At 61.4% G+C, this 115,343-nt stretch carries 94 protein-coding genes and 1 pseudogene (2 of these 95 cut by a window edge); 47 read left to right on the top strand and 48 right to left on the bottom strand.

Annotated features, from left to right (window positions below):
* The 10 genes from M2281_RS18440 to M2281_RS18395 all read left to right on the top strand — a co-directional run.
* Nucleotides 1–2,228 carry the 3' portion of a FecR domain-containing protein gene (locus tag M2281_RS18440; protein WP_280822646.1) on the top strand. It extends 358 nt beyond the left edge of the window, so only the last 2,228 of its 2,586 coding nucleotides appear in the window; its start codon lies beyond the left edge, outside the window; it ends in the stop codon at nt 2,226–2,228.
* Between the two features lie 28 nt (nt 2,229–2,256).
* Entirely contained in the window at nt 2,257–4,470 is a 2,214-nt protein-coding gene (locus M2281_RS18435; RefSeq protein WP_280822645.1) for a CHASE2 domain-containing protein, read from the top strand.
* Between the two features lie 18 nt (nt 4,471–4,488).
* A complete protein-coding gene (locus tag M2281_RS18430) occupies nt 4,489–5,751 on the top strand; it encodes an NHLP bacteriocin system secretion protein (RefSeq protein ID WP_280822644.1) in 1,263 nt (420 codons plus the stop codon).
* Nucleotides 5,748–7,922, top strand: a complete 2,175-nt coding sequence (locus tag M2281_RS18425) for an NHLP family bacteriocin export ABC transporter peptidase/permease/ATPase subunit (RefSeq protein ID WP_280822643.1) — start codon at nt 5,748–5,750, stop codon at nt 7,920–7,922. Before M2281_RS18430 ends, M2281_RS18425 begins: the two co-directional genes overlap by 4 nt.
* The gene (locus tag M2281_RS18420) at nt 7,922–10,792 is read left to right on the top strand and encodes an NHLP bacteriocin export ABC transporter permease/ATPase subunit (protein ID WP_280822642.1); all 2,871 of its coding nucleotides are present in this window, start codon (nt 7,922–7,924) and stop codon (nt 10,790–10,792) included. The genes M2281_RS18425 and M2281_RS18420 overlap by 1 nt, the downstream gene beginning before the upstream one ends.
* Complete coding sequence (locus M2281_RS18415) at nt 10,792–11,337, top strand: cyclic nucleotide-binding domain-containing protein (RefSeq protein ID WP_280822641.1); 546 nt, start codon at nt 10,792–10,794, stop codon at nt 11,335–11,337. Before M2281_RS18420 ends, M2281_RS18415 begins: the two co-directional genes overlap by 1 nt.
* Nucleotides 11,337–11,675, top strand: coding sequence for a DUF3307 domain-containing protein (locus tag M2281_RS18410; RefSeq protein ID WP_280822640.1), 339 nt, complete (start codon nt 11,337–11,339; stop codon nt 11,673–11,675). Before M2281_RS18415 ends, M2281_RS18410 begins: the two co-directional genes overlap by 1 nt.
* A 103-nt stretch (nt 11,676–11,778) precedes the next feature.
* On the top strand, nt 11,779–12,813 hold the full coding sequence (locus tag M2281_RS18405; protein WP_280822639.1) for a helix-turn-helix domain-containing protein: 1,035 nt from the start codon (nt 11,779–11,781) through the stop codon (nt 12,811–12,813).
* A 147-nt stretch (nt 12,814–12,960) separates the two neighbouring features.
* A complete protein-coding gene (locus M2281_RS18400) occupies nt 12,961–14,019 on the top strand; it encodes a GNAT family N-acetyltransferase (RefSeq protein WP_280822638.1) in 1,059 nt (352 codons plus the stop codon).
* The gene (locus tag M2281_RS18395) at nt 14,000–14,281 is read left to right on the top strand and encodes a Nif11-like leader peptide family RiPP precursor (RefSeq protein ID WP_280822637.1); all 282 of its coding nucleotides are present in this window, start codon (nt 14,000–14,002) and stop codon (nt 14,279–14,281) included. The genes M2281_RS18400 and M2281_RS18395 overlap by 20 nt, the downstream gene beginning before the upstream one ends.
* A 211-nt stretch (nt 14,282–14,492) precedes the next feature.
* On the opposite strand, the gene M2281_RS18390 is transcribed toward M2281_RS18395, so the two are convergent.
* Complete coding sequence (locus M2281_RS18390; RefSeq protein ID WP_280822636.1) at nt 14,493–14,636, bottom strand: hypothetical protein; 144 nt, start codon at nt 14,634–14,636, stop codon at nt 14,493–14,495.
* A gap of 581 nt (nt 14,637–15,217) precedes the next feature.
* Between M2281_RS18390 and M2281_RS18385 the strand changes: the two genes are divergently transcribed.
* Nucleotides 15,218–15,748 carry an outer membrane protein gene (locus M2281_RS18385; protein ID WP_280822635.1) on the top strand — a complete coding sequence of 177 codons (531 nt, stop codon included), beginning with the start codon at nt 15,218–15,220 and terminating at the stop codon, nt 15,746–15,748.
* Nucleotides 15,749–15,808: 60 nt separating this feature from the next.
* Entirely contained in the window at nt 15,809–17,107 is a 1,299-nt protein-coding gene (locus tag M2281_RS18380; protein ID WP_342394266.1) for an aminotransferase class I/II-fold pyridoxal phosphate-dependent enzyme, read from the top strand.
* 67 nt (nt 17,108–17,174) lie between these two features.
* Here the strand turns inward: M2281_RS18380 and M2281_RS18375 are convergent, their stop codons facing one another.
* The 11 genes from M2281_RS18375 to M2281_RS18325 form a co-directional block, all read right to left on the bottom strand.
* Nucleotides 17,175–18,062: a UTP--glucose-1-phosphate uridylyltransferase gene (locus tag M2281_RS18375; RefSeq protein ID WP_280822634.1), complete on the bottom strand. Its 888-nt coding sequence runs from the start codon at nt 18,060–18,062 to the stop codon at nt 17,175–17,177.
* Nucleotides 18,063–18,079: 17 nt separating this feature from the next.
* Nucleotides 18,080–19,261, bottom strand: coding sequence for a polysaccharide pyruvyl transferase family protein (locus tag M2281_RS18370; protein WP_280822633.1), 1,182 nt, complete (start codon nt 19,259–19,261; stop codon nt 18,080–18,082).
* 7 nt (nt 19,262–19,268) lie between these two features.
* Nucleotides 19,269–20,588 (bottom strand): glycosyltransferase family 4 protein, encoded by a 1,320-nt coding sequence (locus tag M2281_RS18365; RefSeq protein WP_280822632.1) that lies wholly within the window; start codon nt 20,586–20,588, stop codon nt 19,269–19,271.
* Complete coding sequence (locus tag M2281_RS18360) at nt 20,585–22,795, bottom strand: hypothetical protein (RefSeq protein WP_280822631.1); 2,211 nt, start codon at nt 22,793–22,795, stop codon at nt 20,585–20,587. The genes M2281_RS18365 and M2281_RS18360 overlap by 4 nt, the downstream gene beginning before the upstream one ends.
* Before the next feature lie 2 nt (nt 22,796–22,797).
* Nucleotides 22,798–23,532 carry a hypothetical protein gene (locus M2281_RS18355; RefSeq protein ID WP_280822630.1) on the bottom strand — a complete coding sequence of 245 codons (735 nt, stop codon included), beginning with the start codon at nt 23,530–23,532 and terminating at the stop codon, nt 22,798–22,800.
* Nucleotides 23,533–23,543: 11 nt separating this feature from the next.
* Nucleotides 23,544–24,800 carry a glycosyltransferase family 4 protein gene (locus M2281_RS18350; RefSeq protein WP_280822629.1) on the bottom strand — a complete coding sequence of 419 codons (1,257 nt, stop codon included), beginning with the start codon at nt 24,798–24,800 and terminating at the stop codon, nt 23,544–23,546.
* Nucleotides 24,801–24,802: 2 nt separating this feature from the next.
* Complete coding sequence (locus M2281_RS18345) at nt 24,803–25,642, bottom strand: class I SAM-dependent methyltransferase (RefSeq protein WP_280822628.1); 840 nt, start codon at nt 25,640–25,642, stop codon at nt 24,803–24,805.
* Nucleotides 25,639–27,879, bottom strand: coding sequence for a glycosyltransferase family 2 protein (locus M2281_RS18340; protein WP_280822627.1), 2,241 nt, complete (start codon nt 27,877–27,879; stop codon nt 25,639–25,641). The genes M2281_RS18345 and M2281_RS18340 overlap by 4 nt, the downstream gene beginning before the upstream one ends.
* 75 nt (nt 27,880–27,954) lie before the next feature.
* Nucleotides 27,955–28,614: a calcium-binding protein gene (locus tag M2281_RS18335; protein WP_280822626.1), complete on the bottom strand. Its 660-nt coding sequence runs from the start codon at nt 28,612–28,614 to the stop codon at nt 27,955–27,957.
* A 359-nt stretch (nt 28,615–28,973) separates the two neighbouring features.
* Complete coding sequence (locus M2281_RS18330) at nt 28,974–30,386, bottom strand: HlyD family type I secretion periplasmic adaptor subunit (RefSeq protein WP_280822625.1); 1,413 nt, start codon at nt 30,384–30,386, stop codon at nt 28,974–28,976.
* Entirely contained in the window at nt 30,383–32,152 is a 1,770-nt protein-coding gene (locus tag M2281_RS18325) for a type I secretion system permease/ATPase (RefSeq protein WP_280822624.1), read from the bottom strand. Before M2281_RS18325 ends, M2281_RS18330 begins: the two co-directional genes overlap by 4 nt.
* Nucleotides 32,153–32,372: 220 nt before the next feature.
* Here M2281_RS18325 and M2281_RS18320 point away from each other — a divergent pair, with 220 nt between their 5' ends.
* The 12 genes from M2281_RS18320 to rfbD all read left to right on the top strand — a co-directional run bounded on the left by M2281_RS18320 (nt 32,373) and on the right by rfbD (nt 46,664).
* The gene (locus M2281_RS18320; protein WP_280822623.1) at nt 32,373–32,915 is read left to right on the top strand and encodes a MarR family transcriptional regulator; all 543 of its coding nucleotides are present in this window, start codon (nt 32,373–32,375) and stop codon (nt 32,913–32,915) included.
* A gap of 43 nt (nt 32,916–32,958) precedes the next feature.
* Complete coding sequence (locus tag M2281_RS18315) at nt 32,959–34,179, top strand: glycosyltransferase family 4 protein (RefSeq protein ID WP_280822622.1); 1,221 nt, start codon at nt 32,959–32,961, stop codon at nt 34,177–34,179.
* Between the two features lie 210 nt (nt 34,180–34,389).
* Nucleotides 34,390–35,862, top strand: coding sequence for a DUF6212 domain-containing protein (locus M2281_RS18310; protein ID WP_280822621.1), 1,473 nt, complete (start codon nt 34,390–34,392; stop codon nt 35,860–35,862).
* Nucleotides 35,849–38,521 carry a glycosyltransferase gene (locus tag M2281_RS18305; protein WP_280822620.1) on the top strand — a complete coding sequence of 891 codons (2,673 nt, stop codon included), beginning with the start codon at nt 35,849–35,851 and terminating at the stop codon, nt 38,519–38,521. Before M2281_RS18310 ends, M2281_RS18305 begins: the two co-directional genes overlap by 14 nt.
* Before the next feature lie 41 nt (nt 38,522–38,562).
* Nucleotides 38,563–39,741, top strand: a complete 1,179-nt coding sequence (locus M2281_RS18300; RefSeq protein WP_280822619.1) for a polysaccharide pyruvyl transferase family protein — start codon at nt 38,563–38,565, stop codon at nt 39,739–39,741.
* A 41-nt stretch (nt 39,742–39,782) separates the two neighbouring features.
* Entirely contained in the window at nt 39,783–40,955 is a 1,173-nt protein-coding gene (locus tag M2281_RS18295; protein WP_280822618.1) for a polysaccharide pyruvyl transferase family protein, read from the top strand.
* A 43-nt stretch (nt 40,956–40,998) separates the two neighbouring features.
* Nucleotides 40,999–42,099 carry a glycoside hydrolase gene (locus tag M2281_RS18290; protein ID WP_280822617.1) on the top strand — a complete coding sequence of 367 codons (1,101 nt, stop codon included), beginning with the start codon at nt 40,999–41,001 and terminating at the stop codon, nt 42,097–42,099.
* 84 nt (nt 42,100–42,183) lie between these two features.
* Nucleotides 42,184–43,191 (top strand): hypothetical protein, encoded by a 1,008-nt coding sequence (locus M2281_RS18285; protein ID WP_280822616.1) that lies wholly within the window; start codon nt 42,184–42,186, stop codon nt 43,189–43,191.
* A 60-nt stretch (nt 43,192–43,251) separates the two neighbouring features.
* Nucleotides 43,252–44,133, top strand: a complete 882-nt coding sequence (gene rfbA / locus M2281_RS18280; protein ID WP_280822615.1) for a glucose-1-phosphate thymidylyltransferase RfbA — start codon at nt 43,252–43,254, stop codon at nt 44,131–44,133.
* A complete protein-coding gene (gene rfbC, locus M2281_RS18275; protein ID WP_280822614.1) occupies nt 44,126–44,689 on the top strand; it encodes a dTDP-4-dehydrorhamnose 3,5-epimerase in 564 nt (187 codons plus the stop codon). Before rfbA ends, rfbC begins: the two co-directional genes overlap by 8 nt.
* Nucleotides 44,686–45,765 (top strand): dTDP-glucose 4,6-dehydratase, encoded by a 1,080-nt coding sequence (gene rfbB / locus M2281_RS18270; protein WP_280822613.1) that lies wholly within the window; start codon nt 44,686–44,688, stop codon nt 45,763–45,765. Before rfbC ends, rfbB begins: the two co-directional genes overlap by 4 nt.
* The gene (gene rfbD / locus M2281_RS18265; RefSeq protein WP_280822612.1) at nt 45,762–46,664 is read left to right on the top strand and encodes a dTDP-4-dehydrorhamnose reductase; all 903 of its coding nucleotides are present in this window, start codon (nt 45,762–45,764) and stop codon (nt 46,662–46,664) included. The genes rfbB and rfbD overlap by 4 nt, the downstream gene beginning before the upstream one ends.
* A 103-nt stretch (nt 46,665–46,767) precedes the next feature.
* Here the strand turns inward: rfbD and M2281_RS18260 are convergent, their stop codons facing one another.
* A complete protein-coding gene (locus tag M2281_RS18260) occupies nt 46,768–48,477 on the bottom strand; it encodes a GGDEF domain-containing protein (protein ID WP_280822611.1) in 1,710 nt (569 codons plus the stop codon).
* A 799-nt stretch (nt 48,478–49,276) separates the two neighbouring features.
* Between M2281_RS18260 and M2281_RS18255 the strand changes: the two genes are divergently transcribed.
* Nucleotides 49,277–49,918, top strand: a complete 642-nt coding sequence (locus M2281_RS18255) for a TetR/AcrR family transcriptional regulator (RefSeq protein ID WP_280822610.1) — start codon at nt 49,277–49,279, stop codon at nt 49,916–49,918.
* Complete coding sequence (locus tag M2281_RS18250) at nt 49,908–50,360, top strand: cupin domain-containing protein (protein ID WP_280822609.1); 453 nt, start codon at nt 49,908–49,910, stop codon at nt 50,358–50,360. Before M2281_RS18255 ends, M2281_RS18250 begins: the two co-directional genes overlap by 11 nt.
* 328 nt (nt 50,361–50,688) lie before the next feature.
* Here M2281_RS18250 and cyoD read toward each other — a convergent pair whose 3' ends face one another.
* From cyoD to M2281_RS18225, 5 genes are all read right to left on the bottom strand, one after another.
* Nucleotides 50,689–51,102, bottom strand: a complete 414-nt coding sequence (gene cyoD, locus M2281_RS18245; RefSeq protein WP_280822608.1) for a cytochrome o ubiquinol oxidase subunit IV — start codon at nt 51,100–51,102, stop codon at nt 50,689–50,691.
* On the bottom strand, nt 51,099–51,794 hold the full coding sequence (locus M2281_RS18240) for a cytochrome c oxidase subunit 3 (protein ID WP_280822607.1): 696 nt from the start codon (nt 51,792–51,794) through the stop codon (nt 51,099–51,101). Before M2281_RS18240 ends, cyoD begins: the two co-directional genes overlap by 4 nt.
* Nucleotides 51,791–53,803 (bottom strand): cbb3-type cytochrome c oxidase subunit I, encoded by a 2,013-nt coding sequence (locus tag M2281_RS18235; protein WP_280822606.1) that lies wholly within the window; start codon nt 53,801–53,803, stop codon nt 51,791–51,793. The genes M2281_RS18240 and M2281_RS18235 overlap by 4 nt, the downstream gene beginning before the upstream one ends.
* Before the next feature lie 2 nt (nt 53,804–53,805).
* Nucleotides 53,806–54,738 (bottom strand): ubiquinol oxidase subunit II, encoded by a 933-nt coding sequence (gene cyoA / locus M2281_RS18230; protein WP_280822605.1) that lies wholly within the window; start codon nt 54,736–54,738, stop codon nt 53,806–53,808.
* A gap of 563 nt (nt 54,739–55,301) precedes the next feature.
* On the bottom strand, nt 55,302–56,063 hold the full coding sequence (locus tag M2281_RS18225; RefSeq protein ID WP_280822604.1) for a TetR/AcrR family transcriptional regulator: 762 nt from the start codon (nt 56,061–56,063) through the stop codon (nt 55,302–55,304).
* Here M2281_RS18225 and M2281_RS18220 point away from each other — a divergent pair.
* From M2281_RS18220 to M2281_RS18210, 3 genes are all read left to right on the top strand, one after another.
* Nucleotides 56,062–56,886: an NmrA family NAD(P)-binding protein gene (locus M2281_RS18220; RefSeq protein ID WP_280822603.1), complete on the top strand. Its 825-nt coding sequence runs from the start codon at nt 56,062–56,064 to the stop codon at nt 56,884–56,886. The genes M2281_RS18225 and M2281_RS18220 overlap by 2 nt on opposite strands.
* A gap of 3 nt (nt 56,887–56,889) precedes the next feature.
* Complete coding sequence (locus tag M2281_RS18215; protein WP_280822602.1) at nt 56,890–57,375, top strand: DUF1772 domain-containing protein; 486 nt, start codon at nt 56,890–56,892, stop codon at nt 57,373–57,375.
* A 401-nt stretch (nt 57,376–57,776) separates the two neighbouring features.
* Nucleotides 57,777–58,994 carry a patatin-like phospholipase family protein gene (locus M2281_RS18210; RefSeq protein ID WP_280822601.1) on the top strand — a complete coding sequence of 406 codons (1,218 nt, stop codon included), beginning with the start codon at nt 57,777–57,779 and terminating at the stop codon, nt 58,992–58,994.
* A 74-nt stretch (nt 58,995–59,068) separates the two neighbouring features.
* Here M2281_RS18210 and M2281_RS18205 read toward each other — a convergent pair.
* Nucleotides 59,069–59,329, bottom strand: a pseudogene (locus M2281_RS18205) (STAS domain-containing protein); the annotation flags it as partial.
* A 325-nt stretch (nt 59,330–59,654) separates the two neighbouring features.
* On the opposite strand from M2281_RS18205, the gene M2281_RS18200 reads away from it, so the two are divergent.
* A complete protein-coding gene (locus M2281_RS18200) occupies nt 59,655–60,662 on the top strand; it encodes an NAD-dependent epimerase/dehydratase family protein (RefSeq protein ID WP_280822600.1) in 1,008 nt (335 codons plus the stop codon).
* On the opposite strand, the gene M2281_RS18195 is transcribed toward M2281_RS18200, so the two are convergent.
* A complete protein-coding gene (locus M2281_RS18195) occupies nt 60,629–62,104 on the bottom strand; it encodes a DUF6212 domain-containing protein (RefSeq protein WP_280822599.1) in 1,476 nt (491 codons plus the stop codon). The two genes, M2281_RS18200 and M2281_RS18195, sit on opposite strands and share 34 nt — an antisense overlap.
* Nucleotides 62,101–64,179, bottom strand: a complete 2,079-nt coding sequence (locus M2281_RS18190; protein ID WP_280822598.1) for a glycosyltransferase family 2 protein — start codon at nt 64,177–64,179, stop codon at nt 62,101–62,103. Before M2281_RS18190 ends, M2281_RS18195 begins: the two co-directional genes overlap by 4 nt.
* A 1,496-nt stretch (nt 64,180–65,675) precedes the next feature.
* On the opposite strand from M2281_RS18190, the gene M2281_RS18185 reads away from it, so the two are divergent.
* Genes M2281_RS18185 through M2281_RS18160 form a run of 6 tightly spaced genes read left to right on the top strand, consistent with a single transcriptional unit; the run spans nt 65,676 to nt 72,257 of the window.
* A complete protein-coding gene (locus M2281_RS18185; RefSeq protein WP_280822597.1) occupies nt 65,676–66,644 on the top strand; it encodes an ABC transporter permease in 969 nt (322 codons plus the stop codon).
* A 17-nt stretch (nt 66,645–66,661) separates the two neighbouring features.
* The gene (locus tag M2281_RS18180; RefSeq protein WP_280822596.1) at nt 66,662–67,612 is read left to right on the top strand and encodes an ABC transporter permease; all 951 of its coding nucleotides are present in this window, start codon (nt 66,662–66,664) and stop codon (nt 67,610–67,612) included.
* 5 nt (nt 67,613–67,617) lie between these two features.
* Nucleotides 67,618–68,811, top strand: a complete 1,194-nt coding sequence (locus M2281_RS18175; protein WP_280822595.1) for an amidohydrolase family protein — start codon at nt 67,618–67,620, stop codon at nt 68,809–68,811.
* The gene (locus M2281_RS18170) at nt 68,808–70,304 is read left to right on the top strand and encodes an amidohydrolase family protein (protein ID WP_280822594.1); all 1,497 of its coding nucleotides are present in this window, start codon (nt 68,808–68,810) and stop codon (nt 70,302–70,304) included. Before M2281_RS18175 ends, M2281_RS18170 begins: the two co-directional genes overlap by 4 nt.
* Nucleotides 70,297–71,280: an ABC transporter ATP-binding protein gene (locus M2281_RS18165; RefSeq protein WP_280822593.1), complete on the top strand. Its 984-nt coding sequence runs from the start codon at nt 70,297–70,299 to the stop codon at nt 71,278–71,280. Before M2281_RS18170 ends, M2281_RS18165 begins: the two co-directional genes overlap by 8 nt.
* The gene (locus tag M2281_RS18160) at nt 71,277–72,257 is read left to right on the top strand and encodes an ABC transporter ATP-binding protein (protein ID WP_280822592.1); all 981 of its coding nucleotides are present in this window, start codon (nt 71,277–71,279) and stop codon (nt 72,255–72,257) included. Before M2281_RS18165 ends, M2281_RS18160 begins: the two co-directional genes overlap by 4 nt.
* A gap of 14 nt (nt 72,258–72,271) precedes the next feature.
* Here the strand turns inward: M2281_RS18160 and M2281_RS18155 are convergent, their stop codons facing one another.
* Nucleotides 72,272–72,949, bottom strand: coding sequence for a GntR family transcriptional regulator (locus tag M2281_RS18155; protein WP_280822591.1), 678 nt, complete (start codon nt 72,947–72,949; stop codon nt 72,272–72,274).
* Between the two features lie 136 nt (nt 72,950–73,085).
* On the opposite strand from M2281_RS18155, the gene M2281_RS18150 reads away from it, so the two are divergent.
* Both M2281_RS18150 and M2281_RS18145 read left to right on the top strand, forming a co-directional pair.
* Nucleotides 73,086–73,721 (top strand): flavin reductase family protein, encoded by a 636-nt coding sequence (locus M2281_RS18150; protein WP_280822590.1) that lies wholly within the window; start codon nt 73,086–73,088, stop codon nt 73,719–73,721.
* A gap of 11 nt (nt 73,722–73,732) precedes the next feature.
* A complete protein-coding gene (locus M2281_RS18145; protein ID WP_280822589.1) occupies nt 73,733–74,479 on the top strand; it encodes an aspartate/glutamate racemase family protein in 747 nt (248 codons plus the stop codon).
* A 107-nt stretch (nt 74,480–74,586) separates the two neighbouring features.
* Here M2281_RS18145 and M2281_RS18140 read toward each other — a convergent pair whose 3' ends face one another.
* Nucleotides 74,587–76,062 carry an amidohydrolase family protein gene (locus M2281_RS18140; protein WP_280822588.1) on the bottom strand — a complete coding sequence of 492 codons (1,476 nt, stop codon included), beginning with the start codon at nt 76,060–76,062 and terminating at the stop codon, nt 74,587–74,589.
* A gap of 187 nt (nt 76,063–76,249) precedes the next feature.
* Between M2281_RS18140 and M2281_RS18135 the strand changes: the two genes are divergently transcribed.
* Nucleotides 76,250–77,818 (top strand): ABC transporter substrate-binding protein, encoded by a 1,569-nt coding sequence (locus M2281_RS18135; protein ID WP_280822587.1) that lies wholly within the window; start codon nt 76,250–76,252, stop codon nt 77,816–77,818.
* Nucleotides 77,819–77,934: 116 nt separating this feature from the next.
* Nucleotides 77,935–79,413 carry an amidohydrolase family protein gene (locus M2281_RS18130; protein ID WP_280822586.1) on the top strand — a complete coding sequence of 493 codons (1,479 nt, stop codon included), beginning with the start codon at nt 77,935–77,937 and terminating at the stop codon, nt 79,411–79,413.
* Between the two features lie 24 nt (nt 79,414–79,437).
* On the opposite strand, the gene M2281_RS18125 is transcribed toward M2281_RS18130, so the two are convergent.
* The 13 genes from M2281_RS18125 to M2281_RS18065 all read right to left on the bottom strand — a co-directional run bounded on the left by M2281_RS18125 (nt 79,438) and on the right by M2281_RS18065 (nt 93,156).
* On the bottom strand, nt 79,438–80,880 hold the full coding sequence (locus tag M2281_RS18125) for an amidohydrolase family protein (protein ID WP_280822585.1): 1,443 nt from the start codon (nt 80,878–80,880) through the stop codon (nt 79,438–79,440).
* Complete coding sequence (locus tag M2281_RS18120) at nt 80,873–81,946, bottom strand: amino acid ABC transporter permease (RefSeq protein WP_425537754.1); 1,074 nt, start codon at nt 81,944–81,946, stop codon at nt 80,873–80,875. The genes M2281_RS18125 and M2281_RS18120 overlap by 8 nt, the downstream gene beginning before the upstream one ends.
* Before the next feature lie 23 nt (nt 81,947–81,969).
* A complete protein-coding gene (locus M2281_RS18115) occupies nt 81,970–83,127 on the bottom strand; it encodes an amino acid ABC transporter permease (RefSeq protein ID WP_280822583.1) in 1,158 nt (385 codons plus the stop codon).
* 77 nt (nt 83,128–83,204) lie between these two features.
* Entirely contained in the window at nt 83,205–84,227 is a 1,023-nt protein-coding gene (locus M2281_RS18110) for an amino acid ABC transporter substrate-binding protein (RefSeq protein ID WP_280822844.1), read from the bottom strand.
* 1,173 nt (nt 84,228–85,400) lie between these two features.
* Complete coding sequence (locus M2281_RS18105) at nt 85,401–86,909, bottom strand: aldehyde dehydrogenase family protein (RefSeq protein ID WP_280822582.1); 1,509 nt, start codon at nt 86,907–86,909, stop codon at nt 85,401–85,403.
* A 21-nt stretch (nt 86,910–86,930) separates the two neighbouring features.
* Nucleotides 86,931–87,275, bottom strand: a complete 345-nt coding sequence (locus tag M2281_RS18100) for a cupin domain-containing protein (protein ID WP_280822581.1) — start codon at nt 87,273–87,275, stop codon at nt 86,931–86,933.
* Nucleotides 87,276–87,306: 31 nt separating this feature from the next.
* Nucleotides 87,307–87,648: a cupin domain-containing protein gene (locus M2281_RS18095; RefSeq protein WP_280822580.1), complete on the bottom strand. Its 342-nt coding sequence runs from the start codon at nt 87,646–87,648 to the stop codon at nt 87,307–87,309.
* 17 nt (nt 87,649–87,665) lie between these two features.
* Entirely contained in the window at nt 87,666–88,016 is a 351-nt protein-coding gene (locus tag M2281_RS18090) for a cupin domain-containing protein (RefSeq protein ID WP_280822579.1), read from the bottom strand.
* Complete coding sequence (locus M2281_RS18085; RefSeq protein ID WP_280822578.1) at nt 88,013–89,287, bottom strand: glycosyltransferase; 1,275 nt, start codon at nt 89,285–89,287, stop codon at nt 88,013–88,015. The genes M2281_RS18090 and M2281_RS18085 overlap by 4 nt, the downstream gene beginning before the upstream one ends.
* 14 nt (nt 89,288–89,301) lie before the next feature.
* Complete coding sequence (locus M2281_RS18080) at nt 89,302–90,375, bottom strand: ABC transporter ATP-binding protein (RefSeq protein ID WP_280822577.1); 1,074 nt, start codon at nt 90,373–90,375, stop codon at nt 89,302–89,304.
* Nucleotides 90,372–91,166 carry an ABC transporter permease gene (locus tag M2281_RS18075; RefSeq protein ID WP_280822576.1) on the bottom strand — a complete coding sequence of 265 codons (795 nt, stop codon included), beginning with the start codon at nt 91,164–91,166 and terminating at the stop codon, nt 90,372–90,374. Before M2281_RS18075 ends, M2281_RS18080 begins: the two co-directional genes overlap by 4 nt.
* Nucleotides 91,159–92,001 (bottom strand): ABC transporter permease, encoded by an 843-nt coding sequence (locus M2281_RS18070; RefSeq protein WP_280822843.1) that lies wholly within the window; start codon nt 91,999–92,001, stop codon nt 91,159–91,161. Before M2281_RS18070 ends, M2281_RS18075 begins: the two co-directional genes overlap by 8 nt.
* A 90-nt stretch (nt 92,002–92,091) precedes the next feature.
* Complete coding sequence (locus M2281_RS18065) at nt 92,092–93,156, bottom strand: polyamine ABC transporter substrate-binding protein (RefSeq protein WP_280822575.1); 1,065 nt, start codon at nt 93,154–93,156, stop codon at nt 92,092–92,094.
* A gap of 18 nt (nt 93,157–93,174) precedes the next feature.
* Between M2281_RS18065 and M2281_RS18060 the strand changes: the two genes are divergently transcribed.
* The 4 genes from M2281_RS18060 (at nt 93,175) to M2281_RS18045 (ending at nt 97,968) form a co-directional block, all read left to right on the top strand.
* Nucleotides 93,175–94,329 (top strand): GntR family transcriptional regulator, encoded by a 1,155-nt coding sequence (locus M2281_RS18060; protein WP_280822574.1) that lies wholly within the window; start codon nt 93,175–93,177, stop codon nt 94,327–94,329.
* An 8-nt stretch (nt 94,330–94,337) separates the two neighbouring features.
* Nucleotides 94,338–95,618, top strand: a complete 1,281-nt coding sequence (locus tag M2281_RS18055; protein WP_280822573.1) for a glycosyltransferase — start codon at nt 94,338–94,340, stop codon at nt 95,616–95,618.
* A gap of 483 nt (nt 95,619–96,101) precedes the next feature.
* Nucleotides 96,102–97,193 carry an AraC family transcriptional regulator gene (locus tag M2281_RS18050; protein WP_280822572.1) on the top strand — a complete coding sequence of 364 codons (1,092 nt, stop codon included), beginning with the start codon at nt 96,102–96,104 and terminating at the stop codon, nt 97,191–97,193.
* Between the two features lie 400 nt (nt 97,194–97,593).
* A complete protein-coding gene (locus M2281_RS18045; RefSeq protein ID WP_280822571.1) occupies nt 97,594–97,968 on the top strand; it encodes a hypothetical protein in 375 nt (124 codons plus the stop codon).
* A 477-nt stretch (nt 97,969–98,445) separates the two neighbouring features.
* Here the strand turns inward: M2281_RS18045 and M2281_RS18035 are convergent, their stop codons facing one another.
* A complete protein-coding gene (locus tag M2281_RS18035) occupies nt 98,446–98,970 on the bottom strand; it encodes a Cache 3/Cache 2 fusion domain-containing protein (RefSeq protein WP_280822570.1) in 525 nt (174 codons plus the stop codon).
* 206 nt (nt 98,971–99,176) lie between these two features.
* Here M2281_RS18035 and M2281_RS18030 point away from each other — a divergent pair, with 206 nt between their 5' ends.
* Entirely contained in the window at nt 99,177–100,130 is a 954-nt protein-coding gene (locus M2281_RS18030; protein WP_280822569.1) for an ankyrin repeat domain-containing protein, read from the top strand.
* On the opposite strand, the gene M2281_RS18025 is transcribed toward M2281_RS18030, so the two are convergent.
* From M2281_RS18025 to M2281_RS18005, 5 genes are all read right to left on the bottom strand, one after another.
* Nucleotides 100,112–100,687 carry a c-type cytochrome gene (locus M2281_RS18025; RefSeq protein ID WP_280822568.1) on the bottom strand — a complete coding sequence of 192 codons (576 nt, stop codon included), beginning with the start codon at nt 100,685–100,687 and terminating at the stop codon, nt 100,112–100,114. The two genes, M2281_RS18030 and M2281_RS18025, sit on opposite strands and share 19 nt — an antisense overlap.
* Before the next feature lie 98 nt (nt 100,688–100,785).
* Nucleotides 100,786–102,483: a pyrroloquinoline quinone-dependent dehydrogenase gene (locus tag M2281_RS18020; RefSeq protein ID WP_280822567.1), complete on the bottom strand. Its 1,698-nt coding sequence runs from the start codon at nt 102,481–102,483 to the stop codon at nt 100,786–100,788.
* Nucleotides 102,484–102,849: 366 nt separating this feature from the next.
* The gene (locus M2281_RS18015) at nt 102,850–103,215 is read right to left on the bottom strand and encodes a DoxX family protein (protein ID WP_280822566.1); all 366 of its coding nucleotides are present in this window, start codon (nt 103,213–103,215) and stop codon (nt 102,850–102,852) included.
* An 80-nt stretch (nt 103,216–103,295) separates the two neighbouring features.
* Complete coding sequence (locus M2281_RS18010; protein ID WP_280822565.1) at nt 103,296–104,087, bottom strand: SDR family NAD(P)-dependent oxidoreductase; 792 nt, start codon at nt 104,085–104,087, stop codon at nt 103,296–103,298.
* A 10-nt stretch (nt 104,088–104,097) separates the two neighbouring features.
* A complete protein-coding gene (locus tag M2281_RS18005; RefSeq protein WP_280822564.1) occupies nt 104,098–105,294 on the bottom strand; it encodes a serine hydrolase domain-containing protein in 1,197 nt (398 codons plus the stop codon).
* A 168-nt stretch (nt 105,295–105,462) separates the two neighbouring features.
* Between M2281_RS18005 and M2281_RS18000 the strand changes: the two genes are divergently transcribed.
* Together M2281_RS18000 and M2281_RS17995 are read left to right on the top strand one after the other, a co-directional pair.
* Nucleotides 105,463–106,353, top strand: a complete 891-nt coding sequence (locus M2281_RS18000; protein ID WP_280822563.1) for a LysR family transcriptional regulator — start codon at nt 105,463–105,465, stop codon at nt 106,351–106,353.
* 548 nt (nt 106,354–106,901) lie between these two features.
* Nucleotides 106,902–107,456, top strand: coding sequence for a hypothetical protein (locus M2281_RS17995; RefSeq protein WP_280822562.1), 555 nt, complete (start codon nt 106,902–106,904; stop codon nt 107,454–107,456).
* Between the two features lie 618 nt (nt 107,457–108,074).
* Here M2281_RS17995 and M2281_RS17990 read toward each other — a convergent pair.
* The 6 genes from M2281_RS17990 to M2281_RS17965 all read right to left on the bottom strand — a co-directional run.
* On the bottom strand, nt 108,075–108,938 hold the full coding sequence (locus M2281_RS17990) for an ABC transporter permease (protein WP_280822561.1): 864 nt from the start codon (nt 108,936–108,938) through the stop codon (nt 108,075–108,077).
* A complete protein-coding gene (locus tag M2281_RS17985; protein WP_280822560.1) occupies nt 108,935–109,816 on the bottom strand; it encodes an ABC transporter permease in 882 nt (293 codons plus the stop codon). The genes M2281_RS17990 and M2281_RS17985 overlap by 4 nt, the downstream gene beginning before the upstream one ends.
* Nucleotides 109,809–110,879 carry an ABC transporter ATP-binding protein gene (locus M2281_RS17980; protein ID WP_280822559.1) on the bottom strand — a complete coding sequence of 357 codons (1,071 nt, stop codon included), beginning with the start codon at nt 110,877–110,879 and terminating at the stop codon, nt 109,809–109,811. Before M2281_RS17980 ends, M2281_RS17985 begins: the two co-directional genes overlap by 8 nt.
* 84 nt (nt 110,880–110,963) lie before the next feature.
* Nucleotides 110,964–112,091 (bottom strand): extracellular solute-binding protein, encoded by a 1,128-nt coding sequence (locus tag M2281_RS17975; RefSeq protein ID WP_280822558.1) that lies wholly within the window; start codon nt 112,089–112,091, stop codon nt 110,964–110,966.
* A gap of 373 nt (nt 112,092–112,464) precedes the next feature.
* A complete protein-coding gene (locus tag M2281_RS17970; RefSeq protein WP_280822557.1) occupies nt 112,465–114,423 on the bottom strand; it encodes an autotransporter outer membrane beta-barrel domain-containing protein in 1,959 nt (652 codons plus the stop codon).
* A gap of 570 nt (nt 114,424–114,993) precedes the next feature.
* A protein-coding gene (locus M2281_RS17965; RefSeq protein ID WP_280822556.1) for an aminopeptidase P family protein crosses the window boundary here: on the bottom strand, nt 114,994–115,343 show its 3' end. 1,453 nt of this gene lie beyond the right edge of the window; the window shows 350 of its 1,803 coding nt (coding positions 1,454–1,803); its start codon lies off the right edge, out of view; the stop codon is at nt 114,994–114,996.

Here is a 115,343-nt window from a genome sequence, read left to right as displayed (position 1 = left end):
GCGGCAAGACATCGAAGACGGCGGGCGGTGCAACCATCAATACGCCTGTCGGTACGGCGGGCATCCGCGGCGCGGTGGTTGATATCGATCTGGGCGCGATCGGCCAGCGCCTGGGCAAGGCGCGCTCGCGCAAGGACAAGAAGGGCGGCCATGGCGGCAATCCACCCCACGTGTCCCTGATCTTCGGCAAGGAAGTCACGCTGACGGGGAATGGCGCGTCACACCGGCTTTTCCAGGCCGGTTATTCGGTCATCGTCGATGGCGACCGGCGGTCTGTGACAAGAACGCCGCCCGCCTTCCAGGCGGCCATGCAGAGCCAACTCGCCGGCCGAGACGGTGCCCACGGGGGTGTCTCCCGTCAGCCGCAGGACGGTCAGGTTCGTGGAAGTGGCGTGACGCAGCACAATTCGGACGCTGGTTTACCGGCAAACATCCCTGTTCCGGAAGCGCGCCCGGGCGCGTTGGCGCAGCAGACGGTTGCTGCCGATACAAGGGCGGCTATCGTCGAAGAGACAATCCGCAAAGGCGGTGGCGAAGGGGGTGGCCCCAGCCTCACCTCAAAGGTACGCGTTCTCCTACCCCTGCCGGTCGACGATGGCGGCGGCAACGGCATTGTTGGTGGCTCGCCTGAAATGGATCGCACTGGCACGCTGATCGGTCGCGTCGGGCAGGACGGAACGTTGGCGCTCGGCGGCGGCGGTAGTCTGTCACTGCCGGTCTATGCCGACAGCGCCTTCAAGGCTCATACTGTTTCCGGCTACGCCTTCGGTGGCTCGACCTATTCCGGCAAAGCTTATGTCGGCCTCGATGGTTTCCGCGCCTATATGCTGACGAACGGCACGAACCCGCTCTATGCCATCGCCGGTCGACCGACGGCTGACGTCCCCGGCGCCTTCGCTACCTCAGGAACGCGTCACTACGCGCTCAGCGCCGATGCCACCAATCCCTTGGTAGGCAGCCTTGGTGGTGTCATTCCCTTCACGTATGCGCCGCGCCTTGCCGGCGTCGATCTTTCAGGCGCCGTTTCGAGCGATTTCCTCGTGGCCGGAACACCGGGCGGGAGCGATCCCAATGTCGCGGCGAGGGGATTGCAGGCCTGGATCGTTATCGATGGCACTGGCCCGGAACAAAAGAGTGCGCTTGGAGTCATGACCGGCGCTATTTCGCTGCTGGGGGATGGTAAATCCTACGGTTTCAAAGGCGACCGGGGCGGCAGCGACCGGCTTGATCCATCTGATGGTTCTACGGCCCACAAGGGCACCGTGGTCAGCGTTGCCGGCGGCGACGGCGGATCGTCGATCTTCGGTCCTGGCGGCCAGTATGTGGTGCTGACCAACGATCCTGAAAATCCCTATTCCTCCTTCCGGGATGAGGCGAACTATCCCGGCTTCGATGAAGTCGGGTTTTCGACGGGGCATGTGGGCAATCTCGCGTCGACCGACACGAGCGTGACGCGGAACTATGGCGGGCGGACGCTAAACGGCTTTTCGTCCATCGCGCTGTCCGTAGACGGAACGACGTCGGCGCGGGCCGGCACGGTGAAAATGCAGTTCGACGCGGCCAATGCGACGTTCAACGCGCTGTTCGAACAGTTCGCTCAGTTCAGTGGCCCGCCGCTCCCGCATAACGAGATCGGCTTCACGGATAGCTATGGCGGCGCTGTCTATCTGGACGACGACAATTTCGCGGCTTCCGGTAAGAACCACCGCTCCTATGTGGTGAATTCGAAGGTTGCGCCCGTCAAGATCTTCAATGGCGGCACGTCCTCGGAACTCTGCAGCTGCTCCTATCTGAGCTGGGGCTGGTGGGGCAGTGCGGATGGCGGCGATGGCTATTGGGCATCCGGTCACATGGGCAATTGGGTGATCGGCGACATCACCGCGAATGTGGACATGCCGAAGAACGGTACGGCGACCTATGACGGCAATGCCGTGGGGACCGTGGTGAACGGCAACGCGCAGTACATCGCCGCGGGCACCATGAACGCGACGATGAATTTCGGCACCCGCACCGGCAACGTCTCAATCAGCAACTTCGACGGGCACAATTTCGGCAGTGACGTTTCCTTTGCCGGCTCTTCCACCTTCACCGGCACCAATGGCGCAACCGACATAACCGGCTCTTTCGCCAACAACGGCGCGGACAAGGCGAAGGGCATTCTCGGGGCGTTCTCGACGACCGATGGCGCCTGGTCGGCATCCGGCATCTTCGGCGGTAACCGCAATTGATTGCCGGCAGCGGAATGACTCGTGGCAGATGAAGCGCGCGCCAAAAAGTTCCGGTGAGCGCAGGTTCCCACGTCCGTCAGCGACGACCCTGGCGGGTGTGCTGGTGCTGTTCCTGTGCCTCGGGCTCTGGCGCGCATTTCCGGCTTCGACGGACATCCTGACCAATCCCCTGTTTGACGCCTATCAACGCATTCAGCCACGCCCCACCACCGAACCGCCGGTGGCTGTCGTCGATATTGACGAGAAGTCCATTGCGGAATTGGGCCAGTGGCCCTGGTCGCGGGATGTCATTGCGCAGATGGTCGACCGTCTGACACAGAGCGGCGTCGCCGCCATAGGCTTTGACATCGTGTTCTCGGAGCCTGACCGGCTATCGCTTGGCAAGGCTGTGGACGAGCTTCGCAAGCGGGGCGCGAGCATCGGCCTGTCGGCGGATGCTGCCCAGCTCGACAGCGACCAGGTTTTGGCCGGCTCGCTGTCGCACGCCAATGCCGCCGTTGGTCTCGCGCTGACCGATGAACGAGACGAGACCCCACCTGAGGCCAAGGCTGGTTTCGCCTTCGGCGGTGGTGATCCGCGCGCCTATCTGCCGCAATTTGCCGGTGCCGTCCGCAATCTCGATATCTTCCATAAGGCGGCGCCGGGGGCAGGCTTCTTTTCCTTTGCCACGAGCCGCGACCATGTCATTCGCACCATGCCGCTTGCCGCCATTGCTGCCGATAGACTCTACCCGGCGCTCAGCGTCGAGGCCTTGCGTCTGGCACAAGGCGCATCAGGATTCGTGATCCGCAGCAACGACGCCAGCAGCGAAGGCGGCGGCGGCCGGCCGGGAATGAGTGCCATGCGGGTGGGGGAGCTGACGGTTCCCACGGGCTCGGACGGGCGCTTTCGCGTCTACTATTCAGGCCTTTCCAAAATGCCGGTCATAAGCGCCGCCGATCTCATCAGGGGCAGGGCCGACCTGACGGAGCTCGAAGGCCTCATTGTGCTGGTAGGCACAAGCGCGGTCGGTTTGCGCGATATCGTGGCGACGCCCATCTCAGCGGCAATGCCCGGCGTAAACGTTCATGCCGAAATCATAGATCAAATCGTTGCCGGGGTTTTCCTGCAAGAGCCCGACTGGGCACAGGGTGCGACGCTGCTGGTGACATTTGTCGCGGGAGTGATCCTGATCCTCGTCGCAAGCCATCGTTCCGCGTTGGCCAGCACGCTCGTCTTTACAGTGCTCGCCAGCCTTTCGCTCGCGGCCTCATGGTTCGCCTTCTCTCGCGCGCAATACCTGATCGATCCCGTCGGAGCCGTGGTTACGCTGCTGGCAGTCTTCCTGGTGCTCATCCCACTCCGGTTGGCGCTGGAGAACCGTGAGAAGCAGTTCGTCAAGAAAGCCTTCGGCCGTTATCTGGCACCGGCGCTGGTGGAGCGGCTCGCCGAGGAGCCAAAGGCGCTGGAGCTTGGTGGCGAGACCCGGCACCTGACCGTGCTCTTTTCCGATATCCGCGGTTTCACCACGCTTTCGGAGGGCATGGACCCGCAGGCGCTTACCAGCCTCATCAACGATGTGCTGACGCCGCTGACCGATGTGCTGCTCACTCGGGAGGCGACGATCGACAAATATATCGGTGATGCGATCATGGCCTTTTGGAACGCGCCGCTCGATATCGAGCATCACGAGGAAAAGGCCTGCCGCGCCGCGCTCGACATGGCGCGCGCCGTCGAGCGGCTGAACGAACGTCGCCTGGTGCCGATCCGCATCGGCATCGGCATCAATAGTGGCGAGGCCTGCGTCGGCAATCTCGGCTCGGCCCAGCGCTTCAGCTATTCGGCGCTTGGCGATAGCGTCAACCTCGCCTCGCGCATCGAGAGCCTGACGAAGCTCTACGGCGTGACGATCGCCGTCAGCGAGTTCACGCGCCAGGCCGTAAAGGGGTTGGCCTTCCTCGAGGCGGATTTTGTTCGGGTGAAAGGGCGTTCGACGCCTGTCCGGCTTTATGCGCTGCTCGGCGATGAGGCTGTTGCCGAAGGCAAGGCGTTTCGCGGTCTCGCTCAGCGGCATCAGGCGTTCCTCGACCTCTACCGCACGGGCGATTTCCGCTCTGCACACGATGCGCTTGCTGCGCTACGCCTCCACGAAACGGCCGAGCTTGCGGGTCTCTACGACCTTTATGCCGAACGCCTGGCTACCCTGACCATCGACCCACCGGAGGGTGAATGGGACGGCGTCTATGTCGCACGCTCGAAATAGCTGGGGAATGGCGAGCTGATGAACAACCAGAAATCCAACCTCTATCGCCAGGAAGCGCTGGACCGGCTGTCATCGCCGGAGCAACTCGACGAGGCCATCGTCATCACCGGCTCCGGCAGTTGGGCCGCGCTTCTCGGCCTGCTGATCCTGCTCGCCACTGCAACCGCATGGGCATTCACCGCCAGCATTCCGACGCGTATCGAGGGGCAGGGCATCCTCTTTTCCGGTGGCGGCCAGATGGTGGACGCGATCTCCACTGCATCCGGCAAGCTGCTCCCCGTTGGCCAGCTCATTGGCGGCAGTGTGCGCAAAGGGGATGTTCTGGCCGAGATCGACCAGCCTGACGCTTCCGCGAAGCTCGCGTTGGCGAAGGCTCAGGCCGAAGCGGCGAAGGAGGCGCTTCAAGCTTTGCGCCGCGAGCAGAAGGCGGTCGCCGATGCCAGGCTGGCGAATGCCGAAGCGCGCAAGGCCTCACTAGAAGTTCAGATGCGTGCCGCAGAGCAGCGCCGCACCGTCTACGAGCAGTTTGTCGGCAATCAGGAAAAGCTGGCGGCTGGCGGCGTCACCACGGCTCTGGCGGTGCAGCAGACGCGCGAACAGTTGGCCAGCGCGACGCTCGACATCGCGACAGCGCGCACCGGACTGCTTGCGGTTGCGGCCGAACAGTTCGCCGCGGAGTCGGAGGACCAGCGCCGCTTCTTCGAGCAGAACCAAAAGGTTCTCGCTGCAGATGCCGAGGTCAAGCAACTCGACCTTCAACTGTCGCTCTTTGGCAAGGTCACGAGCCCGGCCGATGGCACCCTCGTCGAGTGGAAGGCACCCTTCGGCGCCTTCACGCCCTCTGGCACCCGCGTCGCCAGCGTGGCGGCCGGTGAGGGCAGCCTGCAGTTCATGCTCTACGTGCCGCCGGCACAAGGCAAACGCATCAAGGCGGGCATGCCCGTCAATGTCGAGCTCGGCGGCCTCGAAAAGGAAAATTGGGGAACGCTCGTCGGCCGTATTCTGTCTGTGTCTGAATTTCCCTCGACGCCGGAGGGGATGCAGGCCGTGTTGCAGAACGACGTGCTTGTCACCCGCTTTGCCAAGGAAGGTGCGCCCTTTGCGGCGGTGGTTGAACTTGAGCGCGACGAAACCACCGCGAGCGGCTATCGCTGGTCGGGAGGCACCGGTGCGTCGGCGGAGCTCAGCGCAGGCACGACGGGCACAGCCAAAGTGACCGTCGACAGCCGCACGCCGGTCTCCTTCCTGCTGCCGCTCCTGCGCAAGGCGCTCGGCGCGTGACCGGCCTTGCACAAAGCGCACGATCAGGCTTCCTCCGCACGTGGTCCGGGCGGTGTGCGACGCCGCAGATCCTGCAGATCGAGGCTGTTGAATGCGGGGCTGCTAGCCTTGCCATCATCCTTGCGCACCACGGCCGCTGGGTGACGCTGGAGGAAATGCGGTTTGCCTGTGGTGTCTCGCGCGACGGGACCAAGGCGACCAACCTCTTGAAGGCCGCTCGCCACTATGGCCTCACCGCCAAGGGCTTCCGCAAGGAGGCCGACAAGCTTGCCGATGTGCCCTGGCCGGCGATCCTTCACTGGAACTTCAATCACTTCGTTGTGCTGGAGTCTATCCGGGGCAATCGCGTGTTCATCAACGATCCGGCTGTCGGCCGGCGGACGATCACGAAACGGGAGCTGTCCGAAGCCTTCACCGGCGTCGTGCTTGCCTTCGAGCCGTCCGAGACGTTCGAGCGCACTGGCGCGCCGCCGCTCGCCTGGCCGATGATGCTCGAGCGGCTGCAGGGCTCTCGCAAGGGCCTCGTCTTTGTCCTTCTCGCCTCGCTGGCATTGGTAGTGCCGGGGGTCGCTGTGCCGGTCTTCACCCGTGTCTTTGTCGACAACATCCTCATCGGCCGGCAGCATGACTGGTTCTTCGCGTTTGCCGTTGCGATGCTCGCCGTGCTCCTGCTGCGCCTTGCGGCGACGGCCCTGCAGCAGGCGGGGCTGCGGCGGTTGGAGATGAAGCAGGTTGTGGTGCCGGCCAGCAAGCTGCTCTGGCACCTCCTCCGGCTGCCGGCGGAGTTCTACACCCAGCGGCATCCGGGCGAAATGGCAAGCCGCCTGCACGCCAACGAGCGCATCGCCGATCTCCTCTCTGGCCGGCTCGCCTCCACTGTCTTCAACTTGGCGAGCCTCGTCGCTTACGCGGCTATCCTTTGGCTGATTAGCCCCTTGTTGGCCGCCTGCATTCTGGCGACGCAGTTGCTGTACGTTTTCGTGGTTTACCAGGGCGGCAAGTTACAGCGCACTCAGAGCACCAAGCTCTCGCTCGACCTCGGCAATCTCCTTGCCGCCACGCTCGGTCCGATCCGTGCCATCGAGACGCTGAAGGCGTCGAACATGGAAGGCCAGGCCTATCGGCGATGGGCGAGCCAGCACAGCCGCGTTCTGGGCACGCGCGCGGAGGTGACGCTGACCCAGACCCTGGTCAACGCGGTACCCGCGACGATCCAGGCCCTGACCGCAGTGCTCGTTCTCGTTCTGGGGGCGATCAGCGTCATGCAAGGCCATCTCTCGATTGGCGCGCTTGTCGCCTTCCAGGGGCTTGCGCAGAGTTTTAACGCCCCTGTAGTCGATCTCATCGGTCTCGCCGGCCAGATCCAGTCGATCCGGGCGGATCTCGTAAGGATTGCAGACATCACCCGCGCCAGGCCCGTTGCCGCCGGCGATGCGGCGGCGGTGCCGGCTTCGAGCCATGTCGAGCTCGACCGGGTCAGTTTCGGCTATTCGCCGCTCGATCCGCCCCTGATCGAGGATTTCACGCTCAATCTGAAGCCCGGCGCGCGCGTCGCGCTCGTGGGTGGCTCGGGGAGCGGAAAATCGACGATCGGGCGATTGATTGCCGGCCTCCAGACGCCCTGGTCTGGAGGGATTCGCATTGGTGGCGTGAATGGACTGACGCTCCCGCAGGCACGCCGCTCCAATGTCATCGGATATGTCGACCAGGAGATATTTCTGTTCGAGGGCTCGGTTCGCGACAACCTGACGCTCTGGGACGAGTCCATTCCGGAAGCGTCCCTAATCTCCGCGCTCTCCGACGCTGCCATCCTCGACGATGTCCTGACGCGCGCCGGCCAGCTCGACGCCCATGTGACCGAGGGCGGTCTGAACTTTTCCGGCGGCCAGCGCCAACGGCTGGAACTGGCGCGGGTGCTGAGCGCCAGTCCCGCACTGATCGTTCTCGACGAGGCGACGGCAGCACTCGACCCGGTTACCGAAAAACGGATCGACGATAATCTGCGGCGCCGGGGCTGCGGCTGCCTGATCATTGCACATCGCCTGAGCACGATCCGCGACTGTGAGGAGATCATCGTGCTCAACCGCGGGCGCATCGTCGAGCGCGGCGATCACGACACCCTGATGGCAATGGAGGGTGAATATGCCTCCCTCGTCCGAGGGGGCCTCTGATGCAACAGCACGCCTTCAGCCATGGCTCGCCGACCGGTGGCCTCATCGATGGTGGTAGCAACCGTCCCCTGCCGCTGAATGTGGGTCTAGGCGCCTATAGGCTCGTCCAGGGCTATGCCGATATCTTCGTGCTCGACCAGCAAAGCGATGCACGCCGCCACCTCTTTAGAGCGGAGCAGGGGGCGGTGATCATTTCCACCAAACCGGTCGCGGCGGGGCTGCTCGTGGCCGTCGGCGGGCTCGGGTCGCGCTTCCAGCGCATTGGCATCGAGGATGCCTGCGGGATGTCCGACGAGTGGATCCGTGGCCTGAATACCGCCGTCGCCGGGTCTCAGCAATGGCCGAACCATCTGGTGGAAGGGGAGCGACTTTTGCTTTCGGAAGGCGAGACCTGCTCCTCGGCCGCCCGTGAAATTTCTTATGTGGAAGCCGAGATGCCGGGCTTGGCTTGGAGCGGTGTTCCCCTTTCGGAAGGCGTGCTCTTTCCTCTCGCTGCTCCAGGCGTGCTGACGGCGACGTCCCAGACCGTGCTTCGCCCCGTCCCAGTGCCTTCGACCACGGAGATTTGCGAGGCGCTGGAGCAGCTTGCCCTTGCAACAATCGAATGGGCCGTCCGCTCCTTCACGGCAGGGCGCCTGGCCGACGAACGCCGCGAACAGGGCCGGGACCAGGCATCGGAACGGCGATTCTCAGATGCGCTGGGCGCACTCGCCACAATACGCCACCACCGCCGCGCCTCGCAAAATCCGTGGCTGCATGCGGTCGAAAGCGTGCTTGAAGCTTTTGGCCAGCAGCCCGACAGCCTGCCGGATGCTGCGCGTAGGCGGGCTACTAAGGCGAAGTCTTTCGAGCCGATCCTGAGCGACCTCCTGCTTGATTATCGCGCCATCGCGCTGGCCGAGGGCTGGTGGAAACGCGACGGCTTGCCGATGCTGGCACAAATGGTGGGAGGCGAGCCTATTGCGCTGCTTCCTACCGGCGGCGGCCGGTTCCGCGCTGTAGGCGCATCGATCGACAGCAAGGTCGATGCGGTGTTGGCTGCCTCGATAAGGCCCGGCGCCCTCCAGATTTATCCCATGCTGGAAGACCGCAGCCTCGGCATGGGCGATCTCATGCGTTTTGCGGCCCGCGGCCTTGGGCAGGATGCGCGGCGCATCGCGCTGACAGCGATGCTTGCGGCTGCGGCTACGGCCTCGCTGCCAGTCGCAACCGGGATCCTTTTCGATTCGGTGGTTCCAATGAACGACCGTGCCGGCCTGGTGCAGGTGGCGCTACTCCTGATCGCGGCGGCGCTCGGCCAGTCGCTATTCGAGTTGACGCGCGCCATGAGCGTTGCCCGCATGGAAGCGGTCCTGGATGCCAAGCTGCAGGCGGCCATCATGCTGCGGCTCCTGCGGCTGCCGGTTCGCTTCTTCCAGAGCTTCTCCGTGGGCGATCTCGGTCAGCGTGCCCTTGGCCTGCAGGAGGTGCGGCAGATCCTGACGGCCTCGACACTCAGCGGGCTTTTCGGCCTCGTTGGGGCTGTGACTGGCATGGCGACAATGCTGTTCATCAACTGGCGGCTTGCCCTCCTTGCTGTCATTCCCTTCACGGTCATGATGCTCGTTTCCGGCTGGATATCCCGCAAGCAGCTGCGCCACGAGCGTGAACGGATCCGGCTCAATGGCCAGCTCGAGGGGTTTTTGCTTCAGGTCCTTGTCGGTCTGCCGAAGCTGCGCGCTGCAGCAGCGGAAATGCGCGCTTTCGCCGAATGGGTCTGGCGCTCCATGCCGGAACGCCGCGCCTTCGAGCGCGCGCGTTTCTACGGCGGCTGGCAGACGGTCACTGTCGCGGTGCTACCGTCGCTGTCGCTGCTCTTCATCTTCGGTTGCCTGCTCCTCGTGTTCAAATACGAGACGACCTTGGCAGCCATCGCGGCGCTGGTGACTGGAACTGGCGCGCCCGACGCCGCGGGATCCATGTCGGCCGGCATGTTCGTCGCGTTCGCTGCGGCCTTCGGCCAGTCGTCCTCGGCCTTCGTCGCGGCCGTGACGGCAAGTTCCGAGCTCCTGAGCATCGGCCCGCTGGTGGCGCGTACCCTGCCGCTTCTCGAGGCCGAGCCGGAAGCCAGCAGCAAGCGCGAGGTGCCGGGGCGGCTCAGCGGTGGGATTGCCTTCAACCGCGTGAATTTCCGCTATGCCAAGGATGGGCCGCTTGTACTCCGGGACGTGAGCTTCGCGATCCAGCCCGGCGAATATGTCGCCATCGTCGGCGAATCCGGCAGCGGCAAGTCGACCATCATGCGGCTTCTGCTCGGCTTCGACACGCCCGAGGAAGGCGCCGTCTTCTTCGACGGCAAACCCGCAGACCGGCTGGATGCGGCGGCGCTGCGCTCGGAAATTGGCGTGGTGCTGCAGAATGGGCGCATCAGCCCGGGCTCGGTCTATCAAAATATCGCCGGCGCCTCGGGACACGGGCTTGAGGCCGCCTGGGCGGCGGCGCGCCTCGTCTCGCTTGCACCCGATATCGAGGCCATGCCCATGGGCATGCACACTGTCCTCAACGATGGCGGCAGTGCGCTTTCGGGTGGGCAGCGACAACGCATCCTGTTAGCGCGTGCTCTCGTGGGCGAACCCAATATCCTCTTGCTCGACGAGGCGACGAGCGCGCTCGACAATCGCACACAGCGCGTCGTGACGGAGACGCTGGCGCGGCTTTCCGTCACCCGCATCGTGATCGCCCACCGTCTCAGCACCATCATGAACGTCGACCGCATCTTCGTGATGGACAAAGGCCGGCTGGTAGAAAGCGGCACCTACCATCAGTTGATGGAGGCACGGGGGCCATTCCACGCGCTTGCCCGGCGCCAATTACTTGAGGAAGAGGGTTGATGCGCAAGGTACTCTACATTCTGGGCCAACTGGACGACGAGGACATCGAGTGGATGGCCCGCAAGGGGCGCCGGTTCCAGGCCGAGGCGGGGACCGTGCTCATCCGCGAGGGCATGCCGGTCGGCGACCTGTTTTTCGTACTGTCGGGCGAGGTCGCCGTGGTCGCCTCCGGCATTGGCGAAGTCGCGCGGCTCGGGCGCGGCGAGGTGGTGGGTGAAATGTCGCTCGTCGATTCCGCTCCGCCTTCGGCGACCGTTGAGGCGACGGAAGGGGCGCTGATCCTTGCTGTCGACAAGCGCGACCTCCAGGCTCGACTTGCTGAGAATCCTGGCTTCTGTGGGCGCTTCTACAAGGCGCTCGCGATCTTCCTGGCCGATCGCCTGCGCAGCACGACGCAGCGCATGAACGCGCGCGGCGGCCTCAAGGCGGAAGCAGTGATGGAGGATGAGCTGGACGAGGGCATCCTGGACACGATTTCTCTTGCCGGCGCACGCTTCGAGCATCTCCTGACACGACTTTCAGGTGGTAGGGACGGCAGTGCATGATGGCCGGGGAATTCGTCACCCTGTTCGCCCTTTTGGTCTTTGGCCATGCGCTCGGCGACTATCCGCTTCAGAATGACTTTATGGCCCGTGGCAAGAACTGGAACACGCCGGTTCCCGGCGTACCCTGGTATCACCTTCTGGCCGCCCATTCGGTGATCCATGGTGGCCTCGCAGGGCTGGTAACCGGCTCCGTCGTCATTGGAATGCTTGAGACTACTATGCATTTCGCCGTCGATAGCCTGAAAAATCGTGGAATCACTTCGATCCATTCGGATCAGGCGCTGCACATCGCCTGCAAATTTATCTGGGCGCTCCTGATCGTCAAAAACCTGGTCTAAAGCCGCGACACGACAGGACCTTTTTAAATCCTGCCCTAACGGAATACCAAAATTGAACGTATGCGGATATCGATCGTCCGGACGTTGATTTGGGGGACGTGGTTTGACCACAGAGAATGTCGAGCAGCAGATAATCCGGTCTTCGCAATTGAGTCGCGAGGAGAACTACGAATACTGGCGCATGGGCGTCGCCAGCTTGTTTGATGCGATCCCGTCAGGCGATGGCCTGGACGCTTTCCGAGCGGACCTCGCCAGCTACAATCTCGGCCATTTCCTGATCGGCAAATCCTCGGCGAGTGCACAGCGTTTCGTCCGCTCCAAGGAGCGCGTGGCGGCAACCGGAGTCGATCATCTGCTGGTCCAGCTCTACGTAAAGGGCGAGTGCGCCTACAATGCAGATGGCGGGGTGGCGAAGGGCGGAGCAGGCGACATTGTCTGCTTTGATCTCAGCCGCCCTATGCAGAGTCAGGCGACCGACATGGACATTGTGAGCCTGATCCTGCCGCGTTCCATGATCCGGCTCCCACCCCGCGTGATTGATGGCCTGCACGGAGCGCGGGTCGATGGTTCCTCAGCACTTGGCGTTCTGCTCGGCGAGCATATGCTGACCATGGCAAAGATCGCGCCCAAACTTGCCGGCCCCGAAGGTAAGCTGGCTGGGGAGGTGGCGTCCGCCATCGTGTCGAGCGGGCTTTCGGCGGCGGTTGCCGCCGAGCGTGAGGCGCTCATGGACATCAACCTTCAGACCATCCAGATCTTCATTGAACGCAATCTTACCAATCCGTTGCTCTCGGCCAATATGATCACGCGCCACTTTGCGCTTTCCCGCTCGGCGCTCTACCGCCTGTTCGAGCCGGTCGGCGGCATTGCCAACTATATTCGCGAGCGCCGGCTTCAGTTCGCGCATCTGAAGCTGACATCGGTTGGCTCCTCGCGAGGGTCGGTGGCAAAGCTGGCCTACGCCACCGGCTTTGCCAGCGAGAATGCATTCTCCCGCGCCTTCCAGCAGCATTTCGGCATCCGGCCGAGCGAAGCGATCCGCAATGCGGAGGCGGGTATCCGGCTGAAAACCGATCTCGAAACGAATGACTTCAACTTGATGCAGGGCTGGCTCGACAAGCTGCGCGCCACGTCCTGATGCCTCAGGTCAGGTTGCATCCCAATCTTCTCGGATATCGTCCCAATCTCCGGCGGTCGTCTTTTCTTTCGCGAGAGCTGTGGCCAAACACAATCCATGTCTGCGCATGCGGCGGTCGTCCGGCCGGCCCAGGGAAAGAACGGGATTGTGAGCAACGCGCTCGAAGCGGCGTCACGTAAGTCTGGGGAGGCGGGTTGTGCTGGCGACACGCTGGTTCCCGACGTTTCCCTGTCCGTGCTGAACAGGGACGCCCGGCTGTTTTCCGGCCTGACATTCGACCGTTTCCGGTCGGCACTCGCGCCCCTCGGGCCATCAATGGTGGCCATCGGCGCGATCGCGGGTGGTCGACCAGTCGGTCTCGCGATCGGCCCCTGTGAAGGTGGGGAAGCAGAACTCCTGTCGGTTGCCGTCTCGCCAGCGGAGCGCAATCGCGGCATCGGCCTGGGGCTTCTGCAAGCTTGGCAGGGCGAGGCCGCTAGTCGCGGCGCCGCAACCATGGTCGCGCGCTACAATGAGACTATACCGGGCCGACCGGCCTTCGAGGCGCTCGCGGCTGAGGCTTCCTGGAGCGCGCCGGTAGAGGATGGCCTGATCGTTCTCGGGCGGGCTGGGGCGATGGCCGAGGCGGCTGGTGCCTGGCGCACCATCGACCTCCGCCTTTCAAGCCCCAATCTCTATGATTATGCTCCGGTGGAACTGTCGGGCGCCGACGCATCAGCGGTCGAGGCCTATCTCGCTCAGCCGGCCGCGGCCGGAATGTTGGGCCCTGTCGCCTTGGCGCAGACTATGGCGCCTGCCTTCAGCACCCTGATCCGCCGCCAGGGTGTGCTTGTAGGCTGGGTCCTTGCTGCTGAAGTAGAACGCTCCGGCGCCATCGAACTGGCAATTGGTGGTGAGCGGGCAATCCGTTATCTCGAGGCATTCCTCGATCCGGCCTATTGGCACAGCGGCATCACCATCGGCGCCTATCATCACTGTTATGCCCGCCAGGCCGCGCTGCTGGGGCCGAAGTCCGTCGCAGTCTATTACACGAACCCAAGCAAGCCGCGCATGGTCGCGATCACGCGACGGCGCTTTGCGTCGATCGCCGACAGGATCGAGACCATTCTCGCCGTCCGGCGCGGTGGTGTGCCGCTGTCACCGCCACGACAAATCCCATCTTCGCTCACCATGAAAGGAAGCATCCATGAGCATCGAAGCACTTGAGCAGTTCTATGAAAAGGTCCGCGCAGACGCCGGTCTCGAAGCGGAAGCCGGCGCCGCACTCAACGAAGGGGGCGCTGCCGTCGTCGCGCTTGGCGCGCGCGAAGGGTTTGAGTTCTCCGAGGACGAACTTTCGATCGCGCTCGCTCAGCACGCAACGGCCACAGGCGAACTGTCCGATGCCGACCTGGACATGGTGGCCGGTGGCATCATTATCCCCCCCAGCTTGAGCAAACCCACGAGGGGTAGCGAGTTCGGGCGCTGATCGCTCGTCCCGTTCGCGACGGCCTCCCGTCTGCCTCATCAACCCGGGATAGCCTCGGGGCTTAGGTTTTGGCGCGGACTTGCCTGAGTGTGCACTGTCGGCATAGCGAAGTCCGCCATGCCGACTCTCGCCGCCTGTGCGCTCAGCTCCAGCGGCCCCTTGTAGCACGTCACCATGACGTTTGGGTGTCGTAAAGCAGCGTTCGCATCGACTACCTGCGCGCCGCCGCTGCCGCTTGGATGAGGTTGTCCTTGGTGATGAAAGGTCCTACGTCGAGGACATGCTGCAGGAGCGCGGCATCGTTGCCTCTTATGAAATAATCCGCCTGTAGAACAAAAAGTTCGGTTCTGATCATTCTGGTCGTCGTGGGAAGCCGTGACCGGAATTCTCGCCTGAAATAGAGGCGCCGTGATTCATCCCGTCACGTCTCCAACAACACGACATCCGTCAAAAATGGAATGATGGATCATGACAGATACGCTTGCCTGACAACCAAGCCACAGTCAGCAAGCGGCCGGTCGCCTGGAAGGTGCCAAGTCCAGCTTACTTTGCCTGCGCGATCATGCGCCTAGAAGGATCTATCCGAGTGCGGTTGATTGCAGACGGATACGAATGAACAAGTCTCGATTTGATGCGTAGATGCTAGCTATTTTTTAGCGCGCTAAAATCCAGGCGCGCGATACTGTGTTCAAAACATCATTTATAGTTGACTATATTATGGTTCGAAGGAAAGTATTAGAATGTTTTCATTTCAGTAACATTATGTAACGTATTGTAACTGTGGGTGGTCATTCTGATGAAATACTTAAAGGAAAATTAATTACTCTTTTTTGAGCCGCTTGAAGGCGGTATGAAAAGCTGCATATTGCGACCTCATCTGTATGGATTCGATAAAGGACACTGATGAGCGCGCGGATTCTCGGCGTTTTTATTTTCTTGTTATCAAGTAGCGCTGGCGAGGCGGCTGACTTCGCCGGTGGAGCGGCCGTCGACTGGAGCGCTCCTTATCTTGGCGTTTCGGGTGGTCATGGCTGGCTTCGCGATGCCGACCGCTCGTTTGCTCCGCCGCTCCGTTCATCGGGCGATGACGTCGTTTTCGGCGCGCACGCCGGCTATCTCCACCAATTCGGTGCCTTCGTTCTCGGCGGCGAAGCCGAATACATGCGGCTTGATATCAATTTTGAAGGCTTTCCGATCGACGTCGAAAACGCCGCCTCGGCAAAGGCCCGCGCCGGCTTCGCCTTCGACCGCATGCTGTTTACCGGTCATGCCGGAGCCTCCTATATCACCACCAACATCGGGCTGAAGGATTGGGGCTGGGTGGCAGGCGCCGGTGCCGACTACCGCCTGACCGAAAATCTCGCTGCCGGCGTGAGCTGGGATCACATGCAGTTCAATCGGTTCGACAGGACGCTGATTGATGGCAAGATCGATCTCGTCAAGGCGCGGCTGGATTTCAGATTTTAGGGATTCGGCCAAGGGGCTCGGTCCGCGAGCCCCACACCGAACGAGAGAGACGCTCTGCCCATGAAAGCAATACCCAAGGCTGCACTGTCCGGCAGTCTGAAGGACTATCGCGCCTCGAAGAATAGCGGCCTCATGTCGCGCACCGACAGCTTCTTCAGCTGGCAGGATCTTCGCCGCCAGCATGGCTTGTGGCCCTATGCCCGCTCGACGTCTTCGGCACCCCGGCCGCGATCGGAGATCAGGTCCGACGTCGGAGAAGACAGCTTTGGCGTCAATTTTGCCTCGCAGGACTATCTGAGCCTGGCCTCTCACCCGAGGATCAAGGCTGCAGCAATGGCGGCGATCGACAAATATGGCGTTCATAGCGCGGGTTCTGCCGCTCTTCTCGGCAACACCGCCTATTCGCTGCAGTTGTCGGAGACTTTTTCGGAATTCCTCGGGGGCCGTGAGGTCGTGCTTTATCCGACCGGCTGGGCCGCCGGATATGGTGCCATCCAGGGCTTTGTCCGTTCGGATGATCATGTGGTGATGGATCTGCTGGCGCATTCCTGCCTCCAGGCGGGAGCAGCGGCCGCAACTCAAAAGGTGCATTACTTCCGGCATCTTGACACTGAAGCGGTGGCCCGCAGGTTGGCGAACATTCGCGCGGCGGACACGAAGAACAACATTCTCGTCGTGACGGAGAGCCTTTTTTCAATGCACTCGGACACCCCTGATCTCAGGGCGCTTCGAAGTGTCTGCGACGCCCACGGGGCCAGTCTGCTGGTCGACTGCGCTCATGACTTCGGCTGCATGGGCGAGGACGGTCTTGGCCACATCGGCCAGCAGGGAATGCTCGACGAGATCGACATCATCATCGGGAGCTTCTCAAAAACCTTCGCCTCCAACGGCGGCTTTGTGGCCGTCAAGACGCGGGCCGCCGCCGAATATCTGAGATATTACAGCGCGCCGCACACATTCTCGAATGCTCTGTCGCCAGCCCAGGCCGCAACGGTTCTGGAGGCACTTTCGATCATCCGGGCGGACGAAGGCAAAGAGTTGCGGCACAGGCTGCGCGATAACGTCAATCATTTGCGCGAGTCCATGGCGCGCACCGGCCGCGAAGTGCTGGGAGAGCCTTCGCCTATCGTTCCGGTTCGCGTCGGCGGTGAAGCCCTGGGACGGCTGGCCTCGAAATATCTCTCGATATTCGGGGGAATTGCCAACCTGGTGGAATTTCCGGCCGTCCCATTGGGACAATCCCGGTTCCGCTTCCAGGTCATGGCCGGCCATTCAGCCGAGGACGTCGATACCATGGTTGCCGCGTTCAATAGAGCGATGGACAGCGCCTCGGCGGAGTTGGCGGAAATCGGGGAGTAAGAGGGTAGGGCAGCAGGCAAGCTGATCGCAGACCTACTGCCATATCGCCTACTCCCCAACTGCGCTATCAAGCCACTGCACGCCGCGCCGACGAAAGGGCTTCCATCTCGATCCCGATGTAAGGCGCAAGGTCGGCGCGCGCGGTCGCCATATGCAGGTTGGCAGCCACGAAGCCGGCTGGCGAACCGCAATCGAAGGTGCGACCGCAGAACTCGAAGGGTCGGATCTCCTGATTTTCAATCAACGTGATCATGGCGTCGGTGAGCTGGATTTCGCCGCCGGCTCCCGGCGCCTGCCTCTCAAGTATGTCGAAGATTTCGGGCTGCAGGATGTAGCGCCCGGAAATGAAGAGATTGCTGGGGGCAGTGCCGGGGGCAGGTTTCTCGACAAGGCCGGTCACCACCTGGTCATCGGCCGTCGGCTTGAGCGAGACGATGCCGAATTTGTGGGTGTCCTCGGGCGCGCATCGCTCTACTGCGATCACGTTGCCGCCGTGGCAACTATAGAGATTGACCATGGACTTCAGGCATGGCCTCTCGGAGATCATGAGCATGTCGGGCAGAAGCACTGCGAAGGGCTCGTCTCCGATGATGTGCCGGGCCGTCCATACCGCGTGGCCGAGACCCCGTGCCTGCTGCTGGCGCACGAAGGAAATCGCTCCGGCCCCCGGAGTGTTCTGTGCTATGCGATCGGCCAAAGGCTGCTTGCCGGCACTGCGCAGGCTGACATCGAGTTCGAAGGCGTGGTCGAAATGGTCTTCGATGGCGCCCTTCATGCGCCCGGTGACGATGATCACATGTTCAATCCCCGAGGCGAAGGCCTCGGCGACGATGTAGTCCAGCACGGGCCGGTCGACGATCGTTAGAAGTTCCTTCGGGATGCTCTTGGTCGCCGGAAGCATGCGCGTCCCGAATCCGGCGGCAGGAATGATGGCCTTGCGAATCTTCTGGTGCATTGGGGTAGCCCTCCGGTTCATGCGACTTTTGAAATGCTCTGGGGTTCGCCGGTGTTGATCATCTGATGAGCAACGCCGTTTTCAGTCAGGAAATTGTACATTTCGACATAGATGCGCTGCCAGGCGCGGTTATATTTGTCGAAAAGTGACTGATCCAAGTATTCGTCAGGAACAAACGTCCTTCCGCTGAAGACGTCGAAGCTGGGGATCTGGAATGTCTCCGCAAACTCGACCGTCCTGCTGTCATAAGTGAAATAGATCGACGGAATCCCGTTGGCGAGCGCCATGAGGTTGCCGTGCAGGCGATAGCCCAGGACCAGGTCCAGCGAGCGCACGAGCTCTTCATAGTCTGCAACGACATCCGAATAGAACAGCCGTTCGCAATAGAGCCGCACCATCTCCTCGTCGAGATACCAGGCGGCAGTCCATGGGTGCGCCCTCAAGGCATCCATTGCATCGTCCCGCTGCGTCTCCGTTCCAAGTACAAGCTTCTTTTCCTCGACTTCCCCTTGTGTCATCAGCACCGCATCAAAGCGGCGAGCCATGGTTTTCACCAAGTCGCGGTGGAAGGTCAGGTATTGCCCTATGTCCTTGGCGTAGTCTGGAGAGACTTCGCGACGGATGGTGATGCCGACCTTCCGGATGCTGTCCAGCGGAGGGAGCTTGATGCGCAATTCGGGGTCGTTGCGGCGAAAGGCCGTTGGGCAACCGATGATGCGGGTGTTGTGAATACCGATGTCCCCTAGCACCTCAGCCGTGTAGGCGCCGCGCACCCCGATGGACGTGGTTGAGTCAGCCATGAGATGGAGCAGTTCCTGCGTTTGGTCCGAGAGCTGGATCTTGCCCTTCGCCGGTGCCTGGGCGCCGATACCGAAGCCGATGATGGGCAGGCCAAGCCGCCTCAGGGTCGGAACGGCCTGCTCCCAGTTCATCGAGTTGTGGATGTAGTTGGACCCACGCAGGAAAACATAGTCATACTCGTCGCGTAGCCGATCAACGAGGTCCGGTTTGAATTCCGAGATCTCGAGAACGCCGAGCTTGTCGTAGCTCAGAAGCTTCAGCGAAGAATCGAAGACAAATGCATCTCCGATATTGTGATAGCTGTTGATGCTTCTTTGAATGTCGGAGTGCCGGTACCAGCGGACATTGTCGCGCCCGTATACCTCGCCCGAGGGTATCATCACGAGTATGCGTGCCATGGACTGTCTAACTCGCTATTGGAAGGAGGGCGGTGCGGTGGGCGGCGGCGTCGCCATGATCCTGGCGCAGCAGCCGACGGTAGAGCTCGACGTGTTCGCGGGCGCAATCGATGTGGCTCGTTGGCTGCCTCATTGAGGCCCGCAGCCGGTCCCAGCCCTGGGAATCGCTCAGCACCTCCGCCAGGCGATCGGCGAGATCCTGCGCGCTGCCTGCGCGGAAATGCAGTCCGTCATTGCCGTCCCGCACCTTTTCGGCCATGCCACCAATATCGGAGCAGATGATGGGCCTGCGGTGGTGCAGCGCTTCCTGGATCACCAGCGGCGAGTTTTCCCACCAGGTGGACGGCATCACGACCCAATCCACAGAGCGGATCAGACGCGGCATGTCGGCATTCTGGTAGGCGCCGTAGAAGCGCACGCGGCGCCCAGCATCGTCGATGAGCTTCTTCAGGCGCTCCTGGAAATCGGGCGGCTGGCGCTCGAGATTGCCGCCGAAGATCATCAGGCAGGCGTCGTCGCCCCAGATGTCCTGCGGCACCCGCGAGACCGCGTCGATCAGCACGTCGACACCCTTGAACGGCGTCAATTGTCCGAAATAGGCGAAGCGGTTCCGACGGGGGTTATGGGGCGGCAGCTCGCGCGCGGGCGCGGCTTCCCCCATTGCGATCCCGTTCTCGATGACCGACAGCTTGTCCGCCTCGATCCCCCATTGCGCGTAACGTTCGGCCAGAAACATACTCGGGGAAACGAAGGCGTCGGCCAGTTCGAGCATTCCGCGCGCAAACCGCTCGCGCTTCAGGAATTGCGAGACGGGTATTTCGGGAAAGCACCCGTGGCAGGCGATGGGGGATGCCTCCCTGCAGAGCAGTCCGGTTGGCCGCTTAACCATCTGGCCATGGTTGTGGCAAATCGACAGGTATTCGTGGAACGTCAACAGAACGACCGACTGCGGCAGGGCCTCGCGCACCGCATAAAGCGCTTCCATCCCCAGGCCCAGCACATGATGGAAGTGAACGACATGGGGCCGGGCGTCGCGAACGAAGCGCACGAGGTCGTGTTGGAGAGCCTCGGTATCGCGGTTGGAGAGGAAGAAGTGGTTGTAGTCGTCGGCGTGGAACAGCAGTTCGTCCTCGGTCGAACCGAGGTTCATGAGGGCCGAAGCCGCGTGCCGCGGAGAGGGTTGGCCGACGCGGGCCAGATAGACCGATTCCACATTGGGCAGTGAATTCAGGCCCTGGTGCAGGCTGTGGGACGCGATTTCGGCACCACCCAGCGCGAGCGCGGGATGTCCGTGCGAGACGACGAGGACCCGAAGTTGCTCGGTCATGTGCGAGGCCCCTCCGATGGGTTTCCTTTGCCGGCTAGCTCAGCCATGCCACGGGCATCGAGAATCTTGCGATCGATGCTCTCGACGAGAGCGCCCATCGCCGACGTGGCTGTGCTCGACGTCTGGTCAGAACCAAGCATCTGCACGGATGGCAGCCAGTAGGAGGCAACGCCGTCGCGGCTGAGGCGCAGGCCGAGGTCCAAGCCCTTTTCCCGAGAGCCGAGATATCCCCCTGCGAAGCCGCCGGCCTCGACGAGGGCCTCGCGTGGCAGCACGCAGCATTCGAGCGATGCGGCTGTAACAGACGTCAGCTTGAGCCCGGTCACCGCGCTGATTGGGTAGCCTTCGTAGCGACGCGCGGGCCAGGTCCCCGCCCAACGGACAGAATAGTCCTCATAAGCGAGGGTAGGGGAGACGATGCTGTTTTCGAGCGATGCCTGGGTGGCGACAAGCTTGCGATACCAGCCGGCCTTGTGCGGCACCAACGATGCTGAAAGCAGGACTACTGTGTCCGACGATAGTGCCCGCGCCCCGGCCTCGAGAAGGTCATAGGCGTCGCCCGCCTCTCCGGCCGAGACCAGCCTGAGCGAGAGGCCGTAGAACGCGGCGAGCTTCCCTATCCGGGCTACCTGCCGATGAAAGCGCTCCGAGGGCACTACAAGGGCTATCGGAGCGCGCTTCGTTTCGGGGTCGATCGCCAGCAAGGCAAGAAGCGGAGCGATGCCGTCCTCGTCGTTTTCCCCGACGCTGATGACAATGGGCGGGCCGTCAGCCGCCTCGAACGGACCCGGATCGACGACGGTGTCCACCGTTGGTGACACCCTTTCCGAGGTGCAGAGAAGCGGGACAATCTGGCGATCTATGAGCTCCGGCAGTGCCCAATCGGATGGGTCGATGGCGTGCATCTGGCGCACCGCCGCGAGGCGCGCTGTAGCTCGCAAGGGCGAGAGCGGCATGAAGGCGCGACGGGTGTCGCGCAATGTGAGTTCCAGGTAGAGGGCCGAAGACGGATCGCCATCCGGTAACCGCGCATGGGCGACGAAGCCATGCCTGTGGCTGCCGTGGCCGAATGCGCGCGGGAAGGCGGGGTGGTCTGCGAAGGCATCGGTCACATCGGTCCGGTCGAGCCGGCTCCAGCCGCCGTCGAGCCGTTCTTCGCCGTTGTGACGGCGCAACTTCACGCTTTGGACATGACTGTCCGGGTCAAGCAGCCAGCCGGAGACTAGAAAGCCTGTGCTGTCGACCTGGAATACGTTGTCTACGCCCATGCGGACCGGAAGGGGCAGGCTCGACACCGTCTCAGTGCCGTCGAAGCTGTTGGCCGCCGTGCGCAGACGCAGCAGAGTTTGGGGCGTGCTGTTTGCCCGCAGCAGCACCGAGCGGACGTGGCCGGGTGTTTCCAGCGGTCCAGCAATCAGCTTGCGCTCGTGGACGGCCACGTGGCGCCAGCCACGGCGGCCGCGCCAGACGAGGCCATCGATGCTGCCAGGACTGAACGGCCCGTCCAAATCGAGAAGTCCGGCAAAGGCCGAGGCTCCCTGGGGAACGTCCTGCCGTGCGTAAACGGCAATTGCGCTATCCGCGACCGAAGGCCTGTCGCCGTCGACCACTGCTTGGGCCATGCCAGGCATGACGTCATGGGCCCAACCTTGCAGGAAGATCTCCCCGTCCTGGCCTTCGCCAAGCAACTCGATGAAGCCGTTGCTCCCATGCGCCGCCTTCACCAGGGCGACCATGGCCGACAGCCTGTCAGGGTCGGACGGCGCCGCGATGAGCAAATCCGCCAAACCGTCGATGGTAGCGGCCAGTTGGTTGCCGCAAAGCTCGGCCAGCAGCACGGCAGCTTCGTTCACCGAGACCGTTCGAGGCGTGAAGACGTAGCGCTTTGGCGCGCCTTCCTGTTCGAACTGCGCGGTCGCGAATGCGCTAACCGCGCTGTTCGTGGGCAGAAGGGCCGCGAAGCCGTGCGTGGCGGTCGGCAACGGTGTCCCCAATCGCCAGCTGATGATGGTGGCAGAGGAGATCTCGGCGGGATCGTCATTCAGTGTTGTCCGTGCCGCGTTTGGCAGCGGGCCGCCCGTGCCGATCACGAGCAGAGTGGAACTGCCGATCGGGCAACCGGTAACCCTTCCGGCTCTGGGGATCCTGCCGGTACGCCGGGGCGCGGCGATCAGGGATGGGGGAGGTCCATTTTCCACGGCCAGCATGGTCAGATCCTGGCAAGGAGGGTCATGGCGGCACCCGCCGCAAAACCCACCAGGACGAAAAGCAACAGCAGCAACGGCTTTAACTCCCCGTTGGAGCGCTTCTGCAGTCCGCTAAGTGTCTTTTCCATTCCCGCCACCACACCGTCGAGCCGCATCAGATGGACGTCGAGATCGCTCAGCCGCTGCGTGATCTCGGTGCGGAGGCTGGCAACGGCGGTGCTGATGTCGATGAGCCCGACTGTCTCGGCCTCGCCGGTGTCGTCGATCTGCTGTGTGCGGATGAAGGAGCGCTGGGAGATCTGCAGCTGCCGCTGCGCCGCCATCAGCACGTCCAGCCTGTCGAGGACCTTGGCGAGCGGCGCGGCGATCAGGGCTTCAGCGGCCTGCTCGTTAGGGCGGGGGAAGCGCAGCGCCTGCTCGTTGTCCGGCCCGCTCACCGCTACCACGACGAGATCGGAAGCGCGCGAGACTGCTGGCTCCGGCAGTGCGATCTCAAAGGCGTGCTTGCCATCGCCGATGCCGTTGCGCCGCAGATCGGGACGATCGCGGTCGGCAGCCGCTTCGGCGATCGTCTTGCCGTCCAGGATTACGCGGATCGCCACTCGCTTGTGCGGCTCGGCGGGGTCGAAAGCCCAGCCGAAGAGGCGACCCTGGTCGATGGCGTCAACGCGGCCATTCACCGGCTTGGTGTTGTTCTGCTCGGCCATAGCGCTTGGTTTCTCGGCACCAACAGGCATTCAGCTGTTCCTCATGCTGCTTGGACACGTGCGGGCTCGATCGCCTCGATCAATTCGAGGTAGCGCCGAGCGGTCGTGTCGATGTCGTCAGGCCGGCGTGCGTTCATGGAAAGCCGACGGCGCAGTTCCGGCTCTTCAGCGATGCGGCGCATCGCTGAGGCGAGCGCGCGCGGATCGTTGGGCGAAACCCCCAGGCCATTGACCCCGTCTTCGACCAGTTCGGCCATGCCGCCGATGTTGCTGGCGATGACGGGCCGCCCTTGTGCCTGGGCCTCCTGGATGACGAGCGGTGCATTCTCCCACCAGATCGACGGAACAACCGTGCAGTCGACGTCAGCTACGAGCTCGGCGACGTCCTCGCGCCGATAGGCCCCGCGCCTCTGCACCGTCGGCGCGGTCTCGCTGAAAAGGCGGTCGATCTCCGCGACAAAGGCTTCGCTTTGGAACGGTGTGCCGCCGTGGACGCGCAGTTCGAACTCGAGCCCTTCGGCGATGAGCTGCCGGGCGGCCTCGAGCAGTATCGTCGCCCCCTTCCACGGATTGAGATTGCCGAAATATCCGAACACGGTCGGACGTCCGGCGTCGCCTGGCGCGGCCGCGGGCGTGGGCCGAAGCGGAAGGCCATTTGGGATCACGCTTATGACATCCTCGGCAAGCTCCCACTCGACGAAGCGTTGCCGCAAGAACCGGCTTGGCGCGACGAAGTGGTCGACCGTGCTCAGCAAGGCCTTCAGGTGGCGCTCGCGCAGCGCAAAACGGTCGAGGGGGATATCCTTGAAGCAGGCGTGGCAGCGGTCTGGGCTTGCGACGTGGCAGAGCTCCTTGCCGCCGGTGCGGACCATCAGGCCGTCATGGTGGCAGATCGGATAGTAATCATGGAGCGTCATGACGATGCGGCAGTCTGGCAGCGTTCGCCGGACGATGTGCGGGAACTCCGCGCCGATTAGGAGCAGGTGATGGATATGCACCACGTCCGGCCGGAAGTCCGACAACAGCTCCACCAGGTCCGGAACGACCCCATAGAGATCGACCTGGCTCATGTAGAAACGGTCGAAGTGGCCGGACCACAGCAGCACTTCGTCTGCCGCATCGCCAAGCCCCTGGAAGCTCGTGCCTGGTCGGACTTCGCGATGGACCTGGTTCGTCGCACCAAGGAAGAGCGCCTCGTGGCCGGCGCGCTGGTAGGCGCGGAAAAGGTCGTGCGCGAAGATCTCGGTACCGCCAGGATGCAGGGCCGGATGGTTGTGTGCCGCCACAAGGATGCGCATGCTTACCGCTGTGCTCCCTGGCATTCGGCAACATAGATATCCTGGTAGTGATCCGCGTCCTGGCCGCGCCAATGGCCCAGCGACTTGATCGCGATCGCAAGCCCGGCCTTCTCCAGGGCATGGTCGAGGAAATCGTCGTCGAACCCGACGGCCGCGAGCGGTGGCATGTCGGGAACAAACCAGCAGGGCCCGTTGCCGTCGCGCACGAAGCCAAGTCTGGGATCGCGCCTGCCGGATGCGTTGGCAGCAGCGATGCCGTCGACCACAAAGGCTGTCATGAACAAGCGCCCGCCCGGTTTGAGCAGCCTGGCGACCTCGCGCAGGTAAACGAGAACCTCGTCGGGCGGCAGGTGCGTGACGACCGACGTCATGATCACGAAATCGAACAGCTGCTCCGCGTAGGGAAGTTTTAGCGCTTCCCCGCTGATCTTGCCTTGGGGGTTGTAGAGCTTGTGCGCAATGTCGAGCCGCTGGAACGTAAAGTTGGGATAGACCGGGGTGATGAAGCGCCGGCACCAAGCGATGCCGCCCTCGACCGGGTCGAGGCCGCTGTAGCGTCCCTTCTCCACATCCAGATACTGGGTGAGCGGAACGGCCATGCGGCCAATGCCGCAGCCGATGTCGAGCACGCGGTGTTCCGGCCGCAGGCTGCCCAGGCGGATGAAATGGCCCAGAAACTCAGCGCCGACGGCGCGGTAACCTCCGTCCCCGACGAACACTCTCCCCGCATCCGGCCGCGGCAGAAAGCGGTTGCGCAGGACCGACTCCATCAGCCAACCGACGCGATCCTCCTGGACCGTCGTTGCCGGCCCGACTTCATGGAGAAGAGCGGCTTCGCTCATGCGTCGTTCCTTTCCGTCGCGTCGATTTCCATGGAGATGCCCGTCCTGTTCGTGCCGTCGGAGTTCAACGCGGCGATGTCGTCCTCCCAGCGCTGGGTGTGCAGCCAGGAATTGTATTGGCTGGCGACGCCGCGCATGTAGTCCTGGCTGCGGCTGATCGAGCGACGCTCGAAATGATAGAGGCAGGCCGCTGGTTCATAGGCGATCTGCAGACCCAGCCGCCGGATCTTGAGGCAGAGGTCGCTGTCTTCGTAGTCGCCTATGACATAGTCCTCGGTATATCCGTCGACCCGCTCATAGGTTTCCCTGCGCGTCACAAGGCATGCGCCTGTGACGCCTGGAACGTTGCGGGCGACCTGGGCCGGCGGATAGCGTCCGGGCATACCCTTGTAGAAATGGTGATTGAGCCAGATGCCGCGCTGGTCGCGGCCGAAATAGAGCCCGGCATGCTGCAACGAGCCGTCTTCGAAAATCAGCTTCGGGCCGATGGCGCCGAGTTTCCGTTGTTCGAGAAGCGGCCGCGACAGTAGCTGGAGCCAGCCCGGTTCGCGCGGCACGACATCGGAGTTGAGCATCACGAGAACCGCGCCGCGCGCAAAGCGCGCGCCCGCGTTGCAGGCCCGGGAATAGCCGCCATTGCGGTTCATCACCACGAGCTTCATCGGCAGGCCGTGCAGGATGTGCAGTCCGCCCAGCATATGTTTCGTCTCGTCTTCGATCTCGGGGGAATCCAGGACGAAGATGATCTCGGCATTCTCCGCCAGCCAGGGATCGGTGGCCATGCCGGACAGTTGAAAACGGAGAAAATCGAGGACCCGATAGAGAGGCACCACGATCGAGACGAGCGGCGCCTGTTGAGGCTGGCCATAGTCCTTCGTGTGGTCGACGCGTATGGTTTTGCCCAGTTCACGCTCCACACCCTGGAGGGCCGGGGCAAGAATGGTGCGGAACGCATTGTCCACGGCATGCTGTGGGGGTACGGCGCGCAGGATGCGGTTGCGCTGCTCTACTGGCTCGAAGGGTTGCGGCTTCGGTACGAGCGGTTTCACCGCACCTGAGGCGAGCCGCATCTGGAAGCGAGGCTGAAGCAGTGGACCAAGAGGCTCGTCCAGCGGAAGCCAGGCGACGAAGCCGGTCACTTCGGTCTTTGCATTGGTCTTCGCGTCGCGGCTCCAGGCCGGGAACTCGTACCAGTTGCCGTCGAGGGGCAGGGCTGTGCCGTCCTCCTTGAGATAGTCGATGCCGGCAAGTGTGAAGGTCGGATCTTTGGTCCAGCCACCGGCGAGCAGGCCGCCCTGCAACGAAAGGGCGATGTCGACAGTGGCGTGCATCTGCGACCTGGCGACCTGCCGGGCGGGAAGCGGAGCCCGCATCTGGAGGTCGATTGCGACAGCCGAGCTGCCACCGGGCAGGTTTGACAGTTGTCGCACGACGAACTCGCGCAATCCCTGGTCGCCGCGCTGCTCCGCCCACCATTTCTGGAGGCCTGGATAGCGCGGAATACAGTTCGGCAGGCTCCGGACCGCGATGCCCTTTTTGCCCAGAAACATGATGTGAAGCGGCCGGGCAGGCTGTGGCGAGCCGAGAATGAAATGGCAGGACTGCCAACCCCGCTGCGAGCCGTTGCCGACGACAAATTGCGACGGCAGCGGCAAAATGGAATTCACGCCGATTGCATAGATGGCGCTGATCTCGCCCAATACAGGGCTGATGTCGGTCTCAACGAGATAGCGTCCCGGAGCGATCTGGCAGAGGGAATGGGCAAGCCGCGGCGCCGGCACAAGGGTGAGGACGGCATCCTCGACGATACTGCTGAAAAGCTCGTCGCGGGACAGCCGGAACACGCTGCGCCATACGGTCAGGAGATTGTTCAGGAACTTGACGCGGCCCTCAGGCGAGAGGTTGCCCAACAGGGACTCCACGTCGAGGAGCGGCAGCCGTGCGGCCGGTTGCAGCGCGACTGCCTGCAGCCGGCTTCCGTCCGCTGCGGTAATCTGTGCGTCTTCCGCTTCACTTCCCGGCTTCATTGCCCACAGCACGCACTGCCCGCCATCGGCCCGCGGTAGTGTCATGCTGACAAGCGGGACCGGCCGCGATTGCATGGCCAGGGTGAATTTGCCCAAGGCTGGTAGCTGCGCGGGTACGTCCCAGATCACTACAGCTACCTCCGAGCAAAGCTGGAAGGCCTGTGCGAAGCTGGAACCGTCGCCGGCGACCTTCGAACGGTCGAACGTCACGCGTTGGTCCTTTGGATCGGTTGGAGGGTATGCGACGTGCCCCGCGGGGGGAGGGCAGGGCACGTCGCCTCAGGCTCAATGGATCGTGAAATAGTGATCCGGGTGGGCCTGCATGTCTTTGGCGTCGACGTTGAGCAACGTCAGGGTGTCGCCATGACCAAGGTCGATCACGACATTGCCGCCGACCTTGATGATGCGCGAGGCCAGGTCATCCGGGGAGGTAACATCGAGACCGTTGATGTTCTTCTGGATCTGCAGCATGTCCTCGCCAGGCGTGAAGTCGAGGATGACGTCGTTGCCGCCGCCGCTCTCGAAGACGAACAGGTCAGCGCCCTTGCCACCGACCAGGATGTCGTCGCCTGCGCCCCCGTTGAGGATGTCGTTTCCGTCGCCGCCGAACAGGAAGTCGTTACCCCTGCCGCCCAGCAGGATGTCGTTTCCGTCGCCACCCATCAGGATGTCGTCGCCATCGCCACCGTTGAGCAGGTCGTCGCCAGCTCCACCGATCAGGATGTCGTTGCCATTCCCGCCATAAAGGATGTCGTTGCCGTTCCCGCCGAACAGAATGTCGTTTCCATCGTCGCCGAACAGCACGTCATCGCCGTCGTCCCCAAAGATTATATCATCCCCGTCGCCGCCCTTGATGAAATCATCGCCGCCATGGCCGTGAATGATGTCATCAAAGCGGGTGCCAAACAGGACGTCGTCATATGCGCCGCCTTCCAACGTGGCCATCTGCTTCTCCTCTTTGCCGTTTGAACGCGTGCATCGCCGGTGGAGCCGAGGATTACGCTGAGGGCATTGTGCAGTGCAAAGAAGATAAGTGCAACACGATCAAAAGAATAAAATGATGATTTTTGATAAAAAATCGCCTTGTGTTAGTAGTTACACGCAATTCAACAAGAAAGTATAGGAAGATTATAAAGAGTATAATTTTGGATTGCAGGCAAAGCGCTTCAAAATTCAAACTAAATTCCAGGCGCAACCGTTGAATGAGCCACGCGCCACCGACCCGCGTGCCCGGCCGGCAAGGGGCTCATAGGCTTGGGGGGGATTTGGGGCCGGTGCCCGCGAGCCGAGCTCGCGGAGCGGGGCTAGTCTTCCCTGAACGCGCGATTGAAGCTGTCGGCGACAGGAGAAACCAGGTAGTCGATCGCCCGGCGCGGCTTGTGCACGATCAGCACTTCCGCCGGCATGCCGGGATAGAGGCGCATATCCGGATTCGCGGCCAGCGAGGCAGGGTCGACCTGTGCTCGCGCGACGAAATAGGCTGCATTCGATTTTTCATCGACCGACTGGTCGGCGGCCACATAGGTAATCTTGCCTGCAACGGGCAGGTGCGAGCGCTGGTTGTAGGCCGTCAGCCGGATCTGCGCCTGCGAGCCGACCGCGATGCTGGCGATATCGCGCGTGCTGACGTGCATCTCGATGAGGAGCGGCTCGCTTTCCGGTACGATATCGAGCAGCGCCTCGCCGGGCGTCACAGCACTGCCCGGCGTGCGCACGCGGATATTGGTGACGATGCCAGCCTGGGGCGAGCGGATCTCGAGGCGGCGCAATACGTCCTTTGCGGCGACGATCTTCTCCTCGACATCTGCGAGCTCAAGGCGGGCTGTGGTGATTTCGCCGGCGATGTCCGACTGAAAGTCGCGTTCAATTCCCGTCAGCGTGAGTTCGGCGCCCGCCTTGGCTTTCACCGCTTGCGCTCTTTGACCTGCAAGCTCGCCGCGCGAGGCGGCGAGTTCGCTAAGCCTTGTTTCGATCTCTATGAGCTTGGCGCGCTGGGCAAAGCCCTTACCCACCAAGGTTGCAATGGCAGTTCTCTGTTCATTGATGAGATTGATCTGCCTGTCGACGGCTTCGAGCTGGATGGTCAGGAACTTCGACCGCTCGGCAAACTCCTCGATCGTCGTCAGCTGGACGCTGCTGCGCCCATCCTTGGACTCGCGGCGCTTTTGGAAGTACGCGCGTTCAGCCGCCTTGGCGTCAGAGATTGCAGCGTCGGCGTCGCCGCCAAATTCGTCGGGAAAGCTAATCGCCTCGGCGCCGGCCTGCTCCGCCCTTAGCCGCGCCAGTTTGGCAATCAGGCCGATTCGCCGGCTTTCCAGGCCTTGGAGATCGGCGCGGGCCCGCGTGTCCTCGAGTTTAATCAGAGGCTGTCCGGCGGCGACCTGATCGCCCTCCCGCACCACCACGCGGCTTAGGATGCCGCCCTCGAAATGGCTGATCGTCTTGCGCTTCGAATCGACGACGACCGTGCCGGGGGCTACCGAAGCGCTGCTGAGGTCGGCGAAGTACGCCCAGCTGAGAAATCCGCCGAACGACACCATGATTGTCGTGAACCCCGCGATGACAAGGCGCCGGAGCGGCGAACGGCCTCTGCCCTCGGCCATCTCCAGCTCCATGACGGACACAAGTGGTGGCGTCCGCGGGTGGTGGTCCGGAACATCGGGCCTGCGGATAGGCTGAACCTCGGTTCGTGCCGACTGAATCGACTTGCGCATCATGATGCCACAACCTCACGCGACGATTGAGCGGACGTCATCGAAGCAACCACATCCGTGCGCTCCCCGAACTGGGTGATGCGCCCGTTTTCCAGGACGAGCAGTTTGTCCGCGACCTCCATGATTGTCGGTCTATGAGCGATCATCACGACAATGGCGCCGTCGTCACGGGCCTTTTCGATCGCGCGGACGAGCGCGCGCTCGCCGATGGCATCGAGATTGGCGTTCGGCTCATCCAGCACGATCAAGCGGGGACGGTCGTAGAGGCAGCGGGCAAGTGCGATGCGCTGCCTCTGTCCGCCCGAAAGCGTCAGGTGGCCGTCGCCGACCGGCGTGTCATAGCCCAAGGGGAGGCGGCCGATCATGTCGTGGACATCCGCCAGTCGTGCGGCCTCGAGCACCCTGTGCGGGTCTCCGTCTTCCATCCGCGAGATGTTGTCCCGGATCGTCCCCTCAAGCAGCGAAACCGATTGCGGAAGATAGCCGGCTATGCGGCCGAAGGAGCCACGCTCCCAGAGAAAGACATTGTTACCGTCCAGGAAGACGCCGCCCGAAGTGGGCTTGATGACCCCGACGAGCAGCCGCGCCACCGTCGATTTGCCAGCCGCGGAGGGGCCGACCAAGCCCAGCACCTCGCCGGGGGAAAGGGAAAAGGAAATGCCCTTGATGATCGGCACGTCCATGCCCGGCGCCGCGTAGACCAGCTTGTCGACGACGAGGTCGCCGTGTGAATGCGGCGTCGGCATGGCCTGGCGCACCGCCAGGTCCTCGTTCAGGGCCGTCTCGAGCCGGCGCCAGCCGGCGATTGCCAGGACCCATTGCCGCCAGTTCTCGATGATGGAATCGAAGGGTATGAGCAGCCGGCCGACAAGAATGCTTGAGGCCATCATGGCGCCGGGGCTGACTTCCTGCTCCAGCACGAGCAGGGCACCCGTTGCGAGCGTCACAGACTGGATGATGTAGCGGAGCGTGCGGGTGATTGATGACATCGCCTTGCTCCTGCTTCCGCTGCTTTCGAGCGCTTCCAGCGAATGCATCTGGGCGCCACGCCACCGCCGCGCCAGCGCCGGTAGCATGCCCATCGCCTCGATCGCCTCCGCGTGGCGAAGTGATGCGGCAATTTTCGACACTGATTCGATATTGGCTTGATTTGCCTCTTTCACGAGCTGACGCGTGAGCAGGTCTGTAACCACACCGCAACACAGCAGCAGTGCCACCGAAATCGTGCCGACCACGCCGAACAAGGGATGCAGCAAAAACAGGGCGCCCAGAAAGATCGGCGACCAGGCGGCATCGAGGGGGGCGCTGACGGCCGACGAGGTGAGGAAGCTGCGCAGGTCCGACAGGTCCCGCAGCGACTGCGTTGCGCGGGAAACCCCCTGGTTGACGGAGGCCTGAACGGCGGCCGTCAGGAGCGGCAGGTTCAGCCACCGCACCACGGCGCTGCCCATGGCCTGGAACGAAAGGGCACGGATGAAGTCGAGCACGCCGCTGATCATCAGGGCGCCGACCGCCAGGATCGCCAGCATGACAAGGGAATCGATGCTCTGGCTGTTCAGTACTCGTTCGTGTACCTGCAGCATGAACAGGGGCATCGTCAGCTGCAGCAAGTTGATGCAGGCACTCAAGAGGGCCGCATATAGGAGCGTCACGGCGAACACACGCCTCGCCTGCAAAACCAGCAACCTCGGATTGAGCGTTCCATTTTGGGCCACAACTGACCCATTTTGGCCCTTGCCAACTGGGTTTTTTCGAACAGTATCAAGCATGGGCGATTTGGCCTGGGGCTAACGTGTTTAATGATTTGAAGGTGTTATCTGCGTCGCATGCAGAACGTATCGCAATATCTCTGTCGTCAGTGTGACACAACAATGATGGCACAAACAAGAGCGGGGTCTCTGGGTGGGGTGTTGTTTAATTTTACTTCAAGTTTTGAAGTAAATTACAAAGAAGGAGAGAGGGATGACTGAAGGACTTCTCCGCCCGTCCATGGGTTTGGAAGATGCAGTTTTACTACGGAATGGGGGCGATAGACTGCGTGCCGTCCCTGATGAGCCGCGCCGTGACCAACAGAGTGACGCTCCACAGGCCTCATGTTTCGACTTGGCTCGTCTGCTCGATCGGTCGAGCCGGCGTTTCTCGGGCCTGATAAGCGCGGAACTTACGCGGCTGGGCGTCGACGACATCGGACCGTCCCAGGTGATGGTTCTGCTGGCCATTGGCGATACCGAGCTCTCGGTCGGCGAACTGCTCGATCGCGGCAACTATGTGGGCTCGAACATCTCGTACTACCTGAAGCAGCTGACCGATGGCGACTACATCGATCGCGTCACCTCGCAGCGCGACAAGCGCTCCGCCCGAATCAGGCTGACGGAGAAGGGCAGGCAGCTTTGTGCCGATCTGCGGGACGCGGCGAAGGCCTTCGAGCGCACCTTTTGCGTTGAGCAGGACTTGCGGGATCTCGCAGTCGCCTTCCAGGCGCTGCACCGGCTCGAGTTGATGTGGGCCAATGCCGCACGCTTCGGTGTCTGATGCGCGCCTGACGGGCGGTTCCTTGTCGCGGGGCTAGCCAGGCATGCATGTAGCTTTCGTACACCGGCGCGGTTTCGGTCAGTTCGCCGCGCTGGCCGCCCATTTGGCGCAGGCGGGGAACGAGGTAAGCCTTGTAGCCGAGGCGGTGGACCAGCGGATCCCGTCGGTCCGTGTCGTGCGGCATCGGTCGGAGCCGGGTCCGCGGGCGCATCCGCTGATGGCCCGGCATCTCGGCATACCCGACCACCATGTCCGGATCGGGCACCGTGTCGCCGAGACGTTCGACGCGATGGCGCGTCAGGGTCAAAGCCCCGACATTGTCATCGGCCACATCGGCTGGGGCAGCATGATGTTCGTGAAGGACGTGCTGCCGCGTGTGCCTGCGCTCGGCTATTGCGAATTCTTCTATCGGGCCGACGGGGCAGATGTCGGATTTGCCCCTGACGATCAGCCTGATCTGGAGACGCGCAAACGGCTCAGGCTTCGCAATATGGCGCAGCTCGTTTCGCTGGAGGCGCTGGAGGGCGGCATTAGTCCGACCGAATGGCAGAGGGACCTTTATCCGGCCGATGCGCGAGCGCGCATTACCGTGTGCCACGAGGGGATAGATACGCAACGCTTGCGCCCAGATCCGGCGGCTTCCTTGAAGCTTCCGGACGGACGCGTGCTCAAGGCCGGCAGTCCACCCATTGTCACATTCGTCGCACGCGACCTTGAGCCCTACCGCGGCTTCCCGCAGGCCCTGGAGGCTGCATCCAAGGTCATCCGGAAACATCCCGACGCCTTGTTCGTCTTTGTTGGCGGCGACGGCGTAAGCTATGGAATGCCGCCGCCTGGCGGGGGATCATGGAAGGATCACCTTCTCGCATCGCTGGATCTCCCAAGAGACAGGGTGCTTTTTCCCGGCGTGGTCTCGCGCCCGGTCTTGCGTCAGCTTTTCCAGATTTCCACGGCTCACGTCTATCTGACCTACCCCTTCGTCCTTTCCTGGTCGGTCCTTGAGGCGATGGCCTGCGGTGCTCTCGTCATCGCCTCCGACACCGCTCCCGTCCGGGAAGTCATCAGCTCGGGCCGCAACGGCATCCTGGTGCCGTTCTTCGACACGGACGCTCTGGCCGGGTCCATCCTGGAAGCCTTGAAAAGCCCGGACAGATTCGCCGAACTGCGGATCGCCGCGCGCCAAACGATCGAGCAGCGCTTCCGGCTGGATGATTGCATCGCAAGCCAAACCGCTCTGATTGGAAGAATGATGGGGGCGGATTGAATTCCCGCTAAGCAAACCTAGATTGCGCGAATATTACTTCAAGTTTTTAAGTATACTTTGCAGATTTATTTCTGCATTTAGTTATTGTCCGCAGCTATAATTATTGGTACGGGTCTATTCGACCGATTACCAATGCATTATCGCGACAGTCGTCCAGTCTGTCGTTTCATTTGATAATGGTATTACTGAGGAATTTTCGTGCAAATGTTGATGACTTCTGGCGGGAAGCAGTCGACGACAAGTATAAAGCTGATCGCGGCGTCAGATCTCGACCGGATCAATGTTGAAAAGGCTGGAATTGCAGACCTGGTCATCTTTCTTGGCGATGGCACACGTTCGCAACCGGCCCTGAAGAATACCTTTCCTCTCATTGCCGTCGCCTTTTCGGAGCAAGCCGAAGCTGACCTGAGAGGTGCTCTCGTCTCGCTCCGGCGTCTTGCCACGGTGCCGGAAGTCCCCGTCCAGCGGCTCGATACGCGAAATGGGGCCGAGATGTGCGCGCTCATTCGCACGTTGGCCGAGGGCGGCTTGGGGCGGCTGTCCCGGTTCGCCGCCACGATGACCTCGGAACTCGCCATGCTGCGCCGGGACCGCGAAGTGCTGTTCGAAAGCTACCGCGCGCTCGAAGATGCATTTCAGACGCACAACTGGGAGCCGGTGGCGGAAGTGTTCGGGCACGATCCCTATGTCGACCCCAAGGACGAAGGCATTGGCCAGTTGCTGTCGAGCGCCCATGTCGAGCAGCTTCTGCCGGTCTCCAGCCGGGGCGTGGCCGGCATCGCTCTGCATCTCAATTCGGTGCCGAAGGACGGCGCCGAGCTGGTCGTCACGCTGAGCTATGTCGAGAGTGGCGAGGGCGTGGCCGAATGGAGCGTTCCCGCTTCAAAGCTAGTTGCGAACTGGAACTTCTTCTCGCTGCCGCGGGCTTGCGGATGTGGGGCGAAGACGTTGCGACTTCGGGTGTCGACCACAGGGCCGGAGACGGTGGGGCTGTCGCTCGGGTTCCCCATTGCCAGCGAGCGCTACACGGCGCGGTCGGAAGTCTCGCATCCCGATCTCGATCTCAGGCCGCTGGCATTCCGCGTGTTCACGGGACTGCCAGGCGTCCGGCCAACCCGAATGCCCAACATGATTGCGCCCACCGACCTGCTCGCCGGCCAGTTCATCGAAGACTACCGTCTGGCGCCCGACCTGCTGAGCCGGATAGTCGATGCTTCGGTCACGCCGGTCGTGCCCGAATTCCAGACCGTTCGGTTCCTCGAGCACGAGCACGCGGTGGTGTGTCATCCGCTGCAGAGCGGAATTTCCGCCGGCGCCGTCAGCCGCGCAGTCGAGCCTGGAACCATTTCGTTCTCGGCGAGCGCCGTGATCGATCACCCTGAAGGGGCTCCGGCGGCCGTCAGTTTCCTGCTCGTCCCGGCAAACTCGAATGCGCGGTCCGAGGTTGCGGAGTTGGTACGCAAGGGCAAGGCAAAACCGTCGGCCTTCTTCAGCGGCTGGCGCGAGGTCGGCCCGGATCGGGCGATCAACATCAGTATCCACATGGACGAGCCTGTGCGCGCGCACATGGATCTCATGATCCTGAGCCGTGCGGTCACCGATTCAGTCGATTTCTCCTGGCTCAAGGTGTCGGGCTTCCGGCTGGTCAAGCAGTCGGAGGGGGCGGTCAATGTCCGCCACTAAAGACGATCTGATTGCGGTGGCGATGCCGCTTTACGGCCATGCGGCACTGGCCCTGGAAGCGCTGGAATCCGTCCTTGCTTCGACGGTTTCTAACTGCAGGATTGCCATTGTCGTGTCCGTCGACGGCGACCCACGGCACGAGGCTTTCGACCTTCTGCTGCTTTATGCTGCCAGCCACCCTGAAATACATGTGGTGTTCGGCCCGAATGCCGGACCGGGCGGCGCGCGCAATCGCGCAATCGACTACGTGCTGGAAAACCTGCCGGAGGCCAAAGCGGTCTATCTGCTCGATGCCGACAACAGGGTCCTGCCGGGCACCATCGAAACCCTATACCGGCAGTTGATCTCGAGCCGCTGCGGCTGGGTCTACACCAATATCGACACCTTCTCGGTGAACTGGCGTGCGCACTACGGCAACCGCTATTCGCGACTTGTCCACTGCATCACAGACAACATCTGCGACACCGGCTCGATGATCTCCATCGACGTCTTCCGGGCGGGCGTGCGCTTCGACGACGACCGACAGAACGGGTTTGAGGACTGGGAGTTTTGGCTTTCCTGCATTGAGCACGGCTTCGTCGGCGTCCCATCGCACGACACCACCTTCGAATATCGGCTGCGGGCGGAAAGCCGCTTCAAGGAAGCCAATCGCGAACGGGCCACTTCCGTCAGCTTCCTCAGGAAGCGCCACAAGGCGTTGTTCCAGCGTCCGATGCTTGTCGAGTTCGAGCACGAGGAATGCCCGCGCTATCTCTTCGCGCGGACTGAAGATGCCGCCATCTCGTTCTTCACCGACCCCACCAAGCCGCCGAGGATGCTTCGCCTCGACGACATCATCCCGGATTTCTGGGCGAGTATCGGCGAGCCGGACAATGTCCACTTCCCTCCATTCCTGATGGCGGGCAGCGGCGCGACGTTCGACCTTTTGCGAAAGTCGCGCATGCTGCCCAATGTGCTTTGCCACCTGGAGCGCCTGAGCGAAAAGGCGAATATCGTCTTTGTTCAGCTCGGTAACGATGCAACGCAGCGCAAGATCGAACCGGTGGTGCTGGAGTCGGGGGCATCGCAGGCCGCGTCCGCAGACCTCATCTTCATTCCGACCTCGCTTGTTCGCGACGTGATCCAGAACAATGCGCTGGACTGGTTCGCCTCGATCGGCCAGGAGCAGATTTGGCCCACTTCGGCCATCCTGAAGGTGCGGTTCCCATTCCCGAGGAGCCTGCCGCGGCGGTCGCTGATTACGCCCCAGCAGGTGATGTTAAACTGCGTCAACGCCATTGCCACGAGCCCGCTGCGTCGGACTGCGGGCGGGCGCTGGACGTGGCGGCCGGCGCGGCTTGTGCCTTTCGCGGATCTGCACAAGTCGCTGCGCAAGGAGATCGGCGGCTCGCCCGTGCTGCCGCTTGGCCACAGTGACGGCAAGCGCACCGCTGCGCTGCTCGTGCCCAATGCTTCATTCGGCGGCGCCGAGAAGGTGGTCTATGCGGCCGCGCGCGAGCTGAAGAGGGCCGGGTTCGAGACCCACCTCTTCGTGCTCGGCACGCAGCGTATGGACGTCATCGATGAGTTCGATGCGAGCTTCGATCACATCCATTTCTGGAGCGAGGGCATTCCGGCCTGGGGAGGCTCGGGCCAGTTCCTCGGCCAGGACTTCATTGCCGACCACCACGACGTCGAATGGGGCGCGTTGAAGGGGCAGCTCTCGGGATTCGACCTGATCATCAACAACCATGTGATGTCGGTCCATCCGCTGGTTGCGCGGCTGCGCGCGGAGGGAACGCGCACGGCGTGCTATCTTCACGTCGTCGACAACACCTCGTTCAAACGGCCGGCCGGCCAACCCTTCGCGGCGATCGCCCATGAGCATTGCTACGACGCGTTCCTGACTTGCTCGGAGCAGCTCAAGATCTACCTGCGCAGCTTCGGTGTTCCCCTCGAGAAGGTCTTCGCCGTGCCCAATGGGGCGAGTTTTTCGGTGCCCCCCAAAGTGCTTGCCGATGTGGTGTCCGCTAGGAGGATGGAGCGGAAGGATGACCAGCTGCGGCTGCTCTATATGGGGCGGTTCGACACGCAGAAGGGCATCGACCGCCTGGCCGCGACAATCGCCGAGCTGCATGCCGCGCACGTCCCCGTCGATATACGGGCGATCGGAGGCGAGATTCTCGCCGATTCCACCGTTTCCTGGACGGAGCAGCTGAAGGACCTCGGCGTCGAGGTGCATCCCCCGGTCTTCGCCAGCAAGGAACTGATCAAGGCGCTGGGCTGGGCGGACGTGCTCATCATGCCCTCGCGCTGGGAAGGCGCTCCATTAATGATTGCAGAAGCGCAGCAGCTCGGCTGCGTTCCCATCGCAACCGGCGTTGGCGCCGTGGGCGAACTCATCAGCCATGGCGAAGACGGTATCCTCATTGAGGCTGATGTCGACTCCCAGGTGGTGCAGCAGATGGCCGAGGTCATCGAAGAGGTCGCCCGCGATCGCCGCAAGCTCGCTCCGCTCATGGAAGGCTGCCTCAATTCGGCGGCGCGCCGGTCGTGGACAAGCTCCTTCTCGGAATTCCTCGGCTGGTGCGACGGCGCGGTGAGCAATTCATCGCTGTCACGTGCCTCGGTCATGCGCCGGCGCGAGGCGTCTGACGCAGAGGTCATGGCGGCGGGCTGAAGGGCTTCCACCAGTTCTATCAAGCAGAAAGGTTTAGTTGTATGCGTCCAAGGATTCTCGTGACGGGCATTCCTGGTCACTACTCGCGTCTTGCAAACGGCGCCGACGGTTTGGCCGTCTCCTATTCGGAACGGCAGAAACAGCCAGAGTCGAAGGACGAGTTCCTCCAGGAACTGCGAAACATCAGCAATACCGGCAACTATCTGATCGGCGAGGGCGCTTTGCGTGCGCTCGCGCCGCATGCAAAGCAGGTGCCCTTCTGGCATCTCTACAATTGCAGCCGCAACGGGGATGGATTCGAGCAGTTCAATTCCAACTTCGACATCTGCGTCTTCACCTGCGCAAACCTGTTGCGCAAGGGACTCTCGGCCGACGCGGAAGCAGAAGTGCTGAGCAAGCTCAAGATGCCGATCGTGATGCTGGGCATCGGCCAGCAGAACCGCAAGGACCTTGAAAATGCGCTGCCGGAGGGCACGAAGCGGCTCCTGAACGTGCTGAAGGATCGGGAACACTATTTCCTGACGCGCGGTTTTGAAACCGCCGGCTTCCTGAAGGACCAGGGCTTCTCCAATGTCCGGCCGACTGGCTGTCCGTCCGTCTATTTCATGCCCGACAACATGCGCCGGTCACTGAGGAAGCTTCCCGGCGTGCAGGTCGGCAAGGCGCGGACCATCTTCTCGGGCTACCTTGGCGCCAATCACGATGCGATCGTCGACGCCAACGCGCTGGAGCCGCAGGACTCCACCCCGCAATATGTCGTCCAGGACGAATTCCTGCACTTCGACATGAAGGTAGAGCCGAACGCCGAAGGACGCGTCTACGACTCGGCCTCCGGAACAATGATCGGCGACCTCACTTACCCGGGCACCGACCGGCTCAAGAAGCCGTTCGATGTGCGCACCTTCTTCGACAACAACCAGTGGCGCGCCTGGGCCTCGTCGATGGACTTCAATTTTGGCCGGCGTTTCCACGGCTCGATCATTGCCATGCAGGCGGCGGTGCCAAGTCTCATGGTCGCGGTGGACGACCGTATGCGCGAGATGCTGGGCTTCATCGGCCTGCCGGCCATCGATGCGACGGATGTCGACAAGGCCGAAAACCGGGCCGAGTTCGTGGCCGACCATCTGGCTGGCCTCAATGCGTCAGAACTCGTCGATCGCTATTCCGATCGCGAGCGGAACTTCCGGTCGGCGCTGCGCGAAATCGGCATCGGGCAGTAGCGGGCGATTAGGTCTCAGGCACAATTCATCAGGAAATTAACATGCGCATCCTGCTTACAGGCATCCCGTCATATCTGCAGCGAACCGTGGCGAGCGTGTCCGGGGCGGAGGTTCGCCACAGGCCCTATTTCGACGAGATCAGGACCAAGTCGGAGCTGATCGAACAGGTCAGGAAGATAGCCAACACCGGCAACTACCTAATTGGAGAGGGCGCGGCTTACAGCCTGAAGGCGCATGATGTCACCTATGTCCCGTTCTGGCACCTTGCCCGCAGTTGCAAGTCGGAAGACGTTTATGAGCGCCTGAACCAGGAGTTCGACATCTGCGTCTTCGCCTCGGCCAATCTTCTGCGGCCAGGATACTCCGCCGATCTGGAAGCAGAAGTGTTCGAAAAGCTGAAGATGCCCGTCGTGGTCATGGGCATCGGCATCCAGCGAAAGGAAGGTCTCAAGGAGAAGCTCCCCGCCGGCACCCTCAAGTTCCTCGATGTCCTCAAACACAAGGAAAGCTTCTTTCTCACTCGTGGCTATTTCACTGCCGAGTTCCTGAGGGAACAGGGCATGAAGTTCGTGCGGCCGACGGGCTGTCCGTCGCTCTATTTCTCGCCGTCGGGGATGAAGCGTTCTCTCGCAGCCCTTGCCAACCCCGAACTGGCGCATGCACAGAAGATTGCTTTCGGCGGGTACCTCGGGAGCGTGGCCGATACGATCGTTGACGCCCATGCGCTGCTGAAGCCGGGAAGCGTCGCAAGCTATGTCGTGCAGGACGAACTGGTCGCCTACAATCTGTCCTTGCCCGTCGACGATGACGCGCCTGTCTATGACAAGGCAAGCGGCCGCATCACCGGGGCGACCTCCTACAAGCATTCCGAAAAGTGGCAGAGGGACCATGAACTCGTGGTCTTCTTCGACACGAACCAGTGGCGGAACTGGATCGCCGCCCGCGAACTCTGCTTCGGCCGCCGGTTCCATGGCTGCATCATCGGCATGCAGGCCGGCGTGCCGGCACTTATGATCGCCGTAGATGATCGCATGCGGGAAATGCTGGAATTTGTCGGCTTCCCCTACATCGAGGCGGCGACGTGGAACCGCGAGGTGGACAAGAAGGCTTATCTCGCTAACTTCCTTTCCAAGATCGATACGCAGGCCGTAATCGACCGGTATTCGGCCTGCGAATCCAACTTCCGCAGCGCTCTCAGCCATGTGGGCCTCTAGTTTCAGCGTCAGGAGGACAAGGCCAGCCAGGCTTTTGCTTGGCATGCTGCTGGCTGTCTGGGGTGTCGCCCCGGTGCCGGCTGTCCATGCCGGTGGGACGCTGCCCGCCCGCATCGGGGTCAACCGGCTGAACCTCGCCTGGCTGTCGCGAAGCGAACAGGAAAGAGTACTCGGGGAGATGGCAGCGAACGGCGTCACGCACGCCCGTCTTTCGCTGTCGCGGCCGGTGGACAAGAGCATCGAGGGCCTCGAGATCGCAAGCCGCCTGGGCATCGGGATCCTTCTCGAGATCCAGCTAACGAACAAGAGCTACTTTCCCGAGACGGCTCGTCCCCGGACTGGCTTCGGCCGTATCTGGGATGTCTACCGGCTCTCGGAACTCGATCTCGACCGGTACCGCATGGGATTGCGCGACGCACTCCGCCGCATCGACGCCCTGGGCATCCGGCTGGAGGCGATCGAGCCAGGAAACGAGATCAACTTCAGCGCCTACAATGGCGACCTCCTTGTCTATCGTCGGCCGGGCGAACCGACCCCACGCAACATCGCCGACCTGGCGGGCAGTGCGGCCTTCGAGCAGGGGCTCGATAAATATTTGGAGGCCGTGAAGATCACCCGCGAGGAAGTGCGGGCTACCGTTCACAGTAGCGACGCGGCTATCGTCTCGGCCGGCCTGTCGGACCTGAGCGCCGACTGGGCTGACAGGAGAGGCATGGAGCGGCTCGATCCGCACGAGGTCATTGCGCTGCTGCGCAAACGGGGCATCGACAGTCTAGTCGATGCTTACGGCATTCACGTCTATCCAGGACAGAAACCAGCGCCGACCCTCTTCGACCGGGTGAGGCGTACCCTCGACTTCTGCCGGGCGGACAATGCTGGCCGCCCCTGCTGGGTGACAGAATGGGGGATAGCAAATACGGCGCACGACTGCCCCGTCGATGACCGGAAGCGGGAAGACGCGGTGCGAGCCGTGCGCGCGGCCTTCCAGCAAATGATGGATGCAGGACAGCTGACGGCAGCCTTCTACTACGATTGGGACACCGAGCAGTCATACAGCCTATGGCGTTGCGGCCGGTTGAGCCCTGCAGGAGCGCTCGCCGTCACATCTGCCGGAACCGAGGAGAAGCGCGCAGTGTTGCCTTGAGCGGGGCACGCTACATGCGGACGGCAAATATAGTGAAGCGGCAATCCGTATTGCCAGAGTACTTCAAATATTCGGGAGTTGGGCTTGCTAATCTATTCCGACGAAAACCTTGAGGTATTTCATAGGCCGGGATCGTCGACCTATGTTCTCGCAACCTTCAACGAAATGGAGATGCAGGCAAACGGCAGCCGCTTCTGGGGGCAGCGGTTTTGCGAGAAGGCGGACATCACCGCTCTCGGTTTCATTAGCCGGCGACCCAACTGGTTCCCGGCGGCGAGCATGGCCAAGGCCAGCGTCGCGGCAGCGCCGATCCTGCGGCAGGCATCCGAACGCATCCTTTACGGCCACTCACAGGGCGGCTACGCGGCGCTCCGCTATCGACGACTCCTTGATGCAGATGTCGCAATCGCCTTCTGTCCGCAGATCTCCATCGATCCCAGGACTGTGCCCTTCGACGGCCGCTTCACGAGCCACTTCGCGCCCTCACTTCATGAAGACATGGAAATCGCACCCTTGCACGCGGCTGGCCGTGCCTATGTCTTCCATGATCCGTTCCATGCCGTGGATCGCGAGCACGCGGAGCGGATCGCTGCGCTGCAAGAGGGGACACGGCTCGTCCCGGTGCACATGACCGGTCACGGCACTGTCCGGGCCTTCGCCGGAACGGCGCGCGGGCTGGCGCTCATCGAGGCCTGTCGCGCGGACGACTTGTCCGGCCTGCACGCGCTCGCCCGCGCGGCCCGGGTTGGAGCCCCCATGCGGCCCTACCAGGTTGCACTCACCGCGATTGCTCACCATCCCGCCTGGGCCGACCGGCTCCACACGCGCCTCGGCAATGGCTTTTCGTCCGTGCAGCGGGCCAACTTCCTCTACCACCGGGCCAACCGCCACATCCGCGATGGCGAGTTAGCGACCGCGCGCGACATGCTTGTCGAGGCCATAGCCCTTCAAGCAGGCAATGCCGGGCCTGCTCGGCGCCTGCAGGAACTCGACGCGCGCATCGCCGGCACGATCCGGACGGAATTTCTTGAGCAACACCAGGGAAGCATGGGCTCGCTCAGCGTCCATGCCGCATCAAAGAACGCGGCGTGAAATCAAAGTCCATTCTGATCACAGATCTAGCAAGAAGCAAAGCAGGGGAAGGAGCCCTCCGTGAAGGGTATAATTCTAGCCGGCGGTAGTGGGACAAGGCTTTATCCCGCTACACTCGCAGTATCGAAGCAGATACTGCCGATCTACGACAAGCCGATGATCTACTATCCGCTGAGCGTCTTGATGCTGGCGGGTATACGGGAGATTCTTGTCATCTCCACGCCGCAGGACTTGCCGCAGTTTCGGCGCCTTTTGGGCGACGGTTCCGCCTTCGGCATCTCGCTGTCCTATGCCGAGCAGCCTACGCCGAACGGATTGGCCGAGGCCTTCATCATCGGAAGCGAATTCATCGGCGATGATCCGGTGGCGCTCATACTGGGCGACAATATCTTTTATGGCGACGGCCTTTCGCAGCATTGCCGGGCAGCGGTGGGGCGAACCAGTGGGGCCTCTGTCTTCGCCTACCAGGTCGAGGATCCGCAGCGCTATGGCGTAGTGTATTTCGACCGTGAAACCCAGCGGGCGCTCTCTATCGAGGAAAAGCCGGCTCAACCGCGTTCTAACTGGGCCGTCACCGGGCTCTATTTTTATGACAACTCGGTAGTCGAGATTGCTTCGTCAGTCAGGCCTTCGGCACGAGGCGAGCGCGAGATCACGGATGTCAATAGAGCCTATCTCGATCAGGGCAAGCTGCATGTCATGCGGCTTGGCCGAGGCTATGCCTGGCTGGACACGGGGACGCACGACAGCTTGCACGATGCGTCGTCGTTTGTTCGTACGATAGAGCTTCGTCAAGGCATCAAGATCATGTGCCCCGAAGAGATTGGCTTCGAACTGGGTTGGTTGAGCGAAGCTGAAGTGCTCGCCAGGGCGGCCTCCTTGGGCAAGACCGACTATGCACGCTATCTTGAGCGCCGGGTTCGGGAGCTCACCCATGGTTGATGTGCTGAGCCTCGGGCTGGAAGGTGTTTTTGAGATCCGTCCGCCAAAGTTCGTTGATACACGAGGTTTCTTCTCGGAAACCTGGAATGCTGCGAAACTTGCAAAGGCTGGCATCTCGATCGACTTCGTGCAGGACAATCACTCGTATTCGCGCATGCAGGGCGTCATGCGGGGGCTCCATTTTCAGATGCCTCCGTTTGCACAGGACAAACTCGTGCGCGTTGTGCGTGGCTCCGTGTTCGACGTCGCGGTCGATATTCGCCGAGGCTCGCCGACATTCGGAAAATGGATAGCCGTCACGCTTTCAGGCAGGCAGTGGAATCAGATTCTCGTGCCCAAGGGCTTTGCGCACGGCTTTGTCACGCTCGAGCCCGATACCGAGGTTGTCTACAAAGTCTCGGCTCCTTATTCGCGGCCGCATGATCGGTCGATACGGTTCGATGATCCGGATATCGCGATAGATTGGCCAGTCCCGGTGACTGAGATGGTTCTCTCGGCCAAGGATGAAGCTGCACCGTTTTTGGCGGAACTGGAAACGGGATTTATCTATCAGTGAAGCATACCTTGCCAACAGTCCTCGTTACGGGCGGTGCGGGTTTCATTGGCTCTGCCGTCTGCCGCCATCTGATCCACACCGGACGCTATCGCGTCGTCAACCTCGATAAGCTGACCTATGCCGGCAGTCTGGCATCGTTGCGCGACATCGCAGGTCATCCGAACTATGTCTTTCACCGCGCGGATATTTGCGACACCAAGTCCGTGAGGCAGATATTGGCTGCAGAAAGGGTCGATCGGATCATGCATTTGGCGGCTGAAAGCCATGTCGACAGGTCCATCGACGGGCCCATGGTTTTCGTGAGCACCAATGTCGTGGGAACGGTAAGCTTGCTTGCCGCCGCGGTCGATCATTGGCGTAAACTTGGTGATGACGTCCGCAAGGGCTTCCGCTTCCACCATGTTTCCACAGACGAAGTATTCGGGGACCTGCCATTCGACGCCGGTGTCTTTACCGAGGAAACCCCTTACAAGCCGTCCTCGCCCTATTCTGCATCGAAGGCGGCATCGGACCATTTCGTGCGCGCTTGGCACGAAACCTATGGGTTGCCGGTCGTCATCTCGAACTGCTCGAACAACTACGGCCCCTTTCATTTTCCCGAAAAGCTGATCCCGCTCATCATCACAAGCGCTCTCGATGAGCGCCCTCTGCCCGTGTACGGCCGGGGCGCCAATGTGCGTGATTGGCTATACGTTGAAGACCACGCCCGTGCGCTTGAAGCGGTGATGAGCAAGGGGCGGGAAGGTGAAAGCTACAATATCGGCGGTCGGGCGGAACGTACCAATCTCGAGGTGGTCCGAACCATTTGCGCCTTGCTCGACGCAAAGCGACCACGAAAGGGGGGAGGTTCATATACGGATCTCATAACATTCGTCACCGACCGACCGGGTCATGACCGGCGCTATGCTATCGATCCCAAAAAGAGTGAGCGTGAACTGGGATGGCATCCGCTTGAAACCTTTGAAACGGGGCTCGCCCGTACGGTCGACTGGTTTCTGGACAATAGCTGGTGGTGGAGACCAATTCGTGCGCAGCTATTCGCCGGGACCCGTCTCGGGCTGCCGTGTGCCAGATGAAAATCCTCGTCACCGGAAAGAATGGGCAGTTGGCTCGTTCACTCGCGGCCCGGGCGCAAGGCAGCGACATCGAAATCGTGCTCGCCGGCCGGCCGGAGTTTGATCTTGAGAACCCTCTGACGTTCGGCCCGGTGCTGAAATCTGTCGCGCCTCACATGGTGATTAATGCAGCCGCGCATACCGGAGTTGATCAGCAGGAAGACGAACCTCAACGAGCATTCAGGATAAACGCCGAAGCCCCGGCCGAATTGGCGCGACTGACGCGGTTGGCGGCTATTCCTATCATTCAGGTTTCGACAGACTACGTGTTCGATGGCAAATCTACGGAACCGTATGTCGAGACGGACAAACCCAATCCGCAAACGGTCTACGGGCTCAGCAAGCTTGCGGGCGAACAGGCAGTCCGCTCCGAGAACCCAGATCATCTGGTGGTTAGGACGGCGTGGGTCGTTAGTCGCTATGGTCGTAACTTCGTCAAGACGATTTTGTCCTTGGCGCGAACGCGAAAGAGGCTTCAAGTAGTCGCGGACCAGTTCGGGAACCCTACCGAAGCCCACGACCTAGCTGACGGTTTGCTGGCGGCGGCGCACTTCTGGCGCGAGAAACAAGGTTTTCCGCAAGGACTCTATCACCTTGCCGGGCAGGGCAGAGCGAGCTGGTACGAGGTGGCAGCGCGGGTTCTTGAGATCAGTAAGGCGGTGGGAGGCCCGATCGCCGATGTCGAATCCATAGACAGCAGTCTATGGGTGGCCAAAGCCCAGCGCCCGGCGAACTCCGAGTTGAACTCGGAGCGCTTTGCTCACGATTTCGGTTACCGTGCTGGAGACTGGCAAGAACGTGTCTTTTCCGTGGTGGGAAATATCATCAAAGACTCAGCGATTGGGCAGGATAGTCGATGAAACCTCGGGAAACTCAAGCGCTTCAAGCGGGTCGCGCTACGCTGCGGGAAAACGAAGCTCAATTTTGCGGCCATCGTTTCCATCGCAGCAGCGTTCATCTTGATCAGCGCCCACACCGCCTAGCCACAGTATCAAAGACTGGATCCGCATCATCCTTCGGTCCTTGCACCATTGCAATCTTGGTTCGATTGCGGCCAGCAAGTTTGGCGTCGTACAATAGCTTGTCGGCTTGTTCGTAGAGCTCTGCGAACTTCGCACCAGCATTTGGCGACGCATCCGTCATGCCCATGCTGGCAGTTACGGGTCGTCCAAGGCCTGGAACGGCATTGGCGACGATGGCGGGGATCGCTTGGCGCCGATGCTCTGCCTGAGCCTGGGCATCGTCTCCGCGCACAAGCAGCACGAATTCCTCTCCGCCGAGACGGAACGCATGAACCTGCGAGTTCGCCTGGAGCGCTTCGGCCACGGCCTTCAGCACGGCGTCGCCGACCAAGTGGCCGTGAACATCATTGATTGCCTTGAAGTGGTCCAGGTCGAGCACGGCAAGTGTGCGATAGCCCTCGGCGCGGAACTTCTCGAAATTCTGCTCGAGTGCCCGCCGGTTGAGCAATCCCGTCAGTGCGTCGCGTTCGGACAGGCGCTCAAGCATGTCTGCTTCGAAGCGCGCGCTGTCTCGCTGGCGCTTGATCGTCATGAAGCGGTCTGCCACGCCAAGTGTGGTGAACAAGACTTCGCATGCGCAACCCACATAGAATAGGAGCATGGCATCATTGCTCTGCAACCCGGGAGCCACACCCGTGGCCAAGCGCACCAATCCGGCCAAAAGCATAGGCGTATAGCCGACCGCCTGAAACTTGGCGGCCCGACTTCCGCGCCGCAGGGCGTCGGCAACTGACAATATGAAAATGACGACCACGGGAGCAAAAGCCGCCGTGTACAGGGTCGACTGAATCGAGCGCGCCACGAACGGGAATGCCGCGTGAGCCGTGCTCAGAAACAGCGCCCATGCGGCGCAATAGAGCAGCGCCCGCCGCAGGCCCGGGTGCATGCGCCCGGGTTCGATGAAGCAGTGGGTAAACATCGCCCCAGAAGCGACCGTAAGGCCGAAGATCACCGTCGTCATCCAGCTCAACGTCATTGCTGGCAGATCGAAGAGAATGACTGCAAGACCCGAAGAGACCAGGATAGTCAGCAGCAAAGAGATCGTGAGCATGGAATGCCAAAGCACGAATGGCTCGCGCAGGATCCGGTAGAAGGCCGCGTTGAAAATGAGCGGCATGGAAAGCATCCCGGCAAGGATAGCCAAGAAAACTAGGGACCGCAGAAGGTCTGGGCCCAGAGCGATGTCAGACGGTGACAGATAGGCTCTCTCCAGTGTCATCTGATGGCTCGGCAAATCGAACGCGACAACGACCTGCAGCGTGTCGCGGGTTACACCCGGCAGTGAGGCCTTGAAATACCCGCCACGCAGCGCGCTAAGCAGTTCACCCGCCGACAAGGAGGTCTGGCGCAATGTGCCGTCTCGGTCGATCGCCAGCAGGTGCACAGCCGCGAGCGCGCTTCGCCTTGAAAAGAGATATTGGGGAAGGACATCGTATGGACCGATTTCAAAACGCAGCAGCGTCCGCTCGCCTTCAAGCGAATAGATCCGATCTCCGCAGGTCCAGCGCCCGGGAGCGTGGACGACAGCGACCAAGTCGTCCGACAAACTGCTGGACGCCGAGCAGGAACTGCGAATGTCCATAGATTCAGCCGCGCCAAGGGGTGCAGCGTCCAGAGATGCAAGCATGACGATGCTCAGCAGCGTCGTCACGAGTGCTTTTCGGAGGTCATTCCAGAACATTGCTTGGCGCTACACGCCAAGCATTGAGATGCGGTTACCGACCTGCAGATCAATCGGCACTCGATGAATCAGACAAAGCTCAAGTCAGGAATCCCAAACGCAATACGTGCGGCAATCCGTCCGCAGATCCAATCTGCCCTGGGCTGCCGGCCCAAGTGCGGCAGCATTTGGTCATTCAGGCCGGGAAGCACCCTCTACACCAGCTCGCTACGCGCAATAGTGCGCCTGTGCGCGCCGTGCCGTTGCTAGTGTTTGAAACAGGCGGGCGGTCGACGCTGCGCAGGGAATAGGTGTCGCCGGAGCAATCGCAAAAGAACCGCTCCAACAAAAACGACTTCCGCCGGCGCACGCCAGCCCGTTTTACCGGTGATGCACGCGGATCGCCTCGCTCAGCTTGACGTGCTTGTTCTCGCTATTGCGCGCCTTGTGACCGCCCACCAGAGGCGCTCGTCGACGATGAACAGCTTCGGCACCGGGTGACGATCTGGGCATCCCGCTGGTTGAGGCGCGACACCCGCTTGCCGATTTGATCGACGGCCTCCGAGTGCCGATTTTCGTGGCCCCCTCCCAAGCGGCACCGCGCGGCAGGCGGGCCGTCAATCCTTCAATGGACGTTCACCCCGTCTTGGGGCCTTCCGAGGTCATGGCGCAACCCCGTGTGGGACGACAGCGCATCTGCCTGCAGTATTTTGCAGCACGATTAGTGACATGAATTGACTGGCGGCGTATTTGATGTCATAGACAGTGACATCAAATCAGGAGACCACACATGGCAGACGCACGCAGCTACAACAGTCCGCTCCGGGAGGAGAGATCGCGCGAAACCCGCGAGGCGATCCTCCATGCCCTTTACGGACTGATGAATGCAGCAAGTGTCCCAGACGAGATCAGCATGGAGGCGATCGCAAACGAGGCCGGCGTGCAGCGCCGCACGGTCTTTCGTCACTTCCCTACGAAGGACGACCTCCTCACTGCCTTCTGGCCATGGCTGAATGCCCTTATGGGCGCGTCCACCGCGCCGGAAAGTATCAAGGATGTCGTCGAGGGGCCGAAGGAGGCCTTTCCACGTTTCGACGCGCATGAAGCTGCCGTCCGCGCCTCGTTGCATTCGCGCACCGGTCGCGAAATGCGCTTGGGCATGGTCTCCACGCGACGCCTGCGCTTTGCGGGCGCTCTGGCGCCTGTTCTTTCCACTCTACCGCCCGCCGAAGCCCTAAGGGTCGAGGCGCTGGCGCACCTGCTTTATTCGGCCTCCGCCTGGGAGGTTTTGAAGGATTACGGCGGTCTCACCGGTGCCCAGGCCGGCGAGACCGCCTCTTGGGCGCTCGACACGATCCTGTCTGCGGTCGCTTCGAGCTCAATTGCCGCGGACGCACCATCGACAGCCAAGGAGAATGACAATGAGCATTGACGTCACCACCACGCTGAACGGCGAGACCTGTTGGGTCGTTGCCGACCGCATCCGCTTTCTGAGCGGCCCTGCGGGATCGAACCTCGAACTGGTCGAGGTGGAGGTCCCGCCGGGCTCCGGCACCCCGCCGCACAGCCATGCCTCGCCCGAACTCTTTTATGTAATCGACGGTGAAATCACCATCCGGCATTTTGCAGCCGACATGCCGCCAACGACCGTCGTGGCAGGCGCTGGGACTTCGGTGCGCATAGGGCGTGATGCGCCGCACAACTATGTGAACGAGGGCAACAAGCCGGCGCGGATGCTGGTCCTCATCGAACGGTCGATGACCGCCTTCTTCCGGGAGATCGGGACGGCGGAGCCGCAGGCGCAACCCGATTTCGCCCGCATTGGCGCCGCCATGCAGCGCCACGGCATTCAGACCCTCCAAATGGTTCCCTGATCCGTCTTTCATAGCGCACCCGCCTCGGTTCGCCGGGGCGGGGCTTTTCTGCGTTCCAGGCCAGCACTTGGTCTGTGTGCTTGGAGAGGCTTAGCCCTATTGAGCGATGCGCGTCCGCTAGCTCCACGCGATGGGGTCGAACACCGCATCCACCGCAGTCATTCTGTAGAAAAGGCAGCTGCCTCGTCTCCTAACTTGGGTGCGGCAGGCACGGCATCTCTGCGCAAATCAGGTGGGGTCAAGATCGAACCGCGAGCAGGCTAAATCTGCGCCCTGATGGTTCTGTCGAACACGATCAATAGCCTGAACTTGTGTTACAGACCCGCGGCTATCTCTGCATCTGCATCAGCTGCCCCGTCGGCATCATATTGTAGTTTAGGTTGGCCATGATCCAAATCGATCCGATGACGATCAGGAAGACAACCAGCGTGCCGAAGGCGAGAGCCAGTATGTTGTTGGTGTTGTCCGGGCCTGTCGTGATGTGGAGGAAGAACACCAGGTGTACGCCCATCTGGGCGATAGCGAGCACGACCAGGGCGACCGGAATGGCTGGCGCGTAGATTGCACTGGAGCCCGCCAGAAGGAAGGACGCGATTGTGAGCACGATAGAGAAGCCGAGGCCTATATTGGCGTTTCGCACCCAATGGCCGGCGCTCTCCTCCGGCGCGTCGCCAGGGGCGTGATCTTCCCGGTCGTCTAGGACACCCGTATAGAGGTGGGGATCGGATTCGAGGTTGCTCATGCTAGGCTCCCCAACAGATAGACGATGGTGAAGATCCCGATCCAGACAATGTCCAGAGCGTGCCAGAAGAGGTTGAAGCAGATCAGTCGGTGAACGATCTCCGGCCGAAAGCCCTTGACTTGCACCTGGGCGAGCATGGTGGCGAGCCACAGCCCGCCAAGTGTGACATGCAATCCGTGCAGACCCACCAAGCCAAAGAAGGACGTGAGCATCCCGCTGACCTGAGGCGTGATCCCTCGAGCAGCGAGCTCAATGAACTCCTGCAGCTCAAGTAGAACGAATACCAGACCGAGGAAGCCGGTGATCAGCAGGAAGATCTGGGTCCACAGGACGCTCCGCGCGTTCGTGGCTGCAAACGAGAGCATGCAGGTGTAGCTGGACAGCAGCAGCGCCGTCGTTTCGATGGCCACGCGGGGGATGTCAACAATTTGGGAAATCGTCGGGCCGCCAGCGGTCGCCCCCCGCAGCACGGCGAAGGCCGCGAAAAAGCATGAGAACAACACGATGTCGCTGAGCAGATAGATCCAAAAGCCGTAGCCGACGATGATCCGCTTCCGGGCGGGGCCTGTTTCGCCATGGCCAGCACCCGCAACGGGTTCTTGCGGACCATGGGCGCGATGACCGAGCCGGTGAGGGTCTTCGCGGACGCGGCGGATAGCTTCCACGCTGGCGGGCAGCTCGGAATACGTCATGGCAGTACTTCCTGCCTGGTGAGCTTCTCGAGGAAGGCTTCACGGGCCGCACGGCGTGCCCGATCCACGCTGGCCACCTGCTCGATCGGCACCTCGAATTCGTGAATGTCCCTCCAGGCGAAGACAACGAACCCCACAAAGGCCGCGACCAGCGCGACGGCCGCGAGCCACCAGATGTACCAGACCATTGCAAAGCCGAAGACTGTGGTAAAAAAGGCCGTGTAGAAGCCAACCGGGCTGTTCACCGGCATGTGGATAGGCTCGTATTTCGGCTCGGGGGACAGCTGTTGTGTCTCCACCGCACGCAGTTTGATGCCCCAATAGGCCTCTTCTCCTTCGACGTTCGGCATCACGGCGAAGTTGAAGAAGGGCGGGGGCGAAGGCGTGGCCCATTCAAGGGAGCGGCCGTCCCACGGATCGCCCGTCACGTCGCGGAGCTTATCGCGGTCACGGATGCTGACCACCAGCTGCATCACTTGCGAGATCACCCCCAGAATGAGGATGGCGACCCCGATCACCGAGATGTATAGCCAGGGCCGCCACGCCTCGATGTTGATATGCTGCAGGCGCCGTGTCATGCCGAGCAGGCCCAAAATGTAGAGTGGCGTGAACGTCACCCAGAAGCCGATGAAGGCGAACCAGAAGGCGGCCTTGCCCCAGCCTTCATGCAGCCGGAATCCGAAAGCCTTGGGAAACCAGAACTCCAGGCCTGCAAAGATTCCGAATACCACCCCGCCTATGATGACATTATGGAAATGCGCCACCAGAAACATCGAGTTGTGGGTCACGAAGTCCGCGGGCGGGATGGCGAGCAGCACGCCTGTCAGGCCGCCGATGATGAAGGTGAAGATGAAGCCCATGGACCACAGCATGGGGACCTCGAAGCGCACACGGCCGCCATACATGGTGAAGATCCAGTTGTAGATCTTCACTCCGGTCCCGACCGCGATAACGCTCGAGGAGATGCCGAAGAACGTGTTGACTGCCGGGCCCGCGCCCATGGTGAAGAAGTGGTGCAGCCAGACCATCATGGAGACTATGCAGATGAATAGAGTGGCCGCGACCATGGATCGGTATCCGAACAACGGCTTGCCTGAGAAGGTCGAGAAGATCTCGGAGAAGATGCCGAAGGCCGGCAGGACCAGGATGTAGACCTCCGGATGTCCCCAGGCCCATACCAGATTGACGAACATCATCGGGTTTCCGCCAGCGGTGTTCGTGAAGTAGTGCCAACCGAGGTAGCGATCCAGCGTCAGCATCGCGAGCGTGGCGGTCAGGATCGGGAAAGTGGCGACGATCAGCAGGCAGGAGGCCAGCGCGGTCCAGCAGAACACCGGCATGCGCAGAAAGCTCATCCCGGGACAACGCATCTTCAGCACCGTGGTGACGATGTTTATGCCCGTGATCAGGGTGCCGATCCCGGAGATCTGCACGGCCCAGAGGTAATAGTCGACGCCGACGCCCGGCGTGTAGGTCGTCTCGCTGAGTGGCGGATAAGGCAGCCAGCCGGTGCGGGCGAATTCGCCGACGAACAAAGACACGTTGACGAGCAGGGCGCCGCTCGCGGTCAGCCAGAAGCCGACCGAATTGAAGGTCGGGAACGCCACATCGCGCACGCCGAGCTGCAGCGGCACCAGGAAGTTCATGAACCCCAGCACCAGCGGCATTGCACCGAACAAGATCATGATCGTGCCGTGCGCCGTGAATACCTGGTCGTAGTGCTCCGGAGGCAGATAGCCGGGCGCATCGATGGCCAGCGCCTGATGGGTGCGCATCATGATGGCGTCGGCGAAGCCACGGATCAGCATCACGACGCCCAGCAGGCAGTACATGATCCCGATCCGCTTGTGGTCGACACTGGTTATCCACTCGTGCCAGAGATACGGCCACCAGCCTTTCACGGTGATCAGGATCAGTACGGCGACGGCAATGAGGATGACGACGAAGGAGGTAATCAGCGGGATTGGCTGAGAAAGCGGGATCGCTGAAAGGTCGAGTTTGCCAAGCATCGTCAGTCCTTTCCGCCAGTCGATACTTCACGCCCGGCGTGATGCGGCCCCCCGGGCTGCGGCCCCGGTCCCGGCGCGATCTCCTGAGTGGCCACGGCCAGGAAGAGCTGGGGATCGATCCCCCCGTAGGTCGACGGCGGTACGCGCTGGGCCTGATGCAACAGCTCCGCGTATGCTGCTCGATCGAGAACCGGGCCGGTCCCCCGGATGCTCGCGACCCAGGCTTCGAAGTCGGCTGCAGGCACGCTTTTCACCTGGAACTGCATGTCGGAGAAGCCGTCGCCGGAAAACTGGGCAGAAATGCCCAGGGTCTGCGCCGGATCGTCGGCCTGCAGGTGCAACTGCGAGACCATGCCTGGCATGGCGTAGATCATCGAGCCCAGGCGCGGCACGAAGAAGGCGTTGAAGACGCTCGCCGAGGTGATCGAGAAATGGACCGGCGTTGCGGCCGGGATCACCAGCTGGTTGACGGTCGCGATCCCCTGCTGGGGGTAGATGAAAAGCCACTTCCAGTCGAGCGAAACGACCTGCACCTCGAGGGGGGGAGTTTTGGAGGGCAACGGCCTGAACGGGTCGAGCTCGTAGGAGCCGATCCAGATCAGACCGCCAAGGAACATGACAGTCAGGGTCGGGATCGACCAGACGACCGCTTCGACCCGTCCCGAATAGGACCAGTAAGGCAGGTATTCCCCGCGGGGGTTCGACGCTCGGTACCGCCAGGCTACCCAGAAGGCCAATAGTATCGTCGGAACGACGATGGCCAGCATGACCACCGTGGAGTCAATGAGGATAAGCGCGTTTCCCGCGCCCACAGGGCCGAGCGGGTCCAGCACGCCGCCAGAACAGGAGGCAAGCCCGACGCTGAGCAGTAGGCATGGTATCGCACCGCCACGGGCGCCGCGCAGAAAGCCTTTAGGGATCTGCAACCTACCCATTGCGGAGCGTCCCTGCTACGCGGACCAAACGCCCCAAGCTCTATAATGTTCCGCTGGTTTGGCGGCCGATCCATCAGTTAATTGCCCATCTCAACTGATCCAGACACGGCCTTCTGACCGCTCGGCAACGAGTTTAAGCGACAGCGCCGCACGGCCCCCTTGGGAGGACCGAATGCGGCTCACCATCCGCTGCGTCTTCGTTGTTCATGAGACACATGCCTCATTCAACTCTTGCGATGGTTCCGCCACCCGGACACTGACTGAGCGGGTAGCATATGACCTCTATCCCGAATGCAGCCCATTTTAACGGAGGGGCGGCCTCGCCGGCGAGACAGCAGCGATGCTGGAATAGTCGCTCCCCGACAAGGTCAAGCACGGCGCGGATTCGGGCGGCGCGGCGAAGATCGGGATGTGTGATCAGCCACAGCAATTTCGCCATCTCCGGGATCGGCGGCATTGCGCTTACCAGATGCGCGTAATTGCCGGTCAAGAAGCGAGGCAGCGGAGCCACTCCGAAATTTGCCCGACGCGCTCCTGGGGTCGGTCCAACGCCTCGACCCGAGTTACGACTCTAGCGCCGACAAATCCTTCGGCAACATTCGCTTGAAGAGGGCGAGCATCTGATGGCTTTCCTGCTGAGGCAGGGCAATGGCCTGGCGGACCGCGGCCGCGATCAGGATCATCGTTAGCTGAGAAAATGTGGAGAGGGCAGCCTCGGGCACGTCCGGCGCGAGGCTTCGCAAGGCGTCCGAGAGAAGGCTCGCAAGAAAGGCTCCGTCCTCTTCGTCGAGTTTCTGTAGCGCCCGATCGGCCTGGGTCGCCTGCCAGATGTCGCGCATCACCGGCTCGTCGAGGAACATTTGATAGTAGCTGTCAGTGATGCGGCAGAGCGCGGCATTGAGGTCTGCACCTTCCTTCATCGCCGATAGGTCCCGCCGGACGCAGTCGTGTCCGACCGCATTGTAGCGTTCGGCCAACGTTCCAATGATCGCCGTCTTGTCGGGGAAGTACTGGTATAGCGAGCCGAAAGCGATGCCGGTGCGCTCGACGATATCGCTCATTCGAAAGTCCTCGCTGCCCTTTTCCAGCAGCAGTTCCTGCGCGCAGGCCAGGATGCGGTCAAAGCGTTCGCGGCTTCGCTTCTGCGTTGGAACGAGCCGCGCCAGCCCGTGCCCGCTCGGCACGGTGTCCTTCGGTTTCTGTCCTGACTTTAGTGCCGCCATCCGTCTCACCTCAAAAAAGTTCTTGACGTGCAAAATACGAGAGTTTATCGCTTTTTGCAAATACGAGAGATTCTCGCATTGTGGATCGAGGAGAAACCCCATGGTAGATAGTCCCATTCTCATTACAGGCGGTGGCGGAAAGACCGGCGGCCGCGTGAACGTGCGGCTGCAGGCGCGTGGCTTAGCCACCCGCGCGGTGTCGCGCTCGGCCAACGTCCCATTTGATTGGACGCGACCGGAGACCTGGAGCAGCGCGCTCGACGGCGTTTCCAAGGCCTATGTGACCTATCAGCCCGATCTTGCAGTCGAAGGTGCTGCCGAAGCGATCGCGGAGCTGAGCGCGCTTGCTCGCAAGATGGGCCTCGAGCGCGTGGTGCTGCTGTCGGGCCGCGGCGAACCGGGCGCACAAGCCGCAGAAGCGGCGCTTCGGGCTTCGGGCGTCGCCTGGACCATCGTGCGCGCCAGCTGGTTCAACCAGAATTTCTCCGAGGGCTACCTGATCGACGGCGTGCTGGCCGGTGAGATTTCGCTGCCGGCAGGCGCCGTGCCCGAACCCTTCATCGATGCCGACGACATCGCCGACGTGGTCGTCGCCGCTCTCACCGACGAGCGGCATGCGAATAAGCTCTATGAAGTGACGGGCCCCCGCGCCCTGACCTTCGCCGAGGCTACGGCTGAGATCGCGCACGCCACCGGGCGGCCGATCTGCTACAGACAACTCTCGCCGGAAGCCTTCGCGGCCAACATGCGCCAAGCCAGCGTACCGGAGGACGTCATCGCGCTGCTCGACGAGCTTTTCACCGTCGTGCTCGACGGCCGCAACGCGAACGTGACGGATGGCGTCGAGCAAGCACTTGGACGTCCGGCGCGCGACTTTTCCGACTATGCCCGGGCGACCGCCGCGGCCGGCGTGTGGAGGGCTTGAACCATGCGCCAGCTCCTCACCACCGGCCTGCTTTGGTTTTCGGCCATCGGCTGCGGCCTGATCGCAGGGGTCTATTTCGCCTTCTCGGCCTTCGTCATGACTTCGCTCGGCCGCATCGACCAGGCGGCGGGAATCGCCGCCATGAACTCCATCAACTTGGTGATCCTGCGCTCGCTGTTCATGCCGTTGTTCCTCGGCACTACGTTGGCTGGGGCAGCACTGGTGCTTCTCTCCTTTTTTCGATGGGGCGAATCCGGTGCGATCGCCACGCTCGCGGGCGGCGTGATCTATGTGCTCGGAATGTTCCTCGTCACGGTGATCTTCAATGTGCCGCTCAATGACGCGCTCGCGGCAGTCGATCCGTCAGCTGAGCAGGGAGCCTCGCTGTGGGCACGCTATCTGCAGGACTGGACCTTCTGGAACCACGTCCGGACGGTGGCTTCGCTTGTGGCGTCCGTGCTGTTCACGCTCGCTATCGCGGCGAAGTAGGAGATCGATAGGAACGGGTCGCGGTGAACCGCAGGGGCAGAGGAAGACGGACCGGCCTCGGCATGCAGCAGGCGCTCGAAAAAAATGGTGCGCCGGCAATCATGCAAGGCTCCTGTAATTGAAGGACTGGAAAGTCGGCGTCGCTCTCTGCCAATCCAGCGCCGGGGAGGGCAGTTGCAGCGCTCCCGATTCCGATGATGATTGCCCTTCTTTCACGACGACCCACCCCTCACCGATCGTTCTTGCAGGTAGTGCCACGACGGCTACAGCCCTTCGGAGCGCTTGTGGCGCTGGCCTGCTTTCTTGCCGGATGCGCCGCGCCCGACACGCGCCCGACCAACGCGCCGCTCGAGCTTGTCACGGGGGCTCTCCCGACAGCCAGTCCGCCGCAGGGAGGCGATGTGGCGATCGTGCTCGCCGTCTCCGGCGGCGGTGCCCGCTCCGCCGCTTTCGGCTATGGGGTTCTCGCCAGCCTCGCTCGTGAGCCATCGACTGCCGCCGGCCGCAACCTGGCGGATGATGTCGCTGTCGCGGCAGGCGTGTCTGGGGGCGCCATGCTGGCTTCCTACTTCGCCCTATACGGCCCGGCGGGGCTGCCCGGCTTTAAGCGCGACTTCCTGGCGCGCAATGCCGAGGCTTCGCTGCGCACCAGCTTCGGCCCGGCAAACCTGCTGCGTGGCTATCGCGGCGGAGTCAATGATCGCAACGGGCTGCCGCCCTGGCTGGACGCCAACCTATACCATGGCGCCACGCTGGGAATGCTGGATCGGCCTGGCCGTCCCAAGCTGGTGATCCATGCCACCGACCTCTACAATCGTGCGCCCTTCATCTTTGATCGCGCTTCCTTTGCCGCTATCTGCAGCAATTTCGACGACTACCCGCTGGCATATGCCGTCGCCGCGTCTGCTGCTGTGCCGGTGGCATTCGCACCGATCACGCTGCGCAACTACCGTTCGAAATGTCCGCCGGATGCCGAGGTCGCCAAAGCAGCAGCCGCAAGGTCGGCATTCCGCCCGGAAACGCTGCTCGAGCAGGAATATCGGGAGTCTCTCGACCGCTATCGCAGCGCCGACGACCTCAATTTTCTAAAACTCTATGATGGAGGGCTCGTCGATGGCATCGGCACGTCGACGCTTCTGCATCTCTTGAACCGGGGAGCACCCGAGCCATTGCCAGCGGAGACGGCGAGCGGGGTCCGGCATCTGCTCTTCGTCGTCGTGGATGCGTCGACCCGTCTTGGCGGAAACCTTTCCGAGACGCCCGACAGCCCCAGTGCCAAGGATGCGATCGTGGCGGCCACTGATGCCTTGATGAACGTTCCCAATCTCCAAAGCTTCGACGAGTTGCGACGGCGTCTGCCCTCCTGGCGGCAGGAAGTGGTGAGATGGCGTTGCGATAAGGCGGGGGCCCGTGCCTCTTGTCGCGACCTCGACGTGTCGATCGTGCGGGTCGCCCTCGCGGATGTCCGCGAGCCGGCTACGGCGCGACGGATTCTCGCCCTGCACAACACGCTCGCTCTCAAGCCGCAGGACGCAGCTTTTCTGAGCGATCTCGGGGGCCGTCTCCTGGTCCAGCAACCCAGTTATCGCCGCTTCCTTCAGCGTCTGGGTCGCGACTGATTTCGCCGATTCCCGCGAAACGAGGTATCAATTTGTCGAGCAGCGCCTGTCATGGGCACTTGAACGCGTTAGTCTCAGGCCAGGGCTGACCCGCCATGGGGCTTCCCGAGGATGTCTGCGGCATCATCGAATGAGCCATAGTGCACATGCGGCGGACGAACCCCGTGCGTAAACAGTGTTTGGCGAACCGCCTGGGAGGTTCCCGTAATGAAAAATCTGATTCCGGCTTTGACGGCTTTCCAAGCGGTGCCCTCTATGATGTTGGCTGCCGTGGAGCCGAGGAACGGCACTGCCGAAAAATCGAGAATGAAACTCTTGCGCTGATCGGCTTTGCGATCGAGTACCGTGCCGACGACGGAGGCCGCTCGAAAGAAGAAGGCTCCGCTGAGACGTAGATGACAAGATCAGGATCGCGTGTTTTTGTTTGGTGAGTTCCCACCGGTTTGGTGCCAAGTTCATCAAGAAGCGTCACATCCGCTTGTGTTTGCGGAACGCCTACGCTCCGGATACGGTTCGGCCTTGAGGGGACAATGCATTTGCATTAGCTATCCGAGCGATGTTTCTGACCCGAACTCAGGAGGCAGACAGAGTTGCGGTCGCTCTGGAGTTCTCGAAACTCACCGCTGAGGCTGCGTAAAACACTGTGCTGCGGATGGCTAAATGGATCACCCACAACATTGCCTTGTGCTTGGCGGTGGCGGCTTTATCGGCACCCATCTCGTCAAGGCTCTTCTATCGCACGGGAACCTAGTCACGGTCCTAAGCCGGTCTCCAGTCGACCTGGTTCGCAGGCGGTTCGCAGATGCCGCACCAAGCGACCGACTGAAAATCGTGCAAGGCAGCTTCGACGACGAATGTCTGCTGGATTCGATCCTGCCAATCTGTTCGTCTTGTATCCATCTGGCTGGAACGATGGTTCCGGCAGCTTCCATCGAGGACAAGATTGCCGACATTCAGGTAAATCTAGCCGGAACTGTAAAGTTGCTCGAGGCGGCTAGCCGCCACAGCCTGCCTAAACTGGTCTATATTTCTTCCGGCGGCACCGTATACGGGCAATCCGATGTAGACCGTATCCCCGAGGATCATCCGACGGATCCGATCTCCGCCTATGGGATTACCAAACTCGGCGTAGAGAAATATCTGCGCCTATTTCACCGCCTGCATGGATTGCCATCCATCACATTGCGGCTGGCCAATCCTTTCGGCCCCGGACAGGCCGAGAAAGAAATACAAGGGGCAATAGCCGTTTTTGTCGAACGAATCATTCAGGGAAAGCCGATCGAAATATGGGGCGACGGTAATATCGTTCGCGACTATCTGTTCATCGACGACGTCGTTGATGCCATTATCCGCGCGTTAAATTATTCCGGCATGGAAACCGTCTTCAACATCGGCTCAGGTCAGGGAACAAGTATCAATGAGATATGCGCGCGAATAGCCCATCATCTCGCTCCCTTTGAAATCAATCATAAACCGACACGCTCCTTCGACGTGTCGCGAAATGTGCTGGATATCAGCCGCGCTGAAGCGCACCTTGGCTGGCGTCCACGGATATCCTTGGATGAAGGAATCTCCCGCTATGTAGCGTGGCGTCTGGCGCAACGCCCGTATCAGGCGATCCCTCCGAAGAAAGCTCAGGAGCTTTCAGTATCCGCCTGCGGCAAATAAGGAAGGTGGGAAAATGCGGCACGCTCGTTGAGCGTCGCCTCGAAACCGCCGAAAACGACCTTGCCATGATCGAGCTTTCCACCCTCCGGAAGCCGCGAAAGAAGATGCAACTCGATAGGCTCGGACACCACACTTGGCAAAGCCAATCGCAAATCGAAAATTCGTACAGGTTCGGACAATTCTGTCCACTCCGTGACGGCAAGTGCTGCCGTCCCATCTTCAACCTCGTCGATATTCCGGCCTGGAAGGCTTGCTGCCAAACGAACGAGCATCTTTGTCGTGCAAAGCGCATCATCGATCTTTACCGTGCAATTCAAGGCCGCAAGTCCAGGAAGAGCAGGCAGAGAAATGCGGGCTGAGGACGCGGGGTTCTCCTTCAGCGGGCGCAAAAGCAACCGCCCCGCTCCGAGATAGTTGAAATATGGATAAGCCCATGTCAGCGGTCGTGTTGTTTGGGCCGCAGCAACCAGATGGTCGGCAATCTTGACCACGGCTGGCGAGAATGACGTGTCTGACGATGGCGATTGATAGCTAAGCCCCGGATATCCGCCCCACATTCTCATTCGAAGCATGTTTCCGGCGATATCAGAACCGGTGAACGCATATTCGTCCATCAGTCCCGCAGGCGAACAGGTCAATTCCGGAGGCTGCCCGTCACCGTGTAGCTCAACGGCAAGTTCGACAATCGAATCCATCCGGGCCGAAACGGCCGGGAGACGTAAGGCTAGCCATCCGGTAGAGGTTTCCGAGTAGGGTATACGCCACTGCGCCAACTCAAGCCCCGAACTTGGCACCTGCAACTTCACAAGCAGATGGCCTGTGCCAAGTCCAGCGTTCGACACATGCAGATCGACTCCGAGAAAGCCCCGCGCACCTGTGAGCAAAGGTTGAATAATCGCTCCTGTTACGGAGGCAGTTGAAGAGAAGAAAGGCGTTTCAACAATCAGGCGCGGCGAAGCCGCACGTAAATTCTTCAACAGAACTTCAAGTTCCGGCGGGACCCTCACGTGATGCGCAAGGCCTTCCCGCAGTGCAGCCAGATCTTCCAGCAGCGTCTGGTTCATTCTGGTCAAACGATTGTTTTCACACAAGGTTTGGCCCGCTACTGCGCCGATCAAATGCGCTGCATCACCGTGCACAAAAACCGGCCCCCTACTGGTTCCGCTGGCGCGCTCCCACCATTTTTTCAAAGCATCGATGGATGGATGCGAATGTGGGATCCAAACCGCCAGAACGTTGCTTGGCGGCATTTCTAGCGGAAAGGCAGGCTCATCGTCCTCGGAGAGCCGGAAGACGTTTCCATCAGCAGTGGTTGTGGTGAGCCACTCAACAGGAAGGTCGGGCAAGCGGATATCTTCATTGCAGGACTCAGTCCTGACGACCACAATCTTTGGGCCCCCTGAAAAGAGGGTCGACAACATTTTTGAAGAAGCACTGATCATGAGAAGACATCAGCTGTTTGTTGAAAATCATGCATGGCGGTGGTGATCGTCCGAGGTGGAAAATGCTCTTCCCAAACCCTCAATTTTCCCGCTGGATAACCAATGGCCCGACACAAATGGAGGACATCGACAGTTTCCGGGAATATGGCGTCGTATGCCTGTTCGAAAGCCGAGCCGGCAACAGCCGCATTGCTTGCCCCGGCTTTAGCATCTTCAATAAAGGCCCATGTCCTCACACCCAGTTTTCGTAAGGCGCCGGCCAAGAGATGCAGCACACGGCCTCGAACCGATACCACTTTCGAAAAGGCAGCCAGAGTGCCGAGCGCTGCCTGACGATCTCGTCCATCAAGCAAAGGTAAATCCGTTCCCAAATAATTCTGTATAAGGTCCGAATGATTATCCAGTGACGGCAGCGGCATGGATATGATTTCCGCAAATACATCCAGATCGGCGGACGGACCGGCAAAGGTAGAACCGAAGCATAGGAGATGCGGGACCAGCCCATGCGCGCGAACTGATATCGCAAGTTGTGTCGCTTTCGCGATATCGTCGTGTTCGGCCCGATCCAGCACAAACGCTATGGCATTCCCGGCCTGCATGACAGGAAGCGACGAATAGAGTCTGAAAAACTCCGGATAATAGTCTCTGGGCATCGCAGCCTGTGTGCGATAGCGATCATAGGGAACACAATGCCAGAAAGACCGGCTCCCCTGTTCGGCGACAGCTTCCAATGCCGAAGATAAGGCGGCAAAAGCGTCCGGTGCGATCGGCGACGCGTCCATCTGCGTTACGTTTGGAGCAGCGATTTCGAGCGTGAAATGACGGCTGCCAAATGGCTTGACAGTATGCCAATGGTTGCCGAAAGCAAAACCGCCTTCGGGAAACTGCTCGGCCAGCAAGGCACCAGCCTCCACTGCCCATACATGAACGGGTTGTGACGGGAATGGTACGGAGAGTTTATCGGCCCTGGGCAAATCGGTGGATGTCCATGCAAGAGAAACATCGACTGACGTCCGCACATCAATCGTGCAACTCGTGCTCGCCGCCTGCTGAAGCGCGCATTCCAGGATCCAGAAAACACCAGCCAGCAACTTCATGTCCGACAGCAGGTCATATGTATTCTGCTCCAGAACAATGAGATGACCGGGGCAGCTTCCATAATCGGGCTTCTCTGCGGCCCGCAGCAGGCATCGCAAGTAGTCCTCCAGCACAACTGGCTGAGACGGATCGGAAGTCGCCGTCATGCACCGCACGAGCCTCGTATCCGGATGATAGACCGCGTAGCGGACCCGTCCCTTTATCTCACGTTCCTGAACCGCCTGTATCGAATATAGGGAAGTGTGCTTTTTGCGGATGTAATCGAGAATAGGAGCAATATCCCGCTCGGTCTCAGTCAACATGCTCTCGCCACGCCGCCTGTAATGAAAGCCGGCGTTGGGAACATGAATGCCGTGAAACCCCATCGAAAGGCCCTGCAGCCAGAAATCCCAATCCTCTACACCTTTCCGCATTGCTTCATCAAAACGGGCACCAGCGTCCAGCATGCGCCGCGAAACCATGCTACCCGCTTCGCAGAAGCTGCGGAAAAGATGTTCAAGCGAAGAATATGGTCCCGACATGTCGCTGAAGCTTGCGAAGCCGAATTTGTCCACATCCGTATAGACCCAGCCCGCGTGACTATCTCCGGCCCGTAAAGCGTGCACCAGCCTCCGCAGAAGATGAGGACTGATATGGTTGTCGCAATCGAGAAAGAAAACAGCTTCGAGAGCTGGAAAGGCACGAAGGGAGAACTCGAGTCCGGAATTGCGTGCAGCACTTAGCCCCTTATTTGCCTTGCTGAGATAGAAGACCTTGCCGGGATATGAAGCGGCAAAGTTCTGACAAATCTCATGCGTTTCGGGCACAGGACAACCGTCATTTACAACAACAATCGCAAATGGAAAATCGCATTGTTGTCCTATTGCGGAGTGCAAACTCTCAGCAGTGAGTGCGGGTTGCCCATGTGCCGGTATAAAGATGACTGCACGTATATCGCTTCTATCGCATGGTTGATCGCTTCGAGTCTGCACTGTCATGTATCCTGCAAGAAAAGCATATCGTAATGAGTCAATTTCATAATCTGGTTCCGCAGCCGACCTGGCACCCGCTTCAAGGCTTGTGAAATGAGAGCCGCGTGGCCCGTGTCCGTCAAGTCTGATCGTGGTGTTTCATCCTTCACGCTCATCCTCGAGCCTGTACGATAGAGGATCGTTCAACAGACACTCTTGCCGTCACATCGCCGGGCCGGAAATCCCCCGATTTGTCGGGGAGCCAATCGTCTCATTTAAATGGTACTATGTTTCTTGCGATGAAGAAGCCCATAACGTTACAGATTCCATATGACGCACACTCCCATAGGCTACGCCCGCTGTTTCACTGACAAACAGGACCTCGCGGCGCATAGGGGAGCTCTGATCAAACTCGGCATTGCCGCCGATCGCATCTTAGCTCGCCATTGCACTCAAGGAAGAACCAGGTGAAACCATAACGCTTGTTGCCCTTCGGGCCGATGATCGGCCTTCGGAGCTTATTCACACTCCGCCATTCAAGGCACCAAGCACTCGATTCACGTGTTAATTCGTGATGGTGACGCCAACGACGATGTGGCCGCCATGGTCAACAATCTCGCGAGTACCCCTTGGGCAAAGGCGAAGGAGAGCGCCGAACCCTCATTGTCGAACTCTTCGACCGCGCTAGACGAATTATGGTCACCTTCTTGGGCTGGGCCGCAGGAGGATATCTGTCAGACTCTCTCCGTGCCGCGCGCGCGCAAATACCAGTGAGACGGGGACGCGCTATGTCATCCAGCTTCTCAAGGGTAGCGACAGGCTGGAGCAGGGCGCGCCACTGGTTCGCGACCTCTTTGAGGATCTCGTCGCCAACGCCGAGAAACAAACAGACGCCGTCATCGAGGCGCTGGGGCGCGGCTTCCCGATCAGCTTGTCAAATCAGGCCGGGCAGCCGTGTTGAGCCGCGCCCGGATGGTGTCGCCTTAATCGACGCAAGTGGGGTCACGTTGCGAATTTCCAGCAAAGCTATGCAATTGTTGCCCATCGGTCTGAGGGTCATTCTTTGGTGTTTGTTCACAGGGGGGAATCTCGTCCTGCTGCCGTTTAACGCCTGCCAGAGGCGATAGTCTACGACGCGCAACTCCGACACTTTGGTGCCTATCTAATCGTTGACCGTCGTTGGGTCCTGGGCGCAGCGCTGGCGGTTCCACATCGGTTCGACAAATATCGTCGAAGAAATGGAGCGAGATTGTCGACAAAGCAGTTGACAATACGTACTGGCTTTCTCAGTATGGGAGGGAGGCAAGTCGCATTGCTGCTCGGGGTGAGGGAAGATGCCCCGGGGCTTGAGTAGAGCGCTCCTTCGATAGCGGTTGTCTGAACAATAGAGGACCTCCGGGACGGAGGCGCGGGAGGAGTGAGTATGGGCAAAGAAGCGCCGGCGGATTTATCGCACTCGCCATTCCGGTGAGACGCTTGTTCGCGGAACAAATTCAGCCCCAACTCAACTGACGAGGCCTTGTATGCTGGTTTTCGTTATTGGCCGCATCGGTAATGCCATCATGGTCATGCTCGCCGTTGCCATGCTGGCGTTCCTGATTTTCAGGCTTGCCGGCGATCCGGTCGAACTCATGGTCACGGAGCAGACGACGCAGGCTGACCGCGACGCAATCCGCGAGCGCTTGGGTCTCAACGACAGTGTCGCAACCCAGTTCGTACGATTTGTCGTCAATGCAGCGCAAGGCGACTTTGGTATTTCCTATCGCAATGGGCAGGACGTACTCAGCCTGATTGGCGAGCGCTTTCCGGCAACGCTGGAGCTGGTGCTAGTGGCCACTTTGATTTCCTTGGTGGTGGGGTTGCCCCTAGGGGTGCTCACCGCGATCAAGCGAGGGCGATGGTACACGGAGTCATTGCAATTCCTCTCGATCATCGGTGTCTCCTTGCCCAGCTTTGTGGTTGGCATCCTGCTCATCCTGGTATTCTCTGTCATTCTTGGCATCGCGCCATCGTTCGGACGGGGTGACGTTGTCCAGATCGGCTGGTGGTCGACCGGGCTGTTGACACCCTCGGGGCGCGCAGCACTCGTCTTGCCGGCGATTGCGCTGTCGCTCTACCAAATCACGCTTATTATGCGCTTGGTAAGGGCCGAGATGCTGGAAGTGCTGCGCTCGGACTATGTGAAGTTCGCGCGCGCCAGGGGTATCCCACGCTGGCGGATCTATTTCCGCCATGCGCTGCGCAATTGCCTGATGCCAGTCGTGACAATGACTGCGATGAACGTCGGTTCGCTGATTGCCTTCGCGCTGATCACGGAAACGGTCTTCCAGTGGCCGGGCATGGGAATGCTCTTCATTCAGGCGGTCACCTTCCTCGACATCCCGGTGATGGCAGCCTACCTCTGCATCATCTCCTTCATCTTCGTTGCGCTCAACACACTGGTCGACATCACTTACGCGGTGATCGATCCGCGTCTGCGCGCCGCGCACTAACTGCGGAAGTCCAGCCGATGACGACCGACGTTTCGAAGCCAGCAACCACGCAACGCCCAACCATGAGGCAGCGCATCCGCAACAGCGACGTGTGGTGGTCCTTCACGCACAGCAAATCCGCAATGGTTGCTGCCGTGATCCTGGCAGTGCTCGTGCTTGCGGCGGTCTTTGCGCCCCTTATCGCGCCGCAGAACCCATATGATGCCGCACAACTCGATATGTGGAAGGCCGAACTGCCGCCGATCTGGGAACAGGGCAGCGAGTGGCCCTACCTGCTCGGCACCGACACGCAAGGGCGCGACATGCTGTCGACTATCCTCTACGGCACGCGCATCTCTGTTGTGATAGGCCTCGCCTCGGTAGCGCTGTCGCTGGTGATCGGCTTGACGGCTGGTCTCTGCGCCGGCTTTTTCGGGGGCTATATCGACAATATCCTGATGCGTCTGGGTGATATCACCCTGTCGATCCCGACTATCCTGATTGCGATCCTGGTGTCCACGGTCGTGAGGCAGCTTCTTCCAAGCGAACTTCGCGAGATCGGCGCCTCCGCCGTGTTGGTTCTGGCAATCGCGTCGTCGTCCTGGGTGCAGTATGCCCGCACAGTGCGCGCCCAGACCATCGTCGAGCGCAGCAAGGAGTACGTCCAGGCGGCAAGGCTGCTCAAGGTGCCGTCCCGCCGGATCCTGGCCTACCACATCCTGCCGAACACGCTGACGCCTGTGCTGGTCGCCGCCACTCTGAACTTCGGCATGGCTATCCTGACCGAAGCAACGCTGTCTTTCCTCGGCATCGGCATGCCGCCGGGGCAACCGTCATTGGGAACGCTGATCCGTATCGGCAATCAGTTTCTGTTCTCTGGCTCATGGTGGATCGTGCTCTTTCCCGTGATCCAGCTCTGCCTGCTCGTGGTCGTCGTCAATGTGCTGGGCGACTGGCTGCGCGACGTACTCAATCCGAAACTGAGGTAAGCGCTATGACCAACCTTTTGCTCCGCAACGTGCGGCCCAATGGCGGGACGAACAGCGATCTGTTGATCCGGGACGGCCGCATTGCTGGAATAGGCCGTTTCGAAGCCGAACCCGGAATGGCGGTTGAGGACGGAAACGGTGCCATTGCTGTTCCTGGGCTGATCGATGCCCATACGCATCTCGATAAGACGACCTGGGGCATGCCCTGGCACGAAAACAACCGCCGTGCCGTGCTGCGCGAGCGGATCGACTTTGAGCGCGAGAACCGCACGGCGCTCGGCATCGATCCGCACCGTCAGTCGATGCGGCACGCGATCGGCCTGGCTGCCCACGGCGCGACCCATATCCGCAGCCATGTCGACATCGACCCGGTCCATCGCCTTGCAATCGTCGATGGCGTGATGGAGACGCGCGAGAAGCTCAAGGGCATCATCGATATCGAGATCGTGGCTTTCCCGCAGTCTGGCGTGATGGTGATGCCCGGCACGCTGGAACTGCTCGACGAGGCACTGAGTCAGGGCTGCGAGGTGCTGGGCGGTATCGATCCCTGTGGCATCGACCGCGATCCCAAGGGCCAGCTGGACGCGATCTTCGCGCTTGCTGTGAAGCACCAGTGCCCGATCGACATCCACCTGCATGAAACGGGTGATCTCGGCGCCTTCACCATGGAACTAATGTTTGAGCGCATCCGCGCCAACGGCATGGAAGGCAAGGTCGCGATCAGCCACGCCTTTGCGCTTGGCATGAACGACTTTCTGCGTGTCGGCCATCTGATCGAGCAGATCGCCGAGCTCGATGTTGCGATCCTGACCACGGGCGCGCCATCGGCCGCCGTGCCGTCAATCATGCGTCTCAAGCAGGCCGGCATCCGCGTCGGTGCCGGCTGCGACGGCATCCGCGATACTTGGGGGCCGTGGGGGCAGCCCGACATGCTCGACCGCGCCAAGATCGTGGGCATGAAGAACGGCCTGCGTTCGGACATCGAGCTTGAGCATGTGCTGCATATCGTTTCACAGGGAGGTGCTGACGTCATGCGCCTCGAAGGCTATGGCCTGGTCGATGGCTGCAATGCGGACCTGACCCTGCTGACGGGCGAGACCCTTGCTCACGCGGTCGTCGACGTCGCACCGCGCCCGCTGGTTATCAAGGGCGGCCGTGTCACCGCGCGCAACGGTCAGGCAGTGGTGGAAATGCCATGACACGACAGGTTCTCGATACGCTCGAACTCGGCAAGCGTCCCGAAGGCCGCACACTGATCTCAGCCGCTTGGGTGCTCGGCCATCGCGATGGTGGACACCGGCTGGTCTCCAATGGCCAGCTTGTCATCGACGGAGGCGAAGTGATCTATGTGGGCGCCGAATTTCCCGGCGAGGTCGCCCGCCGCATCGATTTCGGCAATGCTCTGATTAGCCCGGGATTCATCGATCTCGACGCGCTGTCGGATCTCGACACCACCATTCTCGGCATCGACCATCATCCAGGCTGGGCCAAGGGTAGGGTATGGCCGCGCTCATACGTCGAGGCTGGTCCCTACGAGATGTATTCGCAGGAGGAACTCGCTTTTCAGAAGCGGTTCGCCTTCGGGCAGCTTCTCCTGAACGGCATCACCACAGCGGCCCCCATCGCTTCTCTCTTCTATCGCGAGTGGGGCGAAACGGTCGCCGAATTCGATGCCGCAGCCGACGCCGCCGGTGATTTGGGCCTGCGCGTCTATCTCAGCCCGGCCTATCGCGCCGGCGGCATGGTGCTCGAGGCACCTGGCCGCATGGTGCCCGTGTTCGACGAACAGCGCGGCTTGGCCGGCCTGCGTGAGGCCGTCGACTATATCGGCCGGCAGACGGGCCGCCATGGCGACTTGGTGCGTGGCCTCCTGGTGCCGGATCGTGTTGAGACCTGTACCGGGGAGCTTCTTCGCCAGACGCAAGCCGCGGCTGAAGAACTCTGCTGTAAGATCCGCCTGCACATGGCGCAGGGATCGATGGAAGTTGACACCGTGCGCAAGCTGCACGGCTCGACGGCACCGGTGTGGCTGGCGCGCGCTGGTCTGCTCAGCGACCGACTGATCGCGCCGCACGCCACCAACGCCACCGAGGAAGACCTTGAACTCTACGCCGCCAACGATGTGTCGATCGTGCATTGTCCGCTGGTCTCGGCCCGCGGCGGCAGCACGCTCAACTCGTTCTCAAAGTGCCGTGAACGCGGCATCAACATCGCGATGGGTACGGATACGGCACCGGCCGACATGCTGATGAACCTGCTCGTCGGCCTGATTACCTGCCGCATCAACGACCAGGCGCCCGATCGCGTGCGCTCTGCCGACCTATTCGACGCGGCAACGCTCGGCGGCGCCAAGGCGCTCGGTCGCGGCGATATCGGCCGGCTCGCGCCGGGCGCTCGCGCCGATATCGCCGTGTTCGGGCTCGATGATGCAGTGATGGCCCCGTCCATCGACCCGATCACTACTTTGGTGACGGGCGGCTCGGGCAAGGTCACGCAGGCGGTTTTCGTCGACGGCCGCCTGTCGATGCGCTTCGGCGAGGTCGCCGGCATCGACATGAAGGCTGCGCGACAGCGCGCCCAGAGGCAGTTCGATGGCCTGATCGCCAAATATCCGGATCGCAGTTGGGGTCATCCGCCAGTGTCGGATCTATTCCCGCCAAGCTATCCGATCGAAGGCAACGCCAATGGCTGAAGCCGAGAAAGCGGTGCTTGAGGTTCGCAACCTCAAGGTTGAGTTCCCCGGCCGTCGCGGGGTTGCGACGGCGTTGTCCGAGGTTAGCCTGTCGATCCGCGCCGGCGAGATTCTTGGGGTCGTCGGAGAGTCGGGCGCTGGCAAGTCGATGACCGGTCTGGCGATCCAGGGGCTGCTGGAAAGGCCTGGCCGCATCGCGGAAGGCGAGATCTGGCTCGGCGATCGTCGGATCGACAAGCTGGATGACCGAGCGATGGAAAAGATCCGGGGCCGCGAGATCGGCGCGATCTTCCAGGACCCGCTGACCTCACTCAATCCACTGTTCACCGTCGGTTCGCAGCTGACCGAGACCATCCGCCAGCACCTCGGCATGGGCAAGGCGGAAGCCAGGGCACGCGCGATTTCGTTGCTGAAGGATGTCGGTATTCCCTCACCTGCGGATCGCATCGACCAGTACCCGCATCAATTCTCCGGTGGCATGCGGCAACGCGTGGTCATCGCGCTGGCGCTTGCGGCCTCGCCGAAACTGATCATTGCAGACGAGCCCACTACCGCACTCGACGTTTCCATTCAGGCCCAGATCACCTCGCTCCTTCGTAAGCTCTGTAAGGAACAGCAGACGGCGGTGATGTTGGTGACGCACGACATGGGCGTCATCGCCGAGACGGCCGACAGGATCGCCGTCATGTATGCCGGGCGCCTCGTCGAGATCGGACCGGTCGACCAGGTGTTGCACGCACCCCAGCATCCCTACACGCGCGGCTTGATGGCTTCGATACCGGCGCTTGGCGCCCGGGTGGAGCGGCTCAACCAGATTGACGGATCGATGCCACGGCTTGACGCTATCCCTGACGGTTGCGCCTTCAACCCGCGTTGCAAGCAGGTCGGCCCCCGCTGCCGGCGCGAGCGCCCGAACTTGGTGTCAGCTGGCGCCGGGAGCTCTGCATGCTGGATGAATGCCGGAGGAACCGCATGACCACGATGTTCGTGCAAAAGACGCATGCTCTCCGCGTCGAGGGGCTCATCAAGACATTCGACGTGTCCGCTCCATGGCTCAACCGTCTGGTCGAGCGCAAGCCACGCCGATACCTCCAGGCCGTCAGCGATATCAGCTTCGAGGTGCCGCTAGGCGGTTGCCTCAGCCTTGTCGGCGAAAGCGGCTGCGGCAAGTCCACCGTTGCCCGCCTGGTGACCGGGCTCTATAGCGCCAACAGCGGCAAGATGCAGTTTGCATCGGGCCCGGACGGCAAGCCGCTGTCCGCCCAGATGATCTTCCAGGACCCCTATGCCTCTCTGAACCCGCGCTGGCGGGTCAAGAACATCATTGCTGAGCCGATACGCGAATTGAAGCTGCGCAAGTCGGCGGCCGAGGTAAACGAGCGCGTGGTGGAGCTGCTGAAGACCGTGGGGCTGTCGGCTTCGGACGGCGAGAAGTTTCCGCACGAATTCTCGGGCGGACAGCGGCAGCGCATCTCGATTGCACGCGCGCTGGCGAGCGAACCGCGCTTCCTGGTCTGCGACGAGCCGACCTCGGCCCTCGACGTCTCGGTGCAGGCCCAGGTGCTTAACCTGATGCGGCGGCTGCAGGACGAGTTCGGTCTGACCTATCTCTTCATCAGCCATGACATGAGCGTGGTCCGGCACATGTCTGATCGCATCGCTGTCATGTATCTCGGCCGCATCGTCGAGGAAGGCGACACCGAGGAACTGTTTGCTCGGCCGCGCCATCCCTACACGCGGCTGCTACTGCAGACGATCCCCAACATCGAGAAGCCGCACCGGGACCGGGTCGTCGCCGGCGGTGAGGTGCCAAGTCCGCTCAAGCCGCCGTCAGGCTGCCCGTTCCACCCGCGCTGCCCGAGCGCCACGGCGCGTTGTTCGGCCGAACTGCCTCAGGTGCGCACGCTGGCCAGCGGAACGCGGGTTGCCTGCCATCTGGTGCAAGAGGACTGAAGATGTCGCCCGGATTACGCCAGCGCGGCTCTGAGGTCATGGGATATGTCGCGCACCTCTCTCAAGTCGAGTTCCGACTCCACATGCTCGAGATGATGCTCCATCAGCGCCGCCGCTCGCTTGAGATTACCATTGGCAATATGCTCGACGATTTCTGCGTGCTCGTCCGGTCCGCAGTTGAAGCGGGCCGTGTTGCGATAGACAGCCGTGATCAAAGAAGTGCGCGAGATCAGGTCGCGCATCATGCCGAAGAGGAAGTCGGAGCCGGAGATCTCCGCGAGAAGCAGATGGAAGCCGCCGGAAAGCTTGATGATATCGGTAGTATGATCTGCAGCACTGGCAGCCCGCTCCTGCTCGACATGGTTGCGCAGGCGCGTGACGTCGGCCTTCGAGATCGAGGTGCCGATGCGCTCGACCACGCAGGCCTCGACCGCACGGCGGACGGCAAAAACGTCCTTGGCCTCGTCGACCGACGGCTGGCAGACGAAAGCACCGCGATTGGGAATGATCGTCACCAGTCCTTCGCGCTCAAGCGCCGTGAGGGCTTGGCGAACGCGCGCACGGCTGACGTCGAAAATCGCCGCCATCTGCCCTTCCTTGAGCTGGACGCCAGGGCGCAGCCGGCGCTCGGCAATAGAAAGCCAGACTTTTTCGACAATCTGCTGCGTCGATACACTTGCTTGTTCGGACATGAAACTACGTCTCCCGCACCGGCCGACAATCGTCATGCACAACGAAAAGTCAACATTGATATAGGTTACCTGAATCGTGGTTTGATAACAATTTTATTTAAAATTGTGTACCAAGCGAAACGGAATTGAGAGGATCATGGAGTTCGATTTTACGAAGCTGGATACGGACAGCCGCTATCGACTGCTGACCAATTTCATAGGTCCGCGGCCGATTGCGCTCGTCACGACCCGTTCGGCCGGCGGGCAGCGCAATGCCGCGCCGATGAGCTTCTTCAACGTGTTTTCGCATGAACCACCGATCGTTGTGCTCGGCATCCAACCGCGTCTGTCCGGGGAGGACAAGGACACGGTCGCCAATATCCGCCGCACTGGAGAGTTCGTTGTCAATATGGTCGACATGGCGCTTTCCCAGCAGATGCTGATCTGCGGCCTGGCATTCGACAGCGAAGTTGATGAGCTAGAGATGGCGAAGCTGCCGACCACTCGCGGTGCAAAGATCGACGTCGATTACGTCAGCAATGCACCCTGTTCCTTCGAATGCCGCGTCGAGCGACTGATCGAATACCCGCGTCGTGTTCTGGTGCTGGGCGAAGTCGTCCATATGCATGTCCGTCGGGACTGTCTCGACGAAGGTGCGCGCTACGTCAATCCCGAGATCTACCAGCCGATCGCGCGGCTTCATGCGGACAACTACATAACTTCCGATCGCCAGTTCGTGCTCAAGGCGCCGGCGATCGCGGATGTTCTCAAGGCAACTCAAACCGGCGACTAGGATCCAGCAAATTGCATATCCGCCTGATCAATCCGAATTCAACGGCTTCGATGACCAGCCAAGCGCTGGAAAGTGCGCTACGTGTGGCGAGCGCTGGAACGCGAGTAACAGCTGTCAATCCGACGTGTTCACCAGTCAGCATCGAGGGCAGCCTTGATGAAGCGCTGGCGGTGCCGGACATGCTGTCCGAGATCCGCAAGGGTGAAGAACAGAACGTCGATGCCTATGTCATCGCCTGCTTCGATGACCCCGGCCTGCATGCAGCCCGCGAGGTGGCAAGGGGGCCGGTGATCGGCATCTGCCAGGCGGCGGTTCAGGTTGCAATGACCATCAGCCGGCGCTTCTCGGTCGTCACCACGCTGCCCCGTTCCGTGCCGATCATCGAAGACATCGTCCAGGCCTATGGGGCCGGGCATCACTGCCGCGCCGTGCGCGCGATCGATCTGCCTGTTCTTGGCCTCGAGGAGGACCCTGATACGGCGGAACGTCTGCTGATCGAGGCCATCGAGCGTGCCAAGGTCGAAGACCGGGCCGAGACGATCATTCTCGGCTGCGCCGGCATGTCGCGCCTGTGCGAGCGCCTGACGGAAGTGACGGGTGTTCCGGTTATCGATGGGGTGACCGCCGCTCTCAAGATCGCCGAGGCGCTGGTCGGCGCTGGCTACTCGACCTCGAAAGTCAACGGTTACAACTATCCGCGCCAGAAGGGGCAGGGGACTGCTTCTGTCCAACGTGAGTGCCTGGTGGCCAACGGCTAGACTCTTTGCGCCCCAGGGACCGAATTGCGGTCCCAGGCCTGCCGCTCCTGCTCTCGGTCCGCCCCGGATTTCTGGTGGCGGACCGAACTCAATCCGGTGGGTTGAATTTACACTACGGGGGGTGCCGGCGGCACAATCGGCTCGTCGAACGTGCGACTGAGCTTGCCCCAGCCGGGGTCATGCATATGCGCCTGCAGGCCCGCCCGTTCGACCAGCGCCTGCGCTTCCTTTTCGCCGAAATCGAGCGCCTCTTCGACGTTGGCCGTCAACACCCTGCCGCCATCCATCAGAATCTTGCCGTCGACGATCACGGTTTCGACGTCGCTTCCAAGCGCCTGCTGAACCAGCCGGTGAACCACCATCCAGTTGGGGGTGAGGTGTGGCTGGCGCATGTTGATGATGGCGATGTCGGCCTTTTTGCCGATCTCGAGCGAGCCTATCTCGTGGTCCATGCCGAGAGCTCTGGCCGCATCGATCGTGATCATCTCGAACACCTTGCCGGGCGGCAGCAGATAGCGGTCGTGGTTGTGCAGCAGATGCTGCGTGTACTGTGCAAGACGGGCCGTCTGCAGCATGTCGAAGTGACGGCTTGGGGATACGCCATCTGTGGTGATGGCTACCGGAACGCCTCTGGCGATCATATTGAGGACGGGGGTCGAGCGGCCGGGGGGCGCATGGGTAACATATGTGCCTGTCTCGGCAAGGATGTCGATTTCCTCGTGGGAGATCCCCCAGCAATGCTGGAGATGGACATCCGGGCCGAGGATTGCGTTCTCCTTGTCCTGGAAGGCCATCCGGATCTGGCCGGCGAAGGCGTCGGAATGGATGCGCACGCCCCACTTGCGCGCGGTCTCGCGGATGCGCCTCGCCTGCATGCGGTCGTTGTCGGTCAACTTCACTGCCTGGTCGGGCGTCGACGCGTTGGACGGGTCGAGCGAGGGCACGATGGTGAAAGGCGTGAGGAACACCTTGATGCGCCCGCCAGCGCTCCCATCCAATTCCTGGATAGTCGCCTCGGCGCCCTCGATCATTTGCTCGAACGAGACATGGCGCCGCTCCGGCTTGCCGCTTTCCCAACGGGTCACCGGATGCGGCCAGGGCAGCCCCGCCGGCCCGACACAGATGATTTCCCGGAGCCCGATCTCGCCATAGGCCTTCGCATGGTTGCTTGCGAAGACTGGGTCGTCGCTCCTCGGCATCGACGAAATTATGCTGACGCCCGTAGTGACGCCGGCGCGAAGCCGCTCGAGGCCTGCTACCAGCCCGTCCGCATACCAGTAATCTCGGGTCGTATAGTGATAGTAGGTAGGCGTTACGATCTGCATCCACAGGGAATTGGTATCCGACGCGATGCTGCGGATCAGAACGTGTCCGGCGTGGCCGTGAGCATCGATGAGCCCAGGGATGATGAGCTTGCCCCGGCAATCGACGACCTTCTTGTCCTGGTGCTTGGGCTCAAGATCGCTTGCGGAGCCAATGTCGACAATCCTGTCGCCGGATATGGCAATCGCCCCGTCCTCGATGATCCTCCGGTCGGGATCGACGGTCACGATCACCCCATGAAGCAATAGCAGTCCGCTCACGCGTTTCTCCTCCCATTCCAAGGCCAGGCGCCGCAGGTCGAACACTTGCGGGGCCGTTGTCAGCCTTATCCATAGGATCCATCTTGCTATGCGTGTACGCAATTTACGTCAACAATATTGTTGACAATCGCGATGTGCGACCTGATGGTGGAGGAGAATTTCGGGAAGAGGAACCCTGGGAGTTGACATGTCTCTATTGAAAAAAATCATTCTCGGCGCCGTCGCCGCAATCGCCATCTCCGCGCCGGCCAGCGCGGAAACCCTGCGTTGGGGCGGTCGCGCCGACATCTACTCGCTTGATCCGGACTCGATCGCTTCGACGTTCAACCTGTCGTTCCTCAATCATATCTATGAGGGCCTGGTCCGCTACGACGCGAACTTCAAGATCGAGCCGGCGCTGGCGACCGAGTGGAAGCTCATCGATAACAAGGTCTGGCGCTTCACCCTGCGCAAGGGCGTAAAGTTCCACAATGGCGCGGACTTCACCGCCGATGACGTGATCGCCTCGCTCAACCGCGTCACCGATCCGACCTCGCCGCTGCGCGGTAACATTCCGCTCTACGTCAGCAGCAAGAAGGTCGATGACTATACAGTCGACGTCGAAGTGTCGGCGCCGACTTCGCTGTTCCTCAATGACATGACGAACATCTTCATGTTCAGCGCGAAATGGCTGAAGGACAACAACACCGAAATGCCTACCGCCGTCGATACGAAGACGGAGGGCTATGCGACGCACAACACCAACGGCACTGGCCCGTTCAAGCTGGAGAGCCGCGTGGCGGACAGCAAGACCGTGCTGGTTGTCAACGACGCCTGGTGGGACGAGAAGAAGCACAATCTCGACCGCATCGAGTACATGCCAATCGCCTCAGCGGCGACGCGCGTCGCAGCGCTTCTGTCGGGTGAAGTCGACCTCGTCGATTCCGCACCGATCCAGGATTTGCCCCGTCTCGAAAGCTCGCCGGGCCTGTCAGTCCTGAAGAAGCAGGAGTTCCGCACAGTCTTCATCGGCTTCAACCGCAAGGAAAAGCTGGAAGACGGACGCGCCAATCCGTTCAACGACGTGCGTGTTCGTGAAGCGGTGGAAGCCGCGATCGACCGCGACCTGATCAACGCCAAGGTGATGCGCGGGCTGGCCCGTCCGTCCGGCTCGCTGATTGCCCCGGAAATCTCGGGCTACGCCAAGTCGCTCGACACATACAGCAAGGCCGATCCGGAACGCGCCAAGAAGCTGCTCGCCGAGGCTGGCCAGGAAGGCCTGAAGTTCACCTACATGTGCTCCAACGACGAGAGCATCAACGAGGAGGACTTCTGCGCCGGCATCGCAAACATGCTGAAGCGCGCCGGCTTCGACGTCTCGATCGACATCGCGCCGCGCGCCGTCCAGTCGCCGAAGCGCACGCAGGGCAAGGCCGACATGTTCAACCTGAGCTGGGCCAACGAGCCGACGCTCGACGCCTACTCGATCCTGGCCCAGGTGCTGTCCACCAAGAACGACAAGGTCGGTGTGTCGAACTATGGCGGATGGTCCTATCCGGAGCTGGACAAGTTGGTTGCACAGTCGGTGCAGGAGCCTGACAGCGCAAAGCGCCTGAAGCTCGAGGAAGCGGCCCTCAAGATTGCCAAGGACGACACGATCCTGATCCCGCTGCACCAGCAGCCGATTGCCTGGGCCATGCAGGGCACGGTCAAGAGCGTCGACTTCCGCTCCGACAACAAGCCGCGCCACTGGCTGACACAGATGGGCAGCAAATAAGCCTGACCAAAACCATCTCCCAAGATCTGGGCGTTTCATCATCCGGTGAAGCGCCCTTTCTTTGGCCGCGTCTGCCTCCGCGCCGGCGTGGTGTCTTCAGAATGGAACAAGCGGTGATGACACGTCCTGACGAGCTGATCCTGGGCCAGCGCCCGGCTGGCCGCACCTTGATGACAGCCGACTGGCTGCTTGCCTATCATGGGGAAGGGCACTGCCTGGTGCCGCGCGGCGAAGTGGTGATAGAGGGTGGCGAGGTCATTTTCGCCGGGCGCCGGTTCGAGGGCGAGGTTGCGCGCCGCATCGATTTCGGCAGCGCGCTGATCAGCCCCGGTCTGATCGACCTCGACGCGCTCTCCGACATCGACACCTATGTGCTGGTCACCGACAACCAGCCCGGTTGGGCCAAGGGCCGGATCTGGCCGCGCTCCTATGTCGAGCGCGGGCCGTATGAGATGTATTCCCTCGAGGAGCTGGCCTTCCAGAAGAAGTTCGCCTTCGGCCTGTCGCTGCTCAACGGCGTGACGACGGCGGCACCCATCGCGTCGCTCTACTATCGCGAATGGGGCGAGACGGTTGCGGAATTCGACGCAGCGGCCGATGCCGCCGGTGAGCTCGGCCTGCGCGTCTTCCTCAGCCCCGCTTATCGCTCTGGCGGAATGGTGCTGGAAGCGCCAGGCAAGATAGTGCCTGACTTCGACGAGGTGAGGGGACTTGCCGGGATTGATGACGCGATCGCCTTCATTGAGCGCCAGCATGGCCGCCACGGCGGGCTGGTCAACGGCATGCTGGCGCCAGACCGCGTCGAGACCTGCACGCTGGAAGTTCTGCAGCGGACGATGGCCGCTGCGCGCGACCTCGACTGCCGGGTTCGGCTGCACATGGCGCAGGGCAAGCTCGAGCTTGAAACCATGTACAAGCTGCACGGTGTTTCGGGGCCACGCTGGATGGCCGACCATGGCCTGCTCAGCGAACGGCTGATCACTCCACACGGCACTCATGCCTCGGTTGAAGACTTGCAGCTCTATTCCGACGCCGGCGTCTCCATCGCGCATTCGCCGCTGGTGTCGGCGCGCATGGGCAGCACGCTCAACTCCTTCGCCTCGTGCAGGAAGCTCGGCATCAATATCGGCATGGCGACCGATACGTCGCCGCCCGACATGCTGATGAATTTGCTCATGGGGCTGGTCGCTTGCCGCATTAGCGAGAAGGCTTCGGATGCCGTGCTGAGCAAGGACCTCTATGACGCGGCGACGCTGGGCGGGGCAATTGCGTTGGGTCGCAGCGATATCGGGCGTCTTACGGCTGGCGCCAAGGCGGACATTGCCGTGTTCCGCCTCGATGATCCCTATATGACGCCGACTATCGATCCCATCACCACTCTGGTCCTGGGCGGCTCCGGCAAGGTCACGCAGGCGGTGTTCGTGGACGGGCGGTTGTCGATGCTCGATGGCGATCTCGCCGGCTTCGACATCCGGGCCGCGCGAGAGCAGGCGCAGCGGCAGTTCGAGGGCCTGATCGCCAAATATCCCGACAGAAGCTGGCAACACCCTGCGGTGTCGGAGATATTCAAGCCGAGCTACCCCATCCTCGACTGAGCAGGATGGGGCGTTTTGCCGGGCCTAGTTCCCAACCACCGGCAGCGACTTCGGTGCCAGTTCGCCGATGCTTCGACCGCGCGGGTCGTAGCTGCCGGCGCGAGAACAGGCCCAATCCTGCAGCGCCTGGATTTCCCTTACCGCGCCGTCGTAGTCGAGCTGGGTGGGCTTGCCGCCATCTACGGTCAACTGCCCGTCGACATAGACACGCTCGACGGCACGCTCGGCGGCGCAGTGCAGCAGGCTGCGCAGCGGGTCGTAGACCGGGCGCATCGCCGGCGTATCGAGGTCGATGACCACGAGGTCCGCCTTGGCGCCGACGCTCAGCCTGCCGATGTCGCTACGGCCCAGGGCCTTCGCGCCGGCAAGGGTGGCCGCGTCGAAGATGTCGGCGGTGTTGATGTCGAAGACGCTCTTGCCGCCGAGGCGCGAACAGATCAGCGCCTGCCGCATCTCTTCCAGCATGTTGAATGGATAGCTGTCGGTACCGATGGCGACGTTGACGCCTGCGCGCCTGTAGGCTCCGAGCGTTTCGAGCGCCATGCCGCTGCGGGCGAAGGTGACAGGGCAATGGGCAACCGTGGTGCCTCGCTTGGCGAGCGTCGCGAGATCGTCGCGCGTCCGCTGTCGGGTCCAGGAGTGATGGTCGGCGAAAATGCAATGGCCGAGGATGACGTCGGAGCCGAGCACGCCGAGACGGTCGAGATACTGCACGGCCGTAAGGCCAGTCCGGCGCAGCAGTTCCTCATGCTCGGCCATGGTCTGGGCGGCGTGTACCGTGATCGTCATGCCGCGCTTGCGTGCTGCCTCGGCGGCATCGGCCAGGAGGTCTGGCCGGCAGGTCTCGACCTGCGAGGGTGACACCACGCCGTCGAGCCGGCCGCTCGGATGCGCGCGGGCCCGGTCGACGAATTCGAGCGCCCGAACAAAGGCGTCGCGCCCGGCCGCATCGTTCCATTCGAAGTCGAGACGATGGCTGTCGTGCACCACCCAGTCGGCCTGACGGAACCCCGGCGCGAGATAGGCCCGTGCGCCGCTTTTGGCGGCGATGTCGAGCCAGATGTCGTGGGCGCCGGCAATGTCGAGAATGGTGGTCGCGCCTGATCGCATCAGGTCGCCGAGCATGACCGTCAGACAGGCCGCTCGGGCATCCTCGCCACCGTCGAGAACGTTCGAGAACTCGTACATGGCCTGACCCCAGAGGGCCGCGGTACCAACATCCTCGAAAATGCCCTTCGCCAGAGGTTCGTCATGCGAATGGCAGTGGATGTTTATCAGCCCCGGCATGACCATGCGCGCTTTGCCAGAAATCTCGGTCGTCGCCTGGCCCTCGAAGCGATCGCCGACGCAGAGCAGCCCGGTTGCGCCGAAAGCCACGTCGCCGCCATGGCGATAGACGTGGCGGTCGTTGGCGGCGTCGTAAGCGACGATGGTGTCGACGTCGCGAATGACGGTGATCTCAGTCATGACCTACCCTGAAGCGTTTCTCTAGATAGCGGCTGTAGGCGCCCATAAGGGCGCTGAAGACGAAATAGACGACGGCTGCGAACAAATAACCTTCAAGCACGGCTATGCCTTGCCAGTTGGGATCGCGCATGGCCGTCCGGACCGTGTTGAGGAAATCCAGCAGCCCGACGATGACGACAAGCGTCGTGTCCTGGAAGAAGCCGATGAACAATGAGACCAGCGGCGGGATCACTGTCTTCAGCGCCTGCGGGACGGTCACGAGGAATGTGTATTGCCAGTAGTGAAGTCCCAATGCCTGGGCCGCCTCGGTTTGGCCGCGCGGCAAGGCTTGCAGGCCCGCCCGCACGATCTCGGCGATGTAGGCTGCGGCGAACAGGATGATGGCGACCTGGGCTCGCAGCAGCTTGTCGATGGTCACTCCGTCCGGCATGAACAACGGTAGCATGACGGACGCCATGAAGAGGATGCTGATCAGCGGCACGCCGCGCACCAGCTCGATGAATGTGATGGCCAGCACACGAATGGCCGGCAGGTTGGAGAGGCGCGCGAGCGCCAGCAGGATACCGAGCGGCAGTGCGCAGACGAGCCCGACAAAGGTCAGCATGAAGGACAGCGGCAAGCCGCCCCACTGCGATGTCGGAACATGCGAGAGGCCGAGCGCCCCACCGGACATCAGCAGGAAGAGCACCGGCAGCAATGCTGCCCAAGCAACGACCAGCTTGCGCCCCCAAAGGCGGGGAATGCCTGATAGCGCCATGGCAGCGATGAACAACAGGGTGGCCGCCGACGGCCGCCATTGCTCTTCGAACGGATAGATTCCGAACAGCATGTAGCGCAGCTTGGCGGCGAGATATGGCCAGCAGGCACCGGCACCTGCCTTGCAGTCTTCCGGCGTGCCGCTGAACACGGCATTGATCAGCAGCCATGAGATCGCTGCCTTGGCTGCGAATGCCAAAATGGCCAGACAGACCAGGGTCAGGACTGTGTTGCCCGGCGTCCCGAAATAGGCCTTCAGGGCAGGGTTGCTGCGGGCCGGTCGACGCCAAGCCCCTCGGTTACCCGCCATCGTCGCTATGCGGTCGGTCACGGTTAGCGTCCCTTCAGGGCGACACGCCCATTGTACCAATTCATCAGTAGCGAGGTCGCTAGAGACAGGAACAGATAGGCCAGCATGAAAAGGGCAATCGGTTCGATTGCCTGCCCGGTCTGGTTCATGATGGTGTTGGAGACCATCACTACGTCCGGATAGCCGATCGCGATCGCCAGCGAACTGTTCTTGAATGTCGTTACATAGACGTTGGTCAGCGGCGGCACGATGATGCGCAGTGCTTGCGGCAGGATGACCAGACGCATGCTTAGGCTGTCGGGCAGGCCCAGCGCCCTGGCCGCCTCGCGCTGGCCCCTGCCGATCGCCAGGATGCCGCCGCGGACGATCTCGGCCACGGTTGCTGACGTGCCAAGCGTCAGGCCGAGCAATAGCGCGACGAATTCCGGTTTGAGATGTGCGCCGGCAGTCAGCCGGAATTTGCCAAGGACGGGCCAGTCTAAGTCGACGCTGATCTCGAAAAGCAGTACCGCAACGACAACAGGCAGGACGAACAGCGCGACCGCGACCGGCCATCCAGCCTTCGCGTTGCCTGTTGCGATACGCCGGCGGCGGGCCAGAGCCTGCCAACCGAAAGCGGCTGCCGCACCAAGGACGGCGGCCAAAGTGATTGCCCAGAAACCGGAGTGCCAGACTACGGCCGGAACCGCCAGGCCGCTATTCGACACGTAGACGCCCGGCAGCAGCCCGATTGCCTGCTTGACCGGCGGCAGCGTGAAGATAATGACCGAGTACCAAAGGAATAGGTAAAGAAGCAGTGGAACGTTGCGCAGCGCTTCGACGTAGAGGAGCATGAGCCGCGAAAGCAGCGGGTTGTTCGACAGTCGCGCAATTCCGACGAGCGTGCCGATGATGGTGCCGAACACGATAGACAGACCTGCGACCTTGATCGTGTTAAGCAGGCCGACCAGCAAGGCGCGCCCATAGCTGTCGGATGGTTCGTAGGCGATCGGCGTCTCGCTGATGATAAAGCCGGCCTCCCGTCCGAGGTAATCGAAACCGGTGGCGATGTCCTGGTGCGCAAGATTTGCCAACGCGTTGCTGAGCAGATACCAGCCGCAGCCGACAACGGCGGCAACACAGACAACCTGATACGCCAATTCGCGGGCGCGCTGGTCGCGTAGCAGAACAATGGGCGACACGCCGTCCGTCCTCTCGGTTCTGGTGGAAGAGCAGCGGCGCATGTCCGACAGACATGCGCCATATTCCTGTTAGCGGCTCACCGGAAGGGCGGCGGGTAGAGCAGGCCGCCGGCGTTCCAGAGGGTGTTCGGGCCGCGGCTCAGGCCAAGCGCGGTCTGTTCGCCAAGGTTGCGGTCAAACATCTCGGCATAGTTGCCGACATGCTTGATGATATTGTAGCCCCAGGCCTTGTCGAGGCCGAGCATCGTGCCGAGTTCGTCGGTGACGCCGAGCATGCGCTGGATTTCCGGATCCTCGCTCTTGAGTTGTTCGTCGACATTGGCCTGGGTTACACCCTTTTCCTCAGCGGCCATCATCATCCAGGCCGACCACGAGACGATATCACGCCAGTTGGAATCGTTCTGGCGCACCGCCGGGGCCAGCGGTTCCTTGGAGATGGTCTCCGGCAGGATCACGTAGTCGCCGGGGCTCTTTGAAGCTGCACGAATGGAGGCCAGGTCGGAGCGGTCGGACGAAACCGCGTCGCAGCGGCCGGAGAAGAAGGCGTTGTTGTTTTCGTCGGGGTTCTCGAACACCACGAGCTCGAATTTCTTGCCGTTGGCACGGAAGAAGTCGGCGAGATTCTGGGCTGTCGTCGTCCCTGGCAGGGTGCATATGGCCGCACCGTCGAGTTCCTTGGCGCTGCTGATGCCCAGGCTCTTGGCGACCATCAGGCCCTGGCCGTCATAGAAGACCGCCGGTCCGAAATCGATTCCGAGCGATGCATCGCGCGAGAACGTCATTGTCGTCTGGCGCGAAAGGACGTCGATCTCGCCCGACTGGAGCGCCTGGAACCGCGTGTTGATGTTGGTCATCACGAAGTCGACCTTGTTCGGGTCACCAAACACGGCGGTCGCGATGGCGCGGCAGACGTCGACGTCGAAGCCTGCGAACTTGCCCTGCGCGTCGGCCAGGGCAAAGCCCGTCGTGCCCATGGAGACGCCGCAAATCAGTTTGCCGCGCGCTTTCACCGTCTCAAGTGTGGACGCTGCCTGTGCGGCGACCACTGATGCGCCCAGCGCCAATGCTGCCGCCGCGACGCGACAGGCCCTGCCTAACATAGCCATTGTAGTCCTCCCATTAAGATTCTGGCGGATGCTCCCCCACCGCCGCTTTTGAGCAACGCGATCCAAGCAAATTGCCGACAATTATTCAACACAATAATCGACAATAATTGTGCTCAATCCAATGCGGTGAGACGTTGCGTGCGGCGGACATCCAAGCATGCCCTTCGCAGGTCATCGACCACCAGTACATCTAGGTCGCTCTGAATGCCCGGCGCGGTCAGCATAGCTTGTCGTCGATGGCCAGGCCTAAGAAACCATCATGGTCAACAAAGGCGGGCAGGTCTCCGGTAATGGAACCGTCGGCAGCGCCCCGCGAAGGAAGACGACCGCAGCAGATTAATCACAGCTGCTCCCGTCGATGGAGGCTCCATGCAACTCAGTCAAAACAAGCCAACGAGCCTCGTTCTACTTGCGGCTATTGATACCGCCGGCCTGGCGGCAGCAAATGACAGCCGGCCATGCGCGGCGCCGGTGGCCTGGAGCTCACGGCAAATGCCGACATCGTGGTGGAGAGCGAGGATCTCTCCCGGTCGCAGCGGGAGGTTCGGGTGCGCTACGTTTCCGCAACGAGAGCGATCGGGACATCAAGATCCGAGTCGCCTTTCCGTTGCCGGAAATACCGTTCGGCCCCATCGACAACCTGGAGCTGCGGATACCGGGAAATAGTATTTCGTCAGGTCGACGGGCAGGTGGTAAGGCCCGGAGCGGGACCCGCGGGCAACCAGCGTAGGTCGAGGATGACGCAGGCGCGCCGTCCCGCTTTCCGCAAGGCTGTCGCCCGGTCCCGTCCAGGAGCGTGCCCTGTTCACTGGATCGACGCTGTTGCTTCGTATTCTGCATCGTCGAGCGCCTCGATCCCCGGCGTACGCACAGCGGGATCTGGGAGCGTCGATATGGCGGCCCTTATACATGATCCAAAAACGGAGATGGCGTCATCCCAGTCGCCGGTTTCCAAAGAGCTTGCAACTGAACCCAACTACCTTGTCCGAGATCGAGATGGTTCAGAAGATGCGCAAAAGAGCGACGGAACCCGTCTCCCAGCAACCGCAATATTTGAAACGCACCCCTTCACCTGGTGTTCAACCTCCATATCTGGGCCGTTGGGCGGGGTGTCCACCCTGTCAGAACCGGTCAGCGTTTTCGCTAGAACTCGTGCAAGCCAGTGCCTCAGATGTGCTTGCGGCCGCCGGTGTCGCGGAACCAGCTGTCGGGATAAGGATACCACCAACCCTGGATCTCGGGCTTATGATCGATGATCACCATCTTCGAACGCCGGAATGCATCGAGCCCCTGGCGGCCGAGCTCGCGGCCGAGGCCCGAGGCCTTCCAGCCGCCGAAGGGCAGGGCATCATTGTCGATCAGCGGGTTGTTGACCCAGACCATGCCCGCCTCCAGCCGTTCAGCAGCCTCATGTGCCTCCGCGAGATCGGTGGTGAAGACGGACGCGCCGAGGCCGAAAGGGCTGTCATTGGCGAGCTTGATCCCCTCGTCGAAGTCCGTGACGCGGCAGATTGCGGCGACCGGCCCGAAGCATTCCTCGCGCATGATCGCCATGTCGGGCGTGACGCCGGTCAGGATCGTCGGCTCGTAGAACCAGCCGGTGGTGTGTGCCGGCGGAATGCGCCCGCCGGTCACCGCCCTGGCGCCACGTGCGATCGCATCATCGACCAGCCGCATGACTTTCGCCCGCGCCGCCTCGCTGACCAGCGGGCCGATCTCGCTCCGGTCCAGCCCGTTGCCGATCCGCAGCGCGCGCGCCTTCTCGGCGAACAGGTCGACAAATTGGTCGTGCACGGCGTCGACGACGAAGAAGCGCTCGGCCGAGGTACAGACCTGGCCGCTGAGGTGAAAGGCGGCGGTGACCGACCCGGCCGCCGCCACTTCCAGCGGCGCGTGCTGGCTGATGATCAGCGGATCGCTGCCCCCGGCCTCGATCACGCAGGGCTTCATGCGTTCGGCGCAGGCAACTGCGACGGCCTTGCCAGCGGCGACCGACCCGGTGAAGGCCACCGCGTGAGTGCGTTCCGAGGCGACCAGCGCCTGTGCCGTACCGGCGCCCCCGGGCAGGCAGGAGACAAGACCTTCGGGCAGCGAGCGGAAGATCGTCATGTAGTCGAGCGTCGACAGCGTGGTCGCTTCGGCCGGCTTGATCACGCAGGCATTGCCGGCGGCGAGCGAGGCCGCCACCGTCCAGCACATCAGGAGGATCGGAAAGTTAAAGGGCATGATGTGGACGGAGACGCCATAGGGCTCGTAGCGTGCGTACTGGAATGAGCCTGTCTGCGTCGTGCCAGCCACCTTGCCGGCGTCGTCGCGTGCCATCTCGGCATAATAGCGGAAGATCGGCGCGCAATTGGCGATCTCGCCGATCGCTTCCGGGTAGGGCTTGCCCATCTCGCGCACCATCAGCTCGGCGCAACCAGTGAAGTCAGCCGCCTCGATCGCGTTGGCGACGGCATGCAGATGTCTGGCGCGGCTTTTGGCGTCGAGCTTTTTCCATGTCGCCTGCGCCTTGGCGGCGGCGGTCAGCACGGCATCGATCTCGTGATCGGTGCCGGAAGCGATGGCGCCGACAGTCTCCAATGTCGCCGGATCGATCACCGGCCTCCTTGCACCGGCCATCGGTCGGTATTCTGGATTGACGAAGAAAGCTGGTTGGTCCGGTAAAAACTGCATTGGAAACCTCCGACCGGCTTTTTAGCGGATCATATAGACCTTCTTGATGGTCTCATGGACGGTGCACACGCCTTTCCAGTCCTGTGGGAAGAACGCAGCCGTGTCGGGCTCAATTTCGATCACCTCGCCGGATTCATGCGCGTAGGTGCAGCGTCCTTCGAGGAAGTGGCAGAACTCGTCGCGGGTGACATGGCAATGCCACTTGCCCGGCGTGCAGACCCACAGGCCGCATTCGGAGCGGCCTTCCGGCCCTTTGTGCAGCAGCTTGCCGGATGTGTGGGATTGACCCTCGATCATGGTGGGGATGACGCCCCAGTCGACAAGGTCGGTGATGGCAAGCGGGGATTGCATGACGGGTGTGGTCATTGATCTGTTCCTTGAAAATGTATTGTGCAACTCACCGACACATGAAGGCCTTGGTCAGCGTCTCGGTGATTTCTGAGGTGCCGGTCCAGCCGGCGGGAAAGAACACCAGCGTACCGGCTTCGACCGGAATCCGTTCGCCATCCTCATGGACATAAATCCCCCGGCCCGAGAGAAAATGGCAGAATTCATCGGCCTGGAAAGCGACGGAACGAGTGCCCGGCGTGCAGGACCAGAGCCCGCATTCACTCGACCCGTCCTCATGCTTGAATAGGATCCTGCCTGAGGCGCGGGGCGAACCTGATATTGTGTTGGCACCGGCACCCCAATCGTCGAGTGGCACGGTCGTGGCCTTTGGCCAGTGAGGTGTCGGCATGTTGTGAAGCTCCTCGGTCAGGCCAGCATGTAAACGTTGCGCATGGTCTCGTGCACGGTGCATTCGCCTGTCCAGCCGGCAGGGAACATGACCACGGTTCCGGCCGCCACCTCGATCACTTCGCCAGTGTCTGATTTGTAGGTGGCGCGACCCGCAACGAAGTGACACAGCTCGTCCCGCGGGATCGCCAGTCGCCAGCGGCCGGGCGTGCAGACCCAAATGCCGGATTCCGGTTGGTTGTTCGGCCCCTTGTGCACCAGCCTGCCAGTGGAGTGCGAGGCTCCCTCCAGCGCGTCGGGCTGGGCACCCCAGTCGACGAGGTCGGTGCGGGTAGAGGCTTGGTGAAGATGCGGCGCGGAGGAGGTCATAGCAGTGTCTCCAACAAGTCGGCGGCCTTTTCCGGGCCGTTCTGGGAACGCATGCGCGTCGACGTTTGCGCGAGCTTCGCCATGATGGCCGGATCGGTCAGGCAGGTTTCGATTCTTGCCGTAAGCTCGGCATCGCTCCAGTCGTAGCGCGGCATACCGAAACCGTGGCCGGTCTCCTCAACTCGACTGGCGTTGTCGTGGCCGTCCCAGACATAGGGCATGATGATCGCCGGTTTGCCGAAGTAGAGGCACTCGGTGAAGGAGTTGTTGCCGCCGTGGTGGATCACCGCGTCAACCTGCGGGATGACCGACGGCTGCGGGAACCAGCTCTCGATGATGACGTTGCCCGGCACATCCGAGTACTGGTCCTCGTAGCCTCCGACATTGACCAGCGCCCGATAGCGCGTCTTGCCGAGCGTTGCGATGATGCGCTTCAGAAGATCGACGTCACCGGCGCCCAGGCTGCCGAAGGAGACGTAGAGCAGAGGCCCGTCATTGTTCTCTGCAAAGACCGGAACAGCATAGGGCTTCTCTTGCCGGACGCAGCCCTCGAGATATTGGAATCTGGCCGGGTCGAGCGGATGGCGACGGTTGAACTTCGCCGCCTCGGGGTAGAGCAGCAGGTTGAGATACGGTGAGGCCTCAAAGAACTGACCGACAGGGTAGAGCGCTTCGTTGTTGGCGGCGAGGAAGGCGTTGAAGTCATCGTGGATCGGCTTGATCACCGCATTGAAATGATCGCGGTAGCGCTTGTGCCCGGCATGGTCATTCTCTGCGCAGCCGGAGAGGTGGGGCGGAATGTCCTCGTCCTCGATTTCATTCTCCGAGCAGGAGATGACGCGCACCCATGGCTTGCCATACTGCTTGATCGCCGGAAACAGGATGACGTTGTCGACGCAGATCACGTCGGGCTTGATGTTGGCGAGAACGCGGGGCAGGTCGTTCTGCGCCCATTTGGCGCTGTCGACGATCGCGGTCCAGCAATCCTTCACATAATTGTCGACTTGGTCGTAGGGCGACTTGCGGAAGTTCGGGATGTGACCATTGATGAAGTCCTCCCAGAACTTGGCCATTTGCTCGGGCGGCAACGGTTCGGAGAGGTTCACAGGATGCGCCTCGAAGCCATAGCCTTTGTAGACGTCAACGAAGCCGGGATCGGACAGGAATACCGCCTTGTGCCCGCGCGCCTCGACCGCCTGGGCGATGCCAACCGAGTTGAGCGCCGGGCCAAAGGCCGCTTCGGGAAAGAACGCGATAGTCTTTCGCGCCATGAGTGTTTCCTCCATCAATCTGCGTAAATTCTGACGTCGGCCGCGTCCCAGCCAAGCTCAACATGATCGCCGGCCGAGACCGGCTGGCGATCGACGGCATCTGCGGTGACACGCACCAGGATTGGCTTGTCGGACAGCGCTGTGCGGACGTGGAGCTGCAGGTCCAGCCCCTGATAGGCCAATGCCTCGACAGTGCCGGCAACGCGGTTGGCGGTTTCGGGCGAGGGAAAGAGCCGGATACGTTCGGGCCGCACGGCCGCAACGGTATCGGCTCCGAGTGAAAGCATGGTCGGAACCTTGCCGGCAATCTTCACGCCGTTGGCGGCCAGCACGCCATTGGCGGTGGCCTTTCCCTGGAGAAAATTCGTAACGCCGATGAAGTCGGCAACGAAGCGGTCGCAAGGATGCTCATAGACCGCTCGCGGCGTGTCGCATTGCAGCAGGCGGCCATCCCTCAACACCGCAATGCGGTCTGCCATGACCAGCGATTCCTCCTGGTCGTGGGTAACGATGACGAAGGTGATGCCGACCTCGTTTTGCAGGCGCTTCAGCTCGAGTTGCATGGCGCCGCGCAATTTCTTGTCAAGCGCGCCCAGCGGCTCGTCGAGCAGCAGCAGCCGCGGCCGCTTCACCAGCGCGCGGGCCAGCGCCACGCGCTGCCTCTGGCCACCCGACAACTGTTCTGGCTTGCGGTCGGCGAAGGGCACGAGCTCGGTCGTCGCCAGGATCGCGTCGACACGGGAGCGGATTTCATTTGCCGGCAAGCGTTCCATCTCAAGGCCGTAGGACACGTTGGCCCTGACGCTCATATGCGGAAACAGCGCGTAGGACTGGAACATCAGATTGACAGGCCGCTTGTTGGGCGGTGTCCTGGTGATGTCGCGTCCGTCGAGCAGGATGCGGCCATCGCTTGGGGGCTCGAAGCCGGCGAGCATGCGCAGCAGCGTGGTCTTGCCGCAGCCGGAGGGACCTAGCAGCGCAAAGAACTCGTTCTCGCGGATATCGAGCGAGATGTCCTCGACCGCTTTCACGCGGCCGAAGCGCTTCGAGACGTGATCGATCGACAGCAAGGTGCGCGGTTCGCTCATTGGCCGATGACCTCGCGATTGAGCCGCTGCGACAGGGTCAGCGCCACCACGCTGACCGCCATGACGATGGTCGCCAGCGCGTTGATTTCGGGTGTGATGCCGAAGCGGATCATCGAATAGATCTGGATCGGAAGCGTGGTTGAGCCGCGCCCGGCGCCGGCGGTGAAGAAGGCGATGATGAACTCATCGACCGAAAGCGTGAAGGCAAGCAGCGCGCCGGCTATTACGGCGGGGAGGATGACCGGCAGCGTCACCCGCCGGAACGTGGTGATTGCGGACGCGCCGAGATCGGCGGAGGCCTCGACGATCGACCAGTCGAAGTTCTTCAGTCGCGCGCGCACCACCGAGCAGATGAAGGCTAGATTGAAAACGACATGGGCGACGATGATGGTCTGCAGGCCCATGGTGACATTGAGCATAGAGAAGAAACTAAGCAGGGCGATGGCCAGCACGATGTCGGGAATGATCATCGGCGCGAAGATCAGTGCCTCGAGCCCCCTGCCATATTGCCGGCGCATCTCGACGCCGATCGCAAGCAGCGTGCCGAGCAATGTCGCGATCGCGGTGGAGACCAGCGCCACGATCAGCGTGTTGAGGGCTGCCGACAGAATCGCGGAATTTCCCGCGAGCGAGGCGTACCATTTCAGCGAAAAGCCGGACCAGGCAGTCGGCAGCCCGCCTTTGTTGAAGGACAGTGCCACGAGCACTGCGATCGGGATGTAGAGGAAGGCGAAGACGAGGCTAAGCACGAGCCAGAGCGCGCGCCGCGTGCCGGGAGCGCGCTCAGCCATTCGCGCCTCCACGCGCCTCAATGGTTCGGCCGGCGGCGCGGTCGGCGAATTGCGCCTGCGCCATCAGAACCAGCAGCATGACGGCGATCAGCGCGATACCCAGTGCGGCACCGAAGGGCCAGTCGTTAACGGTCAGGAACTGGTCATAGACGAGGTTGCCGATCATCTGGAAACGGCCGCCGCCGAGCAAAGCGGGCGTGACGAAATTGCCGATCGACAGCACGAAGACGAAGACCGCGCCGGCGGCAATGCCCGGTACGGTCAGGGGTAGGATGACGCGCCGGAAGGTAGTGGCCGCGGATGCGCCGAGGTCGCGCGAGGCCTCGTCCAGCTCGGGGTTCAGGCGAGACAGCGGCGCATAACAGGCGAGGATGACGAAGGGCAGGTAGTTGTAGACGAGGCCGGCGATGACGGCACCCTCGGTGTAAAGCATCGACGGCGGCTCGCCGGTATAGCCTACCCAGCGCAGGAGCTGCGTGACCAGGCCTTCACGGTTGAGCAGTACAATCCACGCATAGGTGCGGATCAGGTAGTTCGACCAGAACGGCAGCACGGCGAAGAACAGGAAGACCGGCTGCAGGCGACGGGGCGCGGCAGCGATGGCATAGGCGGCGGCATAGCCGATGATAACGGCGATAACTGTTGTGGTGCCGGCGATGGACGCCGATTTGAGGAAGATGCGGGCGTAGAGCGGGTCGAAGACCAGCCCGAAATTCTCCAGCGTGAAGGTGTATTCGACGCCGCCGTAGATGCCGCGCCGGAAGAAAGCGAGCGCCAGCACCAGCGCGCAGGGCACCACCATAAGGGCGGTGAGCCACGCCAGCGCTGGCGCCATCAGCAAGGAGGAGCGAAATCGTGTCTGGGGCACGTTGCAGTACCGTTCAGTGGCTGGCGGATGAACGCCGGTCTCTTGACGTGATTGCGCCTACTGCGCGGCCTTGATCTCGCTGACGATTTTTGCGTAGTCGCGCTGGGCCTCGCCGACGTCGCGCAATTGCTCGAATTTGACGAGATCGGCGACTGGCATAGCCATGTTGGGGAACTTGGCGAGGAAATCGGCCGGGAGACTTTCCATCGCCGGCTTGTTCGGCACCTTGTAGTCGATGTTCTGTGCCGCCCAGGCGTGGTTCTTGGCGTCGAGCATGAAGTTGATGAACTTGAAGGCTGCTTCCTTGTTCTGCGAAGCCTTCATCACCACCATCGTGTCGACCCAGAGGTCCGAACCTTCCTTCGGGATGACGTATTTAATCTCGGGCTTGTCGGCGATGCCGTAGTTGCACCAGCCGTCCCAGGCCTGCACCATCAGCGCTTCGCCAGAAACCAGCTTGGAGTAGAAGGTGGTGTCGTCATAGGCGAGCAGGGTCTTCTTGGCCGAGATCAGGAGGTCTTTTACCTCAGCGAGCTTGGCGGGATCGGTTTCGTTGACCGAGTACCCTTTGTCGAGCTGGCCGGCGGCAAGCAGCCAGCGGTCGGTCGCCAGCATCGTCGTCTTGCCCTTGAGGTCGTCGGACGGCACGAGCAAATCGTTCCAGCTGGTCGGTGCCGTCTTCACCAGGTCCGAACGGTAGCATAGGCCGGTGGTGCCCCAGGTGTAGGGGACGGAGAAGGTGTTGCCGACATCGTGGGGAAGCTTCGTCGCCTCCGGATAGAGGTTGGCGAGATTGGGGATCTTTGCATGGTCCATCGGCTCAGTCAGGCCGAGCTTGTTCAGTACCTCGGCGAAGGGCGATGAGACGAAGACCACATCGTAGCCCTTGCCGCTGGAGGCGACGAGCTTGCCCATGATCTCCTCGTTGGTGGCATGCACCACGACTTCACCGGAGACGCCGGTTTCGGTCTTGAATGCCGCCATGGCGTCAGGCGCCATGTAGCCGTCCCAGTTGGAGACGACGAGGTCGGCTGCAGCGGCCGGCGCCGAAAGCGCCAGCGCGAGGCCAAGCGCGATGAATGACGTCTTGGACGAGCGGTACCGCGGAGCGGTGGTGGTCATGATGGACTCCCATTCCGATTGATCGTCGAAATCATGCGTAGGACCGGCGCTCGCACCAGGTTGCGGTCTCGATCCTGTGTTCCCTCCGGTCTTTTTGCCGGTCACGTAGACAGTACTATTGCGAAAAAAAGAACGTCAATCCATAATTTGTCAGGTGGCCGAGGAATCTGTCCTGTTGCGCCCGCGGGGACGATCGGTCAAACCATCACGGTCATGTCCGACACGAGAAGTTTCATGCAAGCGGCAGCCCGGCGACCTCGCACCAACCATCTCGATCTCGCGCAGCGCATCCTGGACGTGGCGCGCCAGTGCGGCTTTGAGCCCGGTGCCCATTTGCCGGAACAACAGATCGCATCGCTCTGCAACGTCTCGCGGACGCCGGTGCGCGCGGCGTTGCGCCTGCTCGCCGAACAGGGCGTCGTGCATTGGGAAGCCGCAGCCGGATATCGCCTGGCCATTGACGTTACAGCGCCTGCGGCCATTGTCGCCGAACTCCCTGCCAGCGAGGAAGACGAACTGATCGAAGCGATCCTGCGCGACCGGTCAGCGCGGCGGCTGGACCAGACCGTCACCATCAGCGAGCTCATGCGGCGCTATGGCACTGAACGCAAGACGGTACTAAAAGCGCTTCAAAGACTGACGGAAGAGAATTTCCTCGATCGCGCGCCAGGGCAATCCTGGCTGTTTCGCCGCGCACCGGACGATCCGGAGGCGCAAGGTGAGAGCTGTGAGTTTCGCCTGCTACTGGAACCTGCCGCGATCCTGACGCCCGGCTTCCAGCTCGACGGCGCGCGCGCGGCGGCAATGCGACAAGGAATGGAGGCGTTGGCGGCACTGCCGGACGCGGCATTCGATCTCAAGGAGTTCCAGCGGCTCGACATCGACTTCCACGGAATGATCGCCGACGGATCGGCTAACCGCTTCATCGCCGACGCGCTCTCCGACCACTTGCGGCTGCGCAGACTGCCCGGCATCTATGTGGGGATCAATGTCTACAGGCTAAAACAGTCGCTGCGCGAGCACCTTGCCATACTCGACAATCTAGAAAGCCAACAGTACGAGGTGGCGGCCGACCTGCTGCGCGTCCATCTGCGCCTGTCCCGCAACCAGCGGCCGCAGGCAGCCAGCCGTGGGGCGCCAGCATTGTTCGGCATGATCAGTCGGCCGAGTTGATGAGGACCATGCGCAAGGCAAACCCGACCATCGTGCTGTTTCCCGAAGCGAGCTTTGGCGCGGCGCTGAATTGCGTCGGCATCGCGCAGGCGCTGCGTGCCCGTGGCGCGCGGCCGGTGTTCATCTGCCATGCCGGCTTCACCGGGGTGTTCGCCGACTATGGATTCCAGGAACACCAGTTGCCGACTAAAGACCCACTGAGCGTCAGCGAACGCCAGAGCTACTGGCAAGCCTTCGTGCGCACCCATTTGCCTCATTTCCGGCTGAGTCCGGCCGACCAGCTCGAAACCTATGTCGCGCCGACATGGCAGGCGATCGTCGACACAGCGGTCAGTGCCGAGGCGCCGCTCAGGCAATTGCTGGCGCAGCTGAAGCCGGATGCAGTGGTGCTCGACAATGTCGTCATGTTTCCTGCGATCGCCGCCTCGGGATGTCCCTGGGTGCGTGTCGTCTCCTGCGCCGAGACCGAGCTCCCCGATGCCCGCGTGCCGCCCTATCTGTCCGGCCTTGCGGCAGACGACGCCGGCCGCGCTGCCTTCGAGGCGCGTTATCTGGCGGCTGTTGCCCCCGCGCACGAGCGGTTCAATAAGCTGCGCGCCGATGCCGGACTGCCTCCCTTGCCGAAGGGATCGTTTCTCGAGGCCTCGCCCGATCTCAACCTGCTGCTGACGCCGTCGATCGTGCGCCGCGAACGCGCCGCGCCGCTCGACCCGGAGCGTTTCATCTATCTCGAAGGATGCGTCCGTTCCGAAGGGCCCTTCGAGGTGCCAGTCTTTCCGCGCAATGGCGGGCCGCTGGTCTATCTCAGCTTCGGTAGCCTCGGCGCTATGGATGTCGGCCTGATCGAGCGCATGCTGGCCGTCTTCGATCGGCTGCCGGCACGGTTCCTCGTCAATGTAGGCGGCCTGCGCGACGCTTATCGCGCGGTCCCCGACAATGTCCATCTGGACTCATGGTTTCCGCAGCCTTCGGTGGTGGCGAAGTCCGACCTGTTCATTCATCACGGCGGAAACAACAGTTTCTGCGAAGCGCTGCGCTTCGGTGTGCCCTCGCTGATCATACCCTACTGCTGGGACGGGCACGATAATGCGCGACGCGCCGAGGAGACTGGCGTCGGCAGCCACCTCAGCCGCGATGGATGGACCGAGGAAGTGCTGGAGCGAACCATTATCGGCCTTCTGGCCGACGATGTGATGCGTGCCCGCCTGAAGAAAAATGCAATCGATATGGCGTTGAAACCCGGAACGGAAGCGGCCGCTGAAGCGATCCTCTCTCTGTTGCGGACATGACCTCACCGGGGTAACGGCGGGGAGGCCTGTCAGCTCTTCCGTGCGTGCCACGAGTGCACCGATCTCGGTCTGGATTCTGGTGCGAAATATGCCGGCCTTGATGGCCTCAACCATGCCCCGGATCTCTCCTTGGTCGGCTCGGCACGCCAGGCATCGGCATTGGCTTTCGAGCCGTTCGTCTCCTCAGCATAGGTGCGCATCGCGGCCGCGGCGACCGGCTCGCGCGCCGTCATCCAGTGCTGATCCCTTGACCGCACGTCTCATCTTCATGACTGGGCGTCCCAATGTGACTATGGGGCAATGACGGCACGATTTGGCCGTGTCAAATCCGCTGCAGCAATTCACCGAACGTTCTGCTGGGCAGCCAACGCGACGCCACAAAATGATTGTTGTGCCTAGACTTCCAGACGATTTACCCAACTATGCTGCGATGATCGAATTGGCCTGTTCGTGGGAACAGAACAAATTATCGGGCGGTAACTGATGTCGACAGCCAACTCCGACCCACAGCCGCGCGCGACCCGCGGTATTGTTTGGCCCTTTCCCCCTGGAATTGATTGCTTCAACGCTTGGAAAACTGCACTCGGCAGATTGGTTGACTGTGCAATACCGGCCGACTTAGACCCGGCATTGTTCGACTTTCATGGCTGCACTTGGCAGCTTCCCGAGGCCTTCATACAGGTTAACGGTGGGTCGGCGATGTCGATGTCTCGATCACAGCAGGTCATTGATGACCGGCCGATCTCTCAGATGTCGCTCTATCTCCTAACCGCCGGCAGCGTACTGAGCGACTATGACGGACGTAGGCGAAAACATGTTCCAGGAGACATCGTCGCCGTCGACTATTCCCTGCCCTATGAATCTCTTACGTCCGGCTACGAGGGAATAACGCTGACATTCGACAGGACCAGCGCACCATCCGGTCTGCAAGGCAATGTCCATGGCATCGTTGTGTCTGAAAGCAGCAGCGCCGGCAACCTTCTTGGAATCCAGATGAGAGCCCTTGTCGATCATATAGATGGGCTCAGCGTTGACCAGGCGCAGTCGGTCGTTGATGGCATTCTACGGCTAGCCGCGACCACCTTTCCTGATCCGGCACCCAGAAAAGAGCGTGACGATGGCTCGTTCATGGACCGCGCGCATCGGCTTGCCCTTAAAAGAATGTCTGATCCAGACTTTGGCCTAGATGATATTATGCTCGCATTGGGCGTTTCACGATCGAAACTGTTTCGTTCGTTTGAACCCCATGGCGGTGTACAACGATGGTTGCTCGGCGAACGACTTGCAGCCAGCCTTCAGATAATCATCAGATCCGCAGGCAAGCTGAAAGTATCAGCCATCGCTCATCAACATGGGTTTCGTAGTGAAGCCCATTTCAGTCGTGCGTTTCGGAAGCGATATGAAATGAGCCCGCGCGCGGCTATGGGATTGGCAATGCGCTCGCAGGGCACGTCACTATATTTGAATTGGGCCAAGAACAACGCGCGGACCAAGCGCTCCACAGCAGAAGCCTGGCTCGCCGATGCCCAGGCAAGAGAATTAGAGCCGAAGGAAAAACAAAATACCCAATTGTAATGGGACTTCTCTACTCTGATTGAAGATAGAAAATACACCCGGTTCTCTTCTTCCATCGTGCCTCATCAATGTTTGAAAGCACGAAAGGCGGCCAAGTCGCCGCCGCTCCAACTCGTCTCGCGCCCTGATCATAACCTGTAGACCCGGCCAGCCTTGAGCGCGTGGAGTGCGTCGGCTCCGTACGCGCAAGGGGTCGACCACCCGAGTGCTCGGCTTGGGACATCATGACTGTCCGTCTCATTTTCATGACAGTGAGTCCCAATGTGGCGTGCAAGGCCGTGACAGTAAATACCCGGCATGCGAAACGAGTATTCGAATTCAACGCACTAGCGTTCTCAGGTGCGAGTTAAATAAAATCATCGCTTATTGTTCTTTACGTGTAACTTATTCAGGGGGGAATATGCCTAAAATTGCAAGACAATACTTTATAACAGCAATGTGTTTTCTTTTGGCGGGGGTTGTTGTCGGCCTAAAGATGTCAATTTCCCATGAGTATGTGGCAGCTGGCGCGCACGCACATACCAACCTGCTTGGTTGGGCGACGATGGCTATATTCGGGACATTTCACGCGCTCAATCCGCATGGAGCCGAGACACGCTTGGCGAAGATGCAATACTACGTATACACGGGCGGTTTGATTGTGATGTTGCCATCTCTCTACCTTTTATTGAGTGGGAACCAGTCATTGGAGCCTGTAGTGGCAGTATCATCTCTGGTGGTGTTTGCGGGAATATTAATGTTCGCGGCAATTATATTTCGGGCGCGCGCACAATGACGCCGAATAAACATTCAAAGAGGGTCAGGTTTGTGAATAAATATACCTCCCTTAGATCTTTGAATATGACGATCCTTGCGTCGACGTTGCTGTACACCACTTCCAGTAGTGCACTAGCGTCGGATTCAGTGATGTCGGCGGTGAATGCCGCCTCGTCGTCCAAAGTCGTGGCGGCCTTGCGCTGTGTGGAACGATGCTGGCCGAGAACCCGGCATGTCCGCCGTTGGGACACATCCGATTCCTTGATAACGGGGTCAATACAAGTCCCGTCCGCCGAAGCCGGGCGGTCTCAGTCTCCAACCCCTTGGGGCGCTTCATCTGATCGCCCAGCAGTCCGGCAACGATAATATGCAAATTCAGCCACGCCTACAAACGCGGCGTGAAGCCCACCGCCTTGAACGAGGCAGTGGGCTTTCGCCTCAGTGACAGGCAGCACCGTCCAACTGGAACGGTGAGGGATTGAGCCGTCGAAAGTGGCTACTTCTTCAAATAGCCCACGTAGTAGATGCCGATCACGTGTTTTTCCGCATCCTTTATCGGGTCGTATCCTGTGACATAGGGTTTGCCGAGAATATCGACCTCCCCATAGAAGGCCTCACCCTTCTTGATGGACTCGATCGCTTTTCCCTTTGGGTCCAGGACTGTCCCGATCGCCCGCGACCCATCGTCCTTCTTTACGTTCGTGGCGACCCGAACATAATCATCACCGCTTTTCACGAAAATTGTCGCGGTACCGCCGGCTTCCTTCACGACGTCGTCAACCAAAGCGAAGTTGTTGTTCATCTTGGTCGATCCGAAATAGATGGCCGGCACCTCCTTTCCGGCGACGGCGTCAGTTCCCTCTATCTTGGGCGATCCGAGTTTGCTTGCCTTTTCCTGCAAGAGCTCCATGGCTGCCTTCACCTTAGAATCCTGAGCGTTGGCAGCTATTGGCACGAGCATGGCGGCTCCGGTGAAGCATGTGGCCGTCAAGATGCTGATGAAAGCTTGTTTCAGGGTCATGGGCTTTCTCCTCGTCAGCCCTCTCCATCCCCTGTCTGTGGAATGAATAATACCAACCTCTGTTCCATCACTCTAGCGGCCCAGGTTGGTTTTCGGGGTAGGGAGCTATGTCACGATGGGAATCGTCGATCCGCAGTAAATGAACCCGGACAAGCAGCCCAACTTCATCTATATTTGAGGTGGCCAAGAGTTCATGGGAGCGTACTGTGCGCGGTCGTGTAGTTCTTGCAACCGCATGTGGACTTATCTTCAGCCAAATTGGTTCAGCCGCTGGGCAGGGCAGCGACTTCAACCCGCTGACCTGTGGCTGGCTACAAGGACGCATTGCGGAGGCCGAGAGCCAACTTAATCCCGCGCGCCTCAACAGTTTCCTGTTCCGGGCAGCCGATTTGGGCTGCACGCCGATTGCGCTGGAACTCCTGGACCGCGGCGCTTCGGTGTTCGCGCGCGACCGCGTTTCCAACACGGCTCTGCTTCACGCCGCACAAAGCGGGCACAAGGAACTGGTCGGGTTGCTCCTCGATAAGGGTGCCGACATCAATCATGCCAATTTGGACGGCTCGACAGCCTTGGCGCTTGCGATTGCGCGCCAGCGTCATGACGTGGTGCGGCTTTTGTTGGAAAGGGGAGCTTCGACCACCGGCCTGGCCCCACGCGGATCGACTTTGCTGGCCACTGCTGCCTTCGACGGCGATGAACAGCTTGTGCGCGTCCTGCTGGATCAGGGCTCTGATCCGAACGAGCCGGACGGGACCGGCAAAGGTCCGCTCGTCTATGCTGCGGCGAAGGGGCTGACGCCGATCGTGCGGATGCTGCTCGATGCTGGCGCTGACGTGAATAGGGAGTATTCACACAAGCTGACGGCACTAATGTGGGCCGCCGGCTACCCCAATATCGTCGCCGCGCATGACGGCGTTGCAACGGCAGAGCTGCTGGTGTCTCGGGGCGCGAACATCGATGCCGTCGACGATCGGGGGCGCTCGGCGTTGATGATCGCGGCCGAGCGCGGTCACGCCGAAATGGTCGGATGGCTGATGGCACACGGCGCTGATGGGAACTCGAGGGACGGGCAAGGGAAAACGGCAGCCGATCTTACGTCGGATGCTGCCGTGCTCAATGCGCTTCAGGCGCAGCCAGCCGATCAGAGTCCGGCGAGATAGCGGCTCATCGCAGCTATGTCGGCGTCGGACCAGTCCCTGACTATCGCTGCCATGGGCGGGGCATTCTTACGGATGTCACCCCGAAAATCGGTTATCGTCTGGGCCAGATAGTCAGCCTTCTGGTGGTTGAGACGAGGGTTGCGGCTGTCGCCCACCATTCCTCCGAGGTGGCACTGGGTGCACTGACCCTCGACAGCCAGGCTTTTAGCGCGCGCGTTGTCTTCCGGGCTGCTGACTTCCGAATAGTACGGCCAGGGCTGGGCCGCGAAATAGGTCGCAAGTGCCTTCATCTCGTCATCGGAAAGGCTGGCGGCGATCGGAGCCATGATCTCGTTGGCGCGGCGACCCGCCCGATAATCCTTGAGCTCGGTGAGAAGATAGTACATGTGCTGGCCAAAGATGATCGGCACCTTTTCGACGACCGGTTTTCCGTCTGCGCCGTGGCAACTCGCGCATAGTTGCACTTTATCCGCGATCTCGGGCGGAGGAGGCGTTGCTCGTTGTGCATTTGCCGGGCGGCCGACCGACAGGGCGAGGACCGCCGCAAATACGGACATGCTTCCCGGGTGAACGGCTCGCATTGCTACTCCTCCAGTGTGGGCGCAAGGGAGGCGAAGCGCAAAGGCGCTTCGCCTGTGTCCGCAAGGGGAACTGCCTATCGAGCAAGCTTGAAGGCGATGATTGCGTTGCCGCGCTTGTAATCCAGTTGCGTGTTGCCGCCTGCGGCCACGACGATGTACTGCTCGCCGTCTATCGCATAGGAGGCAGGCGGGGCGTTGACCCCGGCCCCAGCGCGGAAGTTCCACAATACGTCACCGGTCTCGGCGTTATAGGCCTTGAACAGGCCGTTGCCTTCACCTGTGAACACCAGACCGCCGGCGGTAGCCAGCACGCCGCCGATCATCGGTTGATCGGTCTTAGCCTGCCAGCGAATCTTGCCGGTGTTGTAGTCGACCGCCGTTACGTTGCCCCACTGCTCTTCAGTGGGAATGACCTTGAAGGCGCCGCCGAGCCACAACTTGCCCTCGGGATAAGGTGTGCTTTCCACCTGATACGTCATCGGCTGGTGCAGATTGATTGCATATGCAAGCGAATGGTCGGCGTCGATCGCCATCGGCGACCATTCCACTCCGCCATTGGCGCCGGGAAGCATCCGAGCGCCTTTGGCCGTCGGCAGCGTCCACATGTTCTCCTGGGGGACCATGGCCTCGGAAAAGCGGACAAGACTGCAGTCATCCGCCTTGTTCACGTAGATATGCCCGGTCTTGCCGCCGTGCAGGATGCCTTTCACCGTCTCGCCGGTGTCGGTCTTAACTTGGGTGATGATCGGCGGGCTGACAGAGTCGAGGTCCCACACGTCGTGAGGGATGTATTGGAAATGGCAGGCATACTTGCCCGTATCGAGGTTCACCGAGACGAGCGAGTCCGTGTAGAGGTTGTCTCCGGGCCGGAGCGAGCCATCCAGATCGGGGGACGGGTTGCCGACCACGAAGTAGATGCGCCGTGTCTCCAGGTCGACCGCCGGGTTCTGCCATACACCACCGCCCAGCGTCTTGTATGGATCGCCCGTTTTCGCGAGCGCGGCTTTTTCCGCCGCAATGTCGCGATGCAGATCACGGCCGGTCGCATCCTCTGTGGCCCAGACACCGACGCTTTTTTCCGGAATTGTGTTGAACGTCCAAAGGAGGTCGCCCTTCTCCGCGTCATAGGCCTTCATGAAACCGCGGATGCCGTATTCCCCGCCATTGGTGCCGATGAGAATCTTGCCGTCGACGGCGGTCGGCGCCATCGTCTCACTGTAGCCGAGTGCCGGGTCTGCGACATCCTTCTTCCAGACGACCGATCCATTCTGGGCATTGAGCGCTACGAGTTGGCCATCAAGTGTTCCCAGATACACCTTGTCGCCCAAGACAGCGACGCCTCGGTTGTTCGGGCCGCAACAGAAGGTCGTGATCGGGCCCATCGGGTGCTTGTATTCCCAGATCTGTTCACCGGTGCGGGCATCCAGCGCGTAGACATGATCAAATGCCGTCGTCACATACATGACGCCGTTGACGACGATCGGCGTCGTTTCCAAGGTCTCGACGATGTCGGTCTGGAATATCCAGGCTGGCCGCAGGTCTTTGACGTTGTCCTTATTGATCTGCTGATTGGGGTAGTAACGGGTCTGGTTATAGTTCGCATTTGTATGGAGGAAGTTGTTGCCGTCACTCGCAGCCTTGTTCAGCATCTCTTGCGTGACCGGGGTCCGTGTCTTTGCTTCCTGAGCCGACGCGGCCGAAATGGTTCCAGCCAGCATGGCAAATACGCAGGCGACCGCGCCGCCTGCGCGCTTCTTCGACCAGTTTTTCATGGTTTCCTCCCGCAGCACTTGGTGTACTGACACGCGCTCGCACAGAGCGAACGCAGCGGATAAGCTACCACATTCCGCAGCGTCAAGCGACGGCCACAAAGGGTGGAGCCGAGTTCGGACTGCGATATGGCGCGCTTCTGCGCGAGCTGTGGCCGACCGATTGATGCTTAGAACTCGCCCGAGGCTTGATCAGGCTGTGGTCTTGCCCGTTTTGATCCTCAAACTGCCGCGGATAGGATAAGCCAGCGCCGAGCCTGCTCGTGGCGTTCCCCCGCGGATATCGCCCACGCGTTGCGGACTGGTCAGCACGAACCAGCAGACCGAAGGGTCAACGCGCGGGTTTTCAAGAGTCGCTTTACGCCTTCACTAGAAACTAGTCGACGCAGCAATAATCAATCCGCCGACGACAGCAATGTTGATGGTAAAGGCCGAGCGCAACCCTTGCCTTTCGGGACCCGAATAACGCCAGAAATTGAGAGCCATTAGGCTGGCTGCGATCGTAAAGACGATCAGTGCGAGCGCGGCATAGGGCCTGGCCACGTCTGCTGCAAGGCACAGGCCAGCCGTGACCTCCACTGCCGATCCTGCCGCTAGTAGAACGGCCGCAGCAGGGAACTGCCGTGCGACCAGTTGCTTGACAACTTCCCTGAACTTGAGGAAGTGCTCGGCTCCAGCCCAGACGAAGACGCCTCCGAGCAGCACCATGCCGGCATTGTGGATGAACGGTATCATTGGGTTACCTAGTTGGTGAAGAGACGCGAGTTCTTTCGCGCCAAAATCCAGGCTGCAAGTTCGGTGGGGGTGTGCAACTCTCACATGTCGCGTCTGAAATTCGATTTGATGACACGGCCAGAAAGCTGTCCGCCATCCACGGGAAGGACTGCCCCAGTTGTAAAACCGGATAACGGCGAGGAAAGCCAGAGCACGGTGTTGGCGACGTCGGTGACGGATCCTATCCTACCCATGGGGACGGCCATCGCAGCCATGCTCTGCACTTTTTGGCCCGCGGCCTCAAGATGATGGGTCAGGATGGGGCCTGGCGCTACCACATTCACTCGGATGTTCTTGTCGGCGTAGTCGAGGGCCGCAGCGCGGCTTAGCCCGATAATGCCGGCCTTGCCCGCCACATAGGCGGAAAGCCCCGAAGCTCCTTCAACCCCGGCCGTCGAAGCCATGTTGACGATGGTCCCGCCACCGCTTTCAAGCATGGCTGCAATTTGAAACTTCATGCCATGAAACGTACCGTGAATATTGGTTCGTATGCCTCGGTCGAACGCGTCCGCATCTATCTCGGCGAGGAGGGCAGGCATCGGCCCATCGGTCGCATTATTGAACGCTGCATCGAGGCGCCCGAACACATCAACGGCTCTTGAAACGAGAGCTTTCATACCAACGGGATCGGTAACGTCGGCGGAAACGGCAAGGGCCCGACCACCTGTCGCTTGGATCTTACGTGCCACCTCGTCGATTGCCGCTTGCGAGCGTGCCGCAAGCACGACGGCAGCGCCGGCCCGGGCGAACGCTTTGGCCGTCTCCGCGCCAATGCCCCTGCTGGCGCCGACCACCAGCGCGACCCTACCGGAAAAATCAAAACCTTCTGTCATTTCTGTCTCCTCAATTGGCACTTGTGTGGGCAAGCGGATGCGCCGGGCGGGAAGTCAGGGCAGGCCTCCGCTTGTTTGCCGAGCGGGCCGAATTAGCTGCCAGTGCCTTTGCGATGTCCTGGGTCAGGCGCCCGATCATGCCTTCATAGGCTGTGTTCGTAAGCAGAACTGCGATGCGTTCGCGCTGGTGATCGACACACCACCAGTGCCCATACACGCCGCCCCACGACACCGTTCCAGATGAAAGCGTCGAATTCGCCACTACAGGATCGACGAGCACCGCGCCTGCCCAGGAGAAGCCCCAACCCGGACCCTGTGTCATGGCTTCGCCACCGACGCGAACCTTCTGAGCTTCCTGCCGGCGTGCGGCAGACAGGAAAGTTCCGTCGCGATATGCCTCCAGGAGGCGCATCACATCGTGCGCAGTCCCCGCCATACCCGCACCGCCGGACGGAAAGGCGCTAACTCGCCCAATCCGCGCCGGGTCGAACCGCACCGCCGAACCGAGATATGCCGGCAGCGGAACTTCCGTTACGCCCGCCATACGTATCGGCGCCGGTGCGCCGGCGTAATAGGGTGTAGCCAGCTCGTCGGGCACAGCGTGGAATGACGCTGCCAGGCCAAGTGGACCGGTGACCAGATTGGCGATCGCCTCTGGCAGAGATTTGCCTGTGACCGCTTCGATCACCCCGCCCAGTACGTCGATGGCGACAGAATAACGCCACGCGGCGCCAGGCGCGCTGTTCAGCGGTACCGAGGCGATGCGAGCAATGTTGTCCGCAAGCGACAAATTCGCTTCGTCGAGCCCATCCGAAATGCCGGATCTGGCGTAGATTCCGTCCCGTTCCTGCTGGAAGCCGTAGTCGAGGCCTGCCGTATGCGACATCAGGTGGGCCACGGTGATATGTGCAGCCGTTCCATCGGCGGTCGTGGGCGCAAAGCTTGGCAACCATTTGTCGATCGGATCGTCGGCGCTTAGTACGCCGGCCTCCATCAGCTTCAGTGCCGCCATGGTTGTGAACGGTTTGGTGACGGAAGCGTAACGGAACGGCGTGTCAATCGCCATCGGGCGCCCCGTTTCACGGTCGGCCAGACCGGCAGCACGCTCGAAGATGATACGGCCCTTCTCAGATACGAGCAGCACGCATCCGACGATGCGTTGGTCTGCGAGCGCGCTGTCGAGGGCGTCATCGAACGCGGTGGTCATCTGGCGGAGGGGCTGAGAGGTTGACACAACCGGTTGGCCTGCGGTCGGACTAGGTGCTTTTCGTAACATGGCTGGATCTCCATTTCGCTGCTGAACAGAGAAATAGCCTCGACACCCTGCCACAAAAACTGGCACATTCCTGCAAGCATCATGAAGGCAGGCTTAACAATGGATTCCAATATTCTGGCCGCGCTGCCTATCTTCCGTACTGTGGCACGCGCCGGCGGGTTTACCGCAGCTTCTGGCCGGCTCGGCATCTCGGTTTCAGCGGTTTCCCAGGCGATCCGGCAGCTTGAACTCCGCCTGGGGACACGTTTGTTCGACCGGACAAGCCGCAGCGTCCGTCTGACTGAACGCGGCCATCAGCTGCTGGAGGCGATCGAAGGTCCGATCGGTGTGCTTTCGGGAGCCCTCGAAGCGATCAAGGAAGCCGACGGCGAGCCGTCCGGCCATCTCAGGATCAGCCTGTCGAGGCTCGCGGCGGAGGTATGTATCCTGCCCAAGCTGGCCGAATTCGTTCGGCGTTACCCCGCTGTCCGTCTGGAACTGTCTACCGACGACCGCCTTACCGACATCGTGAGCAATGGCTTTGACGCAGGCATACGGTTTCGCGGGGCGCTTGAACTGGACATGATCTCCGTTCCGATCGGCCCGCCGCTACGGCGTTCCATCCTCGCAAGCCCGGATTATCTCGCTCGGGCAGGCGAGCCGCAAACGCCCGAAGACTTGGTTCGACATGCCGTCATCCGCTACCGCTTTCCCGGCAGTGGCAGGTTGGAGCCGGTCACGCTCCGGCGCGGAGAGGAAACCGTCCATCTCGACCCGCCGGCAGCCTTGATCCTGGACGACAACGGACATTTTGCGTTGGCTTCGCGCGCGGGATTGGGATTGGCGCAACGCTTCCGAGCCACCGAGGAGGAAGCCTTGAAATCGGGCGAGCTGGTCAGCGTGCTCGACACCTACGAGCCGGAACCGCAGCACTTTCACATCTACTTCCCATCTCGCAGCCTCCAGCCAACGAAGCTGAGAGCATTCATCCAGTGGTTCAGGGCAGGGTAGGCAAGTTCAAGATGAACTGCGCCACGCGCCTGGCAAGATCCGGGGAGCTATGTGCGGAAGTTGATGACGGCATGAAGGAGCAGGGCGGCGTATCGTTGGGGTGATTGAGCCCAGCAGCGCCGGCCGGAGGAGACTTTGGGCTCAGCATCCGCTCGGGCCGCGAGCAAGACTTGTGGTCGTCTCGCGGCACGGCGGAAACGCAGCAGGCGAACGATGCCGTGTCTTGCCCGAAGGGGAGCCGCCACCATCGAAATGTGAACCAGCTTGGCGTGGTTCGGCGTGGAAAACTCTGGTATTTTGGAAATAGAGACAGTTGCTCATGCGTCAGCTGCGGCATGGGCTTGGGCGAGTCCAGGCATCGACCATCGAAGATGCAGTCTCCTCCGAAGCGATGTCGAAGCTAATCGAGTTGGCTTACGACTGCACGCTTGATGTTGATCCGGGGAACTGGCGCTCAGTTAAACCACACACGTTTCAAACGCAGGCAGGTCGTCTCCAACCTGCGGCGGCGCAGTCGACTTGCACCGCCGCTCACGATGGAGAAACCGATGAAACCCACGATAGTGACATCTGTTGCGGCAACCAAAACTGCCACAGCGATACTTCTTTCCGGGTTGCTCTTTGCCTTGATCCCTGGGGCCGGCCTGGGAGAGCCGCTCCCAAAGAAGGGCACCACCCCCTACGTGACGCATTTCATCTTTCGGCCTTTGCAGAGCATTGACATCCCTGGCCTCGGGACGGCCACCCTGCTGGAGGCCGTCGGCACCACCCAAAACATGAAGGGGGAGGCAATGCTCGACAAGATGTCGGCGCAGTGCGCGGCCTTAAGTGTTGCGTCGGGCGAGAAGAAGTACATCGATGGTGCCTGTGTGCTGGCCGACAAGGATGGAGACAAGATCTTCTCGACCTTCGACACCCGCGACCAGGACAAGTCGCAGCCAAAGATGAATTGTGGCACCCATATTATCACGGGAGGCACCGGTAAGTACGAGGGCATCAGCGGCAGTGAGCCCTTTGCCTGCATAGAAATGCCTGCACTGGCTGGTCCTGGCGGCTACACCGCGATGGACATCCCACACAACACCACGTGGGAGATCAAATGATTATAGCCCGCCGTCATGGCTGAACGCCCGCCAGTGGCACCGGCATGATTGAATACGGCCCGGCCCTGACGGCCGGGCTTTTTTCACCCACAAGCTGATACCAACCGACCTCACGGCAGTGTTCCGTGCAAAAGCAACTCGCCACTTCCGGCCCGCAAGTCGCGCCGGCGTTGCGACCATCGTTTCGGTTACTGGAGGACGGCCTGATGCATAGGCAGCGTCCCCGAATTGTGCAAATTGCACCTGATGCCGCTAGCAAATTGGCCGAGTGCTATGGAGGCAAGGAATGTCACTTGGCGCGTCGTTTCTTCAGGCCAGGGCCTTTCAGTCGCTTCGACATTTCTGGTGGCGGTTGCCACGTGGGCACGCCCGGGGCGAGATCCCGGCATGCTTTACAATTTGGGCAATTCACTCGGCTTCATCGCCGGACTTGGCGTCGCGCTCGCGGCGGACGTTACTCACGACGATGGGGCTACCCTATGGGGCACCTGAGGCCCGATCTGCAGGCTGAAGGGCTGCGACGAGCTTGGCGTTGGAAATGTGGGCCGCAGCAAATTGGGTTGCTGTCACCAAACAGGTGGGTCAGCCAGTGGCGACGCGTCTTGCCGGCAAATATTCTTAGGCCGGCGTGCGGGCGGTGCTACGCCTGCGGTTAATCTCGACGGCGATGGCAGCGAGTATCGTGAGGCCAATGAGGATGAGGCCCAGCGCATTCACGGTCGGCGTCAAGCCGGTGCGCACCTTGGTGGCGATGTAGACCGTCAGCGGCGTCTCGGTGCCGCGCACAAACAGCGTCGTGTTGTAGTTCTCGAAGGATTGCAGGAAGGCGATGAAGGCACCGGCCAGCAGCGCGGGGCGCAAATAGGGCAGCAGGATGCGGCGGAAAATCATGAAGCGCGACGCGCCTAGACCGGCGGCTGCCTCTTCCTGTACACGGTCGAAGCGTTGCAGGCGGGCGACTACCATCAGCATCACATAGGAGGTGATGAAGCTAGCCTGCGCCAGCACGATCAGGAATGTGCCGCCGCCCACGCCAAGTTGATGCCAGAGCACAAGCGTGGCGATGCCGATGGCCACGCCCGGCGTCAACAGCGGCGAAACCATCAAGGCATAGAAGAAGGTGCGCGCGCGAGGCTGCAGGCTGGTCAGGAAAAGCGCGGCAGCGGTGCCGGCGGGCAGGGCGATAGCGATCACCGCCAGCGCGATCAGGAGCGACAGCCCTAGCGCGCGCCACATCGCGTGATCGGCCCACAGCGCGGCGAACCAGTCTAGCGTGGTGCCGAGCCACGGCGTGACTGTCGGAAATTTGCTGGTGTTGAAGGTTGCCGCGCCCATCACGACAAGCGGCAGGAACAAATAAGTAAAAAACAGAATCATGTAGCCGGCGAAAACGATGCGCGGCAGCAGGGCCGCGGCCTTTGCCACCCAGTCCAGGCCCACTCGGGATCTCGTCGCGCCTTCGAGCTCGATCTGCGCTGTCATTTGGCCACGTCCGCGAGGTTGACGCGGAACAGTTTTAGCGCCGCCAGCACCACAAGCATGCAGAGCGCCAGCAGCACCAGCGCATAGGCTGCGCCGCGGTTCCAGTTTCCGCCTTCGAAGAACCAGTTGTAGATGATCTCGGTGAACCAGCGGCTGCCCGGCGCGCCGAGCAGAGCCGGCGCCACATAACTGCCGGCTGCGAGCATGAAGGTGAACACACAGCCCGTCGCTATCCCCGCCTTAGCATGCGGAATGACGATGCGGCGGTGGATGTGGATCGTTGAGGCGCCGAGATTGCGGGCCGCCTCGACCTGTGCGGTATCGAGCGTGGAGACCGAATTGTAGATCGGAAACAGCATGAACAGGATGTAGGCGTAGACCATGCCGGCGAGCACGCCGAAATCGCCGAACCAGCGCACCGGCTGATTGATAACGCCGAGCCATAGCAGGACGGCATTGAGCGGTCCGGCAAAAGCAAGAAGAATGTACCACGCCAGCGTGCGCAGCACCTCATTGATCCAGAACGGGATGATCAGCGCGGCAACCGTCAGCGCCGCGGCCCTTGGAGAGGCTACCTTGGCCATCCAGTAGGCGATGGGGTAAGTGACGGCCAGCGTCGTGACCATCACCAGCGCGCTGGCCCAGATCGTCTTGAAGAAGATGGCGCGGTGCACTGGGTCGCCGAAGAGCGCAGCGAAATTTTCGAGCGTGTAGTGGTCGTCCGGCCCGCCGACCTGCGCGGGCATCAGGTTGGGGTGCAGCGAAAAATCGAGCATCATCAGGTTCGGCGCAAGCACCATGCTGACCAGCCACGCCGCGACCAGCGCGACGATCAGTGCGCCGAGACCGGTTCCGAAGCGCGCAAACAGACTATGCATGGGCAAGAACCAGCGCCTCGTCGGGCGCGAAGCTGAGCCAGACTGTTTCGCCCGCGACCGGCGCTTGCGCCAGAAGCTGGTTGGGGATGGCCGCCAGCAGCGGCTGGCCGGCGCGTGAGGTGGCATGCAGCATGGCAACCGCGCCTTCGAATTCTATCCGGTCGGCGCGCGCCTCAAGGCTGTCCGGACGCGCCTCACGGCTGACGGTGACGGCCTCGGGCCGTACATAAACCGCAGCTGCGTTGCCCACGGCGACCGCGTCACCGGCGCGGCCGGCAAAGCTGCCGTGCGGACTATCGACCATGGCGATGCCGTCTGCTGTCTTGCTCACTTTGCCGACAAATTCGTTGGTTTCGCCCACGAACTTGGCCACGAAAGGCGTGGCTGGGCTGGAATAGAGTTCCCGCGGCGTCGCGATCTGCTGCAACACGCCGGCGCTCATCACCGCCACCCGGTCGGACATCGCGAGCGCTTCGGACTGGTCATGTGTGATGTAGATGAACGTGACGCCCGTGCGTTTCTGCAGCGCGCGCAACTCGGCTCGCATGTGTTGGCGCAGCTTGAGGTCGAGCGCGGACAACGGCTCGTCGAGCAAAAGCACCTGCGGTTCCACGGCCAGCGCGCGGGCGATGGCCACGCGCTGCTTCTGCCCGCCGGAAAGCTCATGGACCATACGGTCGCCGTAGCCGGGAAGCGCGATCAGCTCGAGCAGTTCCTCGGCCCGGCGGCGGCGCTCGGCCTTGGGAACCTTGCGGACTTCGAGGCCGAAGGCGATGTTTTCCCAAACCGGCATGAGCGGGAAAAGAGCTAGGGACTGGAAGATCATCGAGGTCGGGCGGCGATCGGCCCCGATGCCCGCCATGTCCTTGCCGCCGATCAACACCCGGCCCGAGGTCGGGTTGATGAAGCCGGCGATCAGCCGCAGAACCGTCGTCTTGCCGCAGCCCGATGGACCCAGGATCGAGAAGAACTCTCCGCCTTCGACATGCGCGGAAAGCATACGTACGGCGTGCGTGCCGCCAAAGGTCATCTCGACATCGATAAGGTCGACGGAATGCGACATGCGGTGCCTGTTCGGGAGAGGTGTTTGGTCCTGGAAGAAAGCGGCGGGGCTGGATGACCCCGCCGCCTGCTTAAACGACGCCGATCAGGCGGAGAGGAACTTGTCCTGATACTCGTTGCGCAGCGCAACGAACCAGTTGTCCTGCACCGGCCACCACCACAGCTTCTCCAGCGCGTCGCCCGGGTAGGCGGCGGCGAAGAAGTTCCGCGAAGCTTCCGACAGATGCTTGTCGGCGCCGACGGCGGTGGTGTTGATCGAGGTGTGGTTGGCGTAAAGGGCGCCGGCCTCGGGGGTCAGCATCCAGTTAAGGAAGGCGTAGGCCTGCTCGAGATTGACCGCGCCGACAGGAAGCGAAACGCCTTCCATCCAGGCGAGAGCGCCTTCGGCCGGGGCAACGAAACCAACCGGCAGACCTTCCTTGATAAGCCCGGCAGCCGAGGAATCCCAGGTTTGGCCGATCTTGGCGCCATTGGTGCGGAACGCGCCCTGCGCCTCGTTCTCGTTGGACCAGAACTGAGCGATATTGGCCTTGCGCGTAATGGCTTCGGCGATGATCACGTCGTAGTTGGCGCGCATGGTTGCTTCGTCCTTGAAGCTGTCGCGCATCGGATGGGGCAGCTTGCCCTGGGCTTCGAGCCAGAGACCAAGCCCGACGAGACCCGAATGACCGCGCACAGTGGCCTTGCCGTTGGCTTCCGGCTTCCACAGGTCGCCATAGGAAGCGGTGCCGTAAACGAGCGGGAACTCGCTCTTGTCGAAGGTGAGGGCTTCGGTGCCCCAGTCGGTCGGCACCTGGTAGCGCTTGCCGCCAATAACGGCGCCGAGTGTCTCGGAGCCGGTGAGGGCGCTCTTGAGGACGCGGTCCCACTTCACCTTGGATTCGTCGATCGGCTGCACGAGACCGAATTCGACGTAGTTCGGCACGCGGTCGACCGCCGGCCAGATGATGTCGTAGCCGGTGCCCTTGCTGGCGCGCATCTGGTTGAGAAGTTCGTCATTAGTGCCATAGGGCGTATAGACGGCCTTGATGCCGGTTTCCTTCTCGAAGGCAGCCAGCATCTCGTCGGAGATGTAACCAGCCCAGGCAAAGATGTTGACGGTGCCCGAGGAGCCTTGGGCGAGCGCTCCGCGCGACACGAAAGGAGCGGCAAGGGCGAGCCCGGCACTGGCGGCTGCACCCTTCATGAAAATGCGGCGGTTGAAATCTGACATCTGAGCAATCCCCTGCTTTGCGACCGCACATGCGGCGTTGGCAGCAGGGGTATTCTGGCCGTGTAACAGCAGAATGAAGGTCGGTGTTTTCAGAACACTTATCAGGCGACATCGATAGGACCTTGTCGCTCGACTAGGTCAGGTAGGGGAAGTTCTTAAGAAAACGCGGGGGGACTGTCTGTAAGATCAAATTTGTCGGCAAACTACATGAGCCTTGCCCCCGGAACCCCGCCCGGTGTGCCTCCTCCCGCGCGTCTTGGCGCGGGAGGTACAAATCGCGAGCGATACGATACGGCAGGTCATCAGGGTATGGCCACACCAACAGCCTACCGGCTCTACCCTCAATACCTTTGGCCGCGTGTCGGGCCCGGCTTTAGAACTTCAGGTCGAAGCTCACCTTGATGGCGTGGTCCTGGACCTTGCGTGCGATCTGGCCCGAATAGCTGGTCCTGAAAGTGGCCTGCTTCGAAAGTGCGATATCGAAGCCCGCTTCGAGGGCCAATGCGTCCTTGGCGATCGGCACGCCAACGCTGTCGAAGGAAGCGCCGGTGTTCAAGGTCAGGTTCGTCATCGTCGTGACGTCCTGATAGGCGTGCTGCCAGCCGACCTGGCCGTGCAACCAGCCGTTCGTTTCGCCGAAGCTGAACGGCGTCGATGCACGCATGCCAATGGTCGAGAAGGTGTTCTCCGACGTGGTGCCGTTGCTCGACAGCGCGTCGATGGTGCCGCCCTTTTCCGAAAAATCATCGCTCTTGAGATGCACATAGGCGAGGCCGGCAAACGGCGACAGAACGCCACGGCCCGTCTCGATCCGATAGTCCATCTCGCCATAGGCCTGCGTCGTGGCAGCCTTATAGTCCGCCGACAGCTTTTCACTGAAGGCGGGGAAGACGACGCTGCGCTCGGTCGAAATATCGTGCAAGCCATAGGAGGCGCCCATACGCAGGCCAATACCGCCCAGTTGCGTGCCGCCATAGACGCCGAGTTGGTAATTGTTGCTCGAGGCAAAGGAGGCGCGCTGCGAAACATCGAAGTTTGTATGGCTATAGCCGCCCGCAACACCGAAGCGCCAATCACCGATCGGAGCGTCTATGCCGCCAATGAGGCCGGCCGAGGAGTGGTCGAAATCCGCGGCATAGCCAACGCCCTTGGCGCTGCTGCTCGCGCCGATGGCCTCGCTCCAGAACGCCACGCCATCGGTGTCGGAAGGTGCAGCGCTTGGTCCTTTCTGGTCAAATGTCGTGACTGCGCCAGTGGGAACGGCGGCCGCATCGAAAGCAGCGAGAATCCGGCGGTTCGTCGCTTCGCGAATGAAGCGGCTGTCTGCCAGGAGGGCGCCGCTGATATCGGCATGGATTTCTCCGGACAGAACGTTTCCGTAAGGGCGGAGATATTTGTAGAAGCCGACGCCTTCTTCCAGGCTTCCGGGAAAGCTCTCTTCCCGGTTAAGAACGTTCAGCGACCAGCCGTCCTTCGTCCATCTGATAGAAAGACCTTCCACCTCCTGTTCGGCGTCAAGCTTGAGATTGCCGAGCGTCTCGACCTGTCCGGTCTTGAGATTGGCCCGCATCAGCAGCTTGTCGTCATTGTCGGTGGCAAAATACATCCAGCCGTCAAGTATCTTGCCGCCCTGCGCCTGATCAATGGTCGCCGACAGTGGGATGTATTCCTTGAAGCTGAAATCCGAGAGGTTGTAGACTGCAAGTTCGGTGGCGTTGTCATAGGCCATGCCGTAGGCGAGGCCGGCTTTGGCATCCACGGCCACCCAGCTTGCAATGTCACGGACGCCGTGTGGAGGGTTCAGGGCAAAAGCTTGCCCGGTGTAGGTAAGATCGCTGGCATTGTAGATGGCGAAAACGGGGTGGCTATACTTGTTATTGGTTATGGGGTCCCGCTTGCTGGTGTCGAGGGAAACGTAGAGGAGACCGTTGGCGTAGTCGATGTCGCCGATATGATTCAGCCCAATCGACGAAAGCTGGGACGGGATCATCAGTTCATTGACGATCGCGTCTTTGTCGATCTTGACGGTATTGAAGTTGCCGTCGGCGATTTCAAGTGAATGCGTGCCCGAGAAATACCAATAGGTGCCATCGGTCGTCACGCCCTGTCCGCGCGCGGGATCCGCGTCGGGGAAGAACGTGCGCTGAACCATGATCCACGGCTCTTGCGCCATTGCGGGCGCGGACAGTGCGGTCAACATGCTGGTGCCGAGCAAGGCGGATTTCGCGATTTTCGGAAGAACGGTGCCAAGATGGCCGGCGACGGCCATGCGGTTCATCTGGCGGGCCACACCCGCGAATTGCCGGCCGAAGCCGAAGAACTGAAGGAACATTTCTGCTAGCTTTCTGGTGTCGCGTTATCTCTCATCGCCTGGAGGATGCTGGCGGCGGTGAGATGGGTTCGGGCCGGTGCTGAGTGGGTGCGACGAAGGCTAGCTCGACGATTTCATCGCCATTCGGCTCGACCGCGAAACCTGCCCCCTACATTCCTTCTCCTGCCCCGTTTCCCATGGAGGCGGAATTAAGCGGAGTGGGTGACAGGCAAGTGACAATCATCATATTATTCATACTATTTGTCGGCAAAGCGCGGAACGGGCTCAGCGGGATGCTCCGTTGCCGAAGGAGGCTCATCGCGTCAAAAAGAGTATTCAAAACAATTGGATACTAGTCGCGCAGGTCGGTGACCTTAGCGTGGCTTCGCGCGCCAGGCGCTGAAGAATTGCGCCGTGAAGAATGTGCGGACCGGAGGTTGTCGACGGTCAGGATTGAGCTGGATCGCCGAGTCCATGGCCATCATCCTCGCTGCCGTCGAGGATGATGCGCAAGTGGTGGAGGTGCGCTGAGGAAAATTAAGGGCCTGCTGTAAGCCCGTTTCCGGGCTTACAAAAGACAGCTTGTTGCGATCAGATCAGGCGTTCGGCAACCGAACGGGTGTGCGCTAACAGATACGGGCGTGCCTGCGGCAGAACACGGTCCATCAGGACCGCACGAACCTCGGCATGATAGGCGTCGAGGAATGCTATCTCGTCTCTGCTCAGAAGCTTTAGCCTCGCCATTTCGAGATCGATCGGCGCCAGAGTCATGCTGGAGAAGCGACAGAAGCCGGGCCGGTCTGCTACCACTTCCACCTGGTTCTCGATGCGGATGCCGAATGCGCCGGTCTCATAGTAGCCAGGCTCGATGGTCATGACATTGCCTGGCTCCAGCCCGTGCAGGTTGGGCTTCTTGGCAAAGCGGTGCGGGTATTCGTGGA

The organism is Pseudaminobacter soli (ex Li et al. 2025), assembly GCF_029892515.1.
GTDB lineage: Bacteria > Pseudomonadota > Alphaproteobacteria > Rhizobiales > Rhizobiaceae > Pseudaminobacter > Pseudaminobacter soli_A.
Note: the sequence above shows the minus strand (reverse complement) of the source record. Positions and strands in the feature narration are given on the sequence as shown.

Coding starts and splice junctions, on each gene's coding strand:
- M2281_RS18360 (WP_280822631.1), bottom strand. CDS start 22,795: ATGCTGGCCGTGGAAAATGGACCTCCCCCATCCCTGATCGCCGCGCCC.
- M2281_RS18090 (WP_280822579.1), bottom strand. CDS start 88,016: ATGACCTCCTCCGCGCCGCATCTTCACCAAGCCTCTACCCGCACCGAC.
- M2281_RS17975 (WP_280822558.1), bottom strand. CDS start 112,091: ATGTCAGATTTCAACCGCCGCATTTTCATGAAGGGTGCAGCCGCCAGT.
- M2281_RS18000 (WP_280822563.1), top strand. CDS start 105,463: ATGGATTCCAATATTCTGGCCGCGCTGCCTATCTTCCGTACTGTGGCA.
- M2281_RS18190 (WP_280822598.1), bottom strand. CDS start 64,179: ATGACAGTGCAGACTCGAAGCGATCAACCATGCGATAGAAGCGATATA.
- M2281_RS18125 (WP_280822585.1), bottom strand. CDS start 80,880: ATGACTGAGATCACCGTCATTCGCGACGTCGACACCATCGTCGCTTAC.
- M2281_RS18305 (WP_280822620.1), top strand. CDS start 35,849: ATGTCCGCCACTAAAGACGATCTGATTGCGGTGGCGATGCCGCTTTAC.
- M2281_RS17990 (WP_280822561.1), bottom strand. CDS start 108,938: ATGACAGCGCAGATCGAGCTCGAAGGCGCGACGAGATCCCGAGTGGGC.
- M2281_RS17980 (WP_280822559.1), bottom strand. CDS start 110,879: ATGTCGCATTCCGTCGACCTTATCGATGTCGAGATGACCTTTGGCGGC.
- M2281_RS18430 (WP_280822644.1), top strand. CDS start 4,489: ATGAACAACCAGAAATCCAACCTCTATCGCCAGGAAGCGCTGGACCGG.
- M2281_RS18055 (WP_280822573.1), top strand. CDS start 94,338: ATGCGCAAGGCAAACCCGACCATCGTGCTGTTTCCCGAAGCGAGCTTT.
- M2281_RS18015 (WP_280822566.1), bottom strand. CDS start 103,215: ATGATACCGTTCATCCACAATGCCGGCATGGTGCTGCTCGGAGGCGTC.
- M2281_RS18375 (WP_280822634.1), bottom strand. CDS start 18,062: ATGCACCAGAAGATTCGCAAGGCCATCATTCCTGCCGCCGGATTCGGG.
- M2281_RS18410 (WP_280822640.1), top strand. CDS start 11,337: ATGGCCGGGGAATTCGTCACCCTGTTCGCCCTTTTGGTCTTTGGCCAT.
- M2281_RS18155 (WP_280822591.1), bottom strand. CDS start 72,949: ATGTCCGAACAAGCAAGTGTATCGACGCAGCAGATTGTCGAAAAAGTC.
- M2281_RS18135 (WP_280822587.1), top strand. CDS start 76,250: ATGTCTCTATTGAAAAAAATCATTCTCGGCGCCGTCGCCGCAATCGCC.
- M2281_RS18370 (WP_280822633.1), bottom strand. CDS start 19,261: ATGGCACGCATACTCGTGATGATACCCTCGGGCGAGGTATACGGGCGC.
- M2281_RS18345 (WP_280822628.1), bottom strand. CDS start 25,642: ATGAGCGAAGCCGCTCTTCTCCATGAAGTCGGGCCGGCAACGACGGTC.
- M2281_RS18300 (WP_280822619.1), top strand. CDS start 38,563: ATGCGTCCAAGGATTCTCGTGACGGGCATTCCTGGTCACTACTCGCGT.
- M2281_RS18380 (WP_342394266.1), top strand. CDS start 15,809: ATGAAAGCAATACCCAAGGCTGCACTGTCCGGCAGTCTGAAGGACTAT.
- M2281_RS17970 (WP_280822557.1), bottom strand. CDS start 114,423: ATGTTCCTTCAGTTCTTCGGCTTCGGCCGGCAATTCGCGGGTGTGGCC.
- M2281_RS18335 (WP_280822626.1), bottom strand. CDS start 28,614: ATGGCCACGTTGGAAGGCGGCGCATATGACGACGTCCTGTTTGGCACC.
- M2281_RS18075 (WP_280822576.1), bottom strand. CDS start 91,166: ATGGCTGAGCGCGCTCCCGGCACGCGGCGCGCGCTCTGGCTCGTGCTT.
- M2281_RS18325 (WP_280822624.1), bottom strand. CDS start 32,152: ATGCTTGATACTGTTCGAAAAAACCCAGTTGGCAAGGGCCAAAATGGG.
- M2281_RS18390 (WP_280822636.1), bottom strand. CDS start 14,636: ATGATCAGAACCGAACTTTTTGTTCTACAGGCGGATTATTTCATAAGA.
- M2281_RS18095 (WP_280822580.1), bottom strand. CDS start 87,648: ATGCCGACACCTCACTGGCCAAAGGCCACGACCGTGCCACTCGACGAT.
- M2281_RS18420 (WP_280822642.1), top strand. CDS start 7,922: ATGCAACAGCACGCCTTCAGCCATGGCTCGCCGACCGGTGGCCTCATC.
- M2281_RS18220 (WP_280822603.1), top strand. CDS start 56,062: ATGGTAGATAGTCCCATTCTCATTACAGGCGGTGGCGGAAAGACCGGC.
- M2281_RS18310 (WP_280822621.1), top strand. CDS start 34,390: ATGACTTCTGGCGGGAAGCAGTCGACGACAAGTATAAAGCTGATCGCG.
- M2281_RS18065 (WP_280822575.1), bottom strand. CDS start 93,156: ATGACCACCACCGCTCCGCGGTACCGCTCGTCCAAGACGTCATTCATC.
- M2281_RS18295 (WP_280822618.1), top strand. CDS start 39,783: ATGCGCATCCTGCTTACAGGCATCCCGTCATATCTGCAGCGAACCGTG.
- rfbC (WP_280822614.1), top strand. CDS start 44,126: ATGGTTGATGTGCTGAGCCTCGGGCTGGAAGGTGTTTTTGAGATCCGT.
- rfbD (WP_280822612.1), top strand. CDS start 45,762: ATGAAAATCCTCGTCACCGGAAAGAATGGGCAGTTGGCTCGTTCACTC.
- M2281_RS18350 (WP_280822629.1), bottom strand. CDS start 24,800: ATGCGCATCCTTGTGGCGGCACACAACCATCCGGCCCTGCATCCTGGC.
- M2281_RS18235 (WP_280822606.1), bottom strand. CDS start 53,803: ATGCTTGGCAAACTCGACCTTTCAGCGATCCCGCTTTCTCAGCCAATC.
- M2281_RS18105 (WP_280822582.1), bottom strand. CDS start 86,909: ATGCAGTTTTTACCGGACCAACCAGCTTTCTTCGTCAATCCAGAATAC.
- M2281_RS18330 (WP_280822625.1), bottom strand. CDS start 30,386: ATGATGCGCAAGTCGATTCAGTCGGCACGAACCGAGGTTCAGCCTATC.
- M2281_RS17995 (WP_280822562.1), top strand. CDS start 106,902: ATGAAACCCACGATAGTGACATCTGTTGCGGCAACCAAAACTGCCACA.
- M2281_RS18185 (WP_280822597.1), top strand. CDS start 65,676: ATGCTGGTTTTCGTTATTGGCCGCATCGGTAATGCCATCATGGTCATG.
- M2281_RS18120 (WP_425537754.1), bottom strand. CDS start 81,946: ATGGCGGGTAACCGAGGGGCTTGGCGTCGACCGGCCCGCAGCAACCCT.
- cyoA (WP_280822605.1), bottom strand. CDS start 54,738: ATGGGTAGGTTGCAGATCCCTAAAGGCTTTCTGCGCGGCGCCCGTGGC.
- M2281_RS18170 (WP_280822594.1), top strand. CDS start 68,808: ATGACACGACAGGTTCTCGATACGCTCGAACTCGGCAAGCGTCCCGAA.
- M2281_RS18010 (WP_280822565.1), bottom strand. CDS start 104,087: ATGACAGAAGGTTTTGATTTTTCCGGTAGGGTCGCGCTGGTGGTCGGC.
- M2281_RS18195 (WP_280822599.1), bottom strand. CDS start 62,104: ATGATCAGTGCTTCTTCAAAAATGTTGTCGACCCTCTTTTCAGGGGGC.
- M2281_RS18290 (WP_280822617.1), top strand. CDS start 40,999: ATGCTGCTGGCTGTCTGGGGTGTCGCCCCGGTGCCGGCTGTCCATGCC.
- M2281_RS18215 (WP_280822602.1), top strand. CDS start 56,890: ATGCGCCAGCTCCTCACCACCGGCCTGCTTTGGTTTTCGGCCATCGGC.
- M2281_RS18365 (WP_280822632.1), bottom strand. CDS start 20,588: ATGACCGAGCAACTTCGGGTCCTCGTCGTCTCGCACGGACATCCCGCG.
- M2281_RS18085 (WP_280822578.1), bottom strand. CDS start 89,287: ATGGCGCGAAAGACTATCGCGTTCTTTCCCGAAGCGGCCTTTGGCCCG.
- M2281_RS18130 (WP_280822586.1), top strand. CDS start 77,935: ATGACACGTCCTGACGAGCTGATCCTGGGCCAGCGCCCGGCTGGCCGC.
- M2281_RS18025 (WP_280822568.1), bottom strand. CDS start 100,687: ATGTCCGTATTTGCGGCGGTCCTCGCCCTGTCGGTCGGCCGCCCGGCA.
- M2281_RS18150 (WP_280822590.1), top strand. CDS start 73,086: ATGGAGTTCGATTTTACGAAGCTGGATACGGACAGCCGCTATCGACTG.
- M2281_RS18200 (WP_280822600.1), top strand. CDS start 59,655: ATGGATCACCCACAACATTGCCTTGTGCTTGGCGGTGGCGGCTTTATC.
- M2281_RS18240 (WP_280822607.1), bottom strand. CDS start 51,794: ATGACGTATTCCGAGCTGCCCGCCAGCGTGGAAGCTATCCGCCGCGTC.
- M2281_RS18020 (WP_280822567.1), bottom strand. CDS start 102,483: ATGAAAAACTGGTCGAAGAAGCGCGCAGGCGGCGCGGTCGCCTGCGTA.
- M2281_RS18415 (WP_280822641.1), top strand. CDS start 10,792: ATGCGCAAGGTACTCTACATTCTGGGCCAACTGGACGACGAGGACATC.
- M2281_RS18110 (WP_280822844.1), bottom strand. CDS start 84,227: ATGTTAGGCAGGGCCTGTCGCGTCGCGGCGGCAGCATTGGCGCTGGGC.
- M2281_RS18320 (WP_280822623.1), top strand. CDS start 32,373: ATGGGTTTGGAAGATGCAGTTTTACTACGGAATGGGGGCGATAGACTG.
- M2281_RS18160 (WP_280822592.1), top strand. CDS start 71,277: ATGACCACGATGTTCGTGCAAAAGACGCATGCTCTCCGCGTCGAGGGG.
- M2281_RS18225 (WP_280822604.1), bottom strand. CDS start 56,063: ATGGGGTTTCTCCTCGATCCACAATGCGAGAATCTCTCGTATTTGCAA.
- M2281_RS18100 (WP_280822581.1), bottom strand. CDS start 87,275: ATGACCACACCCGTCATGCAATCCCCGCTTGCCATCACCGACCTTGTC.
- M2281_RS18050 (WP_280822572.1), top strand. CDS start 96,102: ATGTCGACAGCCAACTCCGACCCACAGCCGCGCGCGACCCGCGGTATT.
- M2281_RS18175 (WP_280822595.1), top strand. CDS start 67,618: ATGACCAACCTTTTGCTCCGCAACGTGCGGCCCAATGGCGGGACGAAC.
- M2281_RS18395 (WP_280822637.1), top strand. CDS start 14,000: ATGAGCATCGAAGCACTTGAGCAGTTCTATGAAAAGGTCCGCGCAGAC.
- M2281_RS18070 (WP_280822843.1), bottom strand. CDS start 92,001: ATGGCGCCAGCGCTGGCGTGGCTCACCGCCCTTATGGTGGTGCCCTGC.
- M2281_RS18250 (WP_280822609.1), top strand. CDS start 49,908: ATGAGCATTGACGTCACCACCACGCTGAACGGCGAGACCTGTTGGGTC.
- M2281_RS18435 (WP_280822645.1), top strand. CDS start 2,257: ATGAAGCGCGCGCCAAAAAGTTCCGGTGAGCGCAGGTTCCCACGTCCG.
- M2281_RS17985 (WP_280822560.1), bottom strand. CDS start 109,816: ATGCATAGTCTGTTTGCGCGCTTCGGAACCGGTCTCGGCGCACTGATC.
- M2281_RS18180 (WP_280822596.1), top strand. CDS start 66,662: ATGACGACCGACGTTTCGAAGCCAGCAACCACGCAACGCCCAACCATG.
- M2281_RS18315 (WP_280822622.1), top strand. CDS start 32,959: ATGCATGTAGCTTTCGTACACCGGCGCGGTTTCGGTCAGTTCGCCGCG.
- M2281_RS18035 (WP_280822570.1), bottom strand. CDS start 98,970: ATGACCCTGAAACAAGCTTTCATCAGCATCTTGACGGCCACATGCTTC.
- M2281_RS18080 (WP_280822577.1), bottom strand. CDS start 90,375: ATGAGCGAACCGCGCACCTTGCTGTCGATCGATCACGTCTCGAAGCGC.
- M2281_RS18005 (WP_280822564.1), bottom strand. CDS start 105,294: ATGACCACCGCGTTCGATGACGCCCTCGACAGCGCGCTCGCAGACCAA.
- M2281_RS18355 (WP_280822630.1), bottom strand. CDS start 23,532: ATGCCTGTTGGTGCCGAGAAACCAAGCGCTATGGCCGAGCAGAACAAC.
- M2281_RS18045 (WP_280822571.1), top strand. CDS start 97,594: ATGCCTAAAATTGCAAGACAATACTTTATAACAGCAATGTGTTTTCTT.
- M2281_RS18165 (WP_280822593.1), top strand. CDS start 70,297: ATGGCTGAAGCCGAGAAAGCGGTGCTTGAGGTTCGCAACCTCAAGGTT.
- M2281_RS18255 (WP_280822610.1), top strand. CDS start 49,277: ATGGCAGACGCACGCAGCTACAACAGTCCGCTCCGGGAGGAGAGATCG.
- cyoD (WP_280822608.1), bottom strand. CDS start 51,102: ATGAGCAACCTCGAATCCGATCCCCACCTCTATACGGGTGTCCTAGAC.